94 protein-coding genes (1 of these 94 running past the window's edge) are annotated in these 115343 nt (G+C 51.6%); 13 read left to right on the top strand and 81 right to left on the bottom strand.

Annotation, left to right across the window (positions count from 1 at the left end; translation table 11 throughout):
• The 5 genes in view from E0E37_RS18840 to E0E37_RS18835 are tightly spaced (at most 12 nt apart) and all read right to left on the bottom strand, a layout consistent with a single transcriptional unit that may run on beyond the window.
• Positions 1-2081: the 5' portion of an ATP-binding protein gene (locus tag E0E37_RS18840; protein ID WP_130861738.1), read on the bottom strand. 49 nt of this gene lie to the left of the window's left edge; 2081 of the gene's 2130 nt are visible here — the first part of the coding sequence; it begins with the start codon at positions 2079-2081; the stop codon falls past the left edge of the window.
• 9 nt (positions 2082-2090) lie between these two features.
• Positions 2091-4493: a BTAD domain-containing putative transcriptional regulator gene (locus tag E0E37_RS04205; protein ID WP_130861737.1), complete on the bottom strand. Its 2403-nt coding sequence runs from the start codon at positions 4491-4493 to the stop codon at positions 2091-2093.
• A 9-nt stretch (positions 4494-4502) separates the two neighbouring features.
• Positions 4503-5129, bottom strand: a complete 627-nt coding sequence (locus tag E0E37_RS04200; RefSeq protein ID WP_130861736.1) for a hypothetical protein — start codon at positions 5127-5129, stop codon at positions 4503-4505.
• Between the two features lie 12 nt (positions 5130-5141).
• On the bottom strand, positions 5142-5693 hold the full coding sequence (locus tag E0E37_RS04195) for a hypothetical protein (protein ID WP_130861735.1): 552 nt from the start codon (positions 5691-5693) through the stop codon (positions 5142-5144).
• Entirely contained in the window at positions 5677-8028 is a 2352-nt protein-coding gene (locus tag E0E37_RS18835; protein WP_165445201.1) for an AAA family ATPase, read from the bottom strand. The genes E0E37_RS04195 and E0E37_RS18835 overlap by 17 nt, the downstream gene beginning before the upstream one ends.
• Positions 8029-8316: 288 nt before the next feature.
• Between E0E37_RS18835 and E0E37_RS04185 the strand changes: the two genes are divergently transcribed.
• The gene (locus E0E37_RS04185; protein ID WP_130861733.1) at positions 8317-10281 is read left to right on the top strand and encodes a sensor histidine kinase; all 1965 of its coding nucleotides are present in this window, start codon (positions 8317-8319) and stop codon (positions 10279-10281) included.
• Positions 10282-11131: 850 nt separating this feature from the next.
• Here E0E37_RS04185 and E0E37_RS04180 read toward each other — a convergent pair.
• The 13 genes from E0E37_RS04180 to E0E37_RS04120 all read right to left on the bottom strand — a co-directional run bounded on the left by E0E37_RS04180 (position 11132) and on the right by E0E37_RS04120 (position 25998).
• Complete coding sequence (locus tag E0E37_RS04180; protein WP_130861732.1) at positions 11132-11848, bottom strand: LytR/AlgR family response regulator transcription factor; 717 nt, start codon at positions 11846-11848, stop codon at positions 11132-11134.
• Positions 11836-12645, bottom strand: a complete 810-nt coding sequence (gene aroD / locus E0E37_RS04175) for a type I 3-dehydroquinate dehydratase (protein WP_130861731.1) — start codon at positions 12643-12645, stop codon at positions 11836-11838. The genes E0E37_RS04180 and aroD overlap by 13 nt, the downstream gene beginning before the upstream one ends.
• Positions 12646-12943: 298 nt before the next feature.
• Positions 12944-13144 carry a 50S ribosomal protein L31 gene (gene rpmE, locus E0E37_RS04170; RefSeq protein WP_130861730.1) on the bottom strand — a complete coding sequence of 67 codons (201 nt, stop codon included), beginning with the start codon at positions 13142-13144 and terminating at the stop codon, positions 12944-12946.
• Positions 13145-13345: 201 nt separating this feature from the next.
• Entirely contained in the window at positions 13346-14242 is an 897-nt protein-coding gene (gene prmC, locus E0E37_RS04165; protein ID WP_130861729.1) for a peptide chain release factor N(5)-glutamine methyltransferase, read from the bottom strand.
• A gap of 58 nt (positions 14243-14300) precedes the next feature.
• Positions 14301-15341, bottom strand: a complete 1041-nt coding sequence (locus E0E37_RS04160) for a DUF1385 domain-containing protein (protein WP_130861728.1) — start codon at positions 15339-15341, stop codon at positions 14301-14303.
• A 33-nt stretch (positions 15342-15374) separates the two neighbouring features.
• Positions 15375-17228 carry a transcription termination factor Rho gene (rho, locus tag E0E37_RS04155; RefSeq protein WP_130861727.1) on the bottom strand — a complete coding sequence of 618 codons (1854 nt, stop codon included), beginning with the start codon at positions 17226-17228 and terminating at the stop codon, positions 15375-15377.
• Positions 17229-17292: 64 nt separating this feature from the next.
• Entirely contained in the window at positions 17293-18348 is a 1056-nt protein-coding gene (locus E0E37_RS04150) for an LCP family protein (RefSeq protein WP_130861726.1), read from the bottom strand.
• A 172-nt stretch (positions 18349-18520) separates the two neighbouring features.
• Positions 18521-19624: an LCP family protein gene (locus E0E37_RS04145; RefSeq protein ID WP_130861725.1), complete on the bottom strand. Its 1104-nt coding sequence runs from the start codon at positions 19622-19624 to the stop codon at positions 18521-18523.
• Positions 19625-19946: 322 nt separating this feature from the next.
• Entirely contained in the window at positions 19947-20795 is an 849-nt protein-coding gene (locus E0E37_RS04140) for a 3-hydroxybutyryl-CoA dehydrogenase (RefSeq protein ID WP_130861724.1), read from the bottom strand.
• 137 nt (positions 20796-20932) lie between these two features.
• On the bottom strand, positions 20933-21706 hold the full coding sequence (locus E0E37_RS04135) for an enoyl-CoA hydratase-related protein (protein ID WP_130861723.1): 774 nt from the start codon (positions 21704-21706) through the stop codon (positions 20933-20935).
• Between the two features lie 198 nt (positions 21707-21904).
• On the bottom strand, positions 21905-23167 hold the full coding sequence (locus tag E0E37_RS04130) for a glucose-6-phosphate isomerase (RefSeq protein ID WP_130861722.1): 1263 nt from the start codon (positions 23165-23167) through the stop codon (positions 21905-21907).
• Positions 23168-23381: 214 nt separating this feature from the next.
• Positions 23382-23888 carry an LURP-one-related/scramblase family protein gene (locus tag E0E37_RS04125; protein WP_165445200.1) on the bottom strand — a complete coding sequence of 169 codons (507 nt, stop codon included), beginning with the start codon at positions 23886-23888 and terminating at the stop codon, positions 23382-23384.
• Between the two features lie 169 nt (positions 23889-24057).
• Positions 24058-25998 (bottom strand): polysaccharide biosynthesis protein, encoded by a 1941-nt coding sequence (locus E0E37_RS04120; protein WP_130861720.1) that lies wholly within the window; start codon positions 25996-25998, stop codon positions 24058-24060.
• Positions 25999-26261: 263 nt separating this feature from the next.
• Between E0E37_RS04120 and E0E37_RS04115 the strand changes: the two genes are divergently transcribed.
• Positions 26262-26981, top strand: a complete 720-nt coding sequence (locus E0E37_RS04115; RefSeq protein WP_246019630.1) for an HAD family hydrolase — start codon at positions 26262-26264, stop codon at positions 26979-26981.
• Between the two features lie 14 nt (positions 26982-26995).
• On the opposite strand, the gene E0E37_RS04110 is transcribed toward E0E37_RS04115, so the two are convergent.
• The gene (locus E0E37_RS04110) at positions 26996-29119 is read right to left on the bottom strand and encodes an ArnT family glycosyltransferase (protein ID WP_130861719.1); all 2124 of its coding nucleotides are present in this window, start codon (positions 29117-29119) and stop codon (positions 26996-26998) included.
• Between the two features lie 391 nt (positions 29120-29510).
• Between E0E37_RS04110 and E0E37_RS04105 the strand changes: the two genes are divergently transcribed.
• Positions 29511-30452: a glycosyltransferase family 2 protein gene (locus E0E37_RS04105; RefSeq protein ID WP_130861718.1), complete on the top strand. Its 942-nt coding sequence runs from the start codon at positions 29511-29513 to the stop codon at positions 30450-30452.
• Positions 30453-30500: 48 nt separating this feature from the next.
• Positions 30501-30929, top strand: a complete 429-nt coding sequence (locus E0E37_RS04100) for a GtrA family protein (RefSeq protein ID WP_130861717.1) — start codon at positions 30501-30503, stop codon at positions 30927-30929.
• Between the two features lie 33 nt (positions 30930-30962).
• On the opposite strand, the gene E0E37_RS04095 is transcribed toward E0E37_RS04100, so the two are convergent.
• The 25 genes from E0E37_RS04095 to E0E37_RS18830 form a co-directional block, all read right to left on the bottom strand.
• A complete protein-coding gene (locus tag E0E37_RS04095) occupies positions 30963-32090 on the bottom strand; it encodes a YkvI family membrane protein (RefSeq protein ID WP_130861716.1) in 1128 nt (375 codons plus the stop codon).
• Between the two features lie 67 nt (positions 32091-32157).
• Positions 32158-32667 carry an L-2-amino-thiazoline-4-carboxylic acid hydrolase gene (locus E0E37_RS04090; RefSeq protein ID WP_130861715.1) on the bottom strand — a complete coding sequence of 170 codons (510 nt, stop codon included), beginning with the start codon at positions 32665-32667 and terminating at the stop codon, positions 32158-32160.
• Positions 32654-33439, bottom strand: coding sequence for an aspartate/glutamate racemase family protein (locus E0E37_RS04085; RefSeq protein ID WP_130861714.1), 786 nt, complete (start codon positions 33437-33439; stop codon positions 32654-32656). The genes E0E37_RS04090 and E0E37_RS04085 overlap by 14 nt, the downstream gene beginning before the upstream one ends.
• A complete protein-coding gene (locus E0E37_RS04080; RefSeq protein ID WP_130861713.1) occupies positions 33414-35162 on the bottom strand; it encodes a M28 family peptidase in 1749 nt (582 codons plus the stop codon). The genes E0E37_RS04085 and E0E37_RS04080 overlap by 26 nt, the downstream gene beginning before the upstream one ends.
• Positions 35163-35633: 471 nt before the next feature.
• Positions 35634-36338 carry a FadR/GntR family transcriptional regulator gene (locus E0E37_RS04075; protein ID WP_130861712.1) on the bottom strand — a complete coding sequence of 235 codons (705 nt, stop codon included), beginning with the start codon at positions 36336-36338 and terminating at the stop codon, positions 35634-35636.
• 296 nt (positions 36339-36634) lie between these two features.
• Complete coding sequence (locus E0E37_RS04070) at positions 36635-38005, bottom strand: NCS2 family permease (protein WP_130861711.1); 1371 nt, start codon at positions 38003-38005, stop codon at positions 36635-36637.
• Between the two features lie 33 nt (positions 38006-38038).
• Positions 38039-38668, bottom strand: a complete 630-nt coding sequence (locus tag E0E37_RS04065; RefSeq protein ID WP_130861710.1) for a cysteine hydrolase family protein — start codon at positions 38666-38668, stop codon at positions 38039-38041.
• Positions 38669-38875: 207 nt separating this feature from the next.
• A complete protein-coding gene (locus E0E37_RS04060) occupies positions 38876-39775 on the bottom strand; it encodes an oxamate carbamoyltransferase subunit AllH family protein (protein ID WP_130861709.1) in 900 nt (299 codons plus the stop codon).
• Between the two features lie 15 nt (positions 39776-39790).
• Entirely contained in the window at positions 39791-41047 is a 1257-nt protein-coding gene (locus E0E37_RS04055) for an amidohydrolase family protein (RefSeq protein ID WP_130861708.1), read from the bottom strand.
• Positions 41048-41124: 77 nt separating this feature from the next.
• The gene (locus E0E37_RS04050) at positions 41125-41310 is read right to left on the bottom strand and encodes a tautomerase family protein (protein ID WP_130861707.1); all 186 of its coding nucleotides are present in this window, start codon (positions 41308-41310) and stop codon (positions 41125-41127) included.
• Positions 41311-41320: 10 nt separating this feature from the next.
• Positions 41321-42571: a YlbE family protein gene (locus tag E0E37_RS04045; RefSeq protein WP_130861706.1), complete on the bottom strand. Its 1251-nt coding sequence runs from the start codon at positions 42569-42571 to the stop codon at positions 41321-41323.
• Between the two features lie 2 nt (positions 42572-42573).
• Positions 42574-44076: an acyl-CoA synthetase FdrA gene (gene fdrA, locus E0E37_RS04040; RefSeq protein ID WP_130861705.1), complete on the bottom strand. Its 1503-nt coding sequence runs from the start codon at positions 44074-44076 to the stop codon at positions 42574-42576.
• Complete coding sequence (locus E0E37_RS04035) at positions 44069-44251, bottom strand: fdrA domain protein (protein WP_130861704.1); 183 nt, start codon at positions 44249-44251, stop codon at positions 44069-44071. The genes fdrA and E0E37_RS04035 overlap by 8 nt, the downstream gene beginning before the upstream one ends.
• Before the next feature lie 5 nt (positions 44252-44256).
• Positions 44257-45666, bottom strand: a complete 1410-nt coding sequence (gene hydA, locus E0E37_RS04030) for a dihydropyrimidinase (RefSeq protein WP_130861703.1) — start codon at positions 45664-45666, stop codon at positions 44257-44259.
• A 19-nt stretch (positions 45667-45685) separates the two neighbouring features.
• Positions 45686-46726 carry a threonine aldolase family protein gene (locus E0E37_RS04025; RefSeq protein WP_130861702.1) on the bottom strand — a complete coding sequence of 347 codons (1041 nt, stop codon included), beginning with the start codon at positions 46724-46726 and terminating at the stop codon, positions 45686-45688.
• Entirely contained in the window at positions 46727-47947 is a 1221-nt protein-coding gene (locus E0E37_RS04020; RefSeq protein ID WP_165445199.1) for a CdaR family transcriptional regulator, read from the bottom strand.
• A 200-nt stretch (positions 47948-48147) separates the two neighbouring features.
• Positions 48148-49101, bottom strand: a complete 954-nt coding sequence (pyrB, locus tag E0E37_RS04015) for an aspartate carbamoyltransferase (RefSeq protein WP_130861700.1) — start codon at positions 49099-49101, stop codon at positions 48148-48150.
• Positions 49102-49571: 470 nt separating this feature from the next.
• Positions 49572-50936, bottom strand: coding sequence for an ATP-binding protein (locus E0E37_RS04010; protein WP_130861699.1), 1365 nt, complete (start codon positions 50934-50936; stop codon positions 49572-49574).
• Positions 50937-51228: 292 nt separating this feature from the next.
• Positions 51229-52749, bottom strand: coding sequence for a xylulokinase (locus E0E37_RS04005; protein WP_207302918.1), 1521 nt, complete (start codon positions 52747-52749; stop codon positions 51229-51231).
• 37 nt (positions 52750-52786) lie between these two features.
• On the bottom strand, positions 52787-53593 hold the full coding sequence (gene trpA, locus E0E37_RS04000) for a tryptophan synthase subunit alpha (protein WP_130861698.1): 807 nt from the start codon (positions 53591-53593) through the stop codon (positions 52787-52789).
• Positions 53593-54549 (bottom strand): ABC transporter permease, encoded by a 957-nt coding sequence (locus E0E37_RS03995; RefSeq protein ID WP_130861697.1) that lies wholly within the window; start codon positions 54547-54549, stop codon positions 53593-53595. Before E0E37_RS03995 ends, trpA begins: the two co-directional genes overlap by 1 nt.
• A gap of 24 nt (positions 54550-54573) precedes the next feature.
• Positions 54574-56052 carry a sugar ABC transporter ATP-binding protein gene (locus tag E0E37_RS03990; RefSeq protein ID WP_130861696.1) on the bottom strand — a complete coding sequence of 493 codons (1479 nt, stop codon included), beginning with the start codon at positions 56050-56052 and terminating at the stop codon, positions 54574-54576.
• A gap of 273 nt (positions 56053-56325) precedes the next feature.
• A complete protein-coding gene (locus E0E37_RS03985) occupies positions 56326-57303 on the bottom strand; it encodes a sugar ABC transporter substrate-binding protein (RefSeq protein ID WP_130861695.1) in 978 nt (325 codons plus the stop codon).
• Positions 57304-57411: 108 nt separating this feature from the next.
• Positions 57412-58380 carry a sugar-binding transcriptional regulator gene (locus tag E0E37_RS03980; RefSeq protein WP_246019636.1) on the bottom strand — a complete coding sequence of 323 codons (969 nt, stop codon included), beginning with the start codon at positions 58378-58380 and terminating at the stop codon, positions 57412-57414.
• Between the two features lie 295 nt (positions 58381-58675).
• A complete protein-coding gene (locus E0E37_RS18830) occupies positions 58676-62224 on the bottom strand; it encodes a DEAD/DEAH box helicase (protein ID WP_130861693.1) in 3549 nt (1182 codons plus the stop codon).
• A gap of 424 nt (positions 62225-62648) precedes the next feature.
• On the opposite strand from E0E37_RS18830, the gene E0E37_RS03970 reads away from it, so the two are divergent.
• The 6 genes from E0E37_RS03970 (at position 62649) to E0E37_RS03945 (ending at position 71217) form a co-directional block, all read left to right on the top strand.
• On the top strand, positions 62649-63932 hold the full coding sequence (locus E0E37_RS03970) for a patatin-like phospholipase family protein (protein WP_165445198.1): 1284 nt from the start codon (positions 62649-62651) through the stop codon (positions 63930-63932).
• A gap of 130 nt (positions 63933-64062) precedes the next feature.
• Positions 64063-65355, top strand: a complete 1293-nt coding sequence (locus E0E37_RS03965; RefSeq protein WP_130861691.1) for a deoxyguanosinetriphosphate triphosphohydrolase family protein — start codon at positions 64063-64065, stop codon at positions 65353-65355.
• A 93-nt stretch (positions 65356-65448) separates the two neighbouring features.
• A complete protein-coding gene (locus E0E37_RS03960) occupies positions 65449-66393 on the top strand; it encodes a DUF1848 domain-containing protein (RefSeq protein WP_130861690.1) in 945 nt (314 codons plus the stop codon).
• Between the two features lie 223 nt (positions 66394-66616).
• Entirely contained in the window at positions 66617-68512 is a 1896-nt protein-coding gene (locus tag E0E37_RS03955; RefSeq protein ID WP_130861689.1) for a coiled-coil domain-containing protein, read from the top strand.
• 30 nt (positions 68513-68542) lie between these two features.
• Positions 68543-69967, top strand: a complete 1425-nt coding sequence (locus E0E37_RS03950; RefSeq protein WP_130861688.1) for a jacalin-like lectin — start codon at positions 68543-68545, stop codon at positions 69965-69967.
• Positions 69968-70077: 110 nt separating this feature from the next.
• Positions 70078-71217, top strand: a complete 1140-nt coding sequence (locus tag E0E37_RS03945; protein ID WP_130861687.1) for a hypothetical protein — start codon at positions 70078-70080, stop codon at positions 71215-71217.
• A gap of 106 nt (positions 71218-71323) precedes the next feature.
• On the opposite strand, the gene E0E37_RS18505 is transcribed toward E0E37_RS03945, so the two are convergent.
• The 4 genes from E0E37_RS18505 to E0E37_RS03925 all read right to left on the bottom strand — a co-directional run bounded on the left by E0E37_RS18505 (position 71324) and on the right by E0E37_RS03925 (position 73121).
• A complete protein-coding gene (locus E0E37_RS18505) occupies positions 71324-71563 on the bottom strand; it encodes a helix-turn-helix domain-containing protein (RefSeq protein WP_165445197.1) in 240 nt (79 codons plus the stop codon).
• A gap of 100 nt (positions 71564-71663) precedes the next feature.
• Positions 71664-72110: a M23 family metallopeptidase gene (locus tag E0E37_RS03935; protein WP_165445196.1), complete on the bottom strand. Its 447-nt coding sequence runs from the start codon at positions 72108-72110 to the stop codon at positions 71664-71666.
• A 76-nt stretch (positions 72111-72186) separates the two neighbouring features.
• Entirely contained in the window at positions 72187-72621 is a 435-nt protein-coding gene (locus E0E37_RS03930; protein ID WP_130861684.1) for a sigma factor-like helix-turn-helix DNA-binding protein, read from the bottom strand.
• A gap of 212 nt (positions 72622-72833) precedes the next feature.
• Positions 72834-73121 (bottom strand): NifU family protein, encoded by a 288-nt coding sequence (locus E0E37_RS03925; RefSeq protein WP_130861683.1) that lies wholly within the window; start codon positions 73119-73121, stop codon positions 72834-72836.
• Between the two features lie 690 nt (positions 73122-73811).
• Between E0E37_RS03925 and E0E37_RS03920 the strand changes: the two genes are divergently transcribed.
• Positions 73812-74939: a hypothetical protein gene (locus E0E37_RS03920; RefSeq protein WP_130861682.1), complete on the top strand. Its 1128-nt coding sequence runs from the start codon at positions 73812-73814 to the stop codon at positions 74937-74939.
• 816 nt (positions 74940-75755) lie between these two features.
• On the opposite strand, the gene murJ is transcribed toward E0E37_RS03920, so the two are convergent.
• The 4 genes from murJ to E0E37_RS03900 all read right to left on the bottom strand — a co-directional run bounded on the left by murJ (position 75756) and on the right by E0E37_RS03900 (position 80383).
• Positions 75756-77285 (bottom strand): murein biosynthesis integral membrane protein MurJ, encoded by a 1530-nt coding sequence (gene murJ / locus E0E37_RS03915; protein ID WP_130861681.1) that lies wholly within the window; start codon positions 77283-77285, stop codon positions 75756-75758.
• Between the two features lie 118 nt (positions 77286-77403).
• Complete coding sequence (locus E0E37_RS03910) at positions 77404-78891, bottom strand: YfcC family protein (protein WP_130861680.1); 1488 nt, start codon at positions 78889-78891, stop codon at positions 77404-77406.
• Positions 78892-79223: 332 nt separating this feature from the next.
• A complete protein-coding gene (locus E0E37_RS03905) occupies positions 79224-79919 on the bottom strand; it encodes a hypothetical protein (protein WP_130861679.1) in 696 nt (231 codons plus the stop codon).
• Positions 79920-79987: 68 nt separating this feature from the next.
• Positions 79988-80383: a hypothetical protein gene (locus E0E37_RS03900; protein WP_130861678.1), complete on the bottom strand. Its 396-nt coding sequence runs from the start codon at positions 80381-80383 to the stop codon at positions 79988-79990.
• 754 nt (positions 80384-81137) lie between these two features.
• Between E0E37_RS03900 and E0E37_RS03895 the strand changes: the two genes are divergently transcribed.
• Positions 81138-83270, top strand: a complete 2133-nt coding sequence (locus E0E37_RS03895) for an O-antigen ligase family protein (RefSeq protein WP_130861677.1) — start codon at positions 81138-81140, stop codon at positions 83268-83270.
• A gap of 60 nt (positions 83271-83330) precedes the next feature.
• Here the strand turns inward: E0E37_RS03895 and E0E37_RS03890 are convergent, their stop codons facing one another.
• From E0E37_RS03890 to E0E37_RS03765, 26 genes are all read right to left on the bottom strand, one after another.
• Positions 83331-84497 carry a LegC family aminotransferase gene (locus tag E0E37_RS03890; RefSeq protein WP_130861676.1) on the bottom strand — a complete coding sequence of 389 codons (1167 nt, stop codon included), beginning with the start codon at positions 84495-84497 and terminating at the stop codon, positions 83331-83333.
• A gap of 5 nt (positions 84498-84502) precedes the next feature.
• Positions 84503-85021, bottom strand: a complete 519-nt coding sequence (locus E0E37_RS03885) for an LbetaH domain-containing protein (RefSeq protein ID WP_130861675.1) — start codon at positions 85019-85021, stop codon at positions 84503-84505.
• On the bottom strand, positions 85005-85694 hold the full coding sequence (locus E0E37_RS03880) for a sugar transferase (protein ID WP_130861674.1): 690 nt from the start codon (positions 85692-85694) through the stop codon (positions 85005-85007). The genes E0E37_RS03885 and E0E37_RS03880 overlap by 17 nt, the downstream gene beginning before the upstream one ends.
• A complete protein-coding gene (locus E0E37_RS03875; RefSeq protein WP_130861673.1) occupies positions 85681-86718 on the bottom strand; it encodes a glycosyltransferase family 2 protein in 1038 nt (345 codons plus the stop codon). The genes E0E37_RS03880 and E0E37_RS03875 overlap by 14 nt, the downstream gene beginning before the upstream one ends.
• A 13-nt stretch (positions 86719-86731) precedes the next feature.
• Positions 86732-88048, bottom strand: coding sequence for a nucleotide sugar dehydrogenase (locus tag E0E37_RS03870; RefSeq protein WP_330548536.1), 1317 nt, complete (start codon positions 88046-88048; stop codon positions 86732-86734).
• Positions 88035-88637: an acyltransferase gene (locus tag E0E37_RS03865; protein WP_130861672.1), complete on the bottom strand. Its 603-nt coding sequence runs from the start codon at positions 88635-88637 to the stop codon at positions 88035-88037. Before E0E37_RS03865 ends, E0E37_RS03870 begins: the two co-directional genes overlap by 14 nt.
• 10 nt (positions 88638-88647) lie before the next feature.
• Entirely contained in the window at positions 88648-89772 is a 1125-nt protein-coding gene (locus E0E37_RS03860) for a DegT/DnrJ/EryC1/StrS family aminotransferase (protein WP_130861671.1), read from the bottom strand.
• 17 nt (positions 89773-89789) lie between these two features.
• Positions 89790-90692 (bottom strand): UDP-3-O-(3-hydroxymyristoyl)glucosamine N-acyltransferase, encoded by a 903-nt coding sequence (locus E0E37_RS03855; RefSeq protein WP_130861670.1) that lies wholly within the window; start codon positions 90690-90692, stop codon positions 89790-89792.
• Between the two features lie 10 nt (positions 90693-90702).
• On the bottom strand, positions 90703-91461 hold the full coding sequence (locus E0E37_RS03850) for a polysaccharide deacetylase family protein (protein ID WP_130861669.1): 759 nt from the start codon (positions 91459-91461) through the stop codon (positions 90703-90705).
• Between the two features lie 33 nt (positions 91462-91494).
• Positions 91495-92577, bottom strand: coding sequence for a Gfo/Idh/MocA family protein (locus E0E37_RS03845; protein ID WP_130861668.1), 1083 nt, complete (start codon positions 92575-92577; stop codon positions 91495-91497).
• Between the two features lie 34 nt (positions 92578-92611).
• On the bottom strand, positions 92612-93736 hold the full coding sequence (locus E0E37_RS03840) for a glycosyltransferase family 4 protein (RefSeq protein ID WP_130861667.1): 1125 nt from the start codon (positions 93734-93736) through the stop codon (positions 92612-92614).
• A 41-nt stretch (positions 93737-93777) separates the two neighbouring features.
• The gene (asnB, locus tag E0E37_RS03835; RefSeq protein WP_130861666.1) at positions 93778-95742 is read right to left on the bottom strand and encodes an asparagine synthase (glutamine-hydrolyzing); all 1965 of its coding nucleotides are present in this window, start codon (positions 95740-95742) and stop codon (positions 93778-93780) included.
• Between the two features lie 445 nt (positions 95743-96187).
• Complete coding sequence (gene rfbB, locus E0E37_RS03830) at positions 96188-97162, bottom strand: dTDP-glucose 4,6-dehydratase (protein WP_130861665.1); 975 nt, start codon at positions 97160-97162, stop codon at positions 96188-96190.
• Positions 97163-97382: 220 nt separating this feature from the next.
• On the bottom strand, positions 97383-98258 hold the full coding sequence (gene rfbA / locus E0E37_RS03825; RefSeq protein WP_130861664.1) for a glucose-1-phosphate thymidylyltransferase RfbA: 876 nt from the start codon (positions 98256-98258) through the stop codon (positions 97383-97385).
• Positions 98259-98273: 15 nt separating this feature from the next.
• Positions 98274-99410 (bottom strand): dTDP-4-amino-4,6-dideoxygalactose transaminase, encoded by a 1137-nt coding sequence (rffA, locus tag E0E37_RS03820; RefSeq protein WP_246019629.1) that lies wholly within the window; start codon positions 99408-99410, stop codon positions 98274-98276.
• Positions 99391-100116, bottom strand: a complete 726-nt coding sequence (locus E0E37_RS03815; protein WP_130861663.1) for a WbqC family protein — start codon at positions 100114-100116, stop codon at positions 99391-99393. The genes rffA and E0E37_RS03815 overlap by 20 nt, the downstream gene beginning before the upstream one ends.
• Positions 100117-100132: 16 nt before the next feature.
• Positions 100133-101092, bottom strand: a complete 960-nt coding sequence (locus E0E37_RS03810; RefSeq protein ID WP_130861662.1) for a radical SAM/SPASM domain-containing protein — start codon at positions 101090-101092, stop codon at positions 100133-100135.
• 2 nt (positions 101093-101094) lie between these two features.
• Positions 101095-102231, bottom strand: coding sequence for a TDP-N-acetylfucosamine:lipid II N-acetylfucosaminyltransferase (locus E0E37_RS03805; RefSeq protein WP_130861661.1), 1137 nt, complete (start codon positions 102229-102231; stop codon positions 101095-101097).
• Positions 102228-103283 (bottom strand): TIGR00180 family glycosyltransferase, encoded by a 1056-nt coding sequence (locus tag E0E37_RS03800; protein ID WP_130861660.1) that lies wholly within the window; start codon positions 103281-103283, stop codon positions 102228-102230. Before E0E37_RS03800 ends, E0E37_RS03805 begins: the two co-directional genes overlap by 4 nt.
• 119 nt (positions 103284-103402) lie before the next feature.
• The gene (locus tag E0E37_RS03795) at positions 103403-104326 is read right to left on the bottom strand and encodes an NAD-dependent epimerase/dehydratase family protein (RefSeq protein WP_130861659.1); all 924 of its coding nucleotides are present in this window, start codon (positions 104324-104326) and stop codon (positions 103403-103405) included.
• Positions 104323-104895: a dTDP-4-dehydrorhamnose 3,5-epimerase gene (rfbC, locus tag E0E37_RS03790; RefSeq protein WP_130861658.1), complete on the bottom strand. Its 573-nt coding sequence runs from the start codon at positions 104893-104895 to the stop codon at positions 104323-104325. Before rfbC ends, E0E37_RS03795 begins: the two co-directional genes overlap by 4 nt.
• A gap of 11 nt (positions 104896-104906) precedes the next feature.
• Entirely contained in the window at positions 104907-105911 is a 1005-nt protein-coding gene (locus E0E37_RS03785; RefSeq protein WP_130861657.1) for an FkbM family methyltransferase, read from the bottom strand.
• Positions 105912-106039: 128 nt separating this feature from the next.
• Positions 106040-107302 (bottom strand): UDP-glucose dehydrogenase family protein, encoded by a 1263-nt coding sequence (locus E0E37_RS03780; RefSeq protein ID WP_130861656.1) that lies wholly within the window; start codon positions 107300-107302, stop codon positions 106040-106042.
• Positions 107296-108387, bottom strand: coding sequence for an NAD-dependent epimerase/dehydratase family protein (locus E0E37_RS03775; protein ID WP_130861655.1), 1092 nt, complete (start codon positions 108385-108387; stop codon positions 107296-107298). Before E0E37_RS03775 ends, E0E37_RS03780 begins: the two co-directional genes overlap by 7 nt.
• Positions 108388-108506: 119 nt before the next feature.
• Entirely contained in the window at positions 108507-109286 is a 780-nt protein-coding gene (gene rfbF / locus E0E37_RS03770; RefSeq protein ID WP_130861654.1) for a glucose-1-phosphate cytidylyltransferase, read from the bottom strand.
• Positions 109287-109712: 426 nt separating this feature from the next.
• Complete coding sequence (locus tag E0E37_RS03765; RefSeq protein ID WP_130861653.1) at positions 109713-109982, bottom strand: hypothetical protein; 270 nt, start codon at positions 109980-109982, stop codon at positions 109713-109715.
• 461 nt (positions 109983-110443) lie between these two features.
• On the opposite strand from E0E37_RS03765, the gene E0E37_RS03760 reads away from it, so the two are divergent.
• Positions 110444-111676 (top strand): HD domain-containing protein, encoded by a 1233-nt coding sequence (locus E0E37_RS03760; protein WP_165445195.1) that lies wholly within the window; start codon positions 110444-110446, stop codon positions 111674-111676.
• Between the two features lie 94 nt (positions 111677-111770).
• Here E0E37_RS03760 and E0E37_RS03755 read toward each other — a convergent pair whose 3' ends face one another.
• The 3 genes from E0E37_RS03755 to E0E37_RS03745 form a co-directional block, all read right to left on the bottom strand.
• Positions 111771-113282: a DUF1667 domain-containing protein gene (locus E0E37_RS03755; RefSeq protein ID WP_165445194.1), complete on the bottom strand. Its 1512-nt coding sequence runs from the start codon at positions 113280-113282 to the stop codon at positions 111771-111773.
• A gap of 78 nt (positions 113283-113360) precedes the next feature.
• The gene (locus tag E0E37_RS03750) at positions 113361-113732 is read right to left on the bottom strand and encodes a (2Fe-2S)-binding protein (protein WP_165445193.1); all 372 of its coding nucleotides are present in this window, start codon (positions 113730-113732) and stop codon (positions 113361-113363) included.
• Positions 113733-113788: 56 nt separating this feature from the next.
• Positions 113789-114850 (bottom strand): NAD(P)/FAD-dependent oxidoreductase, encoded by a 1062-nt coding sequence (locus E0E37_RS03745; RefSeq protein ID WP_130861649.1) that lies wholly within the window; start codon positions 114848-114850, stop codon positions 113789-113791.
• Positions 114851-115343: the final 493 nt, after the last annotated feature.

Raw genomic sequence — 115343 nt, 5'->3', positions numbered from 1 at the left:
TTCGTCAGCACCTTTCCGCCTTTCGCGTACTCGTTGCGCACGCCCCGAAGCACGTGAGCCATATTGACGGCCGTTCCCTCCGCGGCGGCCAGAAAAGCGGCGTGCAGCGCGGCATTTTTTATGTTGCTTCCAGACAGTTCAAAGTTCTGAGCCAGATAGGCGACGTCCAGTTCTTCCCTCTTCAGCTCCCCGGGCATGGCCTTCCGCCACAGCAGGAGCCGCTCCTCCGGACCGGGAAAGGGAAAATCGATCACGAATTTCACGCGGCGCTTAAAGGCTTCGTCGAAATTCTGCAGCAGGTTGGTCGCCAGGATCGTCACTCCCTCGTACTCCTCCATCTTCTGCAGAAGAAACGCCGCCTCCATGTTGCTGTATTTGTCGTTGGAGTCTTTCACCTCCGTCCGCTTGCCAAACAGCACGTCGGCTTCATCAAAGAACAGGATGACTCTGCTCTTTCTCGCCTGTTCAAAGATCCGGTTCAGATTCTTTTCCGTCTCGCCCACAAACTTGCTGACCACAGCGCTCAGTTCGACCTTGTAGAGGTCGATGCCCAGCTCTCCGGCGAAGACCTGAGCCGCCATGGTCTTTCCCGTCCCTGGCGGACCGGCAAAGATCATACTGACTCCCCGGCCGTAGGCCATCTTTTCAGAAAACCCCCAGCTCTCGTAGACCAGATGTCTGTATCGGACCTGATCGCAGGCCGCGGTCAAAAGCTCTTTTTGCCAGGGCGGCAGGATCAGATCTTCCCAGACATAGACCGCGGGTATTTTCACCGCTTTATTTTGCAGATCCATATGGAACAACTGGTAACAGCCCTTCCGGAGATCTTCCCGCCCGATCTCGTTTCTGCCCTGCCTTCTGGCCAGCCAGTCCGCATTTTTCAGCGCGGCCCGAATACCTCCCCGCGTCAGTGGAAACAGATTGGCCATCTCCTCAGCCTGAAGCCCGGCCGTCAGCGGGTAGCCCTCCGCCTCCTGCTTCCAGACAGCCCGTTTTTCCACAAGGCTCATATCCTTCACATCAAAATGCAGCCACCGTGCCGCCCCGCGCCACCGCTGCTCAGGCACCGGCCTGCGGTCCAGAAGAAAGACCACGTCCGAAGCCTCAAGCAGCAGCTCCGCCAGCCGAAGAGCGGCCTGCGGCAGCCGTGCGCCCGGTCCCCCAGGCATTTCTCCTTCCGCCGCTCCCAGGTCGTCCCCATCTCCTTCTTCCTGTAAGATCAGCGCCGGCACCGCCTGAAACAGCCGGCATTCTCTGAGGATCTCACAGAAGATATCCTCCCTGGCCTCCGCCTCCATCAGGCGCCGGTCTACAGGAATAAAATACGCCATACGTCCCGCCTGCCGGCAGTAATATTGAACGCAGTACTTTTTCCCTGTTCCCGGCTCTCCCGTCAGCTCCGCCACAGCGGGCTCTCCATCGGTCAGGAAGGCCGTCGCGTCGGGCTGCCCCTGACTCAGTGTCCCCTGTTCTTCTCCCTGCTCCGGCTCATACCGTGGGGCAAACGCTTTCAGCTTCTCATCCTCGCCCAGGCGCCCGAAGAGGAAATCCAGGACCCGTTCCGCCAGCCTCAGCTGTTTTCCGATCTCCGAACAGCCATTTAGTGCCGGCCGTCGGAAAAACACGCTCATGAGTACGGAAGTGCGGTGAAAGGTCCGAAATACATCCACGCCATCCAGATCTCCAGGCCAGGTCAGGCAGGCGATGTGGGGCGTCAGCCCCTCCGACTGTCCCTCCTCTCTCAGTAACGCAAACCCCGCCGCAAAGACGGCGTCGATCTCATAGCACAGCGCCATCAGCACGCAGTGCCGTTCAAAATCGCTGAGGCCAAAGAGCTGAAAGAGGTACTCGGGGGCAAAAAAGCCGCTCTCCTCCAGAAGGCCGGCGGAGCGGGCCCTGAGATCTCCTTCCGCTGCCGCGGCCGCCTCCCGCTCCCCTCCGCCATCAGCCTCTCCCTCCGAAAACAGATCCGCCGCAGCCGCTTTAACATCACCGTCGGCCTGTTTCAGAGCCAGTCTGAGTTTTATGGCTCCCAGCCGCCTGACATATTCAAAATATTCTTCTGTGGTATTGATCCGCACATTCTTTCCTTATCCGGCCAGAGCTTCCCTGTAAGCCTGCTCCGCCTCTTTTCCGGGCTGCGTGTTCAGATCCCGCTTCAGCAGTTCCCGGAACCGTTCGAATTCTTCCTTTACCAATCTGCGGTTTTTCATGGCGGCATAGCAGCGGATCAAAAGGCACACGGATTCCTCCGAATAGGGATTCACCAGAAGGGCGTTTCTCAGATACGCCGCTGCTTGCTGCCAGTCGTCCCGCTTCATGCAGAGCTCCGCCAGCATCAGGCAGCCGCTGAAAAAGCGGACGTCGTAATACTCGCCGGCTTCCGCGCCCCACTGACAGTCCAGATCTTCCAGATACCTGCCCCAATAGGTGCAAAACCGCTCCGCGTTTTTCTCCAGCTCCGCTGCATCCTTTCGCTCCACCACGGCGCAGAGCTGTCTGATCTCCGTCAGATCGGTCTCGATCTGCGACATGTCGATCCTGTACATTTTATCTTTGTAGCTGATCACATCCGCCATCTGATAGGGAGACAGCTCTTTTCTTATATTATAAAACATATTGTGCAGCATGGTCACCGCATTATCGGGAAGCTCGTCGTGCCAGAGCTTCTGCAGGAGCTGTTTTCTTCCCACTGCGCCGCCGTCCAGATCCACCAGCAGCGCGAATAGCTCCCGGCTCTTGCGCGTCCGCCAGGAAAGCATGCGGCTTCCCCCCGCTTTAACCTGAAACTCCCCGAAGACGGTCACCTGAAGCTTCTTTCTGCAGCCGGCCGCTCTCCCGCCGTCTCCGCTGAGCTTTTCCAGAAGCTGCCGTTCGGCTTCTCTGAGATAGGGCAGGGGCTGTCTGGTCTCGCGTAAAACGAAGAGCGCGCTGCGGACCTGTTTGCCGTATTTGTCCGGGTCTTCCCCGTACCGCAGCAGTCCCCGGTACAGACTGCGGTACGTCCCGTATCTGTTTTCTTTTCCAAAGCTGCTGTCCGCCTGATTCAGATACGTCTCTGCCCGTCCGTACTCTCCAGTCTTATAGTAATACTGCGCCGCCGTCCCCAAAAGGCCGGGATCCGCCGGCTCCGCTTCCTTCGGGCCGCCCCCGGCCAGAACGCCGTGCTCTTCCAGATACTCCACGCAGATACGCAGCGCGCTGTCGTCCGTTCCGCTCAAAAGGGATTCCCCGTGAAGCGCCGCGAGCTTCACGATCAGCTCAGTATAACCGGCGTCAGCCGCTTCCGCAGCGGCCTGCCCCCAGCGTTTTTCCTCCAGATAATACTCCGCAGCCCGCCGTGCGCCCTCCCTGTGCTCCCCGGAACTCAGCTTTCCGCACAGAAACATGCGAAAAAATCTGTGGTAGCGAAAGACCCCTGTTCCCTCCGTATGCACGTGGATCAGTATATTTTTCCGCACCAGTTCTCTGATAAAAGATCTGGCGTCCCCGATGCCCAGCGCCTTGACGCAGAAGTCCTCCTCCACCCTGAACGAGGCTGCCGTCTTCAGCATAAACTCCTGTACGGACGGCTGCTGTACCATAAACACCTGGCGGTTCAGCAAGCCTTCGATGAGGGCTGCCTGAGCGAAAAAAAGCCAGTCCTCCACCGGGGCGGCGGCTCCGCTTTTCTGCAGATAATAAAGCGTCAGCATCAGTCCTGCAGGCCAGCCTTCCAACATCTTCGCGCATTTGCGAAAACGCTCCGCCAGCAGCCCCTGATTTTGAGACAGTTCCGCAGACGCTTCTCCCCCAGCCCCGAGGATCCCTTCCAGAAGGAGACGCTGCTCTTCCTCCGAGAAAGCCAGATCCGTCTCGTCCACGATCCGGCATTCTCCCCTGGCCGCAAAAGGCGCGAAGCGCTCCGGCACATCTTCTCGTGTGATCAGGATCAACTGGCCTCCGTCCCGCCTGGACACCTGACCGAGAAGTCTGCCCAGCCGCCGGTCCGCCTGATCCCCGCTCTTATAATCGTCTATGATAATGATGGGTTCTCCGCCTGTCCCGCAGCCCGGGGCCGATCCACCTGCAGACGGCTCCCCGAGGGCGGCCATATCTCCGGCGGCAAAGGCATTGGGGGCGTTGGGGGCATTGGCGGCATCACCGGTATCTCTGGCAGCGGCAGCATCCCTGGCATCCGCCGATGCGGCAGCATCGGCGGTCTGAGCTCCTCCGGACACGGTCCCCTGCTGCGGCCCGGCGCTCCAGGCCGGAGGTTCTTCCGCAGCAGCGGAGTACCACGCCGCCGGCTTCCCGCTCCGGGCGCAGAATTGTCTGGCCAGCTCCGTCTTTCCGTAGCCCGCCCCTCCCCGGATGATAAAAAACGGACGCCGGTCCTTCAGCATGTCAGACAGCAGAGCGCTTCGCTCCACGAAAAACCTGGGCGGCCGGGGCGGACTGACCGCCGAAAATCCCTGATCCGGGGCTATGTATTCAATGATCACTCCGCTCATAGCGATCGATCAGAAAAAGGCGCCGGCGCCGCCGGCCAGATTCCCCAGGATCCCCAGCCATCCGGATGCTTTGTCCGCGGCCTTATTTTCGCCGCCCTGCGCCTGAGCGATGCCGCTGACCGTGCCGGCGATGCCGCCGCCCAATCCCGCCGCCCCGGCCAGAGTCCCCAGGATCCCTTTTGTGATCTGCTTTCCGTCCCTTTTATTGGTAGTCGGGTCCTTTTTCGCGCCCCGCACGATATCTCCGATCCCCTGTATCATGCCCCCGGCGCCGCCCAGCGCGCCCAGTATGCCGCCGGCGGCGGCGAAGCCGCCCGCAGTTTTGCTGTGTCCCGCAGCGGCCAGACTGCCGGATACTACGTCCATGGCCCCGCTGCCGGCGCCCAGTCCCCCGTTGATCATGCCCATGATCCCGTCAAACTGCTTACCGTCTTTATTGTCCTTATATCCGGAAAACATGCCCTGCAGTCCGGAGAGCAGGCCCAATCCGCCGGTTATGGCCGTAGACTTTCCCTTTTCCTCGTCTGAGAGCCCCGTCAGAGACACAATGGAGTTGGAGAGCCCCGCGCCCGAACCCAGCAGGCCGCTGGCCAAATTCATTCCATCGCTCGTCAAGAAATCCAGAAAACCTCCCATATTATTTCCTCCTTATCTCGAATGCTTTTTCAAAATATCCTTCTCCACAGCGTCCGCAAAGGTCATTTCTCCGTTCCAGATCGCTTTCAGCCCGGGATATGCGGCCATCGTCACTTCCATCACCAGTTCATAGCACACTACTGCGTCTGCGGCCGCCTGTTCCGCACTCTTGTCCATGTCCAGGCGGAAACACTCCCGAAGAAACAGGTGTCCGTCCTCGGGATAGATGCCAAGACAGCCCACGGGCAGATAAGAATTCAGTTCTGAGACCGCTTTCTGCAGTTCCTCCCTGTTTTCCTCCGCCGTGGTTCCCAGCAGCTTCACGTAAAGCTCCAGCAGCAGCACATCTTCCCGAGCCTGATAGGGCGCCGCCTGGATCAATACAAAATCTGTCTTATCAGGAGACGTGGCAAACACGGTCTGCATCAGCCATTCCCCGTTGTTCTCATTTTTCATGAGAATATTGTCCTTCGTAAAGGTCTCCATTTTCTCCGCCAGCGCCTTAAAAAAATCCGTTTTCCAGTCCTGTGTTTTGTTCTGTGTCATGTTACCGTCCTTTCTCATTCCATTCATATCCTAAATATCCGAAATCCTCCTGGGTCAGCAGTCTTCCGTACTTTGCAAAATTAAGCCGCACCGCCTCCACCACATCTCTGTTGGCCAGGCCTCTGTGTTTGGAGGCGGCGATGTACGCCGCGTTGGTCAGCACTTCTTTTATATTGCTTCCGGAGAGTTCAAAGGTCTTCGCAAAAAACTCAAAATCGATCTCTTCCTCGTACTTCACCTGTTCGGGAATGATGGTCGTCCAGAGCTTGTACCGAACGGCCTCCTCCGGAAATACGAAATTAACCATAAACTTGATCCGCCGTTTAAACGCGTCGTCGATATTGTTGACATAATTGGTCGCCAGTATGGTAATACCGCTGTAATCCTCCAGCTTCTGCAGCAGATGGGCGGTCTCCGCGTTGGCATTTCTGTCGTTGGAATCCTTTACCTCAGACCGCTTTGCAAACAGTGAATCCGCCTCGTCGAAAAACAGCAGAGCGTTGATGTTCTTCGCCTTTCGGAACAGCGCGGAAATATTTTTTTCTGTCTCTCCGATGTATTTGCTGACCATCTGCGACAAGTCGATGCGGTAAAGATCCAGCCCCAGTTCGCTGGCCATGACCTGCACGGCCATGGTTTTTCCCGTGCCGGGAGACCCGTAAAACATGGCGCATATGCCTCTGCCGTAAGGGGTCTTGCCGTGAAAGCCCCATTCCTCTCCCACCACGCTGCGGTACTTGACCTGATCGCAGATCATCTGCATCTGACGTTTCTGTTCCTCGCCGATAATGAGGTCGTCCCACGTGAACACCGCGTTGATCAGCGCCGCATAGCTGCCCAGCTGGTTGGAGGCCCTCTGCTTTATGGCAGACAGCAGATCCGGACGAGATATCTTCTCTCTTCCCAGGCTCGTCCGCTCCATATCCGCCGTGCGCAGGACCTCTCTGATCCCCGCTGCCGTTAGAATATACTGATTGGCGCACAGTGTCAGATCCACGCTTTCCTCCAGATCGAAATCCTTCGACAACTCCCGCCAGAGAACGATCCGCTCCCCCACCGTCAGCATCGGCGATTCCACCGCCATAAAGTGCAGCGGGAACCGCGTCAGATACGACGCCTTTTCCGGAGTGAGCCACAGACAGAAATCCAGTTCCTCCGCCACCCGCTCAAGGAGCCATTCCAGCGCCGCAGGAAAGATCCTGCGGGACTCTGCGTCCTCATCCTCCTCCCGGCTGTAGGACTCCTCTCTGAAGCACAATACCGAGTCGGTCAGCCTGCATTCCAGCTTCAGCGCGCGGAATGCCGCATTCAGCTCCGGCGCCGACATGCTGATCATTTTCGAAGCATCCGCCGCCAGAAGTCCCAGCCCGCAGGCTCTTGCCCCGTGCCGGGCCAGAAAACGCTTTCCGTTTCCGCCGGATCCATACAAATGGAGAACGCGGCATCCACCAGCGCCTTCGCCCTGACTGCCGCGATCCGGACTGCCGCAATCCGGACCGCCGTCATCCTGACCCCTATGGTCCTGCCCGCTGCCGTCTGGACCGCCCTGGTCTCCGTGAACCGCATAACATTTCATAAAACGCAAGACCTTGCGCAGGCTGTCCTGTCTAATATAGGGGGGATGCAGGGCCTCAGAAGCCGCGTACGCTTTGGCCAGACCTTCCAGCTCCGGCGGCGGGGCGCCGGGATCCATCAGCCAGACGAAAACCCGCCTGGCCATGATAAACATCCTTGCTGCGGGCGGACCCTGATGGGCCGGATCTCCCTCCGCAAGATATTCGAACAGTCCGCCCTTCAGCTGTATCAGCTTCCCTTTCTCTTCATCAGGGATCGTCTCCGTGAGTTCGCGCAGAGAAAAGGCCAGACGCAGCGTGGGCGACGTCCTTCCCTTCCCCTGCAGTTTTTCAAACAGCGCCTCATACTTTGCGTCCCTGTATACCGCCATGGAGAGCAGAAGCATAAAATATTCCGTACTGCTGAGCACAAATTTTCTGCACAGCTTTACTATGCGAAAATCTTCACCCCGGCCAGGCGTGAACGCCAGTCTCCCCATCATGTGTGCTTTTGCCCTCAAAAGATAATGCCGCAGGAAATCCCCGCCGGCTTCCGGCCGCCACCTCGGTCCGTCAAAATCCAGCGCCCGCAGCGCTTCCTCCTCCGTCACGGAAATTCCCCGGACGGCTCTTTCTCCCAGCGCCAGCTTCTTCCGTCCCTCCTCGTCCTGTGATCTGTACAGGACTACCGCGGACAGGCACATGTCTATATACGCGAACAGGTCGTTGATATATTCTTCCTCTCCGCCGTACGGCGTTCCTCCCGCCGCCGTATCATAATACGTTTGAAATAGATTCATTTCCCGTTCTCCCAGGACTCTTCTTTTAGCTTCGCACGCCAAATATAACGATAGCCGCCGAATATCTACATTTTTATAATCAGTTCTCTTTCCATTCACCTTACCTGATATTTGGGCCGGCAAAAAGCGCGTCGGCATACTTGGTCGAAATATGGCACACTTGGTCGTTTTCTTCTTTACAGCAATGATCTACGCTTATAGAATGGATTAGAAAATAAAATTTGAGAAAGCAGCATAAAGAAGCTTCTGCAAAATTTCTGTATATAAAAGAGGAGGGCCCAAGGCTCTATGATAAAAAAAATAACAGCGATCACGCTGACCGTTTTACTTTTTCTCATTTTTTGCAATATATTATTACAATATACACATACTTCGGAGGATCGTATTCAGGAGTTCGACATACAGACCGAAACGCTGCCGGATGCGGCAGAATGGAATTTTTATCTCAACAACAAGGGAGAGGTCACGCCTCTGAGCTATCTTGGCACAGATACGTACGGCGGACTTGAATACAGCGGGCAGACTTTCTATTACTCCCGGACTCTTCCCGAAAGCAGCGAGTATTTCCCCATGCTTGCTATCCAGATCGCTGGAAACGGGATCTGTATTTTTCTCGACGACCAGCTCTTATACACCAATTGCCCGGAAGCCGCCGGACCGATCGGCGAGCTTGAGCTGCCGTACAGTACCCTCGATACTTTTTACCACACGATCCTGATTTCTCTCCCCGCTGACAGCGGGGGGAAAACTCTGACCATCGCACAGGGCACATCGCCCTTTGATGAGATCGAAGGACGAGCCAATTACGCGATCCCCTGCAGCGTCACCTTTTATGACGGCGGCGCTTATCAGAACGCGCTGATCGCTGATACGGCCAAAACTCTGTATCCGGCTGCGGCTCTGTTTCTGGCCGGCACTGTGCTGCTGGGCGTGTTTCTCTATTACGCTTTCTATAAGCGTCTGGATATGGGGCTGTTTTTTATCGCCGCCGCAGTTTTTATCAATATGGCGTATATGCTGTCCCATTCCCCGTTGTCCGGCTATTTCCCGCACCTCTCCTCCCCGACTCTGGAGGAGCTGTGTTTCACCCTGTCCTTCACCATGCTGCTGCTCTTTCTGCTCACCCGCATGCGTCCGCGCTTTCAGCAGTTTTTTGGAGCCGTGGTCTTTCTGCACGTGCTGTCTGTTGCACTGTTTTATACACTGGTGCATACGAACATTATGCCTTACGGTCAGATCTACCTTTTTCTGTCAATGCTCCCCAACAAGCTATTCGTGGCCGCCGTCCTCGCCGCCGTCGCATTCGCTGTGCTGGAGTCCAGAAAGGGATCCCGGTTTTTCCATATTTTCCTGTACGCCGCATCTCTGACCGTGGCAGGTTATCTGATCATCTGCCTGTTTTCACTTTTTGACCCAGACTCGGTCTACGCAAATGATGTGATCGCCCGTCTGGCCGGCGCATTCTCCTCAGGCGTCTGGATCTTTCCGGCCCTTCTGTGCCGGAATCTGCTGCTTATCAGCACCTGTGCCGTGGCCTTCTGGGATGCCGCCGCATTCCTGATCCAGATGCACACCGACATGCAGATCCAGTCTGTCAAATACCAGGCGGCCCAGGACAACTATCAGAATATCCGCCGTCAGCACGAGCAGATCATGCTGCTGCGGCACGATATGAAAAATCACCTCATCATGCTCAGCTCCCTTTTAAAGGATCAGGAATACCAGCGGGCGGGCAGTTATCTGGACGAGATCGTAAAACAGAACGACGATATCCCCGAGGTGATCCACACGCAGCACAGCGCGCTCAACATGGTCCTCAACAGCAAACTGGCGGCGGCCGCAGACGCGGGGATCCGCCTGAATATCACACAAGCCAGCGCTCCCTCCCAGCTCCCGCTCAGCGACAAAGACCTGTGCGCCCTCACGATGAACATTCTCGACAACGCCGTGGCAGGGGCCCTGGAATCAAAAGAGGAACATCCTGATATCACACTGAGCTTCTATGTCAAAAATAATCATTTTTGCTTCATCTGCGAAAATTCAGCGCCGAAACAGGTGCGTACAAATATTGGCCTCGAAGTGGCCGGCCACGATTTTACAGACCGGGGTTTCAACACGGACAACTCTGTGAAATTTCATGGCTACGGCCTGAATATCATCCGCCACATGGTGAATAAATGCGACGGGATCCTGAAGCTGGATTCCACACCCACCCGCTTTTCCGTCAGCTTTTTTCTCCCTCTGAATAAATAAGGACTGCCTGCCGCCGGGGCGACGGGATCCGGGATGCAGGTCGGCCGGGCGGGCGGCTTGGGCGGCTGTTCTGTTTTCCCGGATGTTCAGGCCGCACCGGCGGCGCGGTTTGGACGGGCGTTCAGGTCGCACGTTTGGACGGGCGTTCAGGTCGCACCGGCGGCGCGGTTTGGACGGGCGTTCAGGTCGCACCGGCGGCGCGCTTTGGACGGGCGGGCGGCTTGGGCGGCTGTTCTGTTCGCCTGGCTATTCAGTTCGACCAGCGCGCAAAGTGCGCAATAGGTGAAAACAGTAAAAAAAATTGAAATTCCCCGAAAATGACGTCAAAAGCGGTGATAATCTTTGAATATTTGCCGCCAAATAGGTGAAATCTCTGAAAACCATTGATTCTCACCTATTTAACAGCTCTTTTTCGGTGAAACCGAGAAAAAAAATCAAATATCGTCTATTTATCCTTGGGCCCCTCCCGCCGTGGATCACACGCCGACAGCTGCGGGGAACTGGAAGTCCCCCGGGGGCAGACCATCCCCCAGGGGCAGGCACCCCCCGAGCATCGGCAGTTCCCCGGAGACAGGCCATCCCCCAAAGATCAACAGCGTCTCCTCCAAAGCCCGTCCTTCCACGGAGATAGCGCGCCCCCTGGAAACCACAAACGGGACAGGCGCAGGCGCGCAGGCGCAAAACACCAAGTACGCTGCATAATGATCCATGGAAAAACAGCAAGCATGCAAGTAACAAGCATGCAAATTAATGTACAAAAAAAGCGTCCTCTCCGGCCGTTTCAAGCCGGAAAGGGCGCTTTTTACTGTCTGCCGCCGCGATCCATTGTGCAGCTCCCAGCTCCCATTCTTTATTCCTTCAGATAGGTGATGTATCGCTGGGCCGTCTGCTGGTAGAGCCTTCGGCTGACCGGTACTTTTCTCCCGTCATCCAGAGTGATACTGTCTCGTGTAATGTTGAAAACATGTACAAAATTGACGACGTAGCCCACGTGGCAGCGGCAGAAATATTTCGGAGACAGCTTCTGCTCCAATGCAGATATGGGGCCGTTTCCGCTGATGACCCGATCTTTTAAATGTACCTCGACTTTATGGCGTATGGATTCCAGATAGAAAATATCCTCCACAGGGATCGGCAGCGGCGCGCCGTCCAGATAGAGAAGGGCGCGTTCTCCGCGCTGTTCCTGATAGTTTTCCAGGATCGCAGCTTTCAGCTTCAGCGGTTCAATGGGCTTGAGCAGATATTGCAGCGGCCTGGTATCAAAGCTCTGAAATACATATTCGGAGTGCGACGTGATATAGATGATTCCGCACTTCACCTGCTTCTTGCGAAGTAAAGTTCCTATGTCCACACCGTTTCTGTCGCCCATGATGATATCCAGCAGCAACAGCTGGAACGCGTCAGGGGCAAGGGATATCTTTTGCAGCAGCAGGTCAAGATCATCAAAGACTTCTATGGCAAAGTCTTCCCCTTCCTTCAATCCCTCCTCATTCAAAATGTCCCTGGTCAACGCCATATTGGATTCCAGAAAAAATGGTTCGTCTTCACAAATCGCTATTCGATACATCTGTCTTTCTCCAAACCTCTATGCAGCATTTCCAGCCCGACCCGCAGCTCCCCCACTTCCAGCTGGCCGGGAGCAGAGACCGCGCCGGCAGAACCGAAGGTCACCGCAGATCCGAAAACTTCTCCTGCCAGCCGGCTGACCGCTCCGATCCCGCCCATAGCCATAGTGATGACCGGTCCGACGGCCAGACTGCCTTCCCGTCCGCAGTCCTCCATCTTCCCGCTCAGCTGCGCTGTGGCGGAGAGCAGCGTCAATACATCGCCAGGGTCACGGGGCATGACCGCCATCTTTGCAATGTCTGCACCCACTTCCCACATGCCGCTCAGCCGCGACAAGATCTCCCTTTCTGGAGGAGTGCCCTTAAAATCATGACTGGACACTACCGTCTTCACGCCAGCGGTCCGGGCGAGGGAAGTCAATTCTCTCACCACCGTTTCTCCCGCGGAGAGCTGAATATCGATGAGATCGGCACCTCCGCTGTCGATGATCTCCCGACAAAGCTCTGCGTATTCCCGGGGAGAGACGGCTTTTTCCCCTCCCTCCTCTGTGGTTCGAAAGGTGGCCAGCAGCGGCTTGTCTCCCAGACCTGTCCGGAGATTTCTCAGCATATCACACACTGCCCTTACATCTGTGCAGCTCTCAAACCAGTCTATCCTCCACTCCGCCATATCCGCAGCGCTGCGCGCGATAACGTCCGCCGCCTTCCATATCTTTTCTTTCGTCTTTTCCACAATAGGCGCGCAGATCTTCGGCATTCCATCGCCGATCACAACGCCCCTCACACGCACTGTGTTCATGTCTATTCTCCTGTACGCGGCCCTGCCGCGTTCCTTTCGTCATCCTTCCCCACTCACCACAGCGGGATCAGTATCACGGCCGATCCCCCGGCCAGATCGCACTGGCGGCTGGATGGCACTGGAGGCCGGAACAATCACGCTGTCAGATGGGACTGGCAACCGTACCGGTCCCACAGCAACACTGCTCCCGTTCCTCCGGCGTCATTCTTCCGCCCGTTTTTATCAGCTTCTTTTCTATCCTCACTCACTCATACAGACTAAAAAACCGGAAGCCTCGGCTTCCGGTTTTCTACTTTTCTTAGTCCAAATTGAACTTTTTCTTGAACTTCTCAACACGACCGCCGCGGTTGATGAACTTCTGCTGTCCGGTGAAGAACGGATGGCAGGCGGAGCAAACGTCCAGTCTGATCTCTTCCTTCGTGGACTTGGTCACAAATGTGTTTCCGCAGGCGCAAGTCACTTTGCATTCCTTGTAATCCGGATGAATTCCCTGTTTCATATCTTCTCACCTCTTTCCTTCCCTGGCAATGGATTCTCTTATCAGCCATATTTCTATATAACTATTCCGAGGGTCATCGCCACGGAATTCATAAAGCATGCGCATTTCACGATAGCTATTATATGTTAGCACAAAGCACGTCCGCTTGCAAGTGTTTTTTGAAATGAGTTAAAACCTTCCTGTATCCGCGGAACTGCTTATCTATTTCCTGCACTCCGATAGCCTGCACATCACCACCCGGTCGTGACCGGCCAGATCCCTGAGTACCTCCGTGTCAAAGCCGCCGCCTCCCTGGGCCAGCGCGCAGACCGCTTCCGCCTGATCGTGTCCGATCTCCATCATGAGCAGGCCGTTCTTTTTTAGGTAGCAGGGCGACTCCGCCAAGATCTTCATATAGAAATCCAGACCGGACTCTCCGCCGTCCAGCGCCAGCATAGGCTCATGCTGGGCTACCTCACGCTGCAGGGTCGGGATCACGCCGCTGGGAATATAGGGCGGGTTGGTGACGATCAGATCGAATTTCTTCTTTCCCTCCCCCTTGCGGTTCTTCGGAAAGGCTCCGAACAGATCGCTCTGCACGAACTCGATCCCCCGGGCCGGGGCGTAGCCTGCGGCATTTTCCTTCGCCACCTCCAAAGCTCCCTTGCTCACGTCCGCAGCGGTTATTTTCAGCTTGGGCACATAATAAGCCAGGCTGACAGCGATGGCTCCGCTGCCGCAGCAGAGGTCCAGCACCTCAAACCCGCCCATAGGCTTCTTCATGGTCTTCAGCTCTTCTATGGCCCGCTCCACCAGCACCTCCGTGTCCTGTCTGGGGATCAGCACCCGTTCGTCGACCTTGAAACGCAGACCCATGAACTCCTGCGTTCCGATAATGTACTGCACCGGTTCCCCGGAAGCCCGGCGGTCCACCAGTTCAAAGAACATCTCACACCGATTGTCGTCCAATGGCGTGGCGCTGTGCGTAAAAAAGAAGCTGCGCTCCGTCCGCAGCAGATGCGAGAGCAGCAGCTCCGCATCCAGCCTGGGATCGAGACAGCCCTCTTTGGTCAGTCTGTTCTCCGCGATCTGCAATAATTCCTTTAAAATCAATCCCATTTTTCCAGTTCCCTCCGGGGTCCGCCGGTTTTTTTCCCCACAGCCGGCGTCCGCCGCATTATTTCTTCTGCTTCTCCAGTTCTGCTTTTTCCTGCTCCGGATCTTCCACAAAGACCCCGTTTTCGTCTGTCTCCCCGATATAAAGCCGCGGTTCGCCTTCCGCCAGCACCGCTTTCATCGCCACGATAGCAACCTCCAGCTGCTCCGTGGTAGGCCGCTTGGTGGACAGCTTCTGGAGCGCCAGTCCAGGTACGGAGAGGATCTTCACCACCGGCGACGTGCTTCTGCCCGCCCACTGCAGCAATTCATAGGAGAGTCCTGCGATCAGCGGAATGAGAACGATCCGGGAAACGATCCGCCAGAACAGGCTGGGCCAGCCCAGCAGAGAATGAGCCAGCCAGCTGATGATGATGACAAACATCAGAAAGCTGGTGCCGCATCTGGGGTGCAGCGTCTCAAACTGCTGCGCGTTTTCCGGCGTCAGCTCCAGACCGTTTTCGTAACAGTGAATGGTCTTGTGCTCCGCTCCGTGGTACTGAAAGACCGTCTTGATATCCTTCATCTGCGAAATACCCGCGATGTAAAGCACGAACATCAGAATACGCACGCCGCCCTCCACCAGATTCAGGAGCATATCGCTTTCGATATAATGCTTGCAGAAATTCACCAGAATGGTGGGAAGCACGATGAAAACGCCCACCGTGAAAAGGATCGCCAGCACTACCGACGAATACAGCATCACATTAAGCGCGCCCTTCTCGCCGAAATGCTTCTCCAGCCACATGGTCACTCTGTCCGGTTCTTCACTCTCCTGAACGTCAGGGTCCTCAAAGCTCTCCAGCACCTCTGCAGAATACAGCAGGATCCCCGTGCCCTTGACCAGTGAGTCCACAAAGGCCACCACGCCCCGCACGATGGGTATCTTTTTCCAGTTTCCGGGTTTTTTCAGCGGTTCCACTTTCAGATGGATCCCTCCGTCCGGCCTGCGCATCGCCACCGCCGTGCGGTCGGCTCCGCGCATCATAATGCCCTCCAGTATGGCTTGTCCGCCTATTTTCGTGGGACAGGCATTTTTTATAAATATTTTATTTAAATCCATATCCAATAACCTCTTTTGTTTTCACCGGGAACATCAGCCCCTCTGAGGCCGCTCCCGTTCCGGCTCATCCAGGTGGATCTTTTTGATCACCTGAATGAAATCCCCGTTGGTCCTCGTATGCGCCAACTGATCGATGATCTTTTCGGTGACCTCCTGAGGGCCCACGTTGGCCATAGCGCGGCGCATGATCCACACCGCTTCCATTTCTTCCTGACTCATGAGAAGATCTTCTCTCCGCGTACCTGATTTGTTCAGATTGATGGCGGGGAAGATTCGCTTCTCGGAAAGCTTCCTGTCCAGATGAAGCTCCATATTACCTGTACCCTTAAATTCTTCAAATATAACATCGTCCATACGGCTTCCTGTCTCTACCAGCGCCGTGGCAAGAATGGTGATACTGCCGCCTTCCTCCAGCTTCCGCGCCGCGCCGAAAAACTTCTTGGGCTTGTGAAGCGCGCCCGGGTCCAGACCGCCGGAGAGCGTTCTGCCGGATGCGGGCACTACCAGATTGTAAGCCCGGGCAAGACGCGTGATGCTGTCCAGAAGTATGACTACGTCCTTACCGTGTTCCGCCAGACGCTGCGCGCGGGCCAGCACCATCTCCGCCACCTTTACGTGATTGGCCGGAAGCTCGTCAAAGGTGGAATAGATGACCTCGCCCCTGATGGAACGCTGCATATCCGTGACCTCCTCGGGCCGCTCATCCACCAGCAGTACGATGAGTTCCGCTTCGGGGTATTTCTTTTCAATGCTCCCCGCCACCTTTTTCAGAAGCACGGTCTTTCCCGCCTTCGGCGGAGCCACGATCATGCCGCGCTGCCCCTTGCCGATGGGCGCCACCAGATCGATGAGACGCAGGGAAAGATCCCGGCTGCTGTCCTCCAGAGAAATGCGCTCGTAGGGGAACACCGGCGTGAGCTCGTCGAAATCGGGCCGCCGTATGGCCACGCCCGGCTCGTCGCCGTTGACGGTTTTTACGTACAGCAAAGCTCCGAACTTTTCTCCCTCGTTCGGCAGTCTCGTAACTCCAAAAATTTTGTCGCCTTTTTTCAAATTGAATCTGCGTATCTGAGTAGGTGATACATAGACATCGCGATCGCTGGTCAAGAAATTATGAAAACGTAAGAATCCAAATCCGCCCTCGGCTATATCCAGAATGCCTTCCACCTCCGGCCGGTCGGCTCTGGGACCTTCCGGAGTCTTTTCCGCATTTCGCTCTGCAGGCCTCTCGTTCCCTCGTTCCGCCGGACGTTCGATGGTTCTTTCCGCCGGACGTTCTGCCGGGCGCTCAATGGCCCGTTCCGCCGGACGTTCCGCCGGTCTCTCCCCGTGTCTTTCCGCGGACTTTTCCGCCGGCGTATCCGCAGACCTTTCAGCTGATCTCTCCGCTGTTCTCTCAGCCGGTCTTTCAGCCATCCGCTCTGAGACTCGATCCGCCGCTCTCTCCGCGTGCCGCTGGGCCTGCCCTTCCCCCGCGTCGGCCCCATGCCGCCCGGCTTCTTCCTGCGGTCTCCGTCTTTCCAGCCTGCGTTCCTGCTGCGCGGACCCGCGCTCCGACTGGCGCCGGGCGCCGGAAGACGTTCGCTGGGGCGTTTCGCCGGCTGTGCGTCTGCGCTCCGGAGTTTTCTCCGGGGATCCGCCGGCAGCGGGGGCTTCACCGGCGGACGCCTTTTCTCCGGTGGAGACCGCCGGGCTTGCGGACGTTCCCTCTCCGGCGGCGCCGCCTTCCTGAACCGTTTGGGCCGCGGCCGCTTTCTCTTTCGCGAAATCTTCCATCGCCTGGATCAGTTCGGCTTTTTTTAACTTTTCATAGCCGGTCATCCCTACTACCTTGGCTATTTCCCGAAGCTCTGCGACCTTTTTCGCCGCAAGGTTCAATTCATCCATATCTACCTCTCGTCACTAAACTTTCATCTGTTTTACTTTCCGTCCGATTTGCCGCTCGCTTCCGTTAATCCTCCACACCGCCGCCGGTCACCGCGCTTCCCGAGGTGCTCTCCGGCTCGATGGAATAGATCTCCTCCAGCATTTTTCCGATCTCCGCCGCCTTTGGATAGACGTAATACGGAGCGTTGGGATCCGGCGTGTTAGGCATCATATACGTGGTGATGCTGTCCGTATCCATACCCACCGCTTTGGCCGCGATCTCCAGGGCTCTGCCGTAAGTGATATCTGATTTTATATTCTTGCTGACCACCTTGGCCGTCTCCAGAGGGCCGTATTCCATCGCCTGTCTGAATCCCGACTTCATGAACTCCAGCTGCGCCTTCACGCGGCCCAGATCTCCCTCCGTATAGCCCTTTCTGTAACGCAGAAACTGCACCGCATGATCCCCGTCCAGCACCTGCTGGCCCGCCGGAATGTCGATGACCAGAGGCGGCTTGTCCGTGGGGTCTCTGTATCTCATGGCCTTTTCAATATTCATGGGCACGCCTCCGATGGTATCCACAATGTTGCGGATACCGTCGTAATCCACTACGGCGTAGTAATGGATAGGCAGTCCCATCAACACGTCGCTGACGGCCATGGCCGTGTTCAGCGGATCCTTGCGGTAAGCCGCGTTGATCTTTTTCTCCGCAGGGCTGTTGTATCCCTGCCTGTAATAATAGGTGTCCCGGGGCACAGAAATAATGTCCACATGCTGGGCCTTCATATCGAAGCTGACGACCATGATCGTATCCGTCAGACCGGTGTTCACGCCCAGAAGCAGCACGTTGACCCGCTGTTTGTCCTGAAAGGCTTCAAAAAAGGGGCTGTCCTGCCCTACCAGCGTGGGCATATCGTCCATCAGATTCGTGTCGCCCACCGTCTCGAAGATCTGCTGATCCGCCGCCCTTTTCAAAAGCATGCGGGCAGGCACCAGCACCACCGTAAAGATCAGAAGAAATATGATAAAAAATAGTGCGAATTGTTTCTTTTCTTTCATCCAGTTTACCCCGCCGTCTGTTTCGTTCGGTCCGGCCGCTCCGGCCCTGCCGTCGCCGCCTTTTCCCCTACCCCAATTCATCTCTGTCAGATCATGTATCCAGCCGTACGTTATATTTTATATCTTTTTCAGCAAAAAGAAAATAGAAACGGGCAAGTTTATGCCCGTTTCCCCTTAATTTTTCACGAATCAATGTTTTCATCTGTGTCCAGACCCGATCTTTCGGATCGATCCGACCGGATCAGACGGTCTTTTATTCAGCGTCGTCCTCTGTCCCGCCGCCGTCTCCGCTGTCTGGATCATCCGATCCACCGCGGCCCTCACCGGTGATCAGCATCCACACTTTCTGGAAGAAGCCCGGTTCCTCCTCCGGAATCACTTCCGCCGGATCGTCCCCGTCTTCCTCGTCGTCGCCGATGGCATAGATCTGCTGAAGCATCTCCTGGGTGGCGTCCACATCCTGTTTCCAGAACGACAGTCCCCCGATCATACCGGAATCGCCGGGGACAGTGTAGGTCTCCATGTCTTCCGCGGTCAATCCACCGGCCTTCGTGGCCACCTTAGTGGCGATGCCGATGTTCAGATCGGAATCCACATTGTCCAGGATCGTCGCCGCTACCTTTGGCAGCTGCAGACCCAGAGACTGTTTGAAAGCCTGCTTGATGAACTCCTGCTGCATTTTCACCCGGCCGATATCCCCTTCCGGGTAGCTTCGGTATCCGGAACCGCTGTTGGCGTGCCGGAATCGTAGGAACTGCACTACATTGCTGCTGTTGATCTCCTGCGTTCCCGCCGGAATATCGATGTGCAGGGGCGGCTTGTCCGTGGGATCGTCATACTTCATGCGGAAGGGGATCTCCATCTCCACTCCGCCGATGGCGTCCACGATGTTTTTTACGCCGTCATAATCTACCACCACATAATAGTGGATGGGCATGCCCTGGAGTACGGTGCTGACCGCCTCCGCCGTGCCCACGGCTCCCCCGTTTTTGCTGCCGTGATAGATCGAGTTGATCTTCAGCGAAGCGCCGCTGTAGCCTTTTCGCTCATAGTAAGTGTCCCGGGGGACGGAGATCACGTCCACGTGCTGGTGCTTCATGTCATAGCTGCCTACCATGATGGTATCCGTCATACCGTCGTTGACTCCCAGAAGCATGACATTTACTCTGTCCTTGCTCTGAAACGCCTGGTACAGCGGACTGTCCGGGTCCACCGCGATGGGCGTCATCTCATCCATCAGATTTTCCTCTCCGGAAAAAATTCGGATGCTGCCCACCCGGTCCACGGCCGCCTGGACCGGCATCATCAACACCGTCCAGACCACCAGGGCAACCAGAAAATATTTAAAGAATTTCATTGTTTTCCTCTACTCTCCTCCTCGCCAACATTCCCCAAATTACCTCAATATTTTACTATACGCAGAGAAAAAAGCAATAGGGATTTCCCTTAAATTGTATTAAGTTTCCCTTACAGACGGGGCGTCCGCCGGCCTTTCCGCCCGGATCTGCCCCTGATCTGTCCGCGATCTGTCCGCGATCTCCTGTATTCTTATGTGCGATCCAAACGATCGTGAAAAAGGTCGTTCATACAGCCGGCCATACGATGCCTTCCCGCGGTTATACAAAAAAGAAACGGAAGGCTCGAAAGCCTTCCGTCCCCGCGAAATGTGGATTTTAAAGTTATTTGCTGTAATCGAAGAAACCAACGCCGGTCTTTCTTCCCAGTTTTCCTGCACGGACCATCTTTTTGATCAGAACGTGAGCTCTGTACTTCGGATCGCCGTACTCGGTGTACAGAACGTCCATGATAGCCAGTACAACATCCAGACCGATCAGGTCGCCCAGAGCCAGAGGTCCCATGGGGTGATTTGCACCCAGCTTCATAGCGGTGTCGATATCCTCAGCTTTGGCAACGCCGTCGGCCAGAATTCCCGCAGCCTCGTTGATCATGGGGATCAAAATTCTGTTTACTACGAATCCGGGAGCTTCTTCCACTTCTACCGGAGTCTTTCCCAGTTTCTCGGAGAGCTCAACGATAGTCGACTTGGTCTCCTCGGAGGTGGCCAGACCCTTGATGATCTCCACCAGCTTCATAGCCGGAACCGGATTGAAGAAGTGCATGCCGATGATTTTGTCCGGTCTGTTGGTGGCGGAAGCGATCTCCGTGATGGACAGGGACGATGTGTTGGTAGCCAGAATGGTGCCCGGTTTGCACAGCTCGTCTAACTCCTTGAACAGAGCCTTCTTCGCTTCCATGTCCTCAGTAGCAGCCTCGATGATCAGGTCGGCGTCCGCTACGATGGCAATGTCGGTGGAACCCTGGATCCTGCCCATGATGGCATCTTTGTCGGCGGCAGTGATCTTTTCCTTTGCCACCATCTTATCCAGATTCTTGGTGATCGTCGCGATACCCTTGTCAACGGACGTCTGTCTTCTCGCTCTGAGAACTACGTCGTAGCCGTTCTGTGCCAGAACCTGAATGATTCCCGCGCCCATGGTACCGGTTCCTAATACGCCAATCTTTTTCATTGTAAACTCCTCCATTTCATAAACACATAACACATATATCGTTTATTTTTTAACAATTCACATACTCTTAATTTAAACTAATCAAGGCTAAATTGCAAGAGCAAAAAGCAATATTGGTATAAAATTCTGTAAAAATCTTATTTCCCCTTAAATTCTGCTTTTCTCTTCTCCAAAAAGGCCGCCATACCCTCTTTTTGATCCTCTGTGGCAAAGCACTTGGCGAACAGGTCATTCTCGATCTTGATCCCTTCTTCCATGGTGGCTTCCAGACCTTCCTTGATGGCCTTGTTGGAATAACGAACAGCCAGCGGCGCGTTCTTCGCAATATCGGCGGCCAGAGCCAGAGCCTCGTCCATCAGCGCTTCCGGAGCGACTACTTTGTTCACCAGTCCGATGGCCAGTGCTTCATCGGCCTTGATGTGCTTACCGGTGAGGATCAGTTCGCAGGCCTTGGCCTTGCCGGCGATCCTGGCCAGTCTCTGGGTCCCGCAGTAGCCCGGCGTGATGCCCAGACCTACCTCGGGCTGTCCAAACTTCGCCTTCTCGCTGGCGATCCTCATATCGCAGCTCATGGCCAGCTCGCAGCCGCCTCCCAGAGCAAATCCATTTACCGCCGCGATGGAGGGCTTGTCGAGCTTCTCGATCTTGCGGAATACGCTGGAGCCCAGCACGCCGAACTCATAGCCTTCCTTCTCATTCATGGTGCTCATCTGCGCAATGTCCGCGCCGGCCACGAACGCCTTGCCTTCGCCTGTGAAGATGAGAACGTGAACCTCAGGATCCGCAGCCGCCTGATCCACCGCGGCGTCGATGCCCTTCAGCACTTCGTCGTTCAGGGAATTCATCGCTTCCGGACGATTGATCTTGATGATCGCCACTTTATCCTGTTTCTCCAGTACAACTACACTCATGTTTTCTTCTCCTCCTAAAATTAACAACAACTTTCCGCGGCATCCAGTCTCCCCGGAACGCCGCACTTGACAGGTTTGCCGGTCTTCCCTGAGGATCCCGGCGGACAGATGAGATGTGTATGATCTATGTACGCGCGCCGCAGCGCGCCAATCAAACGGAAAAGTTCCGTTCAATCTCCGGCAAAACGCGGGGCCGCCCTAAAGGCGGGACAGCTCCGCTCTCATTTCTTCCTTGTAGCTCTCCACTCCCGGCTGGTTGAAGGGATCGACTCCCATCAGATAGCCGGACAACCCGCAGGCCGTCTCAAAGAAATAGACCAGCTGACCGAATATCCTCGGGGAAAGCTCCGGCAGATCCAGCTTCAGAATGGGAACGCCGGCTTTTCTGTGCGCTTCCATAACGCCGGCTACCGCCGCCTGATTGACCTGATTCATGCTCTTTCCGGCCAGCAGCGCCCCGGCGTCCTCAGGGACCGTCACATCCTTCGGCGGATTTTTTACATTCAGGACCGTCTCGAAGAAGATGGGGTTCCCCTGCTGCAGAAACTGGCCCATGGAATGCAGATCGGTACTGAGCTGCAGAGCCGCAGGGAACAGCCCCCTGCCGTCCTTGCCCTCGCTCTCGCCGAAAAGCTGTTTCAGCCATTCCGTAAAATATTGAAGCCTGGGCTCATAGGCCTCGAAGATCTCGATCACCTTTCCTTTATTAAACAGTGCGTTGCGGGTGGCCGCGTAAGTCTCCGCCGTCTCCATGAGCTCCGCCGAAGCCTGCGCCTCCCGGGCGCCTTCCAGCATTTCCTCGATCTGGATCCCCGCCGCCGCGATGGGCAGCAGTCCCACCGGCGTCAGGACGGAATATCTCCCGCCGATGTCGTCGGGCACCACAAAACTGGTATAACCCTCCCGGTCCGTCTCCTCCCGCAGCACGCCCCTTTTGGCATCCGTCACGGCGTAAATGCGGCGCGCCGCTTCCTCTTTTCCATATTTTTTAATGAGCGCGTCTTTCAGAAGTGCAAAGGCGATGCTGCACTCCGTTGTGGTCCCTGACTTGGAGATAACGCAGAGACACACTTCTTCCCTCTCGATGGTATCCATAAGCTCGGCATGGTATGTGCCGCTGATGTTCATGCCGGCAAAATAGATCTTGGGCGCGCCTGCTTTTCCTATCTCTCTGGCAAAGGAGTGGGAAAGCATTTCCACCGCGGCCCGGGCGCCCAGATAGGACCCGCCGATGCCGATCACGATAAACGCGCTGCATTTGCCGCGGATCTCTTCCGCCGTCTCCGCGATCCGTCTGATCTCTTCTCTATTATATTCCGACGGCAGATCCACCCAGCCCGTAAAATCCGTCTTTCCGGAATGGAGCTTTTCTTTCGCCGCTATCAGACCTTCCTGGTACACGCCGGTCTCTCTGACCCCGGCCAGCGCCATGTCAAAATTCATCTGCAGCCCGTTTTTCATCAAGAATCACGCCCTCTCGTCAATGTTCGTTAAATTTTAAACATCTTTTTTCATTATATCACAAAGCCAATAAAAAGGAAATGGATTTCCAGATTTCCTGTCCCACAAGCCGTATCTTCCCCCCGCCCCAGGAAAAAAATACGGGAAGCGCCTCTGATCGCTTCCCGCAAAACGCCTTCTCTCCGGCGGCCCATTCCGGCACATCTCCGCCGGCTTAGACGGATCCGGGGGCTGTGGCCGCCGACGCCGCTTCAGAAGCCATGACACAGTCGATGGTCAAAACCAGCGCCAGAAGCATCTTCTCATCCTCTTCCCGTTCAAACGAGACCTCATAGGAATCGCCCCACGTCATCCATTCTTTCTGGATCGACGCTACCCGAGCGCCTGTCTTCCGATCCAGAACATCGTATTCGTGTTCCCAGAAGCTGCCCTTTATCTCCCAATCCAGTCCGGATATGGTGTACTGCGGGCGAAAGAAAGAGAACTCCCGCACGATCTCCGCCGCCTCTCTGCCGTCGATATAGATATAGTACCGCGGCTTCCATGACATGACCTTTTCCTGAATATAGATCATTTCCCGTCGCTGGGCGTCACAGACGTGAAGCCGGTGTCCCCAGGAAAACACTTCTCCTTCAGCAAAATACAGGTCTCTGCCTTCCTCGTCCTTTACCGTCAGCCGGTCCTTCCAGGAAAACACCTTCTGCTTGATGTAGCGCTTCATCTCATTCAATCCCTTCTTAGGCCCCGGCCCCCTTTGGCGGCAGCCGTCCGGACCGTATCTTCTGCGTTCTCCCGAGAGACGCTCTGCCCTATCATATGATCGTTTCCCCATTCGTATGAATTGCGGTCCTGCGAAGACTGCGTTATACGCCGGGACGGAGCAGGCAGCATCAGTTCCCGCCGGACTTTCTGTTATAATTAGGCACCAGACGGTTCAGCCATTCTTTCACTTCCTCAGGGCTGCGGTTCACCACTTCCTCCACGCTCTCCGCCACGCCGTTTTCCTCCGCCAGCAGCTCGGAAAGAGCCTCCGACGGCGGCACGGGGTGACCGACGTAGATCTTGTTGTGGGATGTGGTCCTGATCCCTTCCTCCGCCAGCAGCAGTTCCTCGTACAGCTTTTCTCCCGGTCTCAGTCCTGTTATCTTGATATCGATATCTTCATAGGGCACGAACCCGGACAGGCGGATAATGTTTTCCGCCAGATCCATGATCTTCACCGGATCGCCCATATCCAGAATGAAGATCTCTCCGCCCTGAGCCATGGCGCCCGCCTGTATTACCAGCTGGACCGCCTCCGGGATCGTCATGAAATAGCGGCAGATCTCCGGATGAGTCACTGTCACCGGACCGCCCTGGGCGATCTGCCTGCGGAAGATCGGTATGACGCTGCCGTTGCTCCCCAGCACATTTCCAAACCGCACCGCCGAATAGCTGGTACGGGAGTGAGCGCTCTTTTCCTGAAGCATCATCTCCGCCACCCGCTTGGTGGCGCCCATGACATTGGTGGGATTCACCGCCTTGTCCGTGGAAATAAGCACGAATTTGTCCACCGCGTACCGGTCCGACAGGTCGATGAGATTCTTCGTCCCCAGAATATTATTGACCACAGCCTCCTTCGGATTTCCCTCCATCAGCGGCACATGCTTGTGCGCCGCCGCGTGAAATACCACATGGGGCTTGTACTTCTCAAAGGCTTCCTCCAGCCTGGCATAATCTCTGACTGAGGTGATGACCACGTTGAATTCCAGCTGCGGATATCTCCCGTGGATCTCGTTGGAAAGCTCAAATACAGAGTTCTCATAAATATCCAGCGCGATGAGCCGCCTGGGCTTGAACCGGGCGATCTGACGGCAGAGCTCGGAACCGATGGATCCGCCGCCGCCCGTCACCATGACGATGCGCCCTTCCAGATAGCCGCTGATCTCTTTCAGATTCACCTGCACCGCTTCCCGGCCCAGCAGATCTTCAATGTCCACGTCGCGCAGCGTATTGACGCTGACCTTCTCGTTGATCAGGTCGATGAGAGCCGGCAGGATCTTCAGCTTGCAGCGCGTCTTGTTGCACTCGGCCACGATGTCCGTGACCTCTTTTTTCGGCGCGGAGGGAATGGCGATGATGATCTCGTCCACACCGTATTTTCGCGCCGTCTTCTTTATATCGGACCGTCCGCCTGCAATCTTCACGCCGGCGATCCGCTTTCCGACCTTCGCCGGATCGTCGTCGATGGCAACGACCACCTTCTTGCCGTTTTCCGGATGCATGCGCATCTCCTTGATCATGGTGGCCCCGGCGTCCCCCGCGCCCACCAGCATGACCTTGATCACGTCGCTGCCCAGCACGCTCTCTGAGACATTCCGGCTGCGCCTTCCCTTGATCACGTCAAAATTCCCCGGACTCCTCATGTTGCGCAGCGTCCGGTATCCCAGCCGCACCCCGCCGATCAGCAGAATGTCCAAGATCGTGACGATAGCGCTGATGCCCCGGGGCAGAAACTGCTGCGTCATACGCAGGTAGGATATGGACATGGCGTTCGCCGCCACCGTGACGAACAGTACTTTTACCAGCTCCTCCGTTCCCGCGTAGCGCCACAGGCTGTTGTAAAGGCCGCAGACCCAATAGATGATCAGTTTGATGGCCGTCAGCCAGAATAAGTCGTTCAGGTAGACCATAAAATACCCCATGGCCTGATCGCTGGACAGCGAAAATTCAAAACGCATGAGAAACGCCAGGATATAAGAAAAATTAATGCAGACCGCGTCCGCCAGCAAAAGCAGCAAAATGCGGGAGTATCTTGTCAGCTGTTCCGATTGTTTGTCCCTTAAATTCATATAAACTCATTCCCTTTGATTCATTACTGTTATTTTTTCCGAAGCCTTGTTCCCGCCTGACGGCCCTGGACGGGATCCCGGCGTCACATCCATCCGAGGTTTGAAAAAACAGCTTTAGTATAACATTTCTGCAAACCTCATGCAAATATTTCGGTAAATTCCGTTCCGCCATCCGATCTGATAAAAATAGAATGGACAAGGAAGATTACTTTTATTATACTGCATATGAAGAATGAGCGGATAATCATATGGAGGATAAACTCATGGAAAATAATCAGTCACACATGGACAGAAACAATTGGACCGGCAATTCCGGTCCGGCTGCCGGAGCCTGCCGCTGCTTCCCCGACGCCGTTATCTTCGACGTGGACGGCACCCTCTGGGATTCCACGGATTCCGTGGCCGAGTCCTGGAATCAGGCCATCCAGGCTTACGGTGGACTGGACCTGCGCCTGAACAGAGAAATACTGAAAGGCCTGTTCGGAAAGACCATGGACGTGATCTGCCGCGAACTCTTTCCTTTTCTCGAAGACGAGGAGCGGGGAACGCTGGCGGAGCTCTGTTATCAATATGAAAATGAACTGTTAAAAAGAAAGCCGGGGACTTTCTACCCCGGCGTGGCGGATACGTTCCGCCTTCTCAGCCGGCGGCTTCCGCTCTTTATCGTAAGCAACTGCCAGCGAGGCTATATCGAAGTCATGATCGAGACCGGCGGGCTGCAACCCTACGTGAAGGGCCATCTCTGCTTCGGCGAGACGGGGCTGTCCAAAAGCGGGACCCTGCTGCGGCTCATGAAGCGATACGACCTGAGACAGCCGGTCTACGTAGGCGATACGCAGGGAGATCACGACGCCTGTCAGGAAGCCGGCGTCCCGTTTATCTTCGCCGCCTACGGCTTTGGAAACGCGCCGGAGGCCTGCTATTCCATCCATTCCATCCGCCAGCTGCCCGCTCTGCTTGAGACGCTCTCCGGCGGGCTTTAAAAGCAAAGGACGCTTTATCTGGTCTCGGGGCGCAGCATTCGCAGCAGCCGCCTGATCCCTCCCGCGGCGATCAGCTGCAGCGGCCGCAGGACGCCGTATATGCCGTAAGCGGCCACCACCGACATAAATGGGAAGACCACTGATTTGTACCGGGGCTGTACCTCGCTGATCAGCAGAAGCAGCGCAAACCCGAAGACCATCAGCGCGCAGACCAGAACGATCCTGCGCTCCCTGACGATGAGCGCCACCAGCCCTCCCAGCGCCATCAGGAAGGCCGCTGCCACCTGGTACGCCTGGATCTGGGCGTAATACGTTTCGTAAAACGCCATGTCGTACAGCTCGTTCTCCGGATTGATCGTCTGCATAATAAACCGGATCCCCTCGTTGTTGGCCCAGGCCTTCTGCATTTTGACGTCGAAGAAATGCCATTTCGCGGCGGGCGTATGGTCCCCGGCCGGAGCGCTTTCTTCCGCCGCGCCGCTGTCCTCCGACGGGGCGCCGGTGTTTCCGGCCGCCTGATTCTCAGCGTCCGCCTGACCTTCGGCATCCGCCTGACCCTCGGCTTCCGCCCGGCCTGCGGCGGCCAGCCGGCCGTCCTCCTCCAACTTTTCTTTTACTTCCTCGACCCGTTTCTCCAGATGTTCCTTCATCTCGGCGTTCACCGCTTCAAAATCGTAATCTGTCTCTCTGATCCCCCCCAGATATTCGTCCAGCACATCCTGGCTCCACTGTCCGTAAGTCTCCACGTTCATCCCCACGTTCATGAAATAAGGGGCCACGTTGGTGTTCACATTTCCTCCCACATAGGTCTCGATCTGCCGAAATACCAGCTTAGTCGTCCCCGTCCAGGCTGCGAAAAACACCGCCGTCACAAGCAGAGCGCTGAGCGCCCGCCTGGGTCCGAACTTTCCAAAAGCCACGGCAGACAGCACCGCCGCGATAAAGAGGGCGATGATGAGGATCTTGTCGATGCTCTTAAAAAATCCAGCCAGAGATAGGATCACACCGGCCAGACCGTACAGCGCCGCCTTCAGCCACAGGGGCTTCGCGAACCGGTAACTCACCACGATGACCAGCAGCCCCAGCAGGCATAAAAATACAAAGTTGAAATCCGGCGTCAGCAGGATCATGTAGTAGAGGAAGAAGGGCCAGCAGCTGAAGATCAGCGCGGACAGCACCGCAAATGCATCTTTGTTGGTGGCAAAATACACGATCAGGTACAGCAGGACCACCGACAGCGAGGACACAGCCGCATTGCACATGATCCCGGTCAGCGGCTCTCCGCCGAAGTTCACGTTCAGCAGATGAAGCAGCTTCACGTGGAGCGCCCAGTTAGGAAACGCCCTGTAAAAATTAACTCCCTGCACGTCTGCAAAAACCGGCGCGTCCTGCAGGGACACGTAAAAGACCCGTTCAAAATCCATGACCTGGATCGTGTCCCTGCCGATGAGGTCGATGACCTGCATGCGGATATGCCAGGAAAAGGCGAAGAGCAGCACTGCCTGGAGCCACCAGGGAACGGTCCACAGATGCCTGCGCCCCGGCAGCCGCTTTCCCCTGAGATCCTGCCGGGAAAGGCGCTCTCCCGCATGGCCCAGCGCCCTGTCAGGATTGGCAGACAGGAACGCGTACAGCGTCATGTAGATCAACGCCTGGATCGTGGCCTGCATGGCAGGCTCCAGAAGTTTCTTTGGGATGATCTCCGGGTTCCCCGGAATACCTGTATCTGCACCTGTGAAAAAATCCAGTGATTTTTGATATACCCCGAACCACGCGAAGGCGATAAACAACACGTAAAACACCATGACAAGGACGGCGCTGAGCACTTCCCTCCAGCGGGCTGCCTGATCCTCCCGCCCGCTCCCGTCCGCTGCCCGTCTGCCGTCTCTGACGCTCCTTCTGTCTCCCGCGCCTCCGGCGTGTTCCGCAGACCGGCCGGCCCCAGTGCGTCCGCCGGCCCCAGTCTGTCTGCCGGGGGCGGCTCCAGTGCGTCCGCAGGTGCCGGAGCCTTCGGATCCGGGATCTTCCGATCCGGCTGCCGGGGATCGAAGCGGCCCTTCCGGCCGTGACGAAACCGCCCCCGGATCCGCTGTATTTGCGTATTTTCCCATATATTCTATCCGTCCCCTGTCTTCCATAAAACAAATCTCCCCGTCCGGGCGGAAACCCGGAACCCGCGCCATGTCCGCCTGCGCCGCCGCTTTCTTATTATTTTGCTATTTTACTATTTTAACAAGAAACACGCCGCCCTACAAGGCAGGAATTTCCGGGCCGCGCCGTCTCTTTCCGGCGGAGCAGCCCGGATGCAGTGCGGATGCAGCCCGGGACCGGCCCCGGGGAAGAATAATGAGAAATTCGGGCAACGGGGCTTTGGATGTGGTATAATAGCCGCAGAGCGGCTATTATACCAGATTCTGTGCGCGGCGGACGCCATGCGCGGATTCTACCATGATGGCCTGCGGCCAGTCATGGCAGAATAGCCGCAGACTGAACTTCATTCCATAATCATCATTAAACGGAGAACGAATCATGAAATTGATCACAGCGATCGTGCCCTGCTACAACGAGCAGGAAGCGCTTCCTTTTTTTTACGACGAGATCACCCGGGTGGCCGCCGGCCTGCCCGATTACAACTTTGAATTTCTCTTTGTGGACGACGGTTCCTCCGACGGGACGATGGAGGTGATCCGCGGATTGGCCGGAAAGGACGAGAGAGTGCGCTACGTCTCTTTTTCCCGGAATTTTGGAAAAGAAGCCGCCATGCTGGCGGGTCTGACAGAAGCAAAAGGGGATTTTGTGGCCGTCATGGACGCGGACCTGCAGGATCCGCCTTCCCTTCTTCCCGAAATGCTCTCCTATGTGGTGGAAGGGGACGAGACCGGCAGGCGTTATGAGAGCGTGGCTACCAGACGGGTGACGCGAAAGGGCGAGCCCGTGATCCGCTCGTTTTTCGCCCGGATGTTTTACCGCCTGATCAACCACATCTCAAAGACGGAGATCGTGGACGGCGCCAGAGACTTCCGGCTCATGAGCCGGCTCTTTGTGGATTCACTGCTGAAACTAGGGGAATACAACCGTTTTTCCAAAGGATTGTTCAGCTGGGTAGGCTTCGACACAAAATGGCTGGAATACGAGAATATCGAGCGGGTGGCCGGGGAGACGAAGTGGAGCTTTTTCAGGCTGCTGCTCTACTCCTTTGAGGGGATCGTGGCCTTTTCCACCGCGCCTCTGGCCCTGTCCTCTGTGGCGGGATTCCTGTTCTGCGTCGTCGCCTTCATCGCGCTGGCGGTGATCGTGGTAAAAACTCTGGTCTGGGGCGATCCCGTGGGCGGCTGGCCGTCGCTGGCATGTATCCTGCTCTTTTCCGCCGGCGTACAGCTGCTATGCATGGGAATCCTGGGACAGTATCTCTCCAAGACTTATCTGGAGGTAAAAAACAGACCGGTCTATATTATTAAAGAAAAGAAATAAACGGGGCCTGTCCGCACCCACGGACAGGCCTTTATACAGGAGCAACTGATGATCCACGAAAAACTGAACAACGAGGCCGTCCGTTTCATCATTGTCGGCGTGCTGAACACGCTTCTGGGAACGGCGCTGACCTTTGGATTTTACAATCTGGCCGGCATGAACTACTGGCTCTCCTCCGGACTGTCCTACATTCTGGCCAGCGTGTTTTCCTTCTTCATGAATAAGAAATTCACCTTCCGAAATACCGATTCCGTGGCCAGGAGCGCCGTGCGCTTCGCGCTGAATATCGCCGGGTGTTACGGTCTGGCCTTCGGCCTGGCAAAACCCGGCGTTCTGCTGGCCCTGGGGCGTTTTTCCCTGTCCAGAAAGATCACGGACAACGTGGCTCTGCTCACCGGCATGGTGCTCTTTACCGCTTTTAATTTTGTGGGGCAGAAATTTTTTGCCTTTCGGAAGCAATCGTCCCCGCCCCTCTGATGTTATCTTCTGCACATAGAACAGATCTGACTGTTATACAGTCTCCGGTCTCTGATCTTCTTCTGACTGCGGCGCCGCAGGTCTCCTGAAAAACTTCGTGACAAGAATGGTTGCAATGAATACGAAGCCGACGTAGGCTGAGACCGAGGTCCCCGTGTACAGGATCTCCGCGAAGGATCCCAGATTGCTTCCGACAAAAGCGAGGACCACAGAACCTGCCACTACAGCCTTGAACCACTTGCTCTTCTCATCCATAAAGGTCGTGGCCACGGACCAGAGCAGCGGCGAACAGGTGGTATAAATGGCGATCACAACGATCACGCAGAAGATCATGCTGAGCGCCGGCCCCACCTGTCTGGCTATGGCGATGGTAGGGATCGACGAATTCCCGCAAATGCTGATATTCGAGATGATCGCGATGGACGGGATGACAGCCAGCAGCATAAATCCAACTCCCCCCACGTACAGGCCTTTCACCTGCTGTTTCTGTGTGCGGGTGGTATTCCGGGAAAGGCTGGCCACATACGACGTCTGGCACAGGATGGCCCACGAGAAATACATCAGACCGCTGATGAACCAGTTTGCGCCGGGGCGCAGTATATTCTCCATTGATCCGGCCATCTCGCTGCCTTCTGCAAATCCGTCCACCGGCCTGACAATGCCCGCCACAGCGACGATCAGCATCAGTATGATGATCAGAAACGACAATTTCCCCAAAATGTCCAGCAGCCGATTCAGTCCCAGAATAACGGTCGAAAAGATCACAAGGGTCATAATGGCTCTGCCCAGAAGGTTATTGATCCCGAAATATTCCGTGAAAATAGCGCCGGAACCCGAGATCAGCATGACGACAAGGACGAACAAGTAAAAAACAGTATATATGTAAATGATCGTTCCAAGTATTCCTCCCCCATAATGCACAAACAGTTCACGCATATTCGCGAGCTGATATTTCTGTGTATCTTTGAGAAGCAAAATGATCAGGCCCACCATCAGAATGACCGCGATCACCGCTCCGGCTATTCCAGGCGCGCCGTAGGATGAGAAATACTGCATCAGCTCCTGTCCTGTGCTGAAACTCGCTCCTACGCAGAATGAAATATACGCGCCGCCGATCAAAAGATAGGTCAGGATATTATCCTTACTCTTTGAATTTTCCATATTCTCACCTCCATATGATGATTTCTGCCGCTGCTGCCGCTCTTGTTGCTGTCGTTCTTGTTTTTTCCTACTTGTCTCCCCCGCTTTCCCCGCTTCTGTATCGGGTGGTGCCGTCGCAGTACGGATCCCCGTCGAGAATGATGTGGTCCACGTGATAGATCAGATCGCCGCTGTACCCTTCCCGGATGGCGGGGTCCACTTCACAGTATAAACGGCCGATCTCCCGCCAGTCCTTCGCGATCCAATAGTCCGCGTAAACGCAGGCTTTCGTTTTGAAGTATTTGATGGGTTCGTCCTCTCCGGAATACTCCGGGGCCCAGCCCTCGTCGATGGGCATATCGTAGAATCTCTCCAGATTTTCAATGGTAGGCTCTTCCCCTGCAGCGTCCACTTTCGCCCGGATATTCTTCCCTCTTTCCACGCCAAACTCGTGCATGGCCTTCAAGATCGTTTTTGTAGCGGCCTCTTTCCCATAGTCTTTCACCATCTCATTTGTCAGATGATAATACATCTGCGCCGTGTAGACAGCCATACGGTTTACTGCATCCTGTACTTTTGTTTTTTCATTCTTTTCCATTTTCTATTCCTCTCTCTCTTTTCAATTGCGGATAACTGACGCGGCTGTAGCCTGACACCGCATTGTGGAGCAATTCCGCGTAGCGTATGGAAACGGGCGCCGGATCCAAAACCGGCACTCCCAGATCCTTTTGGAGCCGTTCTCCAAGTCCGGCCATTCCCAGACAAGCCAGAACGATACAATGGGCACGGTCTTTCCCGACGCAGATCTTCCCTGCCTCAAGCAAGGCCTGATAGGTCCTTTCCAGATCAACTCTCAGGTCCGACACTGGTATTCCAATGCTTCTCACCGATCTGCACCTTGTGGGATCAAATTGAAACTGCCTGATCTTCCTTTCAAATAAAGCGACCGTCTCTTCGAGCACAGTCAGTACTGAATATTGGTCGCCTAAGTCCTGGGCGATCATCAGCGAAGCATGTCCCGGTCCGATCACCGGAACAGGTGAGATCTCACGGGCGGCGCTGAGCGCCGGGTCGCTGGAACAGTAAATGATGACCGACTGAAACCTCTCCCCTGGGATCTTGCCGATCCGTTCCAGAATATATCTGCCGGCTGCCGCCTCCTCGTATTCGGATTCAATGCTTTTCGGTCCGCCAGGGATGCACTCCACCCAGATCTCCGTACTGTCCGACGCGAATGCCTGCAGCATCTCTTTTCTGTCTTTCAATTCCTCCCCGCTCATTCCGCTGTTTGGGATCAATACGAGGAGCTGAAATTTCTCTTTTTCCTTTTTCATCTTCGTAACCTTAATACAGCGAAGCGATGTACTCATTGGCGTTTCTCAATGCGTCGGTCAGCATGTTTCGGTTGCGCAGCATCTGCGTGAGCAGCAGCCGGTATTCCAGAGACGTTTTTTCCATCCTGCTCATCGCAGCGATAGGGTAAAGCAATGGGATGGGCTTAGCCAATACGCTCAGGCCGTAACTGTCCTGTGAATAACGGCTGCAGGCCGAATAAAACGGCCCCGTCAGAGTTCTGCTCAGCTTCAGGAGTATTTTGTTGATCCGCTTTTGAAATGCCGGATCGCCTCCCTCTCCCTTATGCTGCGCAGCCAGACGATTGAGTTTTTCAATGTTTCCGCAGAGCAGGCCGGCCTGCTCTCTGAGGATACTGAGGTCCACGATCCCTTCCGCAAACGTCTGCAGACCGCCCAGCTTCTGTTCGATGTCTCTCGCCGTTTGGGTGAAGTCATAGGGCAGAATATCGCTGTTGATCATGCCCAGAAGACAGACCAGCTGGGCGCGGTCATCCTTGCCGAGATTCTCTCTGTCCACTTTATCCAGATCATCTGAGACCGTATGATTCCACCAGCCCAGAGTCGCTCCGTGGTTTTGTTCGATCAGCTCTTTCGTAAAGCCCACGCGGCCGAAGATCGACGGGATCCCAAGTCCAAAGAACGACTGATCTCCGATCTTTCCCAGGGGCCGGGGAAGGACCTTTTCTCCCAGAGCGTATTGAATGCAGTCGGCTGCAAAACCGCACAGTTCCCTTGAAGCGTCCACTTCATAGTCCGTGGCCTCTTTCATGCCCGTCGAATCTATATTGATATATCCAATACAATTCTCGGAAAGATCATCCCAATAGTTATCCGCAAACCAGGTGGAACCGGCCGCCTCCGCGATCTCATGACCATTCCAGAAGAGGAAATACACGCTTCTCTTCAATTCTCCCTTGAACTTGGCAAACACGCGCGCCAGTTCCAGCTGTGTCCCATCGCCCGTGGCATTGCAGGTGACCCCCGGTTCCCACGCATCCAGATGTGCTGAGACCAACAGGAACTTTTCCGGTTCCTCTTTCCCGCGTACCACGCCCATAGGCTGCGGCAGCGTTTCCCAAAGCCGCTCTGCAGTCACTTTCAGTTCGATCCGGACCCGCTCTCCGCTTTTGCATAGATCCCGCAGATATTCCCCATCTTTTCTCGTAATGCTGCAGCCTGTGATCCTGGGGATTTTGCAATAACTCTCCGGCGTTGGATTACCCCATACTCCTTTCAGTCCGCGCATACAGATCACTTCTTTGTCCTTCATCCCCCAATTCATGCAGATCATGGCGGCCGCGCCGTGATCATATGCGATCATCCCTTTTTCCGGCGTTGCAGGTGCATAAGAGACTTCCACGAGCACCGCTTTTCCCTGTACATCCTTCCCGGCGTAGTCCTCTTCTGCGCCAGCGCCCACATAGACCAGATCATAAACGGCTCCGCCGGGAGGCGTCGCCTCGATATGGCAGCATGGGCGACTCTCCATTTTCATGCGTTTGGGTGCGGTCAGCGTAAACTCAGAGGTCCCCGGCCGGCTGTTATACGTTTCAAATTCCAGTATCTCAGCCTCGTCACAGCCGTAAGACTCCAGTTCTCTGCGTATGTACTCCGCCGCGGTCCGGTCCTGACCCGTCCCGGAGATCCGATGGGGAGTATGTTCCGTAAGCCACTCAATATGTTTCATGGAGCGATCTGTATCTAACTCATTCAGCATTCGTTGACATAAAGATTCCACGATTTTTTCCGCCTCCTTTTATAAATCTCATCTTAACCAAATTCCGCCGGCCCCTTATTGACAGATCATAATAAACACCTTCTTTCCGCATCGTCAGTGAAAAATACCGTTTTATCGTTTGCCGCGCAGGGACCTTTGGCCCTGGACCAAAATGGGTGAACCAATTTGGTCCTTTTTTATGCCCACCCCATGGAAGGTGAGCAATTGGGTCCTATGGCTGCGCAGCACGGCGACCTTATCCTGCCCCCCGCGCCATTCCGGACGGCTGAACGCCCCTGTATCACCCTGCCATCCTGCTTGCATTTGCACAGATCCGCATTTTGGGTGAACCAATTTGGGCTGTTTTTTGCTCACCTCGCAGGGTGAGCGGTAGATCATCTGGTCACGCCTTATTTTGGGTGAACCAATTTTATTCTTTTTTATGCCCACCATGTATAAAAGTATATATGGTGAGCAGGCAGTCTTCTTTATTTACAGCATATCGATCGTGTGCTGCAGGTGATCGAACATGGCGTGGCTGGCAGCCTCCGCATCTCTTTTTTTCATATAGTCGATGATTAGACCGTGGGCCTGCGAGCATTCTTCCACTGTATGTTTGCCATAATACTCAGCGAAACGGTACACCATCAGATCCTCTACCGACTGCAGGGCGTACTCGATCATATCGCTCAAAAATGCGTTCTTGCAGGTGTCGGCGTATAGTCTGTGTATGTCCAGTTCTTCCCGCGTTTTTCCGCTCTGCTCGAAGATCCTCACAAACCGTTTATAGCCTTCCTCGATTTTTCCGATCTCCTCGTCGGAGGCCTCTATGGTGACCCGTTCCACCGCTTTTGGCTCAAGCAGCCTTCTGACGCAATAGATATCGTATAACGAACACTTCTCTAAATTCTTAGAAATGTTGTCAAACTGAAAACTCGTTTTGCTCATGATCGCGTCTGTTTCCGACTTACTTCGCAGAAACCTTCCGCTTCCCTGCTTTGAAACGATGATCCCCCGGTGTTCCAAAATATGAAACGCATCTCTCAGAGAATTCCGACTGATGCCCCACCTGGCTGCAAGCTCCCGCTCCGGCGGAAATTTCTCTCCCGGCTGGACCTCCGCGTTATCAATTAACGAATAAATTTTATTGATCGTTTTTTGATATAAAGGTACATCATAAAAATAAATATCAGCCACCAACCCTCTTCTTATGCTTACACCTCGATTGTAGGCTCAATTTTTATAAATGTCAATTGTATTTTTATTCTTCCGAATTCAGATGCGCTGCCCAAACCCATTCCTCTAAATGCGAACTTCGACGTGAAAAGATCCATTGCAGCGGGGGACCGCCGCCCTTGCTGATCCTTATCAGCAGGGGCGGCACATCGCCCGGGGACCTGCCGGCAGCATGGATACCGCCCACGTTCCCTCTGCCGGGCCGCCGTGACCGGAGCCGGGGCAGATCCGACAGTCTCCCTGTCCCGATCCGAGGATCAGATAATGATGTCCAGGATAAAATAGATCAGAAAGACGGCGGACAGGATCCAAAGAGTAGGAGAAATATTCTTCGCTCTGCCGCTGACGATCTGGCCGAAGGTGTAGCTCAGCAGGCCGAAAAGCATGCCGTATGAAATATTGTAAGCAAAGGGCATAAACGCTACCGTAAAAAATACGGGCATGGCGATGGTGACGTCGTCCAGGCTCAAATGGCGCAGAGGCTCGATCATGAAGATGCCGACCATGACAAGAGCGGGGGCCGTGGCCACTGAAGGGATCATGAGAAACAGCGGCGCAAAGAGCAGGGTGAGCAGGAACCAGAAGCCGCAGGTAACGGCGGTCAGTCCGGTGCGTCCGCCCTCCGCGATCCCGGTGGAGCTCTCCGCACAGTAGATCGTCACCGTATTGGTACCGAGAACAGCTCCAGCCGCCGCGCCGGCCGAAGATACGAGCAGCGCTCTTCCCGCGCAGGGCAGATCGCCGTTTTCATCTACCAGCCCGGCTCTGGTAGCTACTCCCAGAAGTCCGCCGATGCTGTTGAAGAGGTCGACGAACAGGAAGCTGATAATAGAAAACACCACGCCCATCACTACCGTCGGCGCTCCTGTAAACATCCCTTTGAAAGACAGCTGCATGAAGGTAGGCGCCAGCGCTTCAACGGGATTATCAAAAGAGATCAGAGACGCCGGCATGGCGGTGAAGCCGCTTCCCGTAGCGGGATTTTGAACGAAGATCCCTACTGCCGTGGTGATCAGCACGCCTAAAAGAATACCGCCCTTGATCTTTCTGATGACCAGAAACGACGTGACGAGTATGCCGAATATCGTCAGCAAAGCCCCCGGGTTTCTCAGATCGCCCAGTGTGAGCAGAGTATCAGGCGACGGCGCGATGACTCCCGCCTGAAACAGTCCGGTAAAGGCGATGAAAAAACCGATGCCGGCTCCCAGGGATTGCTTGATGCAGTCCGGGATCGCGTCCACTATTTTCTGCTGAACGTTGAGAAGACTCAGGACCACAAAGCTGATCCCCGATATAAAAACGCATCCAAGAGCGTTCTGCCAGGTCAGGCCCAGGGTATTGACCATGTAATAGGCGAAGTACGCATTCAGTCCCATGGATGGACATAGAGCGAAGGGTACGTTTACGTAAAAACCCATCCAGATACAAGAGAGCGCCGAACTCAGGGCCGTGGCCCAGAATACCGCCCGGGCGTCCATGCCGGCTGCCGACAGGATCGCCGGATTGACAGCCACGATATAGACGCAGGTGAAAAATATGGTGGTCCCCGCCAGCATTTCTATTTTAACGCTGGTGCCATTTTCCTGCAGGCGAAACTTTTTTTCAAAAAAACTTGTATTCGTATTCATCTCCCTGTCATTTCCTTTCTGCAGTTTTCTGCACTATTTCCAGAGGTCTCTGATCTCTCCGCTTGAGGGAGTCCATCCAAAAAAGGTCCGGATGGCGGTCAGGGCAGAGACGTATTCCTCTTCGGTATGCGCTTCAGTGCAATCGGACACGATAGCCACATTATATCCATTCAAATAACCGGAACGAGCCGTGGTCTCCACGCATACGCCTGTGGTAAATCCGGTGAGGAGAAGGGATCTGATCCCGGCCGCCTGCAGACGCAGGTGGAGGTCCGTATCTTTGAAAGAACAGTAGCTGTTTTTGGTTATCACCGTTTCCGAATCGATGGGCCGCGTCATCGTCCCGTGCCACTGACTGCCCGCAGAGCCCGGCTGGTCATACCAGACCTGACCGTTTTCATCCAGCAGTCTATTTTTCTGATTGTCGTACATTTTTTCTTTTAAGAGCTCCTGCCGTATCCAGATGATCGCAATACCCTCGCTTCTGCAGTACTCGATAAACGAATTCAGGACAGGGATGCACTTTTCAATACGGGAAACGTCTACCCCCAGCTTTTTTGCCAGCATCCCTTCAGCTGAACAAAAATCTACCTGAGCGTCGATGATCAGCAGCGCCGTCTCATTCTTGTTGAATATTTCCTTAAGTTTGATAGAATTCTCCATAATTCATAGCCTCCCATCGTTTTGTTTAACAGGTTCAGAAAACGATCTGCCCAGCGCTCCCCCCCCCTTTACGCGCAGACCGCACAAATCCCAGTGCATCTGCCTATGGTCCTACGTCCGGCGGCAGTGTATTTTGTTAATAAATATAATTTATTAAATTTTATTACATATAAATATTTGACAAGGATCTCATGCAGCGTTTTTGCGTTATATGCCGGTGGACGCCGGAGCTGCCGAAACTGCGGAAGTTGCGATCTGCAGCGCAGCGGACACGCCGGCCAGCAGATCGCAGCCGGACGTGGCGCCAAGGGAAGCCGCGCGTCTCACGGCTTTTGCGATCCCTTCCCTCTGTCCCTCCCTCAGTCCGGAGATCAGGTCGCTGTGATACTCGAAATATTCCATGGCGACGGTATTTTTCAGCATGGCCCTGCTGACAGAGGTCGTCTTGTGACACTCCTGCAAAATGACCTCCCCAAGGATCTGTCTGGCCTCCTGAAACTGGCGAAACTCTCCGAGTATCAGCAGAACTCCCACTAAGAAGTCGTCGCCGCCGGGAGTCAGGCCTGCCCCCGTTCCGATCAGACGCAGAACCAGGCTTTCCGCCGTTTCTTTTCTCCCCGCCGGATCTCTTCCGTCAAGCAGTGCCGCCAGTTCACGGCGGATCTCATTGAAATCGACAGGGATCGAATGCAGACAGTCGGTATATCCCCTCATCCCCAGCTCTTCCTGCAGCAATTCTGCAAGGAACCGGCCCAGGTCCCGGGGCTCTTTCAGCAGATCACAACAGGCACTGTCTGCCCTTTCATCGCGGTAACGCGCCGCCCCGCCGTAATCCACCCACAATCCTCCGATCTCTACGACTTTTTCACTTCTCCGTCTGGTCACGCGGTCTTCTCTTTGGACCAGCCGGGCAAACGAGCCGGCTGACGCGTCGATCCTCACGCAGGAAGCCGACATGCCGCAGTCCCGATCAGCCACCGTGTATAATTCCCCTGCGGCCATCAGGTTCACCGTCCGTTCAAAAACGCTGTGGACGGTGATCCTGGCCCGGGATCTTTCTAAAAGTTCCTCAAAACGGCGGCCGATGCAAAGGGCTTTTACCATCATCTTCTTTTCCTTCTTTCAGCGGAGAAAAACCGGCCGTCCCCGGCGGAACAATCCTTTGACCGCCGCTTTATCAGCCAAAGCATCCCTGCTGTTCTCAGCGTCTACCACGGTGAAGTTAGCCTCCCGGCCTTCCTCCAGCCCGTAATCCTCAAGTCCCATAATATCCGCCGCATCGCGGGTACACATGGTGAAAAGCTTTCTGTAATCCTCCTCAGACGCAAAGTGACAGGCGTATGCGGTCAGCACGGCATTCTGGATGATATCGGCGCTGCCAAGGGGGTTGAACGGATCTTTGATATTGTCCGGCCCGAAGGAGACTCGGACCCCTGCTCCCATCAGAGCCTTCACTTTGGTCACGCCCCTGCGGACGTTATATGCATCCCCCCGTCCGTTACAATACATATTGTTGGGAGCCAGAGCAACTACGTCGATCCCAGACCTGCGGATGAGGGAGATCAAATTTTGGGCGGCTTCGGGATCTGCGGCGTCCAGACCGCACAGATGACTTGCCGCCGTCCGGCCCGCGAATCCTCTTTCCTTTTTTACCTCGCACATAGCTGTGATGCCCAGCTCGTCGGGATAGATCACGCCGTCCCTGTGCACGCTCTTTTTGCTGTAATCCCTGTCAATGTCGTAATCCACGTGGATATCCACGTCACGATCATATTTTTCCGCAAGCTCAAAGACTCGTACGGAATGTTCGTAGAAGTCCGCTGCGATGCTCAGATGACCGCCGACCACGTCTGCACCCATGGCCAGAGCCTGCTCCATGAGCTGGCTGGTGCCGGGGGCCTCCGAGATCCCTTCCTGGGGAAAGGCCACGATCTGTATAGTGATCTTATCGCGGTACTCTTCTCTCAGCTCCAGCAGCGCTTCGATCCCCCTTAACCCAATGGCAGGATCCACGTCTACGTGACTTCTCACAGCGATACAGCCAGCCTGGATCATCTCCTCTGCTGTCTGCCGGGCCCGTTCTTTGATATCCGCTTTTGTCATCTGTTTTTTATAAGCCAGAAGCCTGGCTCTGGCCTCCCCGATGGTGCCGCTTCCGTTTTTTATCCGCTCCGCCAGCCTGGATTTATCCAGATGAGTATGTACGTTGATAAACCCGGGAAACAGCAGCTTCCCGCCCAGGTCGTACTCCGATCCGGGGCTGATCTTCGCTTCCGGCCGCTCCTCTCCCATATACGCGATCCTCGTCCCCTCGGTCAAAATGTACTTGACCGAGGGCTTGTCTTCTATCTTAAAGTTTTTAATCAGCATCTGTTCCATGGGCTTTCCTCCCGATCTGTGATCGATCCGCCGCAAATCTGCGGGTCCTCCTGCTGCGGTCCATGAAAAGCGGATCCCTATCTGTAGAGAAACAGTTTCCCGCCCCGGGCCAGGTTCTCTTTTTTGTTTTCCATAAACCGAATATTCACCACTTCAGGGTCCACGTTGAGTATACGCACGGCGGCGTCGGTAAACTCTTTTGCCAGAGCCTGTTTCTGCTCGACGGTCTTGCCTTCGATCATCTCTACGAAAATATTAGGCATCTCTTCCTCCTTATTTCAGATACGTATCCGAAAATTTCTGCAGCGCATCCTGGAAAATTTTCATGGGAGCCCGCAGACAACCGGCGCCGATCTGGCCGACGCCCGCTTCTTTATGGGCTACTCCCGTATGCAGCGCCGGGGTAACGTTGAGCTCGATCACCTTTAGAATATCGATCCCTGTGGGAATTCCTCTGAACTCAAGAGTCGGAATAGTAAATTCGGGGTTTTCCCTTGTGGTGATCTCATACATTTCCAGATTTCGATTGACCGCGTCCTTTGTGCTCCCGCCCACAAACTGTACCACAGAAGGGGAGGCCGCCGCGGCCAATCCTCCAAAGCCCATGGTCTCAGTAATGGTACTGTCGCCGATGTCCGGATTAGCGTCTTTTTCAGAAAATCCGGGGAAATACAAGGCGTCTACCGGAGGCGCAGGCGCCGTAAACCACTGGCCGGGCAGTCCGCTGATCCTCAGTCCAAAATCCGTACCGTTTCTGGCCATGGCCGTAACGATAGTACTTCCTTCCACCCCGTCTCCCGCGTCAGCCATGCATTTTAATGCCGGCATGGCTAGATTCAGAAACGTATAATCGTTTTGTCCCACAAATTCCAGGACTTTTGCTGTATCCGCGCCGTTTTTTCCGGTTTCAAACAGCGCCGGAGCAATGCGGTTAGCAAATAAAGATGAGGATGCTTTATACCGGTTGTGCAGATCGTCGCCCATGTGCAGCGCTTCGCTCATGATGGGCTTGATCCGCAGTTCCCCCATGAACTTGACGGCCGCTTTCAGCGCCGGCCCCAAAACGTCTCTCATCCAGATCAGACGGTCGGTGACCTCTTCGCCCAGCCCTCCATACCGCAGGACCTTGCCCCTTCCTTCGTTTAGATTGCAGTAAGCAAAATTTCCCTGTACCTTATTTTTGATCACAAATACCGGCATTCCCGCGCTGATCACCCCTGCCATGGGTCCTACGGCGCTGTGGTTGTGGCAGGCGTCGAAGGTGATCTCGCCGGAAGCTGCCAGCTCATAGGCTTCCTCCACAGTGGACGCCAGATTTTCCAGCATCAGAGCCCCGGCGACGGCGCCCTTCATGGGACCGCACATGTGGTTCCAGTGGATCGGAGGCCCTGCGTGCAAGATGGTTTTAGGCGTCATTCCCGGTATGACGTCGATGGCCGGACATACATCTACCCATACGGGATCTGCTTTCATCATCTCTTCTATCGCTTTGGAATTAGCGGCCGATATTTCTTGCAGATTCATAGTTACACCTCTCTCTTTCCATATTCGATGGCGGCGCGGACCATAGCCGCATTGCTGCTGTAGGTCTCTACTCCCAGTTCCCTGAGCGTCGCTTCCTGCTTTCTCAGGTCCTGCTGATCCAGTTCGGTGCCGCACACGTGACCTAATAAACGAATGGACTTTCCCATCTCCTCTGCTTTCTTTCGCGCGGCGCGCAGGCTTTCCGCCGCTTCACCGGCCGGATCGCCGTTGCATCCATACCCCAGCATAAAGTCCAGCATCAGAACTCCCGTGCCTTCCGCCAGGGCTTCCCGAAGAATGAGACTGTTTCGCAGTCCCGGATCGATCATGGGATGGGCCCTTCCCTTCGTAAATTCATCGTCGCCCAGATCTACCACGCTGTTTTTCTCTCCCACCATGGAATCCGTCAGCTTGCCGATCCCCTCCATGGGAATGTTGGAATAGACCTCCGGCAGCTTTTGTTTCATCAGATACAATGCCTCGTAAGCCAGTGTTCCCCCGGTGTACAGTCCCCGTATATACGACCGGCCCGGCTGCAGGCGGATACCTGCCAGCTGCAGCGCTCTCCAGGCCGCTTCCTCCAGCGTGGGTTCAAAGCAGAGCTGTCCGTCAGCCTCTTCCGGCCGCGGCCCGCTTCCCAGAAAACAGATCACGGCCGGTTTTTTTCCGCTTCTGACCCGCTGCAGGATCTTTTTTTCCACTTCCGGGTCCGCAGGCTTTGAGATCAATACCAGGACCCTGGTATCCTCGTCTTCCTCCAGCAGATCGACGGCCGCCAGCATGGAGATCCCTCCCACTTCTTTATGCAGATCCCTGCCGCCGGTGCCTATAGCCTGTGATACGCCCCCGCCGCCGTTATACAGCAGGCACAGCAGCTGCTGGATGCCTGTCCCAGAAGCCCCCGCGATACCGATATTTCCCTGTTTTACTTTATTGCCAAAGCCGATGCAGGCACCGCCGATAACGCAGGTCCCACAATCCGGGCCCATGACGATCAGCCCCAGTTTCTCCGCCTTCTTCTTCAGGCTGATCTCTTCCTCCAGTGAAACATTATCGCTGAAGATCATGGGCGAGATCCCCAGATCCAGCGATTGGTCCGCCAGATCGAACGCGTATTTTCCAGGCACGGATATCAGCGTTACATTGGCACCAGGCAGACGGCGCCGGGCAGCAGCCAGGCTTTTGGGGCTTTCTTCTTCCTCTCCGGAAATGTCCTTTCCTTCCCCTCCGGGAGATCTCCCCTCGATCTCCCGTTCTGCCTCTTCGATGGCAAGGGCGCAGGCTTTTTCCGTCTTTCCCTCTACCACGACGACGATATCGTCCGGACTGGCCTTCCGCACTTCCTCCGTGTACAAGCCGGCCATTTTCAAAATGTCGATGTTGCTGCAGGTGGCCATGATCGCAGAGACATTTTCGATCTCTTCCATCTTTGAAAGTCTGCGCGACAGAAGCATCAATTTGACAGAATCCTGATAAAAGTTCTGCTTAATAAGGGTCTTAATCACCGTTCGTCCCTCCCTTGCCGCTCCGCAGGCTTCTTAAAATGTTAAGCATTTCCTGATTTCCCTGGGCCGGCGGCGCCCAGTTTACGTTGACCGCCCCGATCCCCTGCTTCACCAGTTCGTCGTAAAGAAATTCCAGACCTACGTTGATCACTTCTACTCTTTCAAACTTCTTCACTTTTTTCACCTTTCTGAACACATCCGTTTTACAAAGCGTCCCGCGCCTCTGCAGCCGCAGAAGCTTCCCTCCCTGACAACGAACTTGCCTTTCGATATCACCGTATCCGCAAATCCGCATAGTTCCATACCGTCGTAAGGCGACCAGTCTGCCGGGCTGTGAAGGCCCGCGGCCGAAACGACCTTTTTCTTCGCCGGGTCCACGATGGTGATGTCGGCGTCACTGCCGCAGGCGATGGCGCCCTTCTGAGGATACATTCCAAAGACTTTCGCCGGATTTACACTCAAGATCTCCACCAGTTTATTGATGCTGATCCTGCCTTTTTTCACCCCTTCCGTGTAGACTGCAGGAAGTCTCAGCTCCACGCCGGGCAGCCCGTTGGGCGTTGCGGGAAATCTTCCGCCTCCCCGTCGTTTCATCTCCGCCGTAAAGCCGCAGTGATCGGAACTGACCACGGAGATGAACCCCTCCCGGATCCCTTTCCAAAGGGCCTCCCGATCCTCCTCGGAGCGCAGCGGCGGACTGCAGATAAAGTTAACGCCGTCCTCACGGTCGTATCGATCGGAGTTCAGAAGCAGGTAATGAGTGCAGGTCTCGGCCGTCACATTCTCGCCCCGGCCCTTCGCCTCTTTTACAAGGGCCAGACTCTGCCTGGCGGTAAGATGGAAGAGATACAGGCTGCCTCCGGCTTCCCGATTCATATAGATCACCCGGTTTACGGCCTCCGCCTCCACCAGATTTCCCTTGCACAGCGGAAAGTAGCGCGGAACATCCCAGCCCTTTTTTACAAATTGGTCGGAATTGAACATGCACATGGCGTCGTTTTCCGCGTGCACACCCACGACGGCCCCCCTTTGGGCCGTTTGTTTCAAAACCTCATAGAGTACGCCGTCGTCGCACATTCTTCCCTGTCTGGAATACGTCATATATAGCTTAAAAGACGGGATCCCCGCCTCGATGAGCCGAGGGACCTGTTCCACTGTTTCCATGGAGGATACGGTGGGACAGGCGTGAAAAGAGTAGTCTATGACTGCGTCTCCTTCAAACTGACTGTTTCTGTTTTGAGCCGTCGCCGAAAGATCAAAGGACTGGTCCCACTGGATAGCAAAATCCAGGACCGTTGTATCTCCGCCGCAGGCTGCGGCCACGGTGGCGCTGTAAAAGTCGTCTGCGGAAAAACCGTCCTTGAATGGATGATGGATGTGGACGTGGGGATCGATGAGTCCCGGCATCACCAGCTTTCCTGACGCGTCCACGACCTCTTTTGCCGCTCCGCCGCAGCTTCCGCCGCTGCCGCCTTCCAGAGATCCCCGAACGCCTACGGCGGCTGTTTTCCCATCCCGGATGGCCACGTCCCAGTCAAAACTGGCTTCGTGGGTGACCACCGTACCGTTCTTGATCAGAATATCGTACATGGGTCCTCCTCCTCTTCTTTTACCTGTCCAGACTGTTCAGGCAGTCTTCCACAGCTGCAAGGACAGCGGGAATGTCCTCGTCCCCTATGTCTCTGTGGCAGATCATGCGCAGCGCCCCTGTTTCAATGGGCTTTGCCAGAACGCCGAAGCCTGAGAGAGCCTGACAGAACTCCCGGCTTCCCAGTCCCAGGGAGCCAAGCTCAACGCGGATCACGTTAGTCTGCACCTGATCGCAGTCGATCTGAAGCCCCAGCCGCGCCAGACCCCCGGCCAAACTCCTGGCCCGACGTTGATCCTCTTCCAATTCTCTCCATCTCCCCAGCCCCACGATGCCGGCTGCGGCTAAAATACCGCCCTGACGCCATCCTCCGCCAAGCATCTGGCACATTCTTCTGGCCTTCCCGATCATTTCTGCAGATCCTGCCAGCAGAGAACCTACCGGGCAGCCCAGGCCTTTGCTCAGGCAGAGAGACACGGCGTCCACCTCCTCGCAGAGAACATCCGGTTTTTCATCCAGGGCCACCGCTGCGTTCAAGATCCGGGCCCCGTCCATGTAAACGGGCACTCCGTGGCTGTGAGCCAGTCTGCAGACCTGGTCTATGTAGTTCTTCTCAATTGCCAGGCCACGGTTTAAGTCGAAGGTGTTCTCCATACAGATCAACGTCGTGGGCGCTGTCTGGATCGCTGTGCCGATCATATTTTCCTCCAGCGTCTGAAGGTCGTATTTTCCCTCCGGCGCCGGGAGCGGCCGGGGCTGTACGCCGCTGATCACCGACAGGCCCGCCACCTCCAGATTGTACATATGTGATCTGTCGTGGACGATGATCTGCTCGCCCCGGCCGGTCATGGACAAAACAGCCGTCTGGTTGCTCATGGTACCGGACACAGTCATCAGGCAGGCTTCCTTTCCGAATAATTCGGCCCCCATCTTTTCCAACTGCAGGACCGTGGGATCGTCGCCCATGACTGCGTCACCCACTTCCGCGTTCCGCATGGCCTCCCGCATCGCCTGATCAGGCCTCGTCACCGTGTCGCTCCTCAAATCTAACATTCGTTTCATCTATCTCGTCCTCTCCTCCCCGTCCATCTCCGCCTCATCCATCTTCATCAGCAAAAGCGCTATATCCAGCTGTATTGCATCGTGGAACCGTTGGGGCGCCAGCCCGGTCGCTTCGCGTATTTTGGTCAGACGAAACAACAGCGTATTGCGGTGGAGAAACAGCTGTTCCGCCGTCTGTACGGTATTCAACTCATTTTTAAAATACGTCTGCATGGTGCTCAAACACTGGATGCGGTGTTCCATGTCTCGCTTCAGGATCGGATCCAGGATCCCGTGCCAGAAATCCCGTCTCACTTCTTTCGGCACGGCGGCAAGCATATGCTCCATACGGTAGTCCTGATAATAGCAGATCGTTTCTTCGGCTTGAAACAGCCGGCTGAACTGCATGACATTTTTCGCGTCCCCGTAGACCTTGCATATCTCTTTCCAATCCTGCGCCACGCCGCCTACGGCAACCACGGGCCGCCGGCCGCCGTTCTGATTTAAGATCTCCTGCACGGCGGCGGCGATCCGGGAAATGAATTCATTGGAACCGGTCTCGCCTCTTTCCGGCATCTGGTACAGAAGCGCGATCTCATCGCCTACAAAGCAGCAGATCAGCCTGCCTCCCAATAGCTGAGTTCCGGCCAACCTTCCCTCCAATTGTATCCGCCTCTGATAGGACAGTTCTTCCTCCGATTGATTTTTCAGTGGGCTGTGGTCTTCCGGCGCAAAAAACTTGGCCGACATCACCAGGTATGTCTTCTCCAGCTCAAAGTTCAAAAGCTCTGCCCGGCGAAGAAAATGCCATTCGTACTCCCGCCAATGCCCTGTGAGCAGATCCGTGAACAGACTCTCCCGGGCCCTCTGCTCCAGATAGATTTCTTCCTTTATCGACGCCTGCTCCAGCATCAGCTCCGCCGTCAGCTTCAGTACCTCGCCGAAGGCTTCCGCTTTCTCGGAGTCGCCCTGCATTCCCACGGCTCCTATGATCTTTCCTTTAAACTCGATGGGCAGGGTGATGCCGGGGCGGACCCCCTCCATCCTCTGTGCTTCTCCATTGCTAATGATAAGCTTCTTGCCCGTTTTCAGGACCTTTTCGGCCCCCGCGTGAAATTTGCCGATCCGTTTGGGATTCCCTGATGCGATGATCACCGCGTTGGCATCCATGATATTGACCTGGACTTCCAAAATCTTCATGGTGCGGTCTACGATAGATTGTGCGATCTTTGAACTGAGCATTTGCAGTCCTCCTTGAAAAACAAACTGGGAATGCTTCTCCCATTCCTGTGATTTTTTTCTCAATTGTACTGGCCCGTTTTGCGATCCGCAATCCATCGTCACCGTCAGCGCCTCCGTTTCCCGCATCCTTCGTTCCATCCGCTCTCCATCCCATTTCCCCTGTACGCCCGCGCCGTGCCGGCCGTATAGGGCTTGCCTGACTACAGGCCGAACTCCGCCGGCTCTCTGTCCAAAAGCATGGTCATCAGGGCGGCCCGTATCAATACGCCGTTGTAAGTCTGCCTGAAATACGCGCAGCCCGGGTAATCGTCCACACTGACATCCAGCTCTTTTACCCTGGGGAGGTGATGCAGTACCGCCGCGATCTTCGGCGATCTCTCCAGCATCTCTCTTGTCAGACAATATTTCCCGTCGATCGCGTCAAATGCTTCCGGATCGTCGAAGCGCTCCTTTTGAATGCGGCACATGTATACCACGTCGGCCCCTATGAGCGATTCCTGCAGATCCTCGGACTCCGTATACCGGCATCCCCTCTCCTTCACCAGATCCAGGATCCACCGGCTGGTCTCAAAGCCCTTCGGCCGTACAAAGGTAAATTCTACGTTGTCGAAGTTGGACATGCCCAGGGTCAGTGAGTTTGTGGACCGTGTATGCTTCAGGTCGCCGCAGAGCACGATGCGAAGGTTATCCAGCGTTCCCCGTTCTCTCCGGATGGTCAACATATCCAGAAGGGTCTGGGTAGGATGCTCGTTGGGTCCGTCGCCTGCATTGATCACGGGCACCCTTGAGATCCGGGCGGCCTCCTCTGCGGCGCCGGCTTCAAAATGACGCAGCGCGATAATGTGACAGTAATTTTCAATGGTGCGGATAGTGTCGGCCAGCGTCTCGCCCTTCCAGACAGACGAGGTCTTCTGCGCGTCCGCCATGGAAATGACCCTTCCGCCCAGGGCCCACATAGCTGATTCAAACGAGAGACGCGTCCTGGTGGATGGCTCATAGAAAAAAGTACAAAGGGTCTTGTCCTTCAAAGGCTGCAGTTCTGAACGGCCCAGTATAATCGGTTCTAGCTTTTCCGCCAGTTCCAGTATGTATTCAATGTCTTCTCTGTTCAGGTTTTTAATGCCCGTAATGCTTTTGCAAAGGGGTTTCACCATTTTGTTCCTCCTATTATAGATATCGGCAGCGGATCAGATCCTGCGGCGCCGCTGAACAACTGCACAATAAGCCGAATGTTCAGATAATTTCCGCCCGACCTGCCCTTACGTATTATTTGTAACTTGAATGCATTCAAATATAGTACCATCATTATATCTGCCGGGATTGCAAATTCAATTATACACACGCCTAACTAACGCCTGCCCCATCCCACTGTTTTCTCCACCTCTGAAACAGAAAATCCACTCCGGTCTTCTGTCCTTCCTCTTTTCAGCTACCTTTTTTCCAGCTTCCTCTGCCTCCGCGCAAGCAGGCAACACGTACTTGTGCTTGTGTCTAATTACGCTTTCTTCCAGGGCAAAAAAATAGACCGGATCTGATGAAATTGATCTCTCAAAATCACAGATCCGGTCTGGTCGGGGTATTTCCCCTACGGGCATTTGACATCTAAAACGCTACAACTTTGTCGTTAATTATCTGTTTCATTATACGTCTCCCGATCTCTCTGCTCTAACGCCAGACCAATCAGCCGATCGGTCTGATCTGCCATAAACAGCGGAATGTTCAGCACATCATGATCCAGTTTCAAATTATCCAAAGAGAACCGGACGCGGAGCTTTACTTCATCCGGGAACAGCTCCTTGAACTTCTTGAGACTCTTGCTGGTAATATTGGTCTCGGACTTGATCTCAACAGGGAAAATATCATTTTCCCGCTGGATGAGGAAATCTACCTCATATGGAGGATTGCTCTTCGTCCAATACCGGGGAACCACTTCAAACTGCGTAATCAAAGTTTGAAGCACAAAGTTCTCGGTCAACGCGCCCTTAAACTCCGTAAACAGACGGTTTCCTTCACCAAAGGCGGTAGGCGCCAACTGCGCCAGACGGCGGAGAAGACCCACGTCCACAAGATAGATCTTAAAGGCAGAAAGATCATCATAGGCAGCCATAGGCAGCCCCGGAGCGGTGCTTCGGTAGATCTTATACACCAGACGGGCATCTACCAGCCACTGCAAGGCGTCCTCGTATTCACGAGCCCTTGCTCCCTCTTTGACCACTTTGTAGATAAACTTCTTGTTTTCCCTCGCCAACTGGGACGGTATGGACTTCCAGATCATTAATATCTTCGGAAACTCGCTGATATTGGGATGCTTGGCAAAATCTCGTTCGTATGCACCGATGATCCCGGACAGGGCTTCCTGCATGGCTGAAACATCCCGGGCTTCCGTCCACATCAGAACCGATTCCGGCATACCGCCGGTGACATAGTACATTTTAAGTTTTTCATAAAGAGGATTAAAGAAAGCGTCGGGGATCGGTTCGATCGTCTTCACCATCTCCAGATACTTTGCCAAATTTTCGTCGCCGTTGGCAAGCAGGAACTCTGTAAAAGTCATAGGGTCGATCTGCATGAAGTTGACCTTGCCCACAGGGAAAGACGATGGCTTCGCCAGAGCGATTCCCAGCAGAGAGCCGGCGCAGGCAATGTGATACTGCGGCGTATTCTCGCAGAAATATTTCATGGAGTTGATGACCTTGGGACAGTCCTGTACCTCATCGAAGATGATAAGGGTCTTTTCCGGCAGGATCTTCTGACCGCTGGCCAGCATCAGATTCTGCAAAATCCGATCCACATCCTTGGTAGTCTCGAAGAACTGCTTATATTCCTCGTTTTCATCAAAGTTAAAATAAGCGGTATTTTCGTAATAACGTCTGCCGAATTCCTTGAGAATCCAGGTCTTGCCTACCTGACGCACTCCTTTCAGGATCAGCGGCTTGCGGTAGGGTGAATTCTTCCAATCCAACAGCCTCTTCAAAATCAATCGCTCCACAGATACCCTCCTTCACACTTTTATTGGAGTTCAGGTGTTTCTCAACAATTTTATTGTATACACTTCCTGTCGAAATTACAACCCGATCACATAATTATTGGTGTTTTTGTGCTTCTTTATCACATTTTTATAGGTTATTAGCGCCTGAAAATGCAAAGAAAAAGGACTGTATTCTGCTTTCTAGTGGAATACAGTCCTTCTTTACATATTAGCCCATGTGGAATCGTCCAGGGGATGTCCGGTTCCCATCAGTATTTTTATGCGCGTAAAGTCTGCCGCATTTTAAGTCAGATCAGGAGCAGGTCACAGCCTTCACCGCAGGATAGATCCGAAGATAAGCGGGGTATATTTCCTTGTAAAGCGCCGCGTTTTCCGGTATGGGCCGGTAGGCGATGCTGCTCTCTTCCCCCTGCAGGGAATCGGTGAACTCATCGTAGCTTCCGATCTGCCCCTCGCCGATCAGAGCAGCCGCTGAGATGGCCAGGGAGGGCAGGATGTCGGAATTGCGGTACACATAGACTGTCTGATCCAGCACGTCGGCCAGGATCTGACACCAGACCGCCACGCGCCCGCCGCCTCCGATGACGGAGACCTTCTGGGGCGGCGTTCCGATGCTCTCGATGCCCTGACGGATGGAAAAGGCTACGCCTTCCAGACAGGCGCGGATCATGTCCCCCTTGCCCGTCTGCGGATTCAGGCCCACATAACAGCCGCGGATCTTCTCATCCATGACGGGGAAGCGCTCTCCCGCCAGATAGGGCAGAAACATGGCTCCGCCGCACCCCGGCCTGCTTCCTTCCAGTATCCTGCCGATATAGTCGTAGTCGATGAGCGGACCGCCCTCCGCCGCTTCTGTCTCTGCTACCGGCGTAAACAGTCCGCTGACCCATTTGTGCACGTTGCCGGCGTTCAGGAAGGGCACCACGTTGATATACTTATTCTCCGGCATTGCAGCCAGATTGAACACGCCCATGCGGGCCGGCAGCACGTCGTCGGAGACGGTAGCCACCCACCCGGACGTTCCCAGATTGATATTGTACTGCCCCGGGGCGGAGATACCGCTGGCCAGAGTGGTCGCGCCCGCGTCGCCCACTCCCGCGTAGACCGGCGTTCCCGCCGCATAGCCCGTCTGCTGCGCGGCTTCTGCGGTGACTCTTCCGGCTTTCTCATGGGAATGCAGCAGCCGTGGGAAGAGTTCCGGCGACACACCCATCGTGCAGATGATCGTTTCATCCCACACCTTGCGGTGAATATCCATGGCCCCCGCCGTGGCGCAGGCGGTCACATCGCCGCAGACCTGGCCCGTCAGCCTGGCCGCCACATAGTCCTTAGAGCTGATCAGCACTTTAGCGATCCGACGGTAAAGCTCCGGCTGGTTCTCTTTCAGCCACAGGATCTTCGGAAAAGACAGGGAGCCGTCGTAGTGGTTTCCTGTGCACTGTTCCAGATAGTCTTCCCCCAGCGCCGCGATCACAGCGCCGGCCTGCGCTCCGCCTCTGCCGTCGGAATAGAGGATGGCGTTTCCCACCGGCTCCAGTCTGTCGTCCACCGGGATCACATCCTGCATCTGGCCGCTCATGACGATGGCGGTCACATCCTCCGGGCTCACGCCGCCTCCTGCAAAAAATCCCAGGGAGATCCGGCAGAACGCCTCGTACCAGACCCGCGGATCCTGCTCCTTATATTCGGCGTTCTTCCCGCTGAATATCGTGGGAATGTCTATGGAAGCGGACGCTGCCGGGACGCCGTCCCTTCCCGCCAGCACGCCTTTTACCGCTGTGGTGCCTATATCAAATGCCGCTATGTATTTCAATTCGCTCTGCCTCCTGTCTGTTTCGCCCGGAGCCCTTTTATTTTACCGATCGGACCGTGTCCGCCAGCTCCCTCACAAATGCGTAAAGCGCCTCTTCCGACTGGGCCAGCCGCTTCATGATGGCCGTTCCGATGATAACGCCGTCGTAACCGTGATTCAGCAGTTCCTCCGCCCGCTGCGCCGTGCCGATGCCGAAGCCCGCAAACAGATAGGCCCCGGATTCCCGCTTGGCCTCAGCCAGAAGCTCCAGATAATCTTCAGAGGTGTTGGCGATACCCGTGGGCCCGCTGTAGAGCTGATGGTAGATGACGCCAAAGTTATGCATGGTGAACAGGTTTTTTTCATGGTGAGCCTCGACTGCCGCCTCTTTTCCGTCAGAGGGCGGAGGACAGATAAATCCCAGCACATCCACGCCGAATTCCGCCACCTGGCCGGCGATGGTCCTGCGCTGCTCATTGGAACAATCCGGCAGCACCAGTCCGTCGATCAGCCGTTCTTCCGCCAGCTTCCGATAAGCGCCGGAGCGGACCAGATCCGCCTCGTAGCCCATGAGCCAGATGGGCGCCTGGATCGTCCGGCGCAGCCGGCGCCAGAATTCCAGATCCCCGGCGATGCTCTTGTCCGTCACCTGGTGGGCCCGGCGGATGATCTCTCCGTCGGCATAGGGATCCTCCGATGGAAAACCGATCTCAAAGATGCTCAGCCCCGCTTCCTCGCAGCAGCGGACGATGCGAAAAAAACTTTCCCGATCCGGATAGCCCGCTGTGAGATATCCCACAAATGTATGTTTTTCCTTTTTAAGCAGCCCCTCTGTGACGGGGCTGTACAACTCGTTCCATTCCATTATTTCGCATCTCCCTGTCCCAACTTCTGCGCGATGACCGCCAGAATGATGATCGACCCTGTAATGATATCCTGCATGTATGTGGGGCTCTGCATAATAGTCAGCCCGTTTGCCAGAATGCCCAGAATAGCAGCGCCGATCAGCGTGCCTGCCACATTGGGCACGCCCTGCCTGGAGACCGTGCAGCCGATGAATACCGCCGCGTAGGACTGGAGAAAGTAGCCGTCTCCCGCCGTGGTGTTGGCCGAACCCACCCGGGAGGCCACCAGCATGCCCGTGATGCAGGCCAGCACGGCGCAGAAGGCGAACGCCATGTTCTTATACTTTGCCACGTTGATCCCGGAGATCTTCGCCGCCTCCTCGTTGCCGCCGATGGCATACATTTTGCGCCCGATGGACATGTGCCGCATGAGGAACCAGAACGCCGCCACAAAGAGGATCATCAGCACGGAAAGCAGCGGGATCTCGCCAAATTTCTTCGTGCCCAGCCAGGCAAAGCCCTGGGGAATGTTCTGGAATACCGTGGCGCCGCCCGTGAGCTTGTATATGACGCCTGAGAGCACCGTACTCATGCCCAGCGTGGTGATGAAGGACAGCACCCGAAATCTGGCCACGATCCAGCCGTTGACCCAGCCGATGGCGAAGCAGATCAGGATGGGCAGGATAAAACACAGCGCCAGCGGCTGTCCGTTCACTGCCAGAAGGGCCGCCATGACGCCCCCCAGGCTGGCCATGCTGCCCACCGAGAGGTCGAATTCGTTTACGCTCATCACCATGGTAGCTCCGATGGAGATGATGACCAGCAGCGAGATCTGTCTGGTAATGTTGATGAAGTTCCGCACGGTACAGAAGGAATCCGGCCGCAGGATACTGAAAATGATGATGATGGCAAGCATCGCCAGAATGGTCCCGTAGGTCTGCACGATGTATTTTACGCCGATTTTGCCTGATTTCATATGTGTCAACCCTCTTTCTGTCCCTTATTTGTCATAGCAGTACGCCAATACCTCGTTTGAGGTGAGATCTTCGTTTTTCAGCAATTCCGCCGTGCGGCCCCGCACCATGATGCGGATGTTGTCCGCCACTTCCAGAATTTCTTTCAGATCCGAGGAAACGTATACCACCGCGTTTCCCTCGTCGGCCTTCTGGCGCAGCAGTCTGTGGATCTCGTTTCTGGTTTTCACGTCCACAGCCTGGGTGGGCTCGTCGCAGAGAAAAACCTGCGGCTCCGTCATCAGCGCCTTGGCGAATACCACCTTCTGCTGGTTTCCGCCGGAGAGCTCGATCGCCCGCTGTCCGATGCCGGCGATCTTGATCTGCAGGGCCTCCACTTTTTGCTGCGCGTCAAGCGCTTCTCTTTTCTCGTCCAGCACCCCGCCCCTGGCGTATTTGTCGATGCAGGAAAGCAGAATGTTATCCTTGATGCTCAGACTGCCGATCATAGCCTTGCCCCTGCGGTCCTCGCAGACCAGCGCCACGCCGTTTCGGATGGATTCCGCCGGCGACGGTTTTGTTATTTCCTTCCCGGCCAGGATCACCCGGCCAGCCGCTATAGGCCTGTAGCCGTAGATGCACTCCAGCAGTTCGGTCCGGCCGCTTCCGCCCAGGCCGAACACGCCCAGGATCTCCCCTCTGCGCACCTGCAGGTTTCCTTCCCTGACCACGCCGTCCCTGGATCGGATGCCTTCCGCCTCCAGCAGGACTTCGCCGAATCGATCCTTGCGGGCAATGCTCTCGCTCTTCCACTGGTCCGTCATCTTGCCCACCAGCTCATCCTTGGTCACATCCGATGTGTTCACGGTCTCCACCATGGCTCCGTTTTTGAAGATGGTGATCCGGTCCGTCAGGCGGAAGATCTCATCCATGCGGTGGGTCACATAGAGGATCGCCGTGCCCTTCTGCTTCAGCGTACCGATGATGCGGAACAAGATCTCCGATTCTTTGTCTGTGAGCGACGCAGTGGGTTCATCCAGAATGAGCAGCCTGCAGTCCTCCATCATGGCTCTGATGATCTCCAGACAGGTCTTCTGAGGCGGCGACAGCTCCGCCGCCGTCTTTGTGAGATCGATGTCGATGCCCAGGCTCTCCGCCGTATCCCGCACGTTCTTCTCCATGGCCTTCCAGTCGATCCTTCCGCCGGAAGTTATGTACTCCCTGCCCAGATAGGCGTTTTCGACCCCGCTGAAAGAGGGGATGAGGATCCGATCCTGATGGATGACGTTGATCCCCACCTGTCTGCTCTGAACAGGGTTGCTGATGCTCACCTCGCCGCCGTCCCACAGGATCTTGCCCTCATCCAGACTGTAAACGCCGGTCAGTATTTTGATCAGCGTGGACTTGCCCGCGCCGTTTTCCCCTACCAGGCCGTGGATCTCGCCCGGCAGTATCTCGAAGTTGATATCCTTTAAGGCATATACTCCGTTAAATTGTTTGCTGATGTGTTCTGTTTTGAGTAACACTGCTCCGCCTCCCGTCCTGTTTTCATTTCTGTCCGGCCCATCCCGCGGCCCGCGCTCTGATCCGCCCGGTCTCCCGGTTCCCCGATCTGTCGGCGCGGACCGCCGCATCGTCCGGACAAGCGGTCCTTATTTGGAAAGAGGACGCCTGCAAAGGCATCCTCTCCGTTTTCAGTTATCCGCCTTTTCCTCTGCGCGCGGCGCGCGGCCTGCGCCGCGGCCTCTCTGCCGGCCCATCCGCCGTCCCCGCGCTTCAAGTCCCAGACGGCAATATGGCTACTCCGCGTTTTCCGGTGTGATCAGCGTGGCGGGCGCGTACATTTCACCCTTCTCCAGTTCTTCCCCGTCAAAGAGCTTCGTCATCTGATCCACTACGATCTGCGCCATGCCCTCGAAGTTCTGCTGTACGGTAGCTTTCAGGTTCGTGCCTTCCTTGATCAGGCTGATGGCCTGCTCGTTGCCGTCCACGCCGGTGACGATGACTTCATCCCGTCCCGCTTCCTTCAACGCCTGCGTAGCGCCGATGGCCGGTTCGTCCCAGGCGGCCCAGATGGCCGTCACAGAATCCTTGTCCGGATTGGCCAGCAGCAGGTTTTCGACGATATCCTGAGCGTCGTTGATAGGCTGCTCCGCCGGTACGTGCTGTTCGGTAATGAGCTTAATATCGGGATAGTCCTTGATGATATCGTCAAAGGCTTCACATCTCTTGACTACGCCGGGATGCGGTCTGTGAGTCAGGGCGATCACCGTGCCCTTGCCCCCCATCAGATCGTCAAACAGATACTTTACGATCAGTTCGCCCATCTGATAATTGTCGCTGGTGGCGTTGACCTGCATGCCCTCGATAAAGCCGCTGTCGCAGCCGAAGACCGGAATATCCGCGTCAAAGGCTTCCTGCAGCTGGTTGGCCACCTGATTGGGGTCCGCGCTGACCAGAACGATCCCGTCCGTCCCTGCGGCGACTACGTCCTCGATCCGGCTGGCCAGAGCGCCGAAGTCGTTGTCCGTATTCACCACGGTCACCTCTGCGCCGCCCGCTTCCAGGCCGGACTTCAGGAACTCTACCATCTGATTGGTGGTCACGGAACCCAGATAGGGCGTCATGACCGAGATCTTTTTGCCGGACAGCCCGGATGCGGCGCCGCCGTCTCCGTCACCGTCTCCGCCGTCGTTTCCTGTACCGCCGCAGGCCGCCATGGACAGAACCAGGGTCAGAGCCAGCAGAACGGCAAACATCTTTTTCAAGCTTTTCATTTCTTCTCCTCCTCTATGAAATGATTCATTGCACTTATGCAAAGTGTAACCTTATTTATGATAGATCCCTTTAACTAATGTACGCCGGCTTTTGCCCCGCCGGTCCGTTTACAGCTGCTGCGCGCACGGGGCGTTCTCTGCAGGCAGCCCCTCCAGGATCCGCTGTGCCGTGAGAATATTGGTCAGAAACACGTCGATGCGGCCGGTCTTCAGCGCCGCCCGGATAGCGGGCGCCTTTGACTCGCCCACAGCGGCTCCGATGAGCTTCGCTTTTTTTACCGTGTCCAGAGACTGGCCGATGGACCGCTCCTGCAGACGTTCCCCCACCGGCTCTCCCTCAGCGTTTATGTAAGAAGTGCAGACGGAAGCCGCCGCTCCCTCTCTCTTCAGATATTCGATATCGGCCGCTGTCAGCCCCCCGGCCCGCACGTTGGTGGCGTTCATCTCCACGCTTCCAACTCCCACCAGCGCCACGTCGCATTTCATTCCCAGAGTGAGGACCTTCTCAATAGTGGGCTCCCCTCTGAGAAACTCCGCAGCCGAAGGGTCCGATACCACCACCGGCGCGTTCATGCTGTACGCCGTGCCGCCGTGTACTCTGGCCAGCCTCTGGGCGATATTATTCGCATGGATCTCCACGTTGCCCGCTCCCACGCTGCCCACCAGCGGAACTACCTCGGCCACCTTTTTCCCGGAAGGCTTCATGGCGTCCACCAGTCTGCTCACCGTGATCCCGCCCATGACGCCCACCCGGCCGCCGGCGGGTATGTAATCGTCCAGATAGCCTACCGCTTCCCTGACGAAATGATCCAGTCTGCTCTCGCTGTCGGCTCCCCCGGCGTCCACCACCAGCGCGTCCTTCAGCCCGTAGACTTCGATCAATTGTTTTTCCAGCTCCGACTCCCTGCTGTAAGGATTGCTGATCTTTACCGTGACCACGCCGCTGTCTCTGGCCTGCGCCAGAATGCGGCTCACCTGAGGTCTGGATATGCCAAGCCGGGTGGAGATCTCTTTCTGACTCATATTCGCAAGATAATAAAGCTCACAGATTTTGATCATCAGCCTGGTGTTGTGCACGATTCCCAAGACGCTCGCCCCTTTCCGCGAAATGTTCGGACCACGGTTTCATTCGTTCACGGCGCCCATAGACGCCGAACATTATTTCAGTTAAGGAAATCCTGTTCATCTTTATTTTCAGAATACTCTCCCAACGCCTTTTTGTCAATATTTCAGTACTTGAAATTAATTTCAAAACGCCGGTTTTTTCCTGCAAAAAAACACCGGGCGTTCTCCCGAAACTCCCGGTGTCTGATCTGCTGCAAAGGCAATATCTGGCCGCGGTCTGACATTCCATCCAGCTTAATACTCTGATCTACAAAAACAACTCCTCCAGCTGCTTTTCATCCAGCATGGACAGAAACAGACTGTTTTCGCCGATGACGGCGTCCGCCAGACGCGTCTTGCTCTCCTGCAGCTTCACGATCTTTTCCTCGATCGTATCCCGAGCCACCAGCTTGTACACCTGCACGCTGTTCCTCTGCCCCATGCGGTGAGCCCGGTCCGTGGCCTGATTCTGAGCCGCCTCGTTCCACCAGGGATCGTAGTGGATGACCACGTCTGCTCCCGTCAGGTTGAGTCCCGTCCCCCCGGCTTTCAGAGAGATCAGAAACACCGGCGCGCCTCCCTCGTTGAAGCGATCGACCAGCTCCTGACGCTGCGTCTTGGCCGTCTGGCCCGTCAGCGTATAGAATCCGATCTTTTCCCTCTGCAGCCGCTCCGCGATGATGGGAAACATAGATGTAAACTGAGAGAAAAGCAGCACCCGATGACCTCCGTCCACCGCCTCGCGGATCAGCTCCAGACAAGCCTCAAGTTTGCCGCTGTCCTTCGTGTAATTCTCATAGCACAGGGCCGGATGGCAGCAGATCTGCCGCAGCCGGGTAAGCATGGCCAGGATCTGCAGCTTGCTGGACTCAAAGCCGCCCTCCCGGATCTCTTTGCCTATCTCCAGTTTCACCTTCGCCAGATTGGACAGATAGATCTTCCTCTGTTCCGCCGACATAGGCACGCAGACTACGGATTCCACCTTGTCCGGCAGCTCTGACAGCACTTTCCGTTTCAGCCTGCGCAGCACAAAGGGCATGATCTGAGCGCGCAGCTGCCCGGTCCTGTCTTCGTCCCGGTCCCGGAGAACAGGGAGCTCGTACTCCTCTTTGAACTTGCCGTAGGGTCCCAGGAAGTCCGGCATGAGAAAATCAAAAATGCTCCACAGTTCCGACAGGCGATTTTCCACCGGCGTGCCGGTGAGGGCGAACCGGTGAAGACTGTCTACGCCCTTCACCGCCTTGGCGTTCTGCGTGCTGTAATTCTTGATATACTGGGCCTCGTCCACGATGTGGTAGTCAAATGGAATGCCTTCGTACAACGGCAGATCCCGCTTCAGCAGATCGTAAGAGGTAATGACCACGCAGGCCGCCGGGTCGAGATCTCTCCCTGAGCTCAGGCGCGCCGCCGGACCGTGATCCCCTTTCGAACTCGGCATTGTCTCTGAGACGAGATCAACTTCCGGCTCCCGGACCGCCTCAGCCAGAAGGGCGATCCTTTTCTTTCTCTCCCCCGCCGTGCCCATGACAGGAAAGGCCAAAAGCCCGGGTGCGAAACGGATCAGCTCCTGCTCCCAGTTCAGCACCAGCGAAGCCGGGCAGACCACCAGAGCCAGGATCCGTCTCTTCCCGTCCTCTCCCGGTTCCTCCCCGGTCTTTGTCACTTCATCCCCAGCCCCGACTGTCTCATGGCTCTCCACAGTCCTGACCCTTTCCGCCTGTGCCGCGGCCGCAGCGTTATCTGCAGCCGCAGCCTCCGAGCCCAGGCTCCCGTGTCTGCCGGCAGCCGCGGCGGGGACGTCCTCTTCCTCTCCTCCGCCGCGCCGTCCCCCGGATTCCGAGATCAGCAGCGCGATGATCTCCAGAGTTTTTCCCAGTCCCATATCGTCGGCCAGGATCCCGCCGAAACCTAGTCGCGCCATGGTGGACAGCCAGCGGAAACCCGTCTTCTGGTAATCCCGCAGCACGGGATCCAGCTCCACAGGCGGCTCGATCTCGCTGTCCTCCACGCCGTGGATCTCCCGGATCAGCCGGCGGAATTCTCCATCCCGGTCAAATCGGATCGTCTCCGCCTTCTTCATGATGCCGTCCAGATACATGGCCCTGTATCTGGGCAGTTCTACGGCACCCCTGGCAATCTCCTCCTTCGTCAGGTGCATGCCCTCCGCAAACTCCAGCGCATCCCGCAGCTCTTCCTCCTCAAAGTTCACAAAGGTCCCGTCGGAAAGCCGGTGAAATCTGCGCTTCGCCCGGTAGGAAGACAGCGCGTCCAGCAGCTCCTCCGGGGGGATCCCCTCAAAATCAAAGGTCACCTTCAAAAGCTGACTGTCCAGAGAAACGCGGGCAGCCGCCTTCGTCTTTGCGGGAAACAGAAGCCGCCGGTAACGATCGGTGACAAATATCTGCGCGTGGGCCGCCAACTCCCTCTGGCCTTCCCTGAGAAAATCGTACAGGGCGTCGTCGTCCCCTCTCAGATACAGGATCCCGGTCCGCTGATCCACCTCGGAAAACCATTGCTCCAGCCGCAGCCTCAGTCTCTGTTCCTGCAGATCGTTTCGCAGAAGCTTTTTCTCAGGACCTGCCTTTTCGGACTCCCCCCTGCGATCCTCTTCCCGGCCGCTGTAAAGGTCCACCAGAACCCCGTTGTAATCCCCTTTGGCCGCCGCCGCGATCACATCCTTGGCAGGGCTGTCCAGATACACTTTGGCCGCCATCTGCTCCGGCACGTACCGGCTGAGACATTCCGTATCCCCGGAAAACTCCGCGAACTCCTGGAGCGCAGGCAGAACACTGCCGCAGAACCGCACCATGTCCCCCTCCGCTACGTAAAGGGATCCGCCATTCTGCTTCAACGCCGTCAGGAACTGCCAAACGGCCTTTCTGTACTCCTCGTCGCAGCGCCAGAGAAGATCCGGACTGCCGGCAAAACACAGATAGAGATAACGCTGGCCGTACAGGGTCAACGGCAGCGTGGAAATGCGTACCTGAATGCCGCTCTCCTCTTTTTCCACCTGCAGTTCCAGCATTGGCCGTCCGTCCCTCAGCGCGAGACGGCGCTCGAAGCTTCTGGTAAATTCCCTGCAGTCTCCCTGCTGGAAAGAGCCCCAGCTGCCGTATCTCCTCCGGAGAGGCGCCCGCCACGACACCATGATCGACTGATCCCGATACAGCTCCAAAAATTCGTCCAGCGCCTCTGGAGTCAGGTTCATCCCCCGGCCTGATCTGGTGAACAGCTTATCCATGAAAACGCCGTGGGAATAGTTAAAGCCCAGCCGTTCCAGACTCTTCACCTGTCTGTAGCGCTCCATTACAAAGCGGATCACCTCTACGGAATCCTCGTGAAAGGTCTCCTCCGCACAGCGGATCGAAAAGTTCTTTCCAAACAGAAAGACTCCGCCCTCCTCCATTCTCCTGCATAGATCCAGAAGACTTCTGACCACATACTGCCGGGTATCTCCCACCGTCACCTCCAGGCTGGCCTCACTGCCCTCCCATACCAGGAGAGGCGCCACATGGACCGTCCCCCGCTGGCGCAGCCGCAGCTCCGCCTCCGCCGAAAGTCCCCTGTTCTCATACTCCCGTATGCAGGTGACGGCGATGGGGTCCGTGCGTCTTCCCCCTCTGTTGTTCATTCCGCCCTCTTGTCCGTCTGCGTCCGTCCCGGTCCGGCGAAGCCGGTCCCCCTGCCAGGGACTGTCGTTTCCCGAAGCCGCCTTCCGCTGACCCACCGGCTGCAGATCCGGCTCTCCCCGGTCCTCCGCCAGCCCCATAGCCTTTTTATCTATATCTTCAAAGTCTGAAAAATTGAACTTGTCCATTCATCCCACTCCGTATTTTCTCCGCGCTTCACCCTTCGGCGCGGCTCTGGGTCTTCCCTTCGGCCTTCCGCCCTACTCTCCCCCGTGCCGGCGTTCCGACCTCATAAGATTTGACATATCATCGCCGAAAGGCCCGTTTAACACATTTTATCACAGACCGGACCTGAAACCAATCCCGCTTGCAATCGGGACGCGGCAAACCAGCATAAACAGAAAAACGGAACGACCGTTCATACTGACACGGCATCCCGCTCCCGCATATAATAGAAACGGTACCGCCGGCAGAAAAAATTGAAAGGAGCCGATCATGTACATACCCCCTTCTCCATTGTCCGGAGTCCGACCCATTCAACCTGACCCCATCGCCCACCGGCATGCCGGGAGCACAGGCCATGCTGCCGCTGCCGTAAACGCAGGCAGCACAATGAGCGCAGGCGGCAGGGCAGACAGAGACGGAAGGCCCAATGTTTCCGCCGCCATGGTCTCCACCAACGCCAACATCGGCATCGCCCTCTCAGGAGGCGGCATCCGAGCCGCCATTTTTCACCTGGGAGTACTGCGGCGTCTGGCGGAGCTGGGCCTTCTGGAAAACCTCCGGCATATCTCCACCGTCTCCGGCGCCAGTCTGGCCGTAGCTCTTTTGTATGCCAAAAACGAAGGATGTTTCCCGGACAGCCAGACATATCTCCACCGGACGCTGCCCGCTATCCGCAGCACCATCTTGAAAAATGATATTCAGGACCGGGCGCTGATGTCCCTCACTGTCCGTCCCTGGAACTGGCGCAGAAAGGCAAATCTGGTGGCGGAGGCCATCGAACAGCTCTGGGACGTCAGGGGAGACATCCGCGATCTGCCTCCCGATCCTCTGTGGTCTATCAACTGCACCACCTTCGAGACAGGAAAGGATTTTCGCATCACTCAGAAAAAAATGGGGGATTACAAGGTGGGCTACACCCTCTCCCCATCCATTTCCATCGCCGAAGCATCCGCTGCTTCCGCAGGTTTTCCCGTGCTCATCGGCCCCTACCGCCTGTCGGCAAAAAGCTGCGGCTGGGCCGAATCCGGCAGGAAGGTGCTGCATCTGTGGGACGGCGGCGTCTACGACAATCTTGGTCTTGAAGCTCTCTACAAAATATCGGGCGGCGGCCATCTGACCGGGGACCTCAATTATCTGATCGTGAGCAACGCCTCCGCCTCCAGCGGATATGTGGAGCGGGACTTTTTCTCCCCTGTCAAGAACCTGAGACGTCTGCTGAACATCACCATGGATCAGGTGGACGCCCTCCGAAGCCGGGATGTGACCGATTATCTGGAACGGACGGGAAACGGCTGCTATCTGAAGATCTGCAGCGTCCCCGCAAGATCCGCCGGGGATGGGATGGGCAAACGCGCCGAAGCCGTAACCGGAGCCGCAGCAGAAGCTGCAGCTGCGGCGAAAGGCGCCGCCGGAGGCAGGACCGGAACCGTCGCATCCGGCATACAGCGCCCGCCTGGAAAGGCGGTCCATCTGAGCGGAGCCTCCCTTCAGAACAGCGCGGCTGAGACGGGTCCTCCAGACGCCTTATCCCCAGAAGAGGTATCCTATGTAAAGCACTATCCCACCACGCTTTCCTCACCGGCGCCGGAGGATTTCGACCTTATTCTCCGCCACGGCTACGAGGTGGCCCGGGAAAAGATTTTTACGCCGTCCAAGGTTTCTTTTCGGTGAAACATGGTATAAAATAATATCATCGCTTATATGAAATGCCTGGGATCCAGCGTGGCCCCTTCCCGCCCATGCCGTCCCCGCTGGACCCCAGGCCATTCTTTACTGAGAAACACAGTTGAAAGGAGACCTTATGCCTTTAAAATATCAGAGTCTGTCCCCGGAGCTGCAGCAGCGTATCCTGGCCGACCGCACCGACCATTGGGACAACCCGTGCCGGACCAGAGACGAGGACGTGATCCGGCGAGATCCCCACCGGGATAAGGCCAACCTCTGGCGCCCCGCTTTCGTGAGAGACGTGGAAAAGATCATGCACAGTCCCTTTTATAACCGATACGCGGACAAGACCCAGGTTTTTTCCTTCTACCGAAACGACGACATTTCCCGGCGGGCCCTTCACGTACAGCTGGTATCCCGCATCGCGCGGAATATCGGCGCTGTTTTGGGTCTCAATCAGGACCTGATCGAGGCCATCGCGCTGGGGCACGACATCGGCCACACCCCCTTCGGCCACGCCGGCGAACGATTTTTGAGCGACCTGTATCAGGAAAACACAGGCCGATACTTTAACCACAATGTGCACAGCGTCCGGGTGCTCGATCAACTCTTTGCCAGAAATATCAGCCTGCAGACCCTGAACGGCATCCTTTGTCACAACGGAGAGTTTGAGCTGAAAGAATATCGTCCAAAGCAAATGAACGATTTTAAAGAGCTGGACCACGCGGTGGAATCCTGTTATTCGGATAAAGAAAACATCGGCGCCCTGGTCCCCTCCACGCTGGAAGCCTGCGTGGTCCGCATCTGCGACATGGTAGCCTATCTGGGAAAAGACCGGCAGGACGCCCGCCGGGCGCGGCTCATCGACGACGCCGCTTCCGGGGCGGAAAGAGAAGATCCTGGGGATACCGAAAACAGCAGGGGAAACCGGAAAAATCCTTCCGGCGGCCTGCATTTCACCCCCGGCACCATCGGCGGCGAAAACGCGGAGATCATCAACAATCTGGTGGTCAATATCCTTGAAAACAGTTACGGCAAAGATTTTCTCCTTCTGAGCGGGGAGCATTTCAAGGCCCTGAAGACGGCTAAAAAAGAAAACTACGAGATGATCTACCGCAACCCCCGCATCAACGATGTGTACGACAACGAGATACGGCCTATGTTCCACGACATTTACTACCGCCTTCTGCACGACCTGCTGGACCGCAGAAAAGATTCCGTCATTTACCGGCACCACATCAGCTTCATCAACGACAACAGAAAGTATTACGGAGATCTGCCGCCCTACGAAGAGGAGGAGCCAAACCAGATCGTGGTGGATTACATCGCCAGCATGACCGACGATTATTTCATCGACCTGTACAACTTCCTGTTTCCCGGCGGGACCCATGAGATCAAGTACGTATCGTATTTTGACGATATGCGATAGCTCCCTGATGCAGGCAGCTGTCCCGACAAAAGCTGCGCGTCCCCATACGCGGCTTTTCATGAAGATCCACTGGAAAAGGAGAACCGTTCGCCAATGATCATCAGCGCCAGCAGAAGGACCGACATTCCGGCCTGTTATTCGGAATGGCTGTTTAACAGAATCAGGGAGAAATATGTTCTGGTACGCAATCCCATGAACCCCCGCCAGGTGGGGAGGATCAGCCTGGATCCGGCGGTCACGGACGGCATCGTATTCTGGACGAAAAATCCGATCCCCATGCTGGACAGATTGGACGAACTGAGGGACTACCCCTTCTACTTTCAATTCACCCTAAATTCTTACGGCAAGGACGTGGAACCCCATATTCCCTCCAAAAGCCGCGTGATGGCGCCGGCCTTTCAGCGGCTCTCATCCATGCTCGGAAAAGAACGGGTAGTCTGGCGCTACGACCCTGTCTTCTTTAACGAAACGTACACGCTGGACTATCACTGCAGATATTTCAGGGCTCTGGCGGACCGGTTGGGGGATCATACGGAACAGTGCACCGTAAGTTTTCTCGACTTCTACCAAAACACAGCGCGAAACGCCCGCTCCCTCAACATCGGACCCCAGTCCCGCCCCATGCAGCTGGAGCTGATGGGCCGTTTCTCTGAGATCGCCGCGGACCACGGGATCGCCCTGAATACCTGCGCGGAAAAAATGGAGTTGGACTTCCTGGGGATCTCCCACGCACACTGCATCGACAGGGATAGGCTTGAACGGATCGGCGGTTTTAAACTTTCCGTTCAAAAAGACAAAAATCAGCGGCCGGAATGCGGCTGCATCGCAAGCATTGATATCGGCGCTTACAACACCTGCGAAAATGGCTGTCTGTACTGCTACGCCAACTACAGCTCCAGCACCGCGGCAAAAAACCGCGCCCTTCACGACCCCGCGTCCCCTCTGCTCTTCGGCGTTCCGGGACCGGAGGACCGGATCAGCGTCAGGCAGGTCCAGTCCTGCCGAAATTGTCAGCTGGATCTGTTTGAGATCAAATAACCATGATTTTATTCCCGCAGGCGGCAGCGCTGCGGGATATTTTTTTCTCCCCTTCTTTCCTCTGCGTTTTACCCTAAATATCTGAAAACTTCTCCACTGGCGTTGCAAAATCCGGCATTTTTCTCTGTTATTCCACATCGGAAAGCCGCCGGACCGCATTCCGCGTTCCGCGATTCCGCTCAAACGAAAGCGCGTCAATCGCGCAGGTTAAAGGAGGAGACCTATGAAAACCTTTGAGATCCAGCGCGTCGAGACCTTCGACGCCAGCACCGACGTCAAAGTTACCGTCAACGGAAAGGAGGAGACCTATTCCCTGATCGAAGCCCCGGATCTGCGGGCCGCGCTGGTCCAGAGAGAGCGGGAAAACATCCTGCAGCGCCTGGACCTGAACTGTGTCATCGCCAATCTGGACAACGCAAACAGCCTGCTGTTCGTGGCCCACAACGCGCTGGCCGGCACCCTGATCCAGTCCAGGATCTCCGGCCTGCAAAAGGACCTGCAGGACCTCTGCATCAAAAGCATGCGGGCCATCACTTCCTTTCAGGAAAACATTGAAGAAATTATCGGACTGACCACCAGCGCTTACCGCTTTATGTTTCAGTGCAAGGAGCCCATGGCCCTGAAAAAGCTGCAGCGCTGTTCTTCTTACGCGTCGGATATGCAGCGGCAGTGCAGCGAGCTGTCCGCAGGCTTCGATTCCATGGCCAAACAGACCCAAGAGGCTTTGGAGGCCTCCCAGGACGAGCAGGCTGTCAGCTACCAGAAGCTGACTGAAATACGCGCCCAGCTGAATCAGATGCAGGCCGAACAGGAGGCCAGGGCCAAGAACAACGAGCTGCTTCAGATCGAGATGGAGGAGGTGTCGCAGCTTTACGAGGACGCCAAAGAAAAGGAGGCAGCGGCGGCTAAGGAAGAGCGGACCATTCGTCTGGTATCCGCCATTACGGGAGGACTTTCCGGAGTGGTGGGCGGCGTAGCTTCCGCCATCGGTTCCTCCATGTCCCGGGGCGGCATCAACATTAACACATCCGGGGGAAAACAGGGCGGCAGCGCAGGCGCAGGAACAGATCCCGGCAACGCCGGGGCCCCACAGCCCCAGCTCACTCCGGAGGAGCAGGCCTTATTCGCCCAAAAACAGGCTCAGCGCGACAATCTGGCCGACCTCAAACGCCAGCAGGTAGAGAATCAGGCAAAGAAAAACGCCCTGCTGGCTGAGATCGCCCAGATCCAGAGCGACATGGCGGCAGCTCCGCAGAAGCTGGAAGAGTTAAAGGCTGCTTTGGACAAGGTGAAAAACGACAGCCAAATGAGCGCGGAGCAGAAGGATGCAGAGATCGAAAAGCTGACGGCTCAGATCGAGACGAAAGAAAAGGACCTCCCTGTCATGGCGCAGACCCTCACCGCGAAAAAGGCTCAGGCGGACGCCCTTTCCACCCACGAGGCCGACTGCGCCGCCGCAGTCTCGGCAGCGGACGCGGCGCTGAACAGCCTGAACGAGCAGATGCAGGCGCTGAGCAGCAAGAGCGAACAGGCTTTGCAGGAAGCGAAAAATGAGAGCAAGGTCCTTCTCAAACAAAAATTTGAATTGGAAAAACAAAACAGAGAGCTGCTCTCCAACATGGCGAAATTCGCCAAACTCATCGAGGGAACCACCACACAAGGCAATCAGGCGGAAACCGCCGTGCAGACTCTTCAGGTAGCGATCCTCTGTCTGAAACAGATATCGGTGGCGCTGACCAACGCGGCGGTCTTCTGGTCCTCCGTAGAGCGGTTCTGCAGCAGGCTGGCCCAATCCAAACTGGCCGAAGATATCAAGGATCTGGCGGATTTCACCCCGGAGGAGCGGCTGGAAGAATACCGAAGCCCCGAATTCACCTTGACGCTGGTCAGTTACCTGTGCAGCTGGGTCGCTCTGGGCGACGTATGCGCCAAATACCTGGACGCCGCCCAGCAGACGAAGGCACAGATCCAGGACAATATCCTAAAGGGCTATCTCCCGGAAGAATCCTGGAAGATGGCCGCGTCTCAGGCCCACCACCTGCTGGACAGCGTGAACGCCCAGATCGCCGTCAGCGACGAAACACAAAAAAAACTGCAGGACGCTCAGGCCGCCCTGTAGAGAACACTGGATCAGGAAAGGAGATCAACCATGGAACTGCAACAGTCAAAAATCATGTCCGACATTCAGGCGGTGGAAGCCAAACTCTCGGAGACTATCTCCAACGTTGTCACCCAGTCGATCGTGGCCCAGAGCGAGGACGCCGCCCCGGCGGCGCTCTCTGTCAACCTGAAAAAAGATCTGGGCGCCATAACCGACCGGCTGGACAAGCTGCAGGATAAGGCCGCCAAAGAAAAAAAGTGTTCTGAGGAATCGGCCTCCAAAAGCGAGGAAGCGATCCAGAAAACCCAGGACAAGATCGCGGATTACCAAAAGAATAAAAAAGAGCTGGAAGATAAGAGGAACCAGTTGACCGCAGATCAGGCGGCGGCCCAGACGGAGTACAGCCATCTTCAGCAGGATACGGCCAGGCTGCAAAATGAGATCAACAGTCTTTCCGAACAGATCAAGGCTGCCCAGGAGCGGGAGCGGGTCCGAAAGATCCTGTTATGCATCCCCATCATCAACATCGGAGCCGCCATCGAGTCCGCCTGCAGCGACGACAGAGAAAAGATCCGCCAGAAAGGCTGGGAACTGCAGGAAAAAGCCAAGCAGCTATCTCAGATGGAAGCCCGGATCAACCAGCTGGCAGCCGATATTCAGGATCTGTCTTCCCAGACGGAACAGCTGGGAAACAAGATATCGGACCTTCAGTCGCAGTTAGTCCGGATGGTACAGGAGTCGCTGGCTTCCAAGAAGGATATGGTCATGTGGTCCCGCGTTCTGGAATACTTCGGCATGCTCAGCGACCGGCTGACGCGGCTGATCCACAATTCAGTCTGCGAGGACGACCTGATGGAATGGCTGAATGCGCAGCAGGACGCCGGCCGGTCTGCAGCTGCAGGAGGAAGCTGCGTGGGAAGCTCCGAATCTGAGCTGGGCCGGTTGAGAGCGCTTTACGATCAGGCCAGAACTCCCATGAACCGCACTTCTTTCTACAGCGGCGGAGCCCTCCATTCGGATCAGTTCGACGACCTGACCGACGACACGGACAGCTGCTATGCCTTTCCCGACGGGATACAGATCCGCTGCGGCGATATTATCGATGGTATCCGGTTCCGATACGATACCGCCGACACGCCTATTCACGGCGGCGAGGGCGGAAGCCCGCAGGAATATCAGCTGGACAGCGATGAATTTATCGTAAAGGCCGAGGGGCGCTACGGCCCCTACTGGAACAACAATTTTGTCTACTCCCTGCGCTTTACAACAAGTAAGGGACGCAGGCTGGAAGCCGGTTCCAAGAACGGCGGCAGCAGCTCCTTCGTCGCCGAGGCGCCGGAGGGCCACGCCATCTGCGGCATCTACGGCGAGACCGCTCACCCGGTGGAGGGCGGCAGGCCTCTGGAAAACTGCCGCATGCTCTCCGGCATCGGTTTCTACACCCGTCCCATACCGCCTGACGGCCGCCGCTGAGCCTCCTGGTCTGAAGTACCGCGCCTAGCGGCGCCTAAGGGATGCGGCGGAATAAAACCGCATCCCCCATTTTTTAAGCTGTTGTCAACCACAGCGGAAAGGAAACTCCTATGAAAATCGTGCATATCAACCTCTGCGCCAGGCTGAATCCCGCCGAAGGCGCCTACTGCAAACAGCGTGCTGGGCTGGAAAAACTGTTCTGGTCCGACCATCTCTATCCAGAAAAGCCCGACACAGCTTCCGACCCGCCCCAGGTTCGGGACGCAAAGCTGCAGGCCTATCGTAATGTGAAAGCCGCCCTGCAGCTGGAATGGATCCACATGCTGGAATCCTGGACCGTCCTGCTGATCAGGAGGGCGCTGGAAAAGGCCATTAAGATAGACCGCGAGAAAAACGCTGTAACCGACCTGTATCTCGTCACCCTTCCTGAATCCTACTGGTGCGACACGGAACCGCCCGGACGGCTCCACATCGATCCGGCGGGGCGGGCTATCTCAGACTATCACAATCCGCTGTACGAGACCTCTGTGGCCGACCTTCTGTTTTACAGAACCGGCGAAGGAACTCTCTCCGGATTATCAGCCGCCAACATCGCCATTTTCGCGGGAACCATATGGTGGAAATCCACCAACGCCGCAGGTCAGGACACCATCTATAACACCGCTCCTGTCTTCCACAACAGCGCCTGTCAGTTCCTGTGGGATAAGCAGCTGCTCAGCAAGGTCGACGGCCTTGGAAGCGACGCGCAAAACAGGAAGCTGCACAAATGGTTTGATGCCAGAAACACAGCTTTTTCCCAGGCCGGCCTGCCTGCCGCCGCCAATATAGAACAGATCAACGACAACGCGATGAAATTTATCCAACTCCAACGCAGGGGATTTATCAGCCCTCTCACCGCCAGGTTGAACCACCACGCGCTGCCGCAGTTTAACCTGACGACCGCCTCGTTTTCACTCTCCATTGGACTGGATATCTGCAAAGACTTTATCGGCGCCGTCTCCCATCAGCTCCTGCCGGCGCCTCCGCACATTCAGGTGGTTCTGTCCAACGGAGTAGCCTTCCGCAATCCTGTCAGCTTTTACGCCACGGCCTTTCTTTTTGTCTGCGACATGGCAGAAGCATGTCTCACTACCGCAGCAGTGGATCCGTCCTCCGACAAATCCATCGCCGTACAGCTCAACACGACCAACAGCGCCAGGCCGCTGGCCGATACTATCTTTCTCATCTCGCCCCAGCTGGATCTCGTCTGACGTCGGTCTGACGTCCAGCGTGCAGAAGAAAAAAGTTTCCTGCGGAAACGTGCAGAAAAATCAACGGACCACATTTCCTGTGTTATCAAAAAACCCGGGTCCGGCGTCAAATGCCGCCGGACCCAGGTTTTTTATCGTCCTTCTTTCGTTCCCATTTGATAAATTCCTCCGCGTAGGCCAATTCCTCCACGGTAAAGTGCAGCAAGCACTTCAGAAACGCGAGGGATTGCTCCGCACTCAGCTCCTCGTCGCGGACGCCGTAGACGCGGCTGCGGTTTTCCAGCATGGGGGCAAACAGCTGAAACAGCAGCTCCAGCGCATCCTCGCCGCCTTCCTTTCCCTTCAAAATCAACTCTCTGCACAGAACCTTCCGCTCCCTTCCGTCATTTGACGGGGGAGCCGCGCCCTGCGGCAGCCCCTTATTCTTATGTTTCAGGATCCCGTCCCTAGAGCCCGGACAGCAGAGGAACAGGATCGATCCAATCCGAACCCGCAGCCTTAAACGCGCCTCTGGCCACGCCGAAGTGGAGATGAGCGCCTGTGCTGCATCCGGAATTTCCAATTTTTCCAATGACGTCGCCAGCCTTTACCTTCTGCCCGCATTTGACCGGAATTCCCTCCTGCTGATGGGCGTATATGGTACACCAGCCGCCGTGGTCGATCACCACATACCAGCCGTACCCGGTGCGCGGATCATTGCGGTTGGCCTTCGCCACGGACACCGTTCCGTCCGCCGCCGCGTAGATCGGTTCTCCCGGTCCCTTCAAAGGTTTTATGTCAATTCCCTGATGTGTTTTTTTCACTTTAGTGACAGGATGAACTCTCATCCCAAAAGCAGAGGAAATCTGCCTCGAATCTGCCGGCCAATGCGCCAGTTTTATTTCACTGCTCATGTTACTCTCCTCTCTCCGGCCCGCTCCGCTGTCCGACGGACACATATTCTGTTCCGCCGGCTGCCGGACCGCCGCTTTATCCTTTCATTTCCCGGCGCAGCGCCTCCAGGCCGCGCCGTTTCAGCCCATTTACGGCCTGCCTTGAAATTCCCCGTTCCAAAGCCACCTCCTCTTCCTTCCTGGCCTTCAGGAAAAGTTCGACCAGGACCTCCGCCTGTTTTTCCGGCAGATGACTCAGAGCCTGCCGCAGCGTCAAACGCCCCAAAGCCTCCTCCGTCTCATCTCTTTCCACACCTGCGGCAGCAGTTCTGCCGATCTCCGGATCTTCCAGGTAGCACAGACGCTCCCTGTTCAGGCGTTCCCGCATACAGTAGGCTTTTTTTGTTTCTACCGCCGTCTTTTTTACATACGCCGAAAACAGTACCCGGTAGACAAAATCCAGAAACTCTTCCAGCTCCGGCTCCTCTGTCTGTTTCAGATACAGCTCCAGTAATTTCCGTTCCCGGTCCATTTCTTTTTCCCTTCATATAGCTTGCTGCACCAGTTAATAAGAGAGAAAATAATCCAAAAAAGCAACATAATTCGATAAAATAATTTCAGAATTGTAATAAACGACACATTTTATGTCGCGAAGTAAAAGTACGATCCAAATAAAAAACCGGGCCGGGGCGGATCCCGTCCATGCGATCCGCCCCGGCCCGGCCATTCCTGTCCGTCCCGATCTTACAGCCCTTTTACCTCTTTGTTCAAAATCTTCCGGGCAAAGTCCATCAGCTCCTCGCTGACAGAAGTGTCCAGAACCACGTCCGCCGCCTCCGGACATTCCTCCATAATGTGCTTCTTCACCACATACTCGAAGGTCTCCTCCGAGGCAGGACAGCCGCCGCAGGCCCCCGTCAGCTTGATATAGACCACGCCGTCCTCCACCCCTGTGAGCACCGCCTGCCCCATGTGGGCCGACAGCTGCGGGTTGATCTTCTCATCCAGCGCCTTCTGAATTTTTTCTTCCATGTCTCCGATTCCTTTCTCTCATATGCGTCTATCAATATTTCCCATTTACAGCCCGCCCATTGGCCTGGGGGACTCATTCCATATATGATTAAACGATATTTCTGCCTGCCCTGCTCTTGCCGTCCTCTTAATTATACAAATAATTTTCGATCCGCGCAATGATCCAGCTCAATTCCCAGAAATCAATTTCAAACCGGTCCCCACAGAATGATCCGCATCCTCCACGCCTGTCAGATCGTCATAAGACAGCGCAGAGCCTGAAGGACCAGACTGCACCGCGTATAAATTTTCGCACCGTGTTGCACAATTCCCTTTTTTTATCTTGTATAGAGTATAGGCAGCTTTCCGCGGCAGAGGATAGGCCGCTGTTCCTTTGGCAGTCCCTCTGGAAGTTGACAGCCATCGGGGCGGCCGACGGGCCCCCTGGCCCTCATGGTCGTGGTTCTCATGGTTCTCAGGATCATGTCCCTCTTAGCCCCCATGCCCCTATCGACTTGCACAGTCCCGTCGAATTTTGACCCGCCGGCGAAGGGGGGCCGACCGTTCAACAGAGAATACGGCCCATTGGGCCCTTATTTCGCCGCCCGAAAGCCAAAATAGGAGATCTAAACAGAAGATGGAAGAGAATCCAGCCAAAACGCCTAGACAAAGCGTGGATTCTTGTTCCCCACAGAAAAGGAGAGAATTATCATGAAGTTTATGCACATCGCGCTTAACAACACTCTGGCCAGGCCGGAACTCGCCAATCTACAGACGCAATTCTGGTCAAACCACACCTTTCCGACGAAGCCCATACAGGACGACGTTGAGACTGACGCTGCCTTCGACGCACGCCTGCAGGCTTACAAGGCAAGTAAATACCAGCTTCAGGACGATTGGATCAACACCCTTGAAGTGTGGACGGCGGGGCAGATCGCCAAAGCCATGCAGGCGGTAAAATACGATCCCACCGACACAAACTGCCTGTACGTTTTCACACTGCCGGAAGGCTACTGGCACGACATCGAGCCTGCAGGGAAGACTCACATCAGTGCCGGCGGTAGCCCGGTATATAAATACAGCAATCCGCTGTACGAGGCCACCGCCTCAAACATCCTCACAGGACGGCATGGCTATCCCGGCGTTCTGGCCTCCATCACCCGCAAAAATCTTATGATCTTTGCCGGCACCATCTGGTGGAAGGACACCACCGGCCCCGTCGAAATACTGTACAATACCGCACCTGTATTCCACGACGAAAAGTGTGTTTTTGCCTGGGAAAAACAGCTTTTGACGGAGGAGGACGGTTTGGGGCGGGACTCCCAAAATCCAGCGGACAAGCTCCACAAGTGGGTCGACGGGCGGAAAGTGGACTTCGCGACCGCCAGTATTCCCGGCGCGGCGGGAGCCGTGACCATGGACGAGATCAACGGCTGCGCCGAAGCCTATATGGGGACAACTCACAGAGGTTACCTCAGCCCCCTGGCCGCACATTACAACGCGGCGCAGCTCCCGTCATTCACGATCACCGCGCCCGCCAACGTATCTTTTGGCATTGATATCTGCGCAGACTTCATTTCCGCCGTGTCCTCAAAGCTCCTCAGCTCTCCGCCCGACATTCAGATCGTGCCCGCCTCCGGCGTGTCTTTCAGGTATCCCGAAAGTTACTACGCACGGAAATATCACTGCTTCTGCGACCTGCAGGGAGCCGCCGGGACCCTGGCCTCCCTTTCCGCCGCGGAAAGGACGGCAGCCTGTGCGGGAATGAAGCCCTTTCAGGACTTATCCCACCCGTCGGCCGGAACATTGTTTAATGTGACGGATCAGCTTCCCCTGTAGACGCTGTGCCCCTTTAAAAAACGGCCCGCGCCCGGCATTTCAATACGCCGGACGCGGGCCATTGCGCTCCGGGATCGCTTCAGCGAGAAGCCGGCTGGATTGGGATCGCTTCAACGAGGGGCCGGCTGGACTGGGATCGCTTCAGCGAGGGGCCGGCTGGACTGGGATCGCTTCAGCGAGGGGCCGGCTGGACTGGGATCGCTTCAGCGAGAAGCCGGTTGGATGGGAACCCTTCGGCGGCTGGCCATCTGGCTCTGGAATAGGTGAAAACAGAAAAAAAAATCACTTTTCACATAAAAACAGGTGAATAGCAGTGATAATTACTCAATATCTGCTGCCAAATAGGCGAAATCTTAAAAATAAAATGATTACCACCTATTTAGAAGCTCTATTTCGGCGAAACCAGGAAAAAAATCTAGATTTCACCTATTTACTCCCAGTGTCCGCCCCAACATTCCCAACCGGACAGCCCCCAACGGGGCATCCCCGACCGGGCAGCCTCCGACCGGGCAGCGACAGCCTGCCGGATGTCAACATTCCATCGGGAACCAGCGTCCCGCCATGGACCAGCAGCCTGCCGGAGACCAACAGCCAAACTCAGCGCAGGCGCGGAACAGCAGAACAGCAAACGCGTAACCGTAAAACAGCAAACGCTCCGCAGAACAGTCCGTCAGAAAAATAGCGCATAACGCGTCTCTCTGGCTGTTTTAGCCGTGAAGATCGCTTTATGCGCTTTGTCCGCCGCAGATCTATTTTGCGGCGCTCCCATTCTATTTCCGTACTAATTCAGTCTATTCCAGTTTTAAAATTTGAATGTTATCCTCTGTGGAACAGATCCCGTATCAGATTCACTTCCTCGATCCTGGCCAGAAACAGCAGCGCCAGATAGACCACGCCTGCCACTGCAACCGCCAGTCCCAGCAGGATGAGTCTCGGCATCCAGAGGTTGTCGCCTATGAGCCGGTAAGCGCCGTAGGACACAGACACAGACACCGCTGAGATGGCCCCGATTAGCCACATCTTCTTCGTGGAACGGATCAGCGTGATCTGCGGATACTTGCGCTTCATCATGTAATACAGGGAAAGCGCGTTCACCGCCGCGGCCACGCTGGTAGCCAGGGCCAGTCCTGCGTGGGCCATGTAGCGGACCAGGATCAGATTCAGTACCACGTTCACTACCATGCCCGCCAGACCGCAGTACACGGGCGTTCGGGTGTCGCCAAAGGAATAGTAGATCTTAGTCAGCAGCGTGGCCAGGCAGATGAAGACCAGTCCAATGGAATAGTAAAAGAACGCCGGTCCCGTCAGCGCCGTGGCCGCCGGATCGAAGGCTCCTCTCTCATACACGACCTGGATCACCTGCTCGCTGTAGACCAGCGCGCCAATGGTGCAGGGCAGCGCCACAAGCAACGTCAGATTGATCCCTCGCTCCGCGATATTTCCCAGCCGTTCATAATCCTTCAGCGCGTTGGCCTGGGTCATCTTTGGATAGATGATCGTCACCATGATCGTCACGGTCATGGTGTTGATCATGCCTACGATCAGATTCCCGTAATTCAGCGCCGCGATGCTTCCCTCCTGCAGCCCCGAGGCCAGAGTCCGGTCCACGAAGGCGTTGATCTGGTTGATGCTCCCCCCGATAAAAACGGGAAGCGCCAACAGCATGATCTCCTTCGTCGCCGCGCCCAGCTTCCAGTCGAAGGAATAACGGAACCCTCTTCGCCTGGCCAGAAAACTGATACCCAGCGCCCGCAGCCCCACGCCCAGCAGAATACCGAAAGCCAGATAATAGTACGAAGTGTACGCGCTGACGATGGCGATCACAATGATACAGCCGCTCTGCACATAGCCGATGATGATCTGCGGCAGGAACACCCCTCTGTATTGCAGAAAGGCTTCCATCAGCGTGGCTACTGAGTTGAAAATGATAAAGCTGAACGTGATCTTCAGATAAAAACTGGTCAGGGCCACCGTCTCAGGGTCCTTGAACTGGGAAAAGATCCATACCAGCTGATCGGAAAAGAGCAGCCCTATGAGGGCGGAAATGGCGGATACCAGCATGAGTACGTTCAGCGTCCGGCTGGTAAAAAGGTTGGCCTCCTGCTCTCCTTCCAGCTCCACCTTCTTTGAAAATACAGGCATAAAAGAGATCGCCACCGCGCTGAATAAACTCCCAAAGATCATGTTCGGTATGGAGTTCGCCATCGTGTAGGCGTCTACGATAAAGCTGGTCCCAAAATAATTGGCCAGCACCATCTCACGGACGAAGCCCACGCATTTGGAACCCAATGTTAAAACAGCCATTAAAACGGCCGTCTGAGCGGCCGTGATCTGAATTCGACGCATTTAATGTTTCCTTTTCCTTTTAGTCGTCTTATTCTATCACCTAACCGCTCATTCAGTCAACCGATTGCCGCCGCCCTAAAGGCGATCCGCTTCTTTCCGCCTGCTTCCTTTCCTTCCGTTACAGCCCGGGCACCACAGCCGCAACGCTGAGAAGGATCAGGACCACGAAGAATAACACCACAAGGAACTTCCAGACCCACTTGATAAACACTCCGTAGGAGATCCTTCCGATGGCCAGCGCGCCCATGAGCACGCCGCTGGTAGGCGTGATCAGATTCACGATCCCGCTGGCGCAGGAGTACGCAGTGATCACCAGATCCCGGCCCACTCCCGCAAAATCCGCGATGGGCGCCATGATGGGCATGGACAGCGCCGCCAATCCGGAAGACGAGGGAACCAGAAAGGACAGCAGCAGGAAAAAGACGTAAGACAGATCCACAAACGCAATGGAGCCCATGGACTTCAGAGATTCCTCACCCCAGTGCAGTATGGTCGCCGTCATACCGCCGTCGTTCATGACCACAGAAATACCTCGGGTAATGCCGATGATCAGCGCTACGCCCAGCAGATCTTTTGCGCCTCCCACGAACAGCTCCACAAAACGCAGCTCCGGCCAGCGCCAGATCAGACCGCAGACCAGAGAGGCCAGCAGGAACAGGATCGTGATATCCTCGAACCACCAGTCGCCCAGTGGCGTAATATTTCCCAGCACCGTTCCCAGACCCGGTACGGCCCGCAGCCAGGCGTTAAAATCCTCAAACACGGTGATCCCAAATTTGCCGGCCCAGGGGATCACTCCCAGCACCATGATCAGAAAGCTGACGGCAAACACCGCAAGGACAGACTTCTGCTTCCCGTTCAGCACCTGGATCTCCGCCCGGTCCCCGGACAGAAAATGCTTCTCGTTGCTCTCACGCATATCGGCCACGGCGGAACGCGAGGGATCCGCCTTCACCTTTTTCGCATATCCCATCACAAACCAGATGGCCAAAAGCAGCGTGATGATCAGAATAATGATGCGCAGCACGATCCCCTCTCCGATGGAGATCCCCGCGAACCCCGATGCGATTCCCGTGGCAAAGGGATTTACCGTGGAGCCCAGACACCCGATGCCCGCTCCCAGAAAGATGACCGCCATACCGGTCAGCGAGTCGAAGCCCGCCGCGATAAAGATGGGGATGACCAGCACGTAAAACGCGATGGTCTCCTCCGACATGCCAAAGATCGTGCCGCCCAGAGCGAAGATCACCATGAGAATGGGGATCATGATCGTCTCCCGTCCAGACAGCTTCTTTACGATGGATCCGATCCCCGCGTCGATAGCGCCCGTATCTGTCACCACTCCCAGGAAACCGCCGATCACTAAAATAAATACGATAATATCGACAGCGTTAAAGAACCCTTCCACCGGAGCACGCAGCACCTCCCAGAACCCCTGGGGATTCTGATCCGCCGGCTGATACGTGCCAGGCACCGGCTCCAGCGGCGTGGCGTTGGGATCCACATAATCATACGTTCCCGCGGGAACGATCCAGGTCAGCACTGCAATGACGATAATAATCAAGAATAAAATCGTAAATGCACTGGGCATTTTAAACTTCTTCATATGCACTCCTCACAATTCCTCATATTCGTCGCCCCGCCTGATCGACAGACACAGCAGACATTTCATTCGGAGATTAGGATTTGTGTTTTGCGGCGATTTTATGTATCGTGAAGTTTTTCCGCTCAGGCAGCCTCAGCACCTTTATAGAGATTTAAGAAGCTTTTGGAATAATATCCGCCCTTCTAGCTCACGTTTAAAGGGTGACATTTTTCATAATAAAAAAACGGCGCCGGTCCGCTCAGCTTTTAAACTGACGCGTCGGCGCCGTTTTTTACATCATTATGGCGCTGTATGCAGGACACTGCTTCGGCGCCCGGCCCGATGGAAAGCCATTACCATCCCAGGTAATCGTAGGATGCGATGATCGTAGGCCGCACCGTAAACGTGCCGCCCTCCGGCACCTGGCTGCCCAGAGTCCCCACCACATGCAGCGTGGTCGTTCCGTTTCCGGGAATATACGCCAGCTGCGTGCGGTTCATCCATATGTTCTGATCAGGATCGTGGATCAGCCATCTGGCCTGACCCAGCCCCGGCATGACAGCGCCGGAGGTTGGGACCCGCTCCTCAGAAAAGCCTACGGCGATCTCGTTGGGCATCACCGAGATCGAGCCTGAGGTCACGAATCCCCCACCGGAGACCAGGAACCCGCCGGCCGTCACCGTCAGACTTCCGCCGGTAGTGCTGGGGACATACACCGCCCCTCCCATTTGGCTCATATCGACCTGCGTGTTCTGGGCGTAGATATAGACGCCCTGGGAAGAACCGTTGCTCACAGGAACCGCGGGAGACAGAACCTTGTTCTCCCCCTCATTGCTTTTTCCGATCTCAAAGACAATATCCGCCGGCAGCGTGACGCTCAGGATCGTCGGCTCAACAGAACCGGACATGCTTACCTGAATCCCTCCGCCGCTGATGGGCACTACCGCGCTGCCCGTGGTAAACGTACCCGCAGATGCAGCCGTACAGCTGGCCCCGACGATCAGCAGCACGCAAAGCGCAAATGCCATTGCTTTTTTCGTTTTTTTCATTTTTTCACTCCTTTTTCATACAAAATTGAATACTCCATGTCATAGTCTCTTGCCATTCCCCCGGCACGCTAATTTTCCACGTGGATCTCGATCTTAGCGCCGGCCTGTCCGATATACGTCTCCGTATCCAACGCATATCCCTTTAAATACACCGTCGCCGGATAATCTCCCCGGCTCAGGCTCTGATCCAGACGGGCGCATGCAATGTACGCCCCCGGCGGAATGGCGTCGGACCGGTAGACCAGCTCCCCGGTGTCGTCCAGATAGATCTCCGCGATCAGCAGCTTCTCGTTTTGCTCCGGATTCTCGATCAAAACGTTCCCCTCCGCTCCGCCGTCCGCAAAGACCGGATTAGTGTTGACCGAAAATGCGATCAGACTGTCGTCCAGCTTCTCCTGCAGCTCTGCCATCCGCTTCTGCCGGTCCACGCCCGGCATAACGCCGCTCACCGCATTGGCGTCCATGGCAAGGCCGTCCCCTTGGCCGCGGTCTTCAGATACCGCAGATCCAACAGCTATACACACTGCCATACAAACGCATAACAGGATACAGACAACGCCCGCAGAAACACTTGCTCCCTTCGCCCGGTTCATCCGCTTCACCTCCTTTTCTCATACTTTCACAATCGTTACAACGGGCCTTTCTGCGGCTTCACTGCCGCTATATAAAAACCGCTCCCCGGGCTCTGTGTCAGCCATCCCGAAAAGCGGTTTCTATCCCATAGATCCAGTGCCCTCTTCCTGAGATCGTTCCCTTCCCCCGTACCGGTTCCCACAGGTGAAATGACGCTGGCCGTACACGAAAACAGGGGATGCCGCACATCGCGCTGCGGCGTCCCCTGACCCTTTTTCATCTTTTTTACCTGATATCACTATACCACCAAAAAACGCCTGCGTCTTCTCACGGTTTTATCATTTTAGAAAAGCACATCTTCTCATTCTCATTTTACAGCAGCAAGACCCCGGATCTGTAATTTGATCCGTTCAGACGGCCCACAGATCCCCTTAACTTTTGTGGCTGCCGTCATCCCGATCATACGAGCCGCACTTTTGTGAAATAATAGAAACAAACGTGGTTTTCTATTGTCCCATTCTGGAAATTAAGGTATAATAATCTCTATGAGCTTATGATACCTGCACGGCGGACGCCGTGTTCGGATCATACCACGCATTAACATCAAACGAAGGATAAAAGATTCCACAAGGAGGACATTTTCATATGGCGAAAGCACCAAAGAAATCAACGGCAAAAGCACCGGCGGAGACGTCGGCAGAGAAAAAGCGAACCTCAGCTGAGACAAAAGGCGGATCCAAAAACGGCGCCGCCGTAAAAGCCGCTCTGAAGCGTCAGCAGGACCCTGACTATCTGTGGTCCATGAGCCACGCGCCCAGAGTCGGCGAGGACACTCACTGGTTCCAGCTCCTGCCCGCTGCGTTTTTCACCGCGCTGGTCATCCTCATCGTGCGCATGCATGTGTATCACCGGCCCATGGAGCAGTTCTTCTGGACCACTGATACCAATACCAGTGACATCACCGACTTCTTCAGCTACTTCAAGATGGTGGCCATCGTCATCTGCGCCGCAGTAGCGCTGATCATGATCCTGTACCGACTCTGCACCCAGTCCTTCACCATAAAGCGCTGTTTCGCCTACATTCCCATGGCCATCTACAGCGTGCTGGTCCTGCTGTCCTACGCTTTTTCTGAGCAGAAGGAATTTGCCCTCTGGGGCTGGAACGACCGTTTCGAGGGCACAGTGGCCCTGCTGTCCTACATGGTCATGCTGTATTTCATCATCAACGTGGTCAACAGTGAAAAGAACGTAAAATTCATCCTGTACCCGCTGATCTTTTCCAGCACCCTGCTGAGCCTGCTGGGCATCACCCAGGCTCTGGACAAAGACTTTTTCCGCACCGTGCTGGGCCAGAAGCTCATCTGCCCCAACACGCTGACGCAATCCGGTTCCACCATCTGGCAGATGATCGACCAGGCCGCCGCCCAGGGCGAGCGGTTCCTAAACTTCACTTTCCAGAACCGTGAGATCTACCAGACAGTTTACAACATCAACTACGTGTCCTTCTACCTGACCTTGCTCATTCCCCTGTTCGGAATGCTCTTTATCCGTTCCGTCAACAGAGGAAAAGACGAACCCCTCTGGAAGAAGATCGGCTGGGGCGTACTCTTCGCGCTGCTCATCTTCAACCTCATCGGCTCTGCTTCCTCGGGAGGCTTCCTGGGCCTGGGCGTCGTAGGTCTGATGGGAATCATCATCCTGAATAAGCGGCTCATCCAGTGGTGGAAGCCGGTGCTGGTCATGCTGGTGGTCATGGCGCTGGTGGCAGGTATTACCCATGAGCGTTGGATGCCGGAAATCACCGGTGCGGTGAATGGAGTGCTGGGCCGCAACGCCCAAAGTGAATCTACCGGAATGCCGGGTCAGCCGTCCGGCAGACCGGCTGAGACAGAAGAGCCCATAAAGGAATACGCAGATCCCGGCAGCGTGCGGCCGAAGATCGACTACTTCAAAACAAACGAACGCAGTGTCGATATGAGCATTAACGGCAATCCCCTGACCCTGGAGATAACAGCTAATAACGACGACTCCATCGAAGGTATGGTCCTGAAGGACTCCGACGGTCAGTTGATCGGCATGCTGCCTTCCAAAGCAGACCAGAGCGTATTCACCGTGGAAGACGAGCGCTTCCGGGATTATATGACCATCGGATACGCCTACGATGACGGTCAGTACTATATACTGGTCAATACGGCTGGAATGCAGTGGCCCTTTGTCATCGGGGAAGACCAGATCTACTACAGGAATCAGCTAGGGAAACAGATCAGCCTGTACGACGTACCTCATGTTGGCTGGGAAAACAACGATGGCTTCGGTTCCGGCCGTGGGTATATCTGGTCGCGGACGCTGCCCATGCTGAAGGATACTGTGCTTCTCGGACACGGGGCGGATACGTACTGTGCTTTCTTCCCGCATGAGGACTATGCAGGGAAGTACAATAGTACAAGCTTCAGCAACAATATTAATATAATCGTGGATAAGCCTCATAATATGTATCTTGGAATGTCTGTAGGTACTGGGGTGCTTTCTGTACTAGCTTTGCTTGCACTCTGTATTGTATATGCTATCAATAGCATAAAGCTATATTTTAAGACAAACTATGACGATTATCTGACGTATGTGGGGAGTGGCATTTTCTTCGGTGTAGTAGGCTTTCTCATATCCGCCATTGTTGATGACAGTACGGTATCAGTAATGCCGCTTTTCTATGGTCTGCTTGGAACCGGTATCGCGATTAATATGATCTTGGCAAAACTTAGATCCAATCAAACGATATAACAACAAAAGAACCTGCTCCCTATAAAGGGCAGCAGGTTCTTTTATCTTCCTCATATTAATCTACCTTTTAAATTGTTCTATTTCCTTAACAACATATCGGACATCCTCTTCTGTAATATTAGTAGAGCAAGGAATATTTAATACTCCTTCTTCGAATTCCATTGCACGGGATATCTTATAACCTTGACATTTTTCATATGGCTTCAGAGTATGGATCAATTTCCATACTGGCCGGCATTGAATACCTTTTTCTATTAGACCATGCATTAATTCATTTCGACTACACCCGAATATTTCTTTATCTACTGCAAGTGCATAAAACCAATGATTGACTCGCCCTGCACTGAAAGGTAGCATTTTTAGACCATTTACATCATGCAGAAGTTTGCTGTACAGCTCGAAATTTCTTATTTTAACACGAATGAATTCTTCTAACTGATCAATCTGGCTGACCCCCATGGCGGCTTGTATATTCAGCATTCGATAATTATATCCCACTTCATTGTGTACAAAGTATAATGTATCATCTTTTGCCTGAATACCTAAATAGCGCGTATGATCCAAATATGATTTGTGATTAGATACGACCATACCGCCCCCTCCAGTGGTGATAATTTTATTTGCATTGAAGGAGTAAACACCCATATCGCCAATTGTACCTGCATATTTACCTTTATATTTGCCTGAAGTGTAGTAGCTTCCCAAAGCCTCCGTGGCATCTTCCAGCACTTTCAAATTATATCGAGTGGACAAAGCCATGATACGTTCCATATCGCAGAGATTGCCAAAGACGTGAACTGGAATAATCGCCGCAACTTTTCTTCCAGTCTTTCGATTATATAACATTCCGTCTACGCTATTGCACTCATTATGCAGAAAATCTTCTAGTTTTTCTGTATCAATGCAGAAAAATTCATTACAATCCATAAATACTGGATATGCACCAAGATATGAAATGGGATTGACTGCTGCGACAAATGTTAATGTCGGCACGATTACCTCATCGCCTGGCTGCACACCTAAAACTTTTAATGCTAAATGAAGTCCAGCTGTCCCGCTCTGCGTCGACACAGCTTCCGGAACCTGCACATAGTCGGCTATTTTGCTCTCAAGTTCAGAAATAAATCGACCGCCTGTAGACACCCAGCCACTCTCAATACATTCTTCTAAATTGCTTATTATGTCTGATTTTAAATTTGGTACACTTAACGGTATTTCTTTTCTCATGCCGCCTACTCCTTAATCGACAGTTTATTCGTCCCATTTCGAACCAGCGCAGGGATTCCTACGGCCACAGAATCATCAGGTATACTGTTCAGAACTAAACTACTTGCACCAATAATTGAATTGTACCCGATCCTTACACCGTTTTTATCTCCAGATGTAATGACACTGCAACGCATCCCCAAATATGCACCTTCACAAATATGAATCGGCCGATGATCCTGCCCTTTTCCATGACAAGCAAAAAAGCAACCATACGAAATGGTAACACTATTTTCAACTGTAAACAATTCCGGGCACATATCATCCAGATAACATCTCATTCCGATAAATACGTTTTTACCAATTTTATAGCCACATAATCGATATAACACGATCCGCATACGATTAAAAGGTATGCTGGGAATTAGCACCACGCTAAACCATTTCCTTATTGGTTTAATAATCATTGTCCATAATGAATAATGCATATAATATGGCGCCTTTTTATGTGTTATCTTCTCGTAGACCTTAGCAATAACTTTCATTATAATCCTCTATTAACTTATTGGCCCGATCCATACCTTCTTCAAAAGTAAGAAGATCAATCTTACCGATACGCAAAAGGTATACCCCGTAGTCTTCTGCTGTCTCCATCCCCTCCGTATGTATCCCTTCTCTCTTAAATACTTTCAAAATTGTCATCCACAAAATTTTGATGTCGAAACCCAAAGACCAATTATCTATGTACTCTAAATCATATCGAAATTTATCCTCCCATGAAATAGAGTTCCTTCCATTCACCTGTGCCCAACCCGTTAAGCCTGGGATAACGCTTTGACGCTGCATCTGCTCGTCACTAAAAAAAACCATGTCGCGAATTAGCTGCGGACGTGGTCCGACAAAACTCATCTCACCCTTTATTATGTTGAAGAGCTCTGGCAACTCATCAAGGCTACTGCTGCGCAGAAGTCTTCCAAAATCAGTCATGCGCAGATCATCCGGCAACAAGTTACCGTCCTCATCCAATTCGTCTGTCATGCTGCGGAATTTATACATTGTAAAAATCCTGCCGTCCAAGCCTGGCCTTTTTTGTTTAAAAAGGGCAGGTTTACCCAACTTACATCTTACTACTATAGACAGAACAATGAGCAATGGAGATAGAATAATGACTAAAAAAGATGCGCATATTAAATCAAATCCTCGTTTAATGACTCTCATTTTTGTCTCCAAATAGCTTCAGTTTAAATACCTTAAAAATCCCTATAAAAGACCCCCAACCATATGAAAAGTGTAACGTATAAAAAGCTTTTAATAAACTCCAGATCGTCGTATTTGGATCACATGATCTGATACATTGGCTTATGATAAGCATATTATAAGCGATAAACGATAGTCCACTGACAATCAAAAATTTTAAATCAACGATTGACAATATAGTCGGTACTACCAACGACAGCAAAAATAAAAGAGGAATAAAATGTCTAATACTCAGCGAACGAAAATCGTTCGTATAAAACAAAGTAAGCAAATTCCATTTTCCATTTCCGTAGTTATTTTTTGCAAGTTCGCTATAGGTCTCCCGAGCAAAATACGTCACTCTGGCCTTGGGAACTAGGTAGATCCGCCCTCCATTTATTTTTATTCGCTTATTAAGCTCTATATCCTGATTACGGATCAGGTTTTCGTCATATCCCCCTATGGATAATAAATATTTGCGATTATAACATAAAAACCCTGCAGTATCAACTTCTCTAATCGACTGTTCCGCATCTTCTACTCGATAAGGTGTATTTCCCACACCAAAACGATTTGTCAACACTTTCTGAATGGCTATAGACTTTTTGTTGCGATGATACACCTCAGTAACGATTTTACCCCCAACCGCTTCTGCATGAAGGTTCTCAATTGCTTCAACTAACAAACCAATATACTCTGGGGCCATTTTGCTATGAGCTCCACATGATATTGAATAGGTGCCATACGCGTTTTTGTGACCAATGTTTAATGCGACAGGGGTTATTTTCTCAGGGTTATCCAGCATACGAATGCAAGGATATCTTTCAACATATTCTTGTATGATGTCTCGGGTACCATCATTACTCATCCCGTCTACATATATAAATTCGATTTGATCCATAGGGAATTTTGTCTCCAGCATTCCCACGATATTGCTTCTGATATATGCAGCTTCATTTAAAACCGGTATAATGACCGAGACTTTTATTCCATTTATATCTTGCATTGTATTTCTATTCCTACAACATTATTATATTTTCTCTAGTTTTAATTTCTTTCAAAGCGTTTTTGGTATCGAAAATCACTTTGGAATTTTTCTGAACAAAATCATAATTCACTGTTGTGTGTGCAGTTGTGATCATTACCAAATCGGCTTTTTGTAGAACCTCCGCCGAAAGTTCTTTGATGCTCTCGTACACATTGCCGCCCGATCGACAACTCGCAACGTATGGATCATAATAACAAACATCAGCGCCCCTCTTCCTCAAAATCTCCAAAACCTTGAGCGCCGGACTCTCTCTATAATCATCGATATCCTGCTTATATGCGACTCCCAGCAACAATATATTCGACCCCTTTATCGCTTTCGCAAATTCATTCAAAATTCCTGCTGCGCGATCCACTACATATTCGGGCATAGAATCATTGATGATACCGGAGGTCTCTATTAACTTCGCGTGATAGTTATATTCTTTTGCTTTCCAAACCAAATAGTAAGGGTCCAGCGGAATGCAATGCCCCCCCAGGCCTGGACCCGGATAAAACGCCTGAAATCCATAGGGTTTTGTCTTCGCCGCGTCGATCACTTCCCAAACATTGATGCCCATCCGTTCACAGATGATGGCCATCTCATTGGCAAGTCCAATGTTGATGTGGCGATAGGTGTTCTCAAGCAGCTTCTCCATCTCCGCTACTTTCGGCGAAGATACTTCCATCACATCGCCCTGCAGAACACTGCGGTACATGGCCGCTATCACTTCTGTCGCGTCCTTTCCCACTCCGCCCACTACTTTCGGCGTATTTTTCGTCTTATAAATTAAATTGCCTGGATCCACCCGCTCGGGTGAAAAACCCAAATAAAAGTCATTGCCGCATTTCAACCCAGAACCTTCCTCCAGAATTGGAAGTAAAAGCTCCTCTGTTGTTCCAGGATAAGTCGTACTTTCCAATACAACGATGGTCTCCGGCTTAAGATACTTTGCGATCTCAATAGCTGAATTCCGTACGTACGTGATGTCAGGCTGCTGATGTTCATCCAACGGAGTGGGTACGCAGATGGCTATAAAATCTACATTTGAAATAAAACTAAAATCAGCAGTTGCCGATAACATCCCACCGGAGACCAACGCCTGCAGATTGCTATCCACCACATCTCCAATATAATTGTGTCCCTGGTTGACCATGTCCACCTTACTCGTCTGTACATCAAAGCCAATGGTTTTAAAGCCGGCCGCAGCCTTTTCTACTGCCAATGGAAGGCCTACATAGCCCAGCCCCACTACGCCGACTGCGATCTCTCTATCCTGTATTTTTTTCAAAAGATTATTTTTCATCATGCTGCACCCCGCTTAGCTGCTTTACGCGTCCTCCAATTAATTGATATTGCGCTCCGCATTCGGCACACACCGCTTCGTTCTTGCTGTTAAATTCGAGTTTCTCTCCACATTGGCAGACCCAGCCCTTCACTCTCGCCGGGTTTCCCATCATCAACGCATAATCAGGAACATCCTTTGTAACGACGCTCCCAGCGCCGATCAACGCATAACTCCCGATCGTATATCCGCAGACGATCGTGGCGTTTGCGCCAACGGACGCTCCCCTTTTGATAATCGTGGGCTTATACTCGTCCTTGCGGCTTATATGGCTTCTTGGATTGATCACATTTGTAAAAACACAGGATGGACCTAGAAAAACATCATCCTCACAGATCACTCCCGTATATACGGATACATTATTTTGTATCTTAACGTTATTTCCTAATCTGACATCCGGCGAGATAACGACATTTTGACCAATATTGCAATCGGCCCCGATTACGCAATTTTTCATAATATGAGAAAAATGCCAGATCTTTGTGCCCGAGGCGATGTCACAAGGCTCGTCCACATAACTGGATTCATGTACAAATACATCTTTCGCTTTCATGTTATCTGCCTCAATCTTTCTCCGCGATCAACTTACAAATATATGTCACCTCATCTTCTGTAAGGTAAGGGTGCATCGGCAGACTCAGGATACGCTGTGACACCGTTTCTGCATTAGGAAACCCCCAATATGCAGACGAGTTATTCCGATAAACAGTCTGCTGATGCATGGACTTTTTATAGTATATCATAGATGGCACAGAACACTCACTCAATTTTTTTTGCAGCTGATCCCGCTCAACTTCATCCTTCAATAAAATGGAATACTGTGCGTAGCTGGATACATATCCTTCTGGAATATGAGGAACATCTACTGTGCCGCCCAGCAGCAAATCATACAGCTTTGCAATTTCCTGACGTCTCTTCATCTCGTATTCGCGAAACGCTTTCAGCTTAACAGACAAAATCGCCGCCTGCATGGTGTCCAGTCTTGAATTCAAACCGATCCGCACATTGTCGTATTTGTCCTGACCTTTTCCGTGTACTTTCAAGGACTCCAGCAGATCTTTCACTTTTTCTTCATCCGTGAAGACCGCTCCGCCATCTCCGTAGCATCCCAATGGTTTAGCCGGGAAAAATGAAGTAGTCGCAATATCGCCAAAAGAACAGGCCCGCTTCTCACCTATCATCCCACCAAAGCCCTGTGCGCCATCCTCGATCAGCAGCAAATTATATTCTATCGCCAATTTTTCTATGGCAGGATAATCCGCAGGAAGGCCAAACAGATCTACAGCGATAATTGCTCTGGGGCGGAGCTTTTCTTCCTTTTTCACTCGTTCTATTGCTTCTCTCAGAGATCTCGGACAAATGTTATAAGTCCGCGGATCAACATCCACAAAAACAGGAACAGCGCCTACCAGAGATATCACCTCTGCAGACGCATAAAAAGTAAAGGTGGGGACAAATACCGCGTCCCCCTTTTTTATATCATAAGCCGCCAACGCCAGACGCAACGCATCTGTTCCATTCGCGCAGGTCACACAATACTTTCTTCCTACGTATTCGGCAAGCTTCTCTTCCAGCGCCCGTACTTCAGGGCCCATTATAAAATGAGCGGATTCTATGGCTTCTTGAACCGCCTTGTTGATCGCGGGTTCCAAAGCTTTATATTGTCTTTTTAAATCTATAAACTGCATTAATCTAACATCCCCATTTATTTCTTTACCAGAGGTTTCGCCGGATTTCCGGCTACAACCATGCCTGCTTCCACATCTTTGATTACGATACTTCCCATTCCCACCAGCGCGTTTTCACCAATCTTTTTCTGGTTCTTTACGATGCATCCTGAAACATATGCGTTATCACCAATTTGTACAGATCCGTAAATCGTTGCTCCCGCAATCAAAGCCACATTTTTCCCAATCTCAACATTATGCGCAATGTGGCACAAGGCGTCAAACTTCGAACCATCTCCAATAACCGTATTGTCAATTGTTCCGCGGGCGATGTTGCAATTTGCCGATATATGCACATTATTTCCTATGATAACACCGCCATAATGTCTGACCATTGTCTTCCTATGATCCTCGTCTTCAGAGTAACCAAATCCATCCTGTCCAATGACCACTCCGGATTGGATAACACAATCGCTTCCGATTTTGACCTTATTTATAATCGAAACATTATGGTAGATCACGGTGCCGTCTCCAACGGTAATATCTCCGTCCAAAACGCAGTTATATCCAATTTTCACGTTCTTTCCAAGTTTTACTGACGGCGATATATAAGTGCCCGCACCCACTTCAGGCAATATAACTGGATGATTAAAAAAATGTTCAATGATATCAAAAAAACACTTTTTAGAGTTTTTCACCATAATCATATTAGGAAGTTCAAGCTTAACTCCATCTTCCACAACAGCGAGCGTCACATCATTCAGCACCTCACTGTTCGGAATGCTATCCAATTTCTTGATCCAGGTTAATGTTTTCCCTTTATAGTTTCCCAGAGAAGAAAACCCCTCGATGTCAACACTTAAATCTCCTTGAAATTGATATACGACACCCTGTTGTGTGAGATAATCTAAAACATCTCCAATTTTTATTATGCTATTCATTTTCCTATTCCTAACCTTCTATCTCTTCTTCAGCCATGATAGCGCCTAAATCTTTTATGTTGTGATCTAAACGTTTATAACGATCAAAGTTGGCATGATTCACAAAAGTTTTCACAGTCGACTCCAACGTCTCCGCTTCTTTCTTGTACCAGAACGCATGTGTTAGAATCTGCAGCTTATCATATTGCCCCTTTTCTATGATACCTTTTATATCTTCTCTCCAATGTCTCCGACTATCGGACAGATATTTAAACTCATTGAAAAACAGACTTCCATAGGCATTTATCATACCAGGAATCCGCAAATCCGCCTGCAGCGTTCGGGGCGAAGGGCGATGCATGGACACTGCGGAAATAGGGACTTCCAGAATCTGCTCCATAATATTGGATTCTTTTCTGATACACTCAACTATGTCAAGGGTTTCATAATGATACAATGTCTCATCAAAATGTAGCCCAATTTCATGACCGAGGGCGTGTATATCCCGAACAATTCGCTTGCCTTCAGCCGATGCGATATTATAAAAATCAGATGAAAGCAACACAAAATACGTAGATGAAACACCTTCCCCTATAGAACGTTCAAGTTCCGCCATCCTGAGTGAATCATCCAAGGAATAATCCACATCGTGCCGCAGTATTGCCGCCCTCTCGCAGCTGCTGTGATTGTGATAATTTGCGATCTGATAGCCGTGCTTCTTGAGCAATTTTATTAATTCCACATAAGCTTCATAGGTGAAATCCATCTTTATTCCCTTTTCATCAAACATTTAATTGACTACTTTCCATCTCGGTTTTAAGGATCATATAAAATCCAATGAACGTATGTGATCAACAGGAAAACGAATCCGCCTTTCCTCTTGACTCGAACGATATGTTGCCAGGATGATTTCCATTCCTTTCTTACCCTCTCGTCCATCTATATAGGGGACCCGGTCCTGCTCGATCGCCTCAATCATATCTGCATAGAGTGGCGTATGCCCGCTTCCATATACATTTTCCACATCGCCGTTGCATTCAGCAATTACCTGTTCCAGCGTGTCTTTGCCGTCAGCGAAATCCCAGGTTTCGATCTTATTGACTGCGAGACCGCCGATCGCTACTGTACCATTCTCTCCAATTATCGTTAGAGTTTCTTCTAAATTCTTTGGATAAACACACACCGTGCCCTCCACATTGCCGATGGCGCCATTTTTAAAGCGGATCTGAATGCTTCCGTAGTCCTCCGCTTCAATATATGGATGCATATAGTTCCCGACAGTCCCATTCAGCCAGTCCATTTCACCGCCAAGCATCCACTGAAGCAGATCGATCCCATGAATACATTGGTTCATCAAGCAGCCGCCGTCCTGCTCATACGTCCCACGCCACGGAGCCTGTTTGTAATAGTTGATATCCCTATTCCATAAAATTCGCGCATTTCCCGCTATAATACGACCAAATCGCCCCGCATCAAGGGCTTGTCTCAGTTTTTGAATCGGCGGATTGAAACGATTTTGATGACAGACACACAACTTCACATGATTCTCATCCGCAGTTTGAATCATCCGCTCAGCGTCCTCTGTGGACAAGGCCATCGGCTTCTCTACGATTACATGCTTTCCTCGTTTCATGCATTCAATGGCAATCTCAGCATGGAAACCGCTTTCAGTCGCGATAGCTACAATATCGCAATCAATTTCGTCCAGCATCTTTAAATGATTTGTGTATATTAACGGGTTTTGATCCACTTCCAATGCGTCTGTATATTGACGACATCTCTCGGCTGCTCTTTCTTTAATGGGATCGCAAAACGCAACTAGCTCTATTTTATCTTTGTTTTCGATGGCGGCCTGCACATGCTTGTATGAAATGCGGCCGCATCCAATTAATTCCATTTTATACATTCATCCATTTCCTTTACAACATCCATTATTATTTTTAAATAGAACTATAAAGTGACAATAATTTTTCAGACTCCAATTCCCAATTAAACATTTCCTTGATTAACTTTCTCCCGTTTAGACCCATTTTCTTTGCTTCATTTGGACTTGCAATCAGATATTCAATCGCATCAGAAATTTCCTCTACATTATCAGGATTCACGCTAATTCCAAATTCATATTCATTCAATAACCTTTGATTAAATGCTGTTTTGGATATAATTACCGGTATGCCTAACGACATGTATTCATATACTTTTGTAGCCAAATTATCAACCATGCCATATTGTATTTCATTTAAAAGTGTGCAGCACCCAATCACGCACTCTTTATAAATCTGACGAACTTGTTCTTTGTTGCACACTCCCCTATAATCTACTTGATTCGAAATCAAAAAATCTTTGACGTATTTTTCAAAATCTGGAGATGAAAACCTGCCTGCTAAAACCAAGTCAACATTCGCTAATTGGGCCGCTTTGATAAGAAAGCCGATCCCACGCTCATGAGAAAGAGAACCTGTATAACATATCCTTTTTTTATCCCGCACCATAGCTTTTGGGTAATCATTCTCATCATAATACTCATAAAAATCTTCTAACTTCGGAACGTTATTTATCATTACGTTTTGTTTAGAGCGACCTTCAAATACATTTCTCCCGTTTAACAGACAAGGAAAAATTACTGCATTAATATTTTTGCATACATGTGTTTCGTACTTAGCATATATAAATGAGATTATTTTGCGAAGTATCTTTGGAATATATTCTTTTGATAATATTTGCATACGATAAAACTCATGACTATCGAAAATAACTTTTTTGCCTTTCCTATATAGCTTTATCGCTATTGGTAGTAGTTCTGGATCATGAATATGATATATATCTGCATCAATTATTAATGCCGCTCGATAAGCGCGTATAGTACCATGTAGCATTCTATCCATCCGATTCTTTGAAGGCGGCAATGAAATTAGTTTAACACCGTCTTTAACACCACTTTCCCCTTGGCAAACAAGATAAACCTCGTAACCAGCTTTGGATAAGGATACGCACTCCTTTTCAAATATTCTAATATCATTATTCATGTGTGCCGTACTGATGTGGCAAACCTTTTTTCTATCCATGCAGGGCCCCTTTATAAAACCTTCAAATTTTCCTGACTTTATTAGTCTATTGAAACATCAAATTGACGCATGAAAAGTTCAATAGCAAAAAAGTCTGCTAATATTTGTTGGTTTGAATTTTGATTATATAACTGCCGTAATTGATCAACTTCAAAAATAGCATTACTTCTTGGTTCATGAAAAATATCTTCTATGAATTCCTCAGAAAAATTATGACTCCACCTTTCGGTTGGGGCGCCGAACCCCATTTTGTTTTTTCTCCAAGTTACCTCATCTGGCATACGGCCTGCAAACAAATGTCTTAATAAACTCTTAGTATAACCCCCTTTTATTCTATAATCTACTGGAATAGATGCAATAGATTCAATATATTCATAATCAATAAATGGAACCCGGCTCTCTATTGAATACGCCATGTACAACCGGTCGTCATAACGTAGTATATGGTTTAATTGTTGCCCACAAATTTCATCATGCAATAACTGCTGCAAACTTTTGGGAGCCAACATTTCCTTATAATCACTTGTTTTTATCGTATCTAACAGAGTAGCTTTACAATATTTTTTGATTATTTTTTTCTTTATCAGTGTCCTTATTGACGGATTATTAAAATATACAAATAATTTAAATAACTTCGGCGCGGAACATCTACTATTTTTTGTAGCTAGATTAAACTCATTAACTAATTTTCTCCATTTTAATTGTTTTATTAACTCATAAAAGTAATATACGTAATATCTTTCGTAGCCGAAAAGAGATTCATCAGCACCTTGCCCATTTATTACCACCTTATATCCATCTTTTGCCACAGCTTCTATTACTTGCATCACTCCCAATAAGGAATATCCTCCGACGCCTTCTAAGTGCCATACCATTTTCTTAAACAATTCATCAGTCTGCTCTATATGCGGATAGACATAATGAGAATTACAATGATGATATTCATTCACCATTTGTGCATAGTTCTTTTCATCATTTTCTGGTGACTCCTCGTAACAGGACGTATACGTGCTAAGAACACACGAACTCCAATTGTGACTATTTCCCAATTGTTCACAAATCTCTGTGACAAGAGAAGAACTATCTAACCCCCCAGACAGCATAGTGGCTATCGGAACATCGCTTCTCAATCGATATTCAACGCTTTTTTTTAAGTTCTCACCAACCAGTTGGACACTTTCATCGAAACTCAATTTATGATTTTCTTTTACTTCCAATTTCCAGTAATCTTGTACTACTGCATCAATAATACAGTGTTTTTTTATATCAGTATACACCGTTATGCTATGTCCAGGCTTTAATAGATGTATATCCTTAATCAATGTCTCATCATTAAAATCTGATATATTATAAACTAAATTTACTGCAACCGTCTGCATATTTAAAATTCTTGGCACAATGCTTATTTGACAAATTTGCTTTAATTCAGACCCAAACACAAACCTACCTTTTTCTTTATCTAGATAATAAAATAAAGGCTTAGCGCCCAATCGATCTCTCGAACAAAATAATTTCTGTTCCTTCATATCCCAAACAGCGAATGCCCACATTCCATTGAAATGTTTTACACAATCCTCTCCCCACTCTTTGTACGCCTCTATTAATACTTCTGTATCACATGTGCTTTTAAAGTAATGACCTTTCTCCACTAATTGTTTTTTTAATTCCAAGTAATTATATATCTCTCCATTAAAGGTAATATGAACTGTTCCCGAGTCATCTGTCATTGGTTGATGACCATAACTCGTTAGATCCAGTATACTCAGACGCCTATGACCAAACGCTAAAAAATATTTTTTTTCTTTTGAAATATCATCAATATTCAAGATTTTTTTCGGTCGCAAATTAACTGTTTCAACCCCGACAGCTTGTACATATCCTTCATCTCCCCACAATGTATATCCTTCATCATCGGGTCCTCTGTGGCGAATTATATTTGTCATCGCTTTTACTTCTTTAATAGTTAATTCTTCGGTAAAATCCAATACTCCTGCAATACCACACATTTTCCCTCCTCATATTACAATATTTACAAAAATCACGTTAGTCTATCTATATTTTCCAGAACAAATAGTTTGTTTATATAGCAAATAACCATAAAGAATATGAGCCTGCTATATCCCTAACTGTCTAACTGATTCACTCAAGCTTATGATGTTTACAGCAATATTTTCGCAAAGTCTGCATATTCCTCTAAATCCTCTCCAAATTACATAAGCTCACTCGCCCAGTAATTAAATTGAAGAAATACAGGCCGCTGTCGATGGGGCATTTGAGGCCGATTGTCAGGATTTGTCTGTTTCATCATTCAAACATCTTGTGTCCTGAGCCCGCTAGTTAATGCAATGACATCTACACCATCACAGACATATAGAAGCTACAGCCTGATGTGCTTTCTTATCAACTAATCTCCATGTTTAAGTTTCAAACTCGGTCTCTTCATTATTTAAATTATTTTACCAAACCTGATTTAAATCTGTCAACATACCATCTAACCGTTTCTTCCAAACCGTCGTCAAAGCAAATTTTAGGCTTCCAATCTAACTCTTTCTGAATTTTTGATGCATCAATTGAATATCTTAAATCATGTCCTCTCCGGTCCGGAACAAACTCTATAATTTCATCCTTTTCACCCAATATTCTCAGAATTAAACGTACTAAATCTAGATTACTCTTCTCATTGCCTCCCCCTATATTATACACTACAGAGGATACATTTGAGTGTAATATACTATCGATTGCAGAGCAATGATCGTTCACATGTAACCAGTCTCTAACATTACAACCGGAACCATACACCGGAACTAACTCTTTTTTTATTGCTTTGTTTATTACAACAGGGATTAATTTCTCAGGATATTGATATGGCCCATAATTATTACTACATCTTGATATCGTCGCATTTATATTGAAAGTGCGTATATAACTTTGGACCAGTAAATCTGCCGAAGCTTTTGATGCGGAATATGGGCTGGATGGCTTTATTGCCGAGTTTTCCGTGAACTTTAAATCTGGCCTTTCTAATGGCAAATCTCCATAAACCTCATCTGTGGATACCTGATGAAACCTTTTTACTTTATATCTCATGCTAGCATCAAGCAACACCTGAGTTCCTAATATATTCGTTTTGAAAAATATATCAGGATTTATTATGGAACGATCTACATGACTTTCTGCCGCAAAATTAATAACATAGTCTGGCTGATAAGTATCAAATAACTTAAACACCAAAGTCTGATCTGTAATGTCTGCTTTCTCAAAAAATAAGTTTTTATTGTCATAAACATCAGATAGGTTTTCCAGTTTTCCAGCATAAGTCAATAAATCAACACATACAATTTTTGCTTCTGGATATCGGCCTAACATATAATGAATAAAGTTGCTTCCTATAAAACCGGCTCCTCCAGTTACCATAAATACATCCATAATTACTCCTTGTTAATTTTATTAAATACTAGCGGTTAATCAAAAGAGCACTACCCCTACAAGCTATATTGAGTTAGACATTAAAGTTTTAGGACTTCTAATACACTTATTGTTTGATATTATCTTTAGCACTTCCATTATTGACTCGCTGAATAAATTCCTTTAACCAAGGTTAGTGTATACTAATAAATGTTGTTATAAATTAAAAATCCGTTTGCTATTAATCACTTTTCCCTTCCACCAAGGACATTAAGTATTTTCCATAATCCGTCATTCTTAATTGCTCGCCCAACTCAATTAATTCTTCTGTCTTTATAAATCCCTGTCTCCATGCGATCTCTTCCAGCGCAGCTATGTACATTCCCTGTCGTTCCTGAACAGTCTCTACAAATTGACTAGCACGCAACAAACCTTTTGGGGTTCCTGTATCCAGCCACGCAAACCCTCTACCCAGGAGCTGACAACTTAATCTTCCTTGCTTTAAATACTCATCATTTACAGCTGTAATCTCTAATTCTCCTCGTGCTGATGGTTGTATGCCTTTCGCAATTTCAACCACATCGTGATTATATAGATAAAGTCCCGGCACTGCGAATTTAGACTTTGGATTCTCAGGTTTTTCTTCAATAGATAATATATTTCCACTTCTGTCTAACTCTATTACTCCAAAATCGCTCGGATTCTGTACTGGATATCCAAAAACAACTGCACCGCTATTCTTCAACGACAATGCCTTTCGCATAAGATCTGTTATATTTCCATAAAACACATTGTCACCAAGCACGAGACAGACATCACTCTGTCCTATAAACTCTTCCCCAATAATAAATGCCTCTGCTAATCCGCGAGGATATTCTTGTATTGCATATGTAAATCTAATCCCCCATTTTTCGCCACTGCCTAATAACATTTTGTACTGTGCTAATGATATCGGATCAGAAATAATTAGAATATCCCTAATTCCAGCAAGCAACAACACCGAAAGTGGATAATAAATCAACGGCTTGTCATAGACGGGGAGCAGCTGCTTGGATATCACTTTTGTTGCTGGATATAATCTAGATCCCTTTCCTCCCGCCAGAACGATTCCTTTCATATTTTCCTCCAGATGTCATCCCAAATAAAAATCATTAATTAGCCTACATACATATTCTATTTCGCCTTCTTTCAGGTCGTAGAACATGGGTAGGCGCAAAAGTCGTTCACTTTCTTTTGTCGTATAAATATCCCTTCCGTGGAAAACGCCATATTTTCTTCCTGCCGATGAGGAATGCAACGGAACATAATGAAAAGCAGCCACGACACCATGATGCTTAAGAAAACTCATCAAAGTTGTACGCTCTTCAATATCCTTGACTTTAATATAAAACATATGCGCATTATGTTTGCAACCCTCGGGTACAGTCGGCAATTCTATACATCCCCTAATTCGGAGAGGCTCCAACAACTCATTATAAGTACTCCAATGTTTTAGTCTTGCATAATTAATTTGCTCTGCGTATTTCAACTGACTGCTCAACAATGCAGCACTAATATCGCTTGCTAAAAAAGATGACCCAACTGACTGCCATGTGTATTTATCAACTTGACCCCGCATAAATTGGCTTCTATTAGTGCCTTTTTCTCTTACTATTAAGGCGTTCTCCACATCAGTTTTATGATTTATTAACAGAGCTCCACCTTCCCCCATACTATAATTTTTGGTTTCATGAAAACTGAAGCATCCAAAATCACCTATACTACCTAATGCCCTTCCCTTATATGATGCCATTACCCCTTGCGCTGCATCTTCTATGACTTCGATTTGGTATTTACGTGCCACCATACAAATTTCATCCATTTCACAGGATACTCCGCCATAATGAACTGGTACAATCGCCTTAGTTCTATCCGTAATCGCCGGTTCGATTAATTTTTCATCAATATTCATTGTATCCGGCCTTATGTCAACAAATACCAAACTAGCCCCGCGAATTGCAAATGCGTTGGCCGTTGATGTGAATGTATAAGAAGGCAAGATTACTTCATCACCAGTATTTATATTTTGCAATAATGCCGCAAATTCAAGAGCATGTGTACCTGAAGGCGTCAGCAATGCTTTTGTAGTCAATGTGTGCTGCTCAATCCATTCTTCGCATTGAAGTGTAAAAGGGCCGCCCCCACAGTGTTTCCCGCTCTGAAACGACTCCTTCAAATACTCCGTTTGCGTATCTGTAATGACCGGCCTATTAAATGGAATCTGCCACACTTTTCATTTTCTCCTCTCGCCACCCCCAAATATAATACGGAGCCTCTTCTCCTGTATGAAATAAGAGATCTAATATACTAACATTATGTGTAAATGGGGGGTATACTTGATCGTATTCGGGGTAATTTGAATAATCTTTCCAAGACAATTTTATTCCAGCTTCCGTATAATCTTTCTCAATAATATAATTTTGGGCTGCTGGCCCTGACAAATATTCTTGCGCACCTGTTGCCTTAACTAAGTTCAATAATTTTGTATGTTTTTTCCCTTCTATATGCCCGAAAGATCTGCTATCAGAAAACTCCGTTTCAATACTCAAAAATTCTTTACTTATGTATTTGATAATATATTGATTCATTTGAGACAAATTGCCCCATTTCTTCTCCAGAAATACATTTTCCAAGAAGTCTTTGTACATATTGAAATATTTTGTCTTTGAATATGTCATATATAATATATCATAATGATTTCTTTGCCAGTCATAGGCACTTAATTGTACTTCATCAATTGTTCTATTACGATCTGAACCTGTTGGAACCGTCAGCCATATAATTCCATCTTTGGTCTTCACGGTGTTCCTATTCCGCCAGTCTCTTGTCGTGTATTGTACATCATCGTAAAAAACAAACAAATCGACATCATGTATGATATCAAAATACCCTTTCCATGGAATATAATTGGACTGTAGCACTGCAACCTTTTTCATTGATAAACACCCACCATTACTCGTTTCTAAAATCTTTTATCATATCGCCATAACCTCTTCCTGCTCCTGGCCAGTTCATAGCTTTCCAATCCTCACAATTTGTACAGACATGTCCGGATTGGAATTGATTATTCAGATGCTCATTTCTCAACTGTGCATAAATATCGCTTTTCCACAATTTATGAATGGAGTTTTTTTCATCATACTGACATATAGTACTTTTCCCCTCCCAAGAATTAGGGCAAAACCCAAGTTCCCCTTTCGCCGACAAAACTATTCTTTCCCATGGGTAAATACAGGGCTTTCTTTGCTCATCGTTATCTGAAATATGCATATGGTTAGCCCCAGCCGCAGTGTGTAATTTTCGCATAACTACATAGTCAACTCCCTGGGAGTACCAGTATTCTTCAAATTGTTTCGCTTCATGTAAATTAAGCGGTTGCACAACAAAACTCACTACAATCTTTGTCGCAGCTTTTCTTTCCTTTTTTATATTAATTAAATTTAATACGTTTTCTTTAACCCTATCAAAGTCTCCGTTTATTCGAATTTTTTCATAAGTCTCTTTACTGTTTGCATCCAAACTTACATCAATTAAATTTATGTTTATATTCAATAATTTGTCACAATTTCTTTCATTCAACAACGATCCATTGGTAGTAAGCGAAACAAATGTACCAGAATTATTTACCGAATACTCCAGCATATCAAAAATTTGAGGATGCAATAATGGTTCTCCATTCGCTGTATATCTTATCTGCTGAGTACAAGCCCGTCCATAAGCTTTTACTTCATCTATCATTTGATTGTGAAGAGATAAAGAAAGTTGTGCGCCTGTGAACACACTACTTTGGGCAAAATTTGCATGTGGACAATGCGCACATGCATAATTACAATTTTCTGTAACATCCACAATAATCTGCGATGGAAAATCCGCTGTTAACCTATCATAAAAACCATATTTTATTCCAACCATCTTCAATTCCCTCCAAAAATAACCTCATAGGCCTTCATTCTGTTTTTTTTAGCAACAAATTTTTCAACATATTTTTTATTGTCATTAATTTGATTTTTATTTAAAAACGCAATATCACTACAACCAGATATATTTTTTAAATCTCCAATTGGGAATGCGTGGCCATTATTATTTATTATATCCTGAAATACGGAAGTATCACACATATATAAAGTTTTTCCCAAATATAACAATGTCAATATATTCCCCCCTGCTTGTTGCATTTTATGATTCATAATAGCGATATCTATACCATTAAGAAAGCTATAGTAATCATCAGGATTCATATATTTCACGATTGGGATAAATCGTTGTCCCAGTATACTCTTCCCCCGTTCTATAACTTTGTCTGCATATTTATTATCTCCATATGAAAGTGGACAAAAAACTCTAAACTCCCCTTTTAAATTTTTCAACATCTGAAATACTTCAACATGATTGTTTGAAGGATCCGCCGAGTTACCTACCAGAATTCTTGTTTCACTATTGATTTGTTTGTGTTTCTCAAGCCGCATTCTATCTAATTCTATCGGTTGGGGAAATACAAAATGTAAATGCTCGGAAGAAACATTAGGATAGCATTCTTTGAAAAAATTAAAATCACCATCATAACTTGTACAAACGTAGTCCACGCGATGCATGAATCTGATTCTTTTCATTTTCATGTAAATTAAATTCTTAAGGAACTCACGTAAGCAATCATATTTAATTAATTGATACGTTTCTTTTTCATAAAAGTACCTTTTCTTTTTACTATATAAATCCCCCCCCCAAACAATCCAATAAAGCTTCTGATCAGGTTTTATATAACGAGTGATCCATGTTATAGACCAATTATCTAAATAATGAACATATATTCTATCATATAATGGTATAACCTTTTTTAATTCTTTGTTATGCAATGCAAAACACTTTTTCATCCCTTGTGGTACCTTTATCAACTTTATAGCAAAATCAATCTCCTCCTGCTTAATAAATTTTAATTCATTGGCATTCGTGATAATAAAAAAAGTATGCACATCATTAGGGAACATTTCTTGCATTTCTAGAAGTATTTTTTGACAAAAAGCAGAATCATGCATAAAATGTAAACATTTCATCTTGTTTTCCCCCTTTTAACAATAGCTGCTTCAATAAACCTAACTTCTTCTAATAATATTTTATTCTCTGCAGCGATAGGTCTAAATGTCTTATACAAGCTCTTCACTTTACTTTTTTTATGTTTTATGAGTATTTTAACAAACCGGAAAACCCGAACATTTTTTAAACATTTTTTTAAAGTTAATAAACGCGATTTACTATTTGAATTTATATCAGCGTACAACTTAACGAGCTGATTGGTTTCATTTTTCACAAAATCGTAAGCTTGCTCAAATTCAATTCCATCAATCCTTCGAAGCCCTATTGCTATCGCATTAAAATAGTTCTCAACCTCTTTTGTATATTCATCACTGTTTATTATTTCCACCAATCGTTTTGCACAACTACCAACGGAATAAATAGATGCTTCTCTCATTCCGTAAAAAAATGGGCAAATCTTGTGCTTTCCATACATTAAGGCAAATAAACATATACCGTGCGTCTCTAACTCATTGTAAGTCGGTAAATTAGCAGAATGCATATCCCTAAAGATATTATAAATAACGTCAGCTTGATAGACTCCCCACACGACTTCAGCTTTTACACTATGAAAATGCTTGATTCTTTCATATGCCGTGTCTTCTCCATAATCAAGGTCTAATTCATCTTTGTACGGAGGATTTAATTGAATTGAACTTCCACCTTCATACTCATAACTAAGAAACTGCCCTCGTACTGAGCCATAATCCTTATTATTTATCAAAAAATCAACGCATTTTCCAATTGAATCAAGATAAACAAAATCGTCGTCTGCACTAAACACGACGAAGTCATATTGTTCCTTTACATTCTTTTCTATAATAGTTCGGTATACTTTTTCCGGAAATTTCTCTTCAGGGTAATGTACATACTCAACATTATGGTTTGCTATCTCTTCATACTTGTGAATAGTTGAATCACAAATTATAATATCAAATTCGCTATTTTCCCAATATTTAATAACCTCTCCCAGATAATACTGTCTGTTATTTGTTGGTATGATTACACAAATCCTCCTCGTTCCACCTGTCATTTTTTATTTTCCCTTCTTAAACACACCAAATATTCTCGCTTATTATCTCTGTCTGTTCTGGGTATCATTTTAAACTCGAAATAAGGTGGTAATATGCACTGCATAAAAATAGCCTCTTATTAATGACTTAAGTTTCGTACTTTCTCAGTCATCCATTTTATAAATTCAATCACACCGCTTTGAATTGAATAATCGGCTTTCCAGCCCACTTCATTTCTCAATCTTGCCGAATTCGCAACAATTTGTTTTATGTCTCCACACACCGGATCTGCAAACTCTATCATATCTTCAAAACCCATTTCCATTTGGATCTTATCCAAAAAAGATCTGAGAGAAAAAACTTCTCCGGAACCGATATTGACCGCACCTTGAATATTCGTATCCAAAAGTGCTACAAAGGCCTTGGCTACATCCTTGACATATAGGTAATCTAATCTCTGAACACCGCTTCCACATCTAGGTTTGTGGCCTTGCGCCAATTCTGTTATTACATACGGCACAACACGTTTTTTATTTTCCCCTGGTCCAAAGAGATAAAATACTCTTCCGTGCGCATAGCTTATGCCTTGAATGCTGCAGAAATGTTTTGTAACATTATACATAGCCGCCTTACATTCTCCATAGAGAGTATCTGGCATTAAAGGTGTTATATCTTCTTTAAGAATTCCATCAGAAAAGTCGTACTCAAAACATGTTCCAGCTGTTACAATTCGTTTCCCACCGTATTTAATAAAAACCTCTATTAAATCAAGACTGGCTTTTAACCACTTTAAATTATTTCCAGAATTCTGGTACTCACCTGGCGTTAAATCCCATGCCAAATGGAGCAAATAGTCAATTCCAACTTTACCCATCGTCTCCTCGATGTTGTTCATGCCGTGTAACAAATCTGCCTTTATCCATTTTACATTCCTTGTATACCTTTCAGGAATAGTCTTTCGATAAGAGGCGTATACGTCAAATCCGCTTTCTAGAAGTACAGGTATGCAATGTTGGCCAATAAAACCAGTACCACCTGTCAAAAGTACCTTTTTGTTCGTCACTCCACATACCTCACATTTTCATAAAAGCTTTTAAATGTTTCTAAAAGCTCGTCCTTTGGGGAGATTACGATTTTATTATCAACCTTCTCTAATGGCCAATCAATCCCAATGTCAGGATCATCCCACAAAATTCCGCCGTCGTATTCAGAAGCAAAACGATTATCTGCATAATAACCCACTATTGCCATATCTGAAACCGTAAGATACCCATGGGCAAACCCTCTTGGTATATAAATACTTTTTTTATTTTCACCCGACAGGTAGAATCCTTTCCATTTCCCATACGTAGCTGAATTCTCTCTCAAGTCTACGACAACATCGAAAATCTCACCAACAATGGTATGCAAAAGCTTTGCCTGTGACTCTTTTTTCTGAAAATGCAGTCCCCTCAACACACCTCTGACAGAAAATGATTCCATACACTCGTAGATATCAACTTCTATTCCATTCGCTTCAAATTCTTCCCGTTCAAACCGTTTCGAAAAAAAACCTCTGTTGTCTCGCGCTATAAAAGGCGTTATAACTTTTAACCCCTTAATATCTGTCTCCTCAAAAACAAACTTGCCCATTCTATTTCTCCTTATATCGCATATAGGACCAATTCCTGTGCCGAAGTCTCTGAATGTGAACGAAGATAAAATTGATAATCCGGATTCATGGAATGAATCAACTGTGGAATTGTAATTAAATCCTCTTTTCTGTGATAAACACAGATTGCTAACTTTGGACGGTTATTGTGAATCGTCTTTTTTGCCCCACATAATGCCTGATACTCGGCACCTTCCACATCTAATTTTATAAAGGTTGCATCTGGAGCCATATTATCAATAGTATCACATTGGATTTCTATTGTTCCGTTTTCATCTATATTGGACCCACCGTCAAATCCTGCATTAAAAAGAAGGGGCTCTTTTCTACACCACACTCCTTTTTTCTTGATGACAATATTAGTGATTTGCGTCTTTTCAATTACACTTTCAATTTTTTCAATTTTATCTTCCTCAACTTCAAACGCGTAATATTTTCGATATTGCCTCCTGCTAAAGCTTAAAAAATCTTCTAAAGTATCACCTGTATAAGCACCGCCATCAACAAATATTTCTGTTGGACTGATATCAGTTAAACCCTCAATAAAATATTGCCTCTGATGATACACCGATTCTAAAAATTTAATATCGCTACTAACCTTAGTATTTAAATAAGCTATATATGTCTGCCTTGAATAATCGTCAGCAAGCATGCTAAAAGTCAGATCAAAGGCTTTCTCATTTTCTTCCACAAATGACTTATCTATCATTGATTCTTCAAAATGCGCGATATCCCATATGAAGGTTGCGATAATCCGAGGATCTTTAAATTTTGAATCCATACGAACAGTTTTGATTCCATAGTTACTTGCTGCTATCAATATAATTCTATTGTAGTTAGCACATACCTGATCGAATGTCATAACATTTTTAAATACGTTACTTTTATCATTGACATGATCATCGCTGCAAAAATAGCCTTCAACTTTTAGCCCATTTTTCTCAAGAAAACGCGTAATGTGTAAGGCCGGACGGCTTGCTCCAAATAATATGATCACCCCCCCCCCCGTTCCATTTTTTGGATTTTCTCAATATCCCTTAATTTTATATTTTCTAATTGCGACAATCTTTCAATCATAATTTTTGCCTTTCTTTAATGAAAGCATCCGAACGCTAAGCTTTGCATTTATAAATCCAGCATATACCGACAATCCACAACAACCAGATTCTCACGATTTTTAGCCAGCTCATTCAATTTCTCAAATTCTTTCCACGCTGTTGTTATAATATAGTGATCACCAAACGACATCGCTTCCTCCAGACTGCTCAAATATTTGACCGGAAAACCATAGTTCTTTCTGAACTCATCATTCGCGATTGGATCATAGACCGCAACCTCTTTGTAACCGCTCTTTAGAATTTGATCAATCAGCTTAGCTGCCGGCGTATCTCTTACATCGTCCGAACCCGGTTTAAACGATAGACCCAAAATACAGAGCGGTTTATCTAACGGAACAGCATGCTTTACCCGTTCCAGCATCACTTCCGGCATATGCTCGTTTGTCTGGATCACATGTTTTAAAATATCTGGGACGAACCCTTTGGCTTTACTTACTGCAAAAAGTGCGTTCGTGTCCTTTGGAAGGCAATATCCGCCATAACCACAGCCTGGAAAAACATAGGATGCCATATTGCAATCGTTCCAGCGTTTGTCCATATGCAAAAGCTGAAACGCTTCTCTAACCCTAATATCACCGACAGCATCCGCTACCATGGACATTTCATTAGAGAAACTGATCAAGGTCGCCAACAATGTGTTGGATAGATATTTCAAATATTCTGCCGTATTCCAGTTCGTGCAAAAAACAGGAACATCAAAACTTTGATACAACTCTTTTAGCATAGCAGCAGATCTTTTATCCTGAACACCAAATACAATTCGATCTGCATGGACAAAATCATCCCAGCAATGTCCTTCTCTCAAAAATTCCGGATTATTAGCCAAGCCGATCCGTTCACCCGGTTCAAATCCCTTTTCCTTCAAAAACTCTGCGATTTTCTCTTTTGTCGTAGATGGCGGGATCGTGGATTTCGTCACAAACACGCGAAACTTTTCATCTCCACAGCAGCGCAACGCTTCCTCCATTGCAGTAAAGAGATACGTTAAATCCGCTTCTCCATTCTTTCCATACGGTGTTCCAACACAGAAATATATGATATCACTTTCTTGAATCGCAACAGATAAATCGACATCCAAAAATAATTTTTTCGATATTACAGTATTCAGCGCATCGTCAAGACCAGGCTCATAAAATGGCATTTTTCCTTGCTCATATTGCTTCACCCTGCTCTCATCTATATCAAATCCGTAGACCACGTTACCTTTGGCAGCAAGTCCAACCGCCGTTGTTAATCCGACAAAACCTAATCCAAAAACAGTGACTACCATATAACCTCATCCCTTGCACTTTCCTTCAAATATTTGAGGAATCTTTCAACTCCCATTGCTACATTGATCTGTGCCTCATATCCTAATACAGATTTTGCTTTTTGAGTATTCGGACACCGACGCTGCGGATTATGAGTCAAATACTCTTTTTCCTCAGCCGCTTTGATCTTACAGCTGCCTGCATAGCCAAAAACATCACGGCCTTTTTCCACATAGATTTTCGCTAATTCCCTGATACTGATTTCTGGTTTAGAAATACCTATATTAAAATAGTCATATTTCCCATAAAGCAACGCTTTCAGATATCCGACAACAGCATCTGCAATATAACAAAATGTACGCGTGGGCGTACCGTCTGAAAGCATAATGATATCACTGTTCTCGTAAATATTTTTTGCAAAATCAGCAGGCACCCGTTGGTCGGAAAGCTTCATTCCTGGACCGTAATTATTAAAAGGTCTGACAACAGTGATCGGCATGTTATACTGGTTTGCAAATAACATGCACATCGTCTCTCCAAATCGCTTTGATTCATCATAGCATGCTCTGGGGCCTGTGGCCGAAACAAAACCCCTATATTCTTCGTCCGTGGGAATACTTTCAGCATCTGGATCGCCATAAATTTCGCTTGAAGAATAAAAAAGAAATCCCTTAATGCCTTTATCTTTGTAAAAGTCAAGAAGGCTACGAAGACCCCAGATATTCGCATCCAAGGTTTCGATCGGGTATTTCCTATAAAAATGCGGGGATGCAATAGAAGCCATATGAATGATATAATTGCATTGATCTGCATCCGGAAGCGAGGCAATATCATCACTCGCTACATCAAATGTTTGTACATCCACAAAATCCAGATTTCCTATCTGCTTCAGCCATTTGGGTGAGCCCAATTTAAAATTGTCCAGAGCCACAACACGTTTTACACCAAGTTCATTTCCAAACCTGGCCAAAAAGTGCATAATATAATAGCCCAGAAAACCTGCGCAACCTGTAATTAAAATCTGCGCTCCTTGTAATTTATTTTTTTCTTCAGTTGTTAGTCCTGATAAAGTATACAGTAGATCTTCATTTAAAATTTTGTTCATTCCTGTTTATCCCCAATTTCGCCATGCAATTCTTGCGACTCATAAGCCTATATTTCCATCACTTAAAATACCTTTGGAAGTTCTGGCGGATCCGCCGCAGAAGAAGCGGCGCATCACTATTACCATTTCTTCCACGGAGCCCCCCCCCCGCCTTCATTCCACAGTTTTTCCAAATTATCCTTGTCCCGCTGCGTATCCATACACTGCCAGAAGCCATCGTGTTTATACGCGATCAATTCCCCGCGGCGGGCCAGTGTTTCAAGGGGCGACCGCTCTAGAACCGTATCGTCTCCTTCGATCAAATCAAACAAAGCCGGCTCCGCTACCATGAATCCGCCGTTGATCCAGCCGCCGTCTTCCTTCGCCTTTTCCACAAAGGAATTGACCCGGCCATCCCCCTCCATATCGAGGGCTCCGAACCGGCCGCCCGGCTGAATCGCCGTCATGGTCACGGTCTTCCCATGAGCCTTGTGGTACGCCAGCAGCTCTCTTATATTCACATCGGACACGCCGTCGCCGTAGGTCAGCATAAAAGGCTCGTCCCCTACATAGGGCTGTACCCGCTTCACGCGGCCGCCGGTCATGGTGTTCAGACCCGTGTCCACCAGCGTCACCTTCCAGGGCTCCGCCACGTTGTTGTGGACGATCATATTATTATTGTCTGCAAAATCAAAGGTAATATCAGAGCGATGCAGATAATAATCCGCGAAGTACTCCTTTATCATGTAACCCTTGTATCCACAGCACACGACAAACTCGTTGAATCCGTAGTGGGAATAAATTTTCATAATGTGCCACAGGATCGGCATTCCGCCGATCTCGATCATCGGCTTGGGCCGCAGGTGGGATTCCTCGGAGATCCGCGTTCCCAGCCCCCCGGCCAAAATGACAACCTTCATCGTCTTTCCTCCAAATCAGCTGCAATAACTGCACATGCGGTATGATCGTGCCACAGACTTCGATGACAGACGGCTTATCCGCATTATCGTTTAGGTTTTAGTCTTTCCTTCCATGCGGCGACGCCGCAAATAAATAGCTGGAACTATTATACCAGCATCCAGCCAAAAAGTCATAAAATCTCCCTATTTTCGCATTTTTCTTCCACTATTTATGACTGTTTTAAACGTTTCGTTTACTTCAAATCTTCCATTCACGCTATTTGAAAAAATCCAGCCCGTCGCCCAGATCGTATTTCTGATCTGCCGCCGCACGGACCGAAGCCCTGTATTAGCCGTATAAGTAGACGGGACCGCCGCCCTCAGACAAACGAAAAAAGGCTGCCCACGCAACGTTTTCCCGTTGGCGCGACAGCCTCGCCACCTTCCTTACTCGATATCCTTCGACGGCTTCTGGTGGACGATCTGATTCAGCAGTTCATTGCAAAATTCGCCGAACACGGCCCGTTCCGCTTCCTCGTCCACCTCGCCCTTTTCTTTTCGCATTAGCGTGACGACGGTAGCATGGTCTTCCTGTCCCAGATAAATATAATATCGGTCCAAAAATAGATGCGCCGTTTTTATTACACAGTCCACTTTATAAAGATCTGAATCAAGCCGAAAAACGATGCCATCTTCCACTATTTCAAATGTACTCATTTTCCCTCCGAAGGTTGTCCGCTGACACACAAAAACACACCCCACCCCTCTGAACAAGGAAAAGTCATGCTATGTATCGTCTTTGCTGCATGGAGGGTTTTCTAATCTGAACTGTCTGGACTGGAATAGATGCATTCCTTTACCACAGACTTTTCTTTATTATACCATAATCAGTAAGTTTTTCAACGTATAAACAAACTCATCTCATACTTTTTCTCTGTGAAGGGAGTACGAAGTAAAACAGTGAAAAATCGGCCTTCTGCCAACACCCCGATCAGTCGCTCCCGACCTCCCCCAGCGCCAGTCCCAATACCAACGCCGGCCATTTCAAAATGAATGGTATGGATACTACGGTTAGGCGCTTGATCTGCTTCTACAAATTAGATATAATAGTATGAAATAAATATTATTTCCAACAGGCATTTCTGTGGACGATCATGCGCAAAGGAGGGAAAACACCGATGAAAGATTACTTTACCTTTACCCCTGGGGAGACGCGCTATCTCGAAAGTGTGAATGCGGCTTGTGCAGGTATTCTTTCTCCCTATGCGGCCCGCGATACGGACGCTGTCCGTCTGCGCGACTACAAGCCCAGATATGATATCATCCGTCCGCCTTATTCCTATGACGTTGACTGTATCATTCATAATCCGCTGTACAATCGTTATGCAGATAAGACGCAGGTGTTTTCTTTTTATCGTAACGATGATCTGACCCGCCGGGCACTGCACGTCCAATTTGTCTCGAAGATCGCCCGCACGATCGGGCGGGCTCTTCGTCTGAATCTGGATCTGATCGACGCCATCGCCCTGGGCCATGACATGGGACACGCGCCCTTTGGCCACAAGGGGGAGACGTTCCTGAGTGAAAATTACCGGCAGGGGACGCTGAAACGGACGGGAAATGCGCGCTTTTTTAACCACAACGTTCACAGCGCCCGCATTTTCCGCTATATTTTAGATTCCAATCTGACACTTCAAACACTCAGCGGCGTTCTTTCCCACAATGGAGAGAAGGTCCATCTGGCATATGCCCCAGCCCCGATGGACTCCTTCGACGAATTCGACCAGATCCTGGAGCGGTGTTACCTTGCTCAGGATCACCACAAACACCTGACCCCCAACACGCTGGAGGGCTGTGTGGTGCGCATCAGCGATATGATCGCCTACGCGGGAAAGGATCGTCAGGATCTATACCGCGCGAAGCTGATACCAAAAGAAAAATTTGAGGAAAAGCGTCTGATCGGCGTCAAAAATAGTGATATCATCTCCAATGTGGTCATTAATTTGATCAAAAACAGTATTCATTCGCCCTCCCTCAGCATGGATGAAGAGGTCTTCCGCGATCTGGAAGATCTGATCGCCGAAAACTATCGGGTCATCTATGAGAACGAACAATTAAACGAACCCTACTTCACGATCGTTCAGCCGATGATGTCTTTGCTGTACGATCGGCTGATCAACGATGTGGAAAACAGCCGCTATGACTCGCCCGTTTTTCGCCACTATCTGGACGATCCCATTCAGGGCAACCTGTATCGCCATCAGCAGCGGCGCTTCATCGCCGCGCCTCCAGACGAGATCGTCACAGACTTCATTGCCAGTATGACAGACGATTACTTCATCGATATCTGTCGGCAGTTGCATCTAAACGACGCACTGCTGGACAAGTTAACGTATCATGAATATTTCTGACCCGCCGGCGCAGAAGCAGAACGGTAAATAGCAAAAAAGCGTTTGCAGGAGGTGATCTACACCCGGCAAACGCTTTTTCACCATATGCAGCTATTTAATGGTTCTCCGTCTGGCGCGTTTCTGTACCCGGCACCACATCTTTCGTGGCCACTACCCGCGCCCCCGTGCCCGCCAGATCTTCACAGACCGTCTGCCCCCGTTTGACCGGCGCGTCCAGAGTCATCGCGCAGATTTCTTCCATCGCCTGTTTGAAGCAGTCCTTGGGGATCCTCCTGTCGGTGCGGACGCTGACCAGCGGCAAATCGCCGCCCTCTACTTTCACCGATGTAGTCAGCACACGGCGCTTTTCTACCAGTTCTTCTCTGGCGTACCGGCGGCCTTTGTCACAGCGGGCTCCGGACAGATCCTGACCGATCCTGCAGCCATTTGGGCACAGAATGCATGTTAATTCCTTCTGTCCGGCGTTCCCGGTCAAATGGTTTTCCCAGGCGTTTTGTGCCGCCGCTTCCCGCTTTCTGGCAGCCAGCTCGCGCTTTTTAGCTTCCCGCACCGACTTAAGGCGCTCAATGGAAAAGCTTTCCCTGTTTATTCCACAGCCGCATTTTTCGCTGCCGTTTCTTTCTCCATCGCCGACGGTCCCATTCCCTCCCGATTTCCAGCCTGCATCCATCTCCAGGCTGTTCAAATAGGAAACTGCCTCTCCAGCGGCGTCGATCCCTTCCTGTGAGACCTGATCCACCAGGTCATGTACGTAACGCGCGTTTCCCACCACGAACAGCCCCGGACCTTCCGTCTGCAGGATCTCGTTTTCAGGGATCAGACCCACCGAGGTGATCAGCGTATCGCAGCTGCAATGCCAGCTGTGCGTCTCAAACTGGACCGTCTGCTCGATATCCACCCCTGTCACCCGGTCTTTCCCATACACTTTTCTGATTTCAGCGTTCAAATGTAACGGGATCCCAAAGTCCTCCAGACATTGGACGATATTCCTCTGCAGACCGCCCGGCACGCTTTCCTTCTCAACCACGCAGACCACCTCCGCGCCCTCCAGCGTCAGCCGACGCGCCATGATCAGGCCGATATCGCCGGAACCTACGATCACGATCCGTTTTCCCGGCAGCAGGTCGTGCAGGTTCAGAAAACTCTGAGCTTCACCCGCCGTATAGATGCCCGCCGGTCTGCTTCCCGGGATCTCGATGGCGCCTCTGGTCCGCTCCCGGCATCCGGTGGCTGCGATCACCGCCTTGCTCCGGTAGACGCCCTCGCCCTCCGGCTCCGCCGTCAGGACCTTCAGCCGTTGAGGGCCAGCCGCTGTTTCCCAGCCTGCATCTCTCGTCACCGACAACACCGCCGCGCAGCAGTGCGTCTCGATCCCAAGTTCGTCTACCTTTTCAATATCAAAAGCTGCGTATTCCGGCCCGGAATAATTTTCGCCATACCGCTCCAGTCCAAATCCGTCGTGAATACACTGGTTCAGCACTCCGCCCAGCCGGTCTTCCCGCTCCAGCAGCACAATATCTTCCACGCCCTTTTCCCGCAGCGCAGCCGCCGCGGCCAGACCCGCAGGCCCGCCGCCGACGATCACAACGTCTGTTTTTCTCTCCAACAATGTATTCCTTTCAGTCAATGTCTCCCTTTCCAACCGCATTTCCCTTTCCGTCAACTCTCACCGGCGTTCCTTTTCTCATCTCGCCCTGCCGGCAAACATCCATCCCGTGCTCTTGTCCCAGCAAAGCGTCAGCGGTTCTACACCCCGTTCCTCTGCCAAAAGCTCCACGATCTTTACAGAGCAAAAACCGCCCTGGCAGCGGCCCATGCCTGCCCTCGTCCGATTTTTGATCCCCCGCAGAGTGGGCAGGGCCCCGATCTTTACAATATCGTCATACGCATCCAGTATCTGTCCTTTCGTCACCGCCTCGCAGCGGCATAGGATCCGCCCCCGGCTGCTCTCAGCCCGGGTTTGCCTTCTCTCGTGTGAGCGGGAATCTACATCTATACTGGTCTCCCCCCAGTCTCTGCATCGGCGCCATTCCTCATAAGCCGGATTCCGCTCCACTTTTTCCTGTTTCTGAACGATATCGGCCACCATGCGCCCAATGGGGATCGAAGCGGTCAGTCCCGGGGACTCGATGCCCGCCAGCGTGATAAACCGACCCGCCTCCGGTTCCTGTTTAATGATGAAACCGCGTACCCGCCGGTTTCCTTCGTCGTAAGCTTGGGCCGTATTCCTGCAAAGCTTCGGATAATGTCCGTCCTCTTGATATCAGAGAGAAGCTGATGCCCGCCCTCAAACAGCATGTCCATCACTTCTTTCGTACTGTCGTATTCCTCTCTCTCGTGGTCCCCCAAGTATTCCGCGCTAGGTCCGATCATTATATTGCCGTGGATCGACGGCGTCAGATGGATCCCCAGCCCCCCGGCCTTTTGATTCGGCACCGGGTAGACCGGCAGCGGCAGGTCCAGGCCGCAGCCCTTGTCCAAAATATGGTACTCGCCTCTGCAGGGGCGGATCTCATACGCGTCGATCCCCGCCATGCGGCAGATCTCGTCGGCGTATAGCCCCGCGCTGTTGATCAGCCATCGGCTCCGAAATCTTTCTCCGCCTGCTGTCACTTCAAAACAGTCCTCCGCCTGAACGTTTTCCCTCCGGATCTCGCTGACCCTCTTTCCAAAAAAATAAACGGCCCCGTTCTGACAGGCGTGTTCACCCAATGCTACCGTATATTCAAAGGGATCAAAAACACCCGTACGCTCCGACAACAGGGCCCAGTTTCCGCCGATGCGCGGATGTATCCTGCTGATCTCCTCTCCGTTCAGGATCGTCAATCCCTCTGCACCGTTGGCCTCCCCCTGCCCCTTCAGGCGCTGCAGTTCCTCCCGGTCCTCATCCGTCAGGCCGGTCACCAGTTTCCCCGTCCGACGAAAGCTGATCCCCAGCAGAGCCGCTTCACGCTCAAAACCTTTGTTCCCCTCCACACAAAGCCGCGCCATCAACGTACCCGGCCGATTGTTAAATCCAGCGTGCAGAACTCCGCTGTTTCTGCCGCTGGTCTCGAATCCCGTATCCTGTTCCTTTTCCAGCACAGCCACATCCAGTCTGTACCTTGTCAATTCCCGGGCAATGGCATTCCCTACCGCTCCCGCTCCGATGACAATCACGTCAAAAATTTTCATTTAACTCACCTTACCAAAATATCACTATATCCAGTTTTACCCAGATCGTGTTATGATCGACATTAAGCCGCCTTTTCCATTTGCCGCTCACTTTCTATACATACCAATATACATGAATCGGATATTTTTTGCAAAGGTAAGAAAAGTTTCTGGCGTGTGTTATATGGAGGCCTTTTTTAAACAAGCTGGTATTTATAACCAAATTTATTTTTAATTATCACAACACCCAAAATAGATAATATTTGATATATCAATGCCCGATTTAAATATTACCTATTTTTTACAATTAATTAATTTCTAAATTCAACCTTTATTCAACAATTATTCACTTTTTTGAGAACTGAAGATAATGTCAAATTATCTTCAGAAGGGGAGGATGATTTGAGCAAACCAAAACGAATAAACTCCCCTTCGAAGAATTCTAAAGGAGGAATTTCAAAATGAGAAAAGTACTTTCATTTGTGCTGGTACTGTCTCTGGTTCTGGGAAGCTT

The organism is Bacilliculturomica massiliensis, from assembly GCF_900605495.1.
GTDB lineage: Bacteria > Bacillota > Clostridia > Peptostreptococcales > Anaerovoracaceae > Bacilliculturomica > Bacilliculturomica massiliensis.
Note: the sequence above shows the minus strand (reverse complement) of the source record. Positions and strands in the feature narration are given on the sequence as shown.

Coding starts and splice junctions, on each gene's coding strand:
- E0E37_RS04205 (WP_130861737.1), bottom strand. CDS start 4,493: ATGAGCGGAGTGATCATTGAATACATAGCCCCGGATCAGGGATTTTCG.
- E0E37_RS04200 (WP_130861736.1), bottom strand. CDS start 5,129: ATGGGAGGTTTTCTGGATTTCTTGACGAGCGATGGAATGAATTTGGCC.
- E0E37_RS04195 (WP_130861735.1), bottom strand. CDS start 5,693: ATGAGAAAGGACGGTAACATGACACAGAACAAAACACAGGACTGGAAA.
- E0E37_RS18835 (WP_165445201.1), bottom strand. CDS start 8,028: ATGAATCTATTTCAAACGTATTATGATACGGCGGCGGGAGGAACGCCG.
- E0E37_RS04185 (WP_130861733.1), top strand. CDS start 8,317: ATGATAAAAAAAATAACAGCGATCACGCTGACCGTTTTACTTTTTCTC.
- E0E37_RS04180 (WP_130861732.1), bottom strand. CDS start 11,848: ATGTATCGAATAGCGATTTGTGAAGACGAACCATTTTTTCTGGAATCC.
- aroD (WP_130861731.1), bottom strand. CDS start 12,645: ATGAACACAGTGCGTGTGAGGGGCGTTGTGATCGGCGATGGAATGCCG.
- rpmE (WP_130861730.1), bottom strand. CDS start 13,144: ATGAAACAGGGAATTCATCCGGATTACAAGGAATGCAAAGTGACTTGC.
- prmC (WP_130861729.1), bottom strand. CDS start 14,242: ATGGGATTGATTTTAAAGGAATTATTGCAGATCGCGGAGAACAGACTG.
- E0E37_RS04160 (WP_130861728.1), bottom strand. CDS start 15,341: ATGGATTTAAATAAAATATTTATAAAAAATGCCTGTCCCACGAAAATA.
- rho (WP_130861727.1), bottom strand. CDS start 17,228: ATGGATGAATTGAACCTTGCGGCGAAAAAGGTCGCAGAGCTTCGGGAA.
- E0E37_RS04150 (WP_130861726.1), bottom strand. CDS start 18,348: ATGAATTGGGGTAGGGGAAAAGGCGGCGACGGCAGGGCCGGAGCGGCC.
- E0E37_RS04145 (WP_130861725.1), bottom strand. CDS start 19,624: ATGAAATTCTTTAAATATTTTCTGGTTGCCCTGGTGGTCTGGACGGTG.
- E0E37_RS04140 (WP_130861724.1), bottom strand. CDS start 20,795: ATGAAAAAGATTGGCGTATTAGGAACCGGTACCATGGGCGCGGGAATC.
- E0E37_RS04135 (WP_130861723.1), bottom strand. CDS start 21,706: ATGAGTGTAGTTGTACTGGAGAAACAGGATAAAGTGGCGATCATCAAG.
- E0E37_RS04130 (WP_130861722.1), bottom strand. CDS start 23,167: ATGAAAAACGGGCTGCAGATGAATTTTGACATGGCGCTGGCCGGGGTC.
- E0E37_RS04125 (WP_165445200.1), bottom strand. CDS start 23,888: ATGAAGCGCTACATCAAGCAGAAGGTGTTTTCCTGGAAGGACCGGCTG.
- E0E37_RS04120 (WP_130861720.1), bottom strand. CDS start 25,998: ATGAATTTAAGGGACAAACAATCGGAACAGCTGACAAGATACTCCCGC.
- E0E37_RS04115 (WP_246019630.1), top strand. CDS start 26,262: ATGGAAAATAATCAGTCACACATGGACAGAAACAATTGGACCGGCAAT.
- E0E37_RS04110 (WP_130861719.1), bottom strand. CDS start 29,119: ATGGAAGACAGGGGACGGATAGAATATATGGGAAAATACGCAAATACA.
- E0E37_RS04105 (WP_130861718.1), top strand. CDS start 29,511: ATGAAATTGATCACAGCGATCGTGCCCTGCTACAACGAGCAGGAAGCG.
- E0E37_RS04100 (WP_130861717.1), top strand. CDS start 30,501: ATGATCCACGAAAAACTGAACAACGAGGCCGTCCGTTTCATCATTGTC.
- E0E37_RS04095 (WP_130861716.1), bottom strand. CDS start 32,090: ATGGAAAATTCAAAGAGTAAGGATAATATCCTGACCTATCTTTTGATC.
- E0E37_RS04090 (WP_130861715.1), bottom strand. CDS start 32,667: ATGGAAAAGAATGAAAAAACAAAAGTACAGGATGCAGTAAACCGTATG.
- E0E37_RS04085 (WP_130861714.1), bottom strand. CDS start 33,439: ATGAGTACATCGCTTCGCTGTATTAAGGTTACGAAGATGAAAAAGGAA.
- E0E37_RS04070 (WP_130861711.1), bottom strand. CDS start 38,005: ATGAATACGAATACAAGTTTTTTTGAAAAAAAGTTTCGCCTGCAGGAA.
- E0E37_RS04065 (WP_130861710.1), bottom strand. CDS start 38,668: ATGGAGAATTCTATCAAACTTAAGGAAATATTCAACAAGAATGAGACG.
- E0E37_RS04060 (WP_130861709.1), bottom strand. CDS start 39,775: ATGATGGTAAAAGCCCTTTGCATCGGCCGCCGTTTTGAGGAACTTTTA.
- E0E37_RS04055 (WP_130861708.1), bottom strand. CDS start 41,047: ATGGAACAGATGCTGATTAAAAACTTTAAGATAGAAGACAAGCCCTCG.
- E0E37_RS04050 (WP_130861707.1), bottom strand. CDS start 41,310: ATGCCTAATATTTTCGTAGAGATGATCGAAGGCAAGACCGTCGAGCAG.
- E0E37_RS04045 (WP_130861706.1), bottom strand. CDS start 42,571: ATGAATCTGCAAGAAATATCGGCCGCTAATTCCAAAGCGATAGAAGAG.
- hydA (WP_130861703.1), bottom strand. CDS start 45,666: ATGTACGATATTCTGATCAAGAACGGTACGGTGGTCACCCACGAAGCC.
- E0E37_RS04025 (WP_130861702.1), bottom strand. CDS start 46,726: ATGAAACGAATGTTAGATTTGAGGAGCGACACGGTGACGAGGCCTGAT.
- E0E37_RS04020 (WP_165445199.1), bottom strand. CDS start 47,947: ATGCTCAGTTCAAAGATCGCACAATCTATCGTAGACCGCACCATGAAG.
- pyrB (WP_130861700.1), bottom strand. CDS start 49,101: ATGGTGAAACCCCTTTGCAAAAGCATTACGGGCATTAAAAACCTGAAC.
- trpA (WP_130861698.1), bottom strand. CDS start 53,593: ATGGAATGGAACGAGTTGTACAGCCCCGTCACAGAGGGGCTGCTTAAA.
- E0E37_RS03995 (WP_130861697.1), bottom strand. CDS start 54,549: ATGAAATCAGGCAAAATCGGCGTAAAATACATCGTGCAGACCTACGGG.
- E0E37_RS03985 (WP_130861695.1), bottom strand. CDS start 57,303: ATGAAAAGCTTGAAAAAGATGTTTGCCGTTCTGCTGGCTCTGACCCTG.
- E0E37_RS18830 (WP_130861693.1), bottom strand. CDS start 62,224: ATGGACAAGTTCAATTTTTCAGACTTTGAAGATATAGATAAAAAGGCT.
- E0E37_RS03970 (WP_165445198.1), top strand. CDS start 62,649: ATGAGCGCAGGCGGCAGGGCAGACAGAGACGGAAGGCCCAATGTTTCC.
- E0E37_RS03965 (WP_130861691.1), top strand. CDS start 64,063: ATGCCTTTAAAATATCAGAGTCTGTCCCCGGAGCTGCAGCAGCGTATC.
- E0E37_RS03960 (WP_130861690.1), top strand. CDS start 65,449: ATGATCATCAGCGCCAGCAGAAGGACCGACATTCCGGCCTGTTATTCG.
- E0E37_RS03955 (WP_130861689.1), top strand. CDS start 66,617: ATGAAAACCTTTGAGATCCAGCGCGTCGAGACCTTCGACGCCAGCACC.
- E0E37_RS03950 (WP_130861688.1), top strand. CDS start 68,543: ATGGAACTGCAACAGTCAAAAATCATGTCCGACATTCAGGCGGTGGAA.
- E0E37_RS03945 (WP_130861687.1), top strand. CDS start 70,078: ATGAAAATCGTGCATATCAACCTCTGCGCCAGGCTGAATCCCGCCGAA.
- E0E37_RS03935 (WP_165445196.1), bottom strand. CDS start 72,110: ATGAGCAGTGAAATAAAACTGGCGCATTGGCCGGCAGATTCGAGGCAG.
- E0E37_RS03930 (WP_130861684.1), bottom strand. CDS start 72,621: ATGGACCGGGAACGGAAATTACTGGAGCTGTATCTGAAACAGACAGAG.
- E0E37_RS03925 (WP_130861683.1), bottom strand. CDS start 73,121: ATGGAAGAAAAAATTCAGAAGGCGCTGGATGAGAAGATCAACCCGCAG.
- E0E37_RS03920 (WP_130861682.1), top strand. CDS start 73,812: ATGAAGTTTATGCACATCGCGCTTAACAACACTCTGGCCAGGCCGGAA.
- murJ (WP_130861681.1), bottom strand. CDS start 77,285: ATGCGTCGAATTCAGATCACGGCCGCTCAGACGGCCGTTTTAATGGCT.
- E0E37_RS03910 (WP_130861680.1), bottom strand. CDS start 78,891: ATGAAGAAGTTTAAAATGCCCAGTGCATTTACGATTTTATTCTTGATT.
- E0E37_RS03905 (WP_130861679.1), bottom strand. CDS start 79,919: ATGAAAAAAACGAAAAAAGCAATGGCATTTGCGCTTTGCGTGCTGCTG.
- E0E37_RS03900 (WP_130861678.1), bottom strand. CDS start 80,383: ATGGACGCCAATGCGGTGAGCGGCGTTATGCCGGGCGTGGACCGGCAG.
- E0E37_RS03895 (WP_130861677.1), top strand. CDS start 81,138: ATGGCGAAAGCACCAAAGAAATCAACGGCAAAAGCACCGGCGGAGACG.
- E0E37_RS03890 (WP_130861676.1), bottom strand. CDS start 84,497: ATGAGAAAAGAAATACCGTTAAGTGTACCAAATTTAAAATCAGACATA.
- E0E37_RS03885 (WP_130861675.1), bottom strand. CDS start 85,021: ATGAAAGTTATTGCTAAGGTCTACGAGAAGATAACACATAAAAAGGCG.
- E0E37_RS03880 (WP_130861674.1), bottom strand. CDS start 85,694: ATGAGAGTCATTAAACGAGGATTTGATTTAATATGCGCATCTTTTTTA.
- E0E37_RS03875 (WP_130861673.1), bottom strand. CDS start 86,718: ATGCAAGATATAAATGGAATAAAAGTCTCGGTCATTATACCGGTTTTA.
- E0E37_RS03870 (WP_330548536.1), bottom strand. CDS start 88,048: ATGATGAAAAATAATCTTTTGAAAAAAATACAGGATAGAGAGATCGCA.
- E0E37_RS03865 (WP_130861672.1), bottom strand. CDS start 88,637: ATGAAAGCGAAAGATGTATTTGTACATGAATCCAGTTATGTGGACGAG.
- E0E37_RS03860 (WP_130861671.1), bottom strand. CDS start 89,772: ATGCAGTTTATAGATTTAAAAAGACAATATAAAGCTTTGGAACCCGCG.
- E0E37_RS03855 (WP_130861670.1), bottom strand. CDS start 90,692: ATGAATAGCATAATAAAAATTGGAGATGTTTTAGATTATCTCACACAA.
- E0E37_RS03850 (WP_130861669.1), bottom strand. CDS start 91,461: ATGTTTGATGAAAAGGGAATAAAGATGGATTTCACCTATGAAGCTTAT.
- E0E37_RS03845 (WP_130861668.1), bottom strand. CDS start 92,577: ATGTATAAAATGGAATTAATTGGATGCGGCCGCATTTCATACAAGCAT.
- E0E37_RS03840 (WP_130861667.1), bottom strand. CDS start 93,736: ATGGATAGAAAAAAGGTTTGCCACATCAGTACGGCACACATGAATAAT.
- asnB (WP_130861666.1), bottom strand. CDS start 95,742: ATGTGTGGTATTGCAGGAGTATTGGATTTTACCGAAGAATTAACTATT.
- rfbB (WP_130861665.1), bottom strand. CDS start 97,162: ATGGATGTATTTATGGTAACTGGAGGAGCCGGTTTTATAGGAAGCAAC.
- rfbA (WP_130861664.1), bottom strand. CDS start 98,258: ATGAAAGGAATCGTTCTGGCGGGAGGAAAGGGATCTAGATTATATCCA.
- E0E37_RS03815 (WP_130861663.1), bottom strand. CDS start 100,116: ATGAAAAAGGTTGCAGTGCTACAGTCCAATTATATTCCATGGAAAGGG.
- E0E37_RS03810 (WP_130861662.1), bottom strand. CDS start 101,092: ATGGTTGGAATAAAATATGGTTTTTATGATAGGTTAACAGCGGATTTT.
- E0E37_RS03805 (WP_130861661.1), bottom strand. CDS start 102,231: ATGAAATGTTTACATTTTATGCATGATTCTGCTTTTTGTCAAAAAATA.
- E0E37_RS03800 (WP_130861660.1), bottom strand. CDS start 103,283: ATGACAGGTGGAACGAGGAGGATTTGTGTAATCATACCAACAAATAAC.
- rfbC (WP_130861658.1), bottom strand. CDS start 104,895: ATGGGCAAGTTTGTTTTTGAGGAGACAGATATTAAGGGGTTAAAAGTT.
- E0E37_RS03780 (WP_130861656.1), bottom strand. CDS start 107,302: ATGGTAGTCACTGTTTTTGGATTAGGTTTTGTCGGATTAACAACGGCG.
- E0E37_RS03775 (WP_130861655.1), bottom strand. CDS start 108,387: ATGAACAAAATTTTAAATGAAGATCTACTGTATACTTTATCAGGACTA.
- rfbF (WP_130861654.1), bottom strand. CDS start 109,286: ATGAAGGTTGTCATTTTGGCCGGGGGGCTGGGAACGCGGATCTCCGAG.
- E0E37_RS03765 (WP_130861653.1), bottom strand. CDS start 109,982: ATGAGTACATTTGAAATAGTGGAAGATGGCATCGTTTTTCGGCTTGAT.
- E0E37_RS03760 (WP_165445195.1), top strand. CDS start 110,444: ATGAAAGATTACTTTACCTTTACCCCTGGGGAGACGCGCTATCTCGAA.
- E0E37_RS03745 (WP_130861649.1), bottom strand. CDS start 114,850: ATGAAAATTTTTGACGTGATTGTCATCGGAGCGGGAGCGGTAGGGAAT.